Below are 112091 nucleotides of genomic sequence, written 5' to 3' on the forward strand. Positions count from 1 at the left end.
GCGGCACCCCGGTCACGCACCCTGACGTGTTGTTATCTAAGACCCCCCGGTATTATTTCTAATTACCGGCCGCTAACCGCCATTGGGGCCGCGCCCGGCCGTGGCCCCGCCCCCCCACTCAAACGGCGGCGCACGGCCAGGGCGTGACGGGACCCGCGCCGGGCCGGTGTCAGATGTCGGTGACGCGGAGGCCGGCGTGGGCCTTGTAGCGCTGGTTGACGGAGATCAGGTTGGCGACGAGGGACTCGACCTGGTGAGCGTTGCGCAGCCGTCCGGCGTGGACGCCCCGTATGCCCGGGATCCGCCCGGCCAGGGCCCGTACGGTCTCGACGTCGGCGCGTTCCTCGCCCAGGACCATGACGTCGGTGTCGATCCGGTCGATGGCGGGGTCCTGGAGCAGTACGGCGGAGAGGTGGTGGAAGGCGGCGGTGACGCGGGAGCCGGGGAGCAGGGCGGCGGCCTGTTCGGCGGCGCTGCCCTCCTCCGGCTTCAGCGCGTAGGCGCCCTTCTTGTCGAAGCCGAGGGGATTGACGCAGTCGACGACGAGCTTGCCGGCCAACTCCTCGCGCAGCGCTTCCAGGGTGGCGCGGTGGCCGTCCCAGGGCACGGCGACGATCACGACATCACTCCGTCGGGCGGTCCCGGAGTTGTCCGCGCCCTCGATGCCGAGGCCCAGCGCCCCGGCGACGGCCTCGGCGCGATCGGCCGCGCGTGAACCGATGATCACCTTCTGGCCGGCCTTCGCCAGGCGGTAGGCCAGGCCCTTGCCCTGCGGGCCGGTGCCGCCGAGCACGCCCACGACCAGTCCGGAGACGTTGGGCAGCTCCCACGGATCCTTCGCGGCGGCCTTGGAAGGGGTGTTGTGAGCGGGGTGGTGCGTGGTGGACATGGACAACCTTGCGGTGAGGGGGGCGCGGGTCCGCCCCGAGGGGGGAGGCGACGGGAGGAGGTGGTGAGGAGGCGAGGGGGCTTACTCGGCGAGTGCGTCGGCCGGACGCTCCACACGGGGCATGAGCGCGGAGACGAGGACGCCGAGGGCCGCCATGGCGGTGAGGAGGTAGTAGCCGTTGGTGAACGCCGCGTCCTGGTAGAAGGCGATCCCGTTCACGACGCTGGACTGGTTCGACATCACGACGAACACCAACTGGAGCCCCAGGATGGCGATGACGGCGCCGAGCATGCCGCTCAGTCCGTTGGCGGGGGCCTGGTCGTCGGGCCCGACCACCGACACGATCATGGCGTTCGAGGTGCCCTGGATGACACCGGTGCCGATGGCGAGCACGATGCCGGTGAGGATGATCTCGGTGGCGGTGCGGTGGTACAGCGCGCACAGGAGGAGCCCGGCGGTCATCGTCAGACTGCCCGCGAGCCACACCGCGCGCGGCGGTACCGTGCGCAGTACGTACCCGGTCAGCAGACCCGCCACGACCCACGCCAGCGCGGCCGGTATGCCGATCAGGGCCAGATGGGTGAGGCTCCAGCCGAGGCTGGCGGACACGTGCGGGATCGCGGGGAACAGCGCCAGGAACGTCAGGACCGTGGGCGCGATGTTGGAGGTGCCGACGATGAGCGCCGGCCCGGTCAGCACGGTGGACACCGACCGGCGGCCCAGGATCCGGACATCGAAGATGGGCCGCGGTGCGCGCAGTTCGACCACCACGAAGAGGGCGAACAGCGCGCAGCCCCCGATCAGGCAGCCCAGGATGCCCGCGCTGGTCCAGCCCCAGTTTCCGCCCATGCCGACGCCGATGGCCACGACGGAGGTACCTGTGCCCAGGAGGATTCCGCCCGGCCAGTCCAGGCCCGCCAGAGTGCCGCGGACCGGTGTCTCCGGGATCAGGGCGATGCACACGACGGAGAGCACGGTCACTCCGGCCATCGTCCACAGCACGCTGCGCCAGCCGTGGTGCTCCATCAGCAGGCCCGCCACAAGCGGGGACGCCAGGGAGGCGCCGCCCATGACGGCACCGATGACGGTGTAGACGTTCGCCACGCGCTCACGCGGGAAGAGGTCGCGCACGGAGGCGAAGACCAGCGCGGCGACCGGCCCGTAGAAACCCGCCAGGGCGCGGCCGACGAGCATGACCGCGTAGTTCGGTGACAGCGCGACGACCACGTCACCGGCCAGGCCGACGCCGATCAGCACGAGCATGACCTTGCGCTTGCCGTAGATCTGGCCGAACCGCATGGCGAACGGTGTGATCGCCAGGGTCACGATGAACAGCGTCACGCTGAACCAGGCGATGTGCGTCGTACGGAAGTGCTGGGCCACGGCCGCCTGCGCGTTGCCGCTCATGGTGCCCACGATCGCGATGACCTGGGCGGGCCAGGTCACGGCGGCGAGAAGGTACAGATAGCGCCCGCGGGACATCGGCAGCGGTTTCCCGGCGGCGGCTTCGGGCGAGGTGACTGCGGTCATGGTGCGGCTCCTGTTGTCTGGGGGAGGTCTCCACCTGGGAGGCATCCCGGAGTGCCCGTACGGGTGCCTGTACGGCCGCGCGCGGTGCGCCGAGCGGGTCGGAGGAGCGGGCCCGTGTCGGCGGAACGATCCTTCGGAACGAGGCTGTTTATTCATCATGATGATTACAGTGAGATTGCCCGCTGTCCTCGCAACAGGTCAAGAGGCATGCAGCCAATCAATATGATGTTTGCCTGACGGCGACCTCGAACGCCGGACTCTCGAACGCCGGGCTCCCCAGCCGCGGGTGGGTCCGCGGCGGCGGCACGCGCGCTCGGCCCAGCACCCACCCATCGCGGAACACCGCATCGCCAGAAGTCTCCGGAGCGCCCGCACGGATAACGGCCCCCACCCGGCTTGCTCGGGGTGGGGGCCGTTGTTGTGTCCGGTGTCAGGGTGTGGGGTTGCGGACGTCGCGGCCTCGGCGCGCCCACGCGTCCGGCGCCGCCATGACCGGTGCACACTGCTGACCGGCGCACACTGCCGCAGGATAGACGCGTCCGTCGGAAGGACAAGTGCCGTTCGAGGTGGCGGGGCCGCTGGTCCAACGGTTCGGACCGGTCGGGAAGCGATGTCGGACCCGGCTGGTAGAAGTTCTCCGCAATGGAGTTCCGCAATGGAGTTCCCCAGCCGAGGAGTTGCCGTATGAGCGAGCTATTCGTCAGCAGGACGCACATCGACGCGCTGCTGACAGCGGCTCTCAGGTGGAGCGAATCGTATGAGTCCTGGCAGCGGCTGACCGTCTCCGGGGAGACGTCCGCGCTCGGTGCTCCTGACAGCCGGGCCAGGGTCGTGGTGAACGCGGAGAGCGCCGATGAACTGGGGCGGATCATCTGGGTGTATCACATCGAGTACTGCGAATGGGATGAGGACATCCTCGCCGAGGCCCGTGCCTACGTTTTCGACGCACTGCCCGGGGAGCCCGACCCGGTGGTGATCCTGCACGCCATCGCCTTCTACATGTACCAGACCCAGGCCGAGACACTCGAAGACTGGTCGGACACCCTTCCCTGCCAGTTCATGTTGGGGCTGAAGGACATGGCCATTTCCCGGCTTCCTGACATCAACAGGGTGCCCTGGGGGCTGGACGACCGTGACATCTTCCTGAAGTGGGCGGCCCGCACACCTCGCTGACATACGCGGCGAGGTGTGCGGTCACACTCCGTGGCGACGGAGCCAGCCGAACGCCCGCTGCCACCCGTCGGGCGCGGCGACGGGGCTGTAGTCGTCGCGGTAGTCGGCGTGGAAGCCATGGACGGCTCCGGGGTACACGGTGAACTCCACCTCGGGAGCGTCTGCCGGACGGGGCTCCAGCGTGTCGGCGACAGCGTCCAGGCGATCAAGAATACGCGGCCACGGGCAAAGTCGCAGGTTCGCCGGCTCTGATGCGATCCGCGTAGCGCCTGGTTCTACCGCTGTGGCCCTGTCGCACGTCCATCCCTCGGATCCCGGTCCTTCGGCGCGCGTCCGCGTGGCCGGGGCTCGGCTGACAGCCCCGTCGTGATCAGGCCCACCGTGCGGCGGGTCGCCGCGACCACATGGTCCGAGACGCCGTCGCCACCCGGCACCATCACAGACACCGCGCCGGTGTCGCGCGGCGAAATCCGCAGGGGGGCGGCGACACAACTGACATACGGGTCCGCCTCACCCGCGTCCAGCACGGGGCGCATGTCCCCCGAGCGGGCCGCGTCCTGGGCACGGATAAGCGCCAGCCGTTCAGCCCTGAGCCCGGTAGCGGCCGGGAGGTCGTCGCGCACCGCCATCCCGGGGGCCGGCTCGACGGCCAGTGGCCGTACGCCCGGCAGGACCTCGACGATCAGACTGGCCGGCCTGGTCACCGAGCGTGGTGGCAGCATCCGCGTCGGGGTGGACGTCGACGAGATCCTTGTACGGGACGGCCGTGCCGTCGGCGTGCGGACCTCCGACGGGGCGACGGTCAGGGCGAGTGAGGCGGTCGTCGTTTCGACACCCCCGGACCTCCTCTACGGCCAGCTGCTGCGGAACGTACCGGGCATCCCCCAGGAATACGCAGCCAGGCCGGGGCCTATCGATACCTGCGCGGCTGCTTTCAGATCAATCTCGCCCTGTCCGCCCGGCCTCGGTTCACCGACAGCCGGCTCGACCAGGGCGGTGCCATCAATCTCGGACGCGGTGTGAACACGCTTGTGACGTCCGTCCGGCAGGCCGAGGCCGGTGTGCTGCCGGAGCATCCGTCCGTCTCCTGGCACGAACCGACCGCCGTCGATCCTTCTCGCGCTCCCGCGGGACACGCCGTGGTACGGCTCCAGGCGCTCGACGTACCGCACAGCCCGTCCGGGGACGCCGCGGGAACTTCCTACGGGTCCGACGGATGGGACCTGGCGACGGCGGAGGCTTTCGCGGACCGGGTCGTCGCCGAGGCCGAGTTGCACGCGCCGGGCTTCGCCGACCTCGTCGTGGAACGTCACATCACGACGCCCGCCGGCCTCGCACTGCACAACCCCAACGCCGGGCCCGGTGATCACGCCCAGGGAGACAACTCGCTGGTCCAGGCATTCACGGGGCGCCCCATGGCGGCTCACCGCGGGGGGTATCGCACCGCTGTCCCCGGCCTGTGGCAGATCGGCGCCGCGACCTGGCCGGGCCCCGGTGTCAGCGGCGCCTCCGGCCGGAACATCGCCCGCCTCCTCACCCGTGCCCAGGCACCGGCTGACGCGCCTGCCGATCTGCCTCGCACTTCTCTTTCGCTGTCCCCTGTTCGGAAGGCGTCCCCTGTTCGGAAGGCGCGTCAGGCGGGCTGAGGCCCGGCACCGACGGCAACGTGTACGTCACGGAATGCCGACCGGGCAGCCGCGAAAGCGTGCACGAAAGCGTACAAAGGAGCACACCATGACGACGACCACGATGCGGGCGATCGCCTCCTACAGGGGACTGCCGGTCGACGACCCCGAGAGCCTCCAGGACGTCAAGGTTCCCAGGCCGGAGCCACGGCCCCGCGACATCCTGGTCCGGGTCCAGGCGGTGTCGGTGAACCCGGCGGACGTCAAGAGCCGTATCGCCCTCGAACCGACCGCCGACCCGCGGATTCTGGGGTTCGACGCGGCAGGCGTGGTGGAGGCGGTCGGCCCGGAGGTGGGCACACTGTCGGTCGGCGACGAGGTCTGGTACGCGGGTGATGTCACCCGCGCGGGGGCCAACGCGGACCTGCACGCCGTGGACGAGCGGATCGCCGCCCGTAAGCCCGCTTCTCTGGGCTTCGCCGAGGCGGCCGCCATGCCGCTGACCACGATCACCGCGTGGGAGACACTCTTCGAGCGTTTCGGGCTGACCGCCGGCTCCACCGGGACGCTGCTGGCGCTGGGCGGGGCCGGCGGCGTCGGGTCGATCATGATCCAGCTCGCCAAGGAACTCACCGCGCTCCGTGTGCTGGCCTCCGCCACCCGGCCGGAGTCGCAGAAGTGGGTGAGGCAGCTCGGCGCCGACGGGATCGTCGACCACCACCGTCTCGTGGAGTCCGCCGGCGAGATGGCCCCCGAAGGGCTCGACTATCTGTTCAGCCCCCACTCACACGGCAACATCGAGGCATTCGCGCGGATCGTACGGCCCTTCGGCCACATCACCGCCATCGACGAGCCCGCGGGGCTCGACCTGCTCCCGCTCAAGCCCAAGAGCATCGCCTGGCACTGGGAGCTGATGTTCACCCGGTCCATGTACCGGACCGACGACATGGGCGAGCAGGGAAAGCTCCTGGAGACCGTCGCCGGACTGGTCGACGCCAAGCGGATCCGTACGACCCTCACCACGACCGTCGACGACTTCTCGGCCACCGGCATGCGCGAGGCTCACCGGCTGGTCGAGTCCGGCCGCACCACCGGCAAGGTCGTCGTCGCCCGCTGAACCGGCTCGGACCGGTCCGAGCCCCGCGCCACACAGGTGGGCGGCCCCGTCCACTTGGCCGGCGGTCACCCTGGGCCGCTGACCGGTGGCTGAGCGTTTGCCGTCGACGAGTCGGTGTCTTAACGTCGGAGCCAGGCTCGGCGGCGTTCACACGAGAACGGCTCGGCCGAAGCGTTTCTGGTGGACGAGCAAGCATCCTGATCGCCTTCCCACCGAAGGGCGGAGACATGCTTCTACGTCGTCGCACCCTTGTCGCACGCCGTGCCCTCGTCTCGGCGGCGGCCCCCGTGGCTCTGACACTGCTGCTGTCCGGCTGCACCCTCGATGCGGCCGTCGCGCCCCGGGCCGTCCCCGAGGCGTTCGGTGGCGGCGCGGCCGGTGAGCGGCTGGAGCCCGTCGCCTCGTTCTACGGTGCCATGCCGACCGGGGTGACCGTCTCCCGTACCGGCAGGATCTTCGTGAACTTTCCGCACTGGGGGGACAAGGTCCCCTACTCGGTCGCCGAGATCCGCGACGGGAAGCCTGTCGCCTACCCGGACCAGGCGGTCAACGTCGCCGACACCGGCGACCCCGTCCGGCATTTCCTCGGCGTCCAGAGTGTCGTGGTCGACGCCTCCGACCGGCTGTGGGTCGTGGACACGGGACGTATCGAATGGGCGGACGCCCCCGTCGGGGGCCCGAAGCTGGTCGCGGTGGATCTGCGGACGAACAAGGTGGTCCGCACCATCGTCTTCCCCGCCGCGGTGGCGGGGCCCCGCAGCTTCATCAACGACGTCCGCTTCGACCTCACCCGGGGGAAGGCCGGCACCGCGTACCTCACGGACGCGTCCACGGACGGTCCGAACGCTCTCATCGTCGTGGACCTCGCCACCGGTGAGTCCCGGCGCCGGCTGAACAACGACCCCTCCACCCGCCCCGTTCCCGACTTCGTGCCCACGGTCGAGGGACAACCCCTGCTCAACCGGCCGGCGAACGGGCCCACCAGTCCCATCAACGTCGGGGCCGACGGCATCGCGCTGAGCCCCGACGGAAAGTGGCTGTACTACTGCCCGCTCTCCAGCCGCACCCTGTATGCCGTGAGCACGGAGGCGCTGACCGACTTCCGCCGGACCGACGCGCAGGTCGCGTCGACCATCCGTAATCTCGGCAGGAAGGGCATGTCCGACGGGCTGGAGACGGACAGCGCGGGACGTGTCTACGGGGGTGACATCGAGCGGAACGCGCTCGTCCGCCGCGAAACCGACGGGCAGTACCGCGTCCTCGTCCGCGACGACCGGCTGATCTGGCCGGACACCCTGTCGGTCGCCTACGACCACTACCTCTACGTCATGGCCAACCAGCTCAACCGCCAGGCGGTCTACCACGAAGGCGTCGATCTCCGGCGCAAGCCGTACACACTCTTCCGCCTTCCGATCGACAGCGGTCCCGCCCGACGCTGAACCGGTCCCGCCCGACGCTGAACCGGGCGCGACCGGTCGCGCCCCTTCGATGCCAGGTGCTGCCGCCGTACCAACGCGGCTGTCGCGGCCGGCTTCCTGTGACGCCCACCGTAGGGCTCACCCTTGGACGGTGGGGCGGACGACGAGTTCGTTCACATCGACGTCGGAGGGCTGGGTGATGGCGTAGTGGACCGCCTCGCCGATCGCGGCGGCGGGGATCGCGATGCTCATCTGGCCGGTGACCGCGTCCTTGACGTCCTGGTCGCCGATGGTGTCGATCAGCTCGCTCCGGGTCAGGCCGGGACTGATCACGGTGACCCGCAGCTCCCGGCTCTCCTGGCGCAGGCCCTCCGACAGTGCGCGGACCGCGTGCTTGGTGGCGCTGTAGACGGCGGCGGTCGGGTCGACCCGCAGTCCTGACACGGAGGCGATGTTCACGATGTGTCCGGCGCCCTGGGCACTCATGATCGGCAGGACGGCGGCGATGCCGTGCAGGACTCCGCGCAGATTGACGTCGATCATGAGGTCCCACTCGTCCGTGCGCAGCGCGTCCAGCCGTGACAGGGGCATCACTCCGGCGTTGTTGACCAGGACGTCGACGCGGCCGTAGCACTCGTGGGCGGCCGCGACGAAGGAGCGCACACTGAGCGGATCGGTCACATCCAGGGTGTGCGGCAGAGCGCTGCCGCCATCGGCTTCGATCTCCTTGGCGAGGGCGGCCAGGCGCTCGGTGCGGCGGGCGCCGAGAACGACACGGTGCCCGGCGGCGGCCAGCCGTCTGGCGGTGGCTTCGCCGATGCCGCTGCCGGCCCCGGTGATCAGCACCACTTTGGACGCGGCGGTGGTGGGGAGGGCGGTGGTGGGGAGGGTCATGCGCGGTCCTTCGGGATACGGGTCGGCCGCGTGCCGTGCCGACCTGGGCTTTCAGGGTGCTCCCGCTCCGGCCGCGGCGGCAGGACGGGCCTTCCTGGGTGCGGCACTCCCTGGAAGCGGCGGCGTACGATTCCGGACATGACCGGCAATGAACTGGGTGATTTCCTACAGGTGCGTCGCTCGCGTGTCAGCCCGGCGGACGTGGGGTTTCCCGCTTCCACGGGACGCCGTGTCAGCGGACTGCGGCGCGAGGAGGTCGCCGTCCTGGCCGGGGTCAGCGCCGACTACTACGCCCGCCTGGAACAGGGCCGCGAACGCCACCCCTCCGGCCAGGTCGTCGACGCCCTCGCGCGGGCGCTGCGCCTGGACTCCGATGCCTGCTGGCACGCCTACCGCCTGGCCGGGCTCGTGCCGAAGCCCGATCACCCTTCCCCGGACGAGGAGAAGGTCGCCGGGGGTCTGCTCCAGCTGATGGACGCCTTTCCCGCCGCGGTCGCCTATGTTCTCAACCGACGCATGGACGTCCTGGCCTCGAACGTCCTTGCCGACGCGCTGCTCTCGCCCTTGACGGATCCGCGTGCGATGGTGCGTTCGCTGTTCCGCGACCCCGCGGCCCGGGAACTGTTCGCCGACTGGCCCGCCGTGGCCCGCGACGCCGTCTCCGCCCTGCGGCTGGCATCAGGACACGAGCGACACGAACGACACGAGCGGAACGAGCGGAACGAGCGACACGACGCCGGAACGACCGCCCTCATCGCCGAACTCCTGCGGGACAGCGAGGAGTTCGCGGCACTGTGGGGATCTCACGACGTGGGGCGCCTCGGCAGCAAGACCAAGACGTTCCACCACCCGGTGGCCGGCCGCCTCACCCTCACCTACCAGGCCTTCGAGGTGCAGGACGCCCCCACCCAGTCCCTCTTCGTCGGTACGGCCGAGCCCGGCAGCCGTGACGCCGAGGCCCTGGCGAGCCTGCGCCCGATCGCCCGACATGGGTCGTGAGGCCCCCCGAGGGTAATCATCCCGGCTGTTGAATTCCAGACAGTGAACCTCTTGACTTCATGGCTTGATTTGGCTGACTGTTGCTCTCGAACGCAAACCGGTTTGTAAGCGAGGAGCGCAGATGGAGGAGATGGGTGATGCGCCTACGGCGTCGTCCAGGCAAACCGGTTTGGATGTTGCCGGAGCGACTGGACCGAAAGGGCCCGCGACCATTTCGGATGTCGCCGCGCGGGCGGGAGTGAGCAAGACGACCGTCTCGCATGTGCTGTCAGGACGGCGGCCCGTTTCCGAGGCCACCCGCCGCAAGGTGATGCGTGTGGTCGAGGAGATGGGGTTCCAGCAGAACTTCTTCGCACTCGGTCTGTCCGGCCGCCGCAGCCAGACCGTCGCACTGGTCGTCCAGGACCTGACCAACCCGTTCTATCCCGCCCTCGCGCGTGGTCTTCAGCAAGCGGTCGGCAAGCGCGAGTACGTCGTCCTGCTGGCGGACGTCGGAGCCGGCACACCACCGATCGAGGCTTTCCTCAACGAGGCCGTCCAGCGCCGGGTGGACGGGGTGGTCGTGGCCGCCGTCGACGTACCGGACCGCATGCTGGAGCCTCTGCTCGCCTCGGGGGCCCGTGTGGTGACCGTCGGCTCACCCCGCCACGGGACATCGACCGATGTGGTGTCCTCCGACGACGAGAGGATCGCCGCCGACGCGGTCGCCCATCTGTACGGTCACGGCCATCGGACGATGGGCATCATCTCCGGACCCATCCGCGTCGCTCCCGGTTCGGCACGCCTCGACGGCTACCGGCAGGCTCTGCGCGATCACGGCCTGCGGCCCCTGCGGGCGGCCGAGGCGGTGGGGGACTGGACGAGGGAGTCCGGGGCCAAGGCGATGAACCTGCTGATGGACCTGGAGCGGCGGCCCACGGCGGTGTTCTGCGCCAACGACCTGATGGCGATCGGAGCCCTCGATTCGGCCCGTTCGCTCGGTCTGTCCGTTCCCTCGGATGTCGCCGTCCTGGGTGTGGACGACATCGACGCGGCCAGCCTTGTCAGTCCTTCCCTGACCACGGTGCGGGTCCCGGCCCAGGAGATCGGGCGGGTGGCGGGAGAACTGCTGCTCGCCCGGATAGACGATCCCTCCGGAACGCCGCGCCGCGTCCTGGTCCAGCACCATCTCGTTCACCGTGAATCTGCCTGAGGAGCTCACAGCTCGTGCACGACGTACTTGACCCACGTGATCTCGTCCCCGACGAGGCCGAACAGCTTCTGTCATCGGGCTACGCCGCCGGAGAACTGCTGGACGCGGCCCGTCGGGCCGCCGCGGTCGACGACCTCGCGGAACTGGCCTCCATCGCGGAGGCACTGGCCGCTCTGCGGCGCTCCACCGGCTGGGACCACGACGAACCGTCCGACGCGGAGGAGATATGGGCGGCCCTCGCCCCGCCGTCACCGCCCCGGCCCGTCCTCGCGGACCAGCTTCCCCGCCGTCTCGCGGGTGCCTGGCTGGGACGGTGTGTGGCCAACACGATGGGCAAGCCCGTCGAGGGACTGACGCGGGACGAGGTCGCCGTCTACCTCCGGGCCGTCGGCCAATGGCCGCAGACCGGGTTCATCCCTCTGCTGGACGAACTGCCCGCCGGGGTCAGCCACCTGCATGAATCCGCCCCGTACGCGGCGGCCGGGCGCTTCGACGCCATCCCGCGGGACGACGACCTGGACTGGACGATCCTCGGCCTGCACCTGCTGGAGACATACGGGCGCGGCCTGACGACAGAGGACATAGCCCACGAGTGGCTCGACCGCATACCCTTCACCCAGACGTTCACGGCGGAGCGGGCCGCGTACCGCAATCTCGTCCGGGGCCTGCGGCCGCCGCACACGGCCACCCATGACAACCCGTACCGCGAGTGGATCGGCGCGCTGATCCGGACCGACGTCTACGGCTACGTCCAGCCCGGCAAGCCACGTGCCGCGGCAAGGATGGCGCTGACCGACGCGGTTCTGTCACACACCGCCAACGGGATCTACGGCGCGATGTGGTCGGCCGCACTGGTCGCCGAGGCACTCGTGTCCACCGAGCCGATCGATGCCCTGAGGGGCGCGCTCTCCGTCGTCCCACCGCGCTCGCGGCTCCACAGAAGCCAGGCCGAACTGCTGCGCCTGGCCGAGCGGGGGGCCGACGGAGAAACGGCGCAGCACTGGATCGACAGCGAACTGGGCGGCTACAACTGGGTACACACCGTCAACAACGCCGCCATCATCGCCGCCGCCCTCCTCTGGGGTGAGGGGGACTTCGTCCGCAGTGTCGGCCTCGCCGTCGGCGCCGGCCGTGACACCGACTCGACGGCGGCCACGGTCGGCAGTGTCTTCGGCGCCCTGCACGGTCCGGACGCCATACCCGGCCGACTGGTGGAACCGACCGGGGGAGTGGTCCGCAGCGCCGTACGCGGCTTCGACCGGATCACCGTCACCGAACTCGCCGCACGGACGGAAGCCGTTCGTATCGCCCTCGAACAGGATGTGCCCGCATGACCGCCACACGCAGAATCGTGATCGACACCGACCCCGGTCTGGGTGAACCCGGATCCGACATCGACGACGGCCTGGCCATCGCGCTGGCCCTGCGCTCGCCCGAACTGACCGTCGAGGCACTGACCGTCGTCAACGGCAACGTCGACGTCGACACGGGAGTCGACGTCGCCAGACGTCTCACCCGGCGACTGGGGCACCCGGACCTCCCCGTCCTGCGCGGCGCCGACCGGCCACTGCTGCGCGACATGGCTCCCCTGCGCGCGCTCTTCGACGACGTCGTCGGTGACCGTCCCGCCGTCCCCACGGCGGCGGACGACCGGCTCGGACCGACCAGCGACCTCACGGCCGCCGCGTATCTCGTGGAACTGGCTGCCGCGTATCCGGGCGAGATCTCGGTGGTCGCCATCGGCCCCATGACCAACCTCGCGCTGGCGCTGCGCCTCGACCCGGGATTCGCGCGGAACGTGGCGGAAATCGTCATGATGGCGGGATCCGCCACCGGGTACGCCCAGAACATCACCGTCGTCGGCGACTTCAACGCCTATGTCGATCCCGAAGCGCTCGCGATGGTCCTCGCCAGCGGCGCGCGGCTGCGGATGGTGGGCATCGACCAGACCTCCCGGGTGCGGCTCACCCGCGACGACGCCGCCACTCTGTCCCGCGGTGACTCCTTCGGCCGCTGGGCCGGAGAGTGCGCACTGGCCTGGATCGACTTCCTGGCCAGGGCCTTCCCGCTGCGCGAGGAACACCGGGACGCGTGCTTCCTGCACGACCCCCTCGTGGTGGCGGCCGTCCTCGATCCGTCCCTGTGTACGTGGGCCGACGCCCATGTCGCCACCGACACCACCAGCGAACTGGCCCGGGGCCTGGTCGTGGCCGACCGCGGACTCGCCCTCGCCCCACCACCCGGTCCCCCCAACGCCTCGGTCGCCGTCGACACCGACGTGCCTGGCTTCGGCCATCTCTTCCTCGATCGCCTGACCGGTACTCCCGCCGGCGATTGACCGCAATCCCCATGACCGTCAGAGAGGACCGTCATGAAGCTTCCCACCCTTCCCCACCCCGCGCGGACCGGAACACGACTCGTCGTCGGCGCGATCGCCGCGGCCCTGCTGGTCACCGGCTGCGGATCCGGTTCCGACACATCCGGCGGCGCACAGCAGCCCGAGGGGCTCACCACCGCCGACGGCCTCAAGGACCCGGACACACCGGTCACCATCACCTACGCCGGTGCCGCGTATTCGGCCGATGACATCAAGCCCGTACTCGCGGCCTTCCACAAGGAACACCCGAACATCACCGTCGACTACCAGGCGGTTCCGTTCGACCAGTTCAACAGTGTGCTCAGCACACGCCTGAGCCGCCGGGACTCGACCCTCGACCTCTTCGACGTCGACATGCCCCGTACCGACGCCTACCAGGCACGGGGCTGGCTCACCGATCTGTCCAAGGCGTTCCCGGACATGGCGGGCAAGGTCGACAAGACGTCACTGGACGCCGCGACCAGCGACGGAAAGCTTGTCGCGATGCCCTTCCAGACGTCGAGCCAGCTTCTCTACTACAACAAGGCGCTGCTCAAGAAGGCCGGTGTGCCCTTCCCCTCCGCGAAGCCCGCCGACCGGCTGACCTGGGAAACGGTCACCGCCGACGCCAAGAAGACCCAGCAAGCGGGTGCCAAGTGGGGCCTGCTGTTCGACCAGGTCAACCGTTACTACCAGTTGCAGCCCCTCGCCGAGAGCCTCGGCGGCGGCTCGGGCGCCGGTGGTACCGGAAACCTCACGCCCGCACTGGAGAACGCGGGCTGGGAAAAGGCGATGACCTGGTACGGCTCCCTGTACAAGGACAAGATCTCCCCTCGCGGGGTACCGGTGGCACAGACTCCCGACCTCTTCGCCTCCGGCCAGGTGGCGTTCTTCCCGGGCGGTCCGTGGTGGGCTACCCAGTTCACCGCCGACGCCAAGCTGGACTTCGGCGTCACCGCCTACCCCTCCTTCGAGGGCGGCAAGGCCGTCACCCCCACCGGCGGGTGGTCCCTCGGACTGAATCCCGCGGGCAAGCACGCGGTCGCCTCCGAGATCTTCATGAAGTACATGGCGCTCGACAACGGTGGATTCGCCCAGCACATGTCCAGCCTCGCCGTGCCGCCCTCCAGCACAGCCGGCACGGCGGCCTTCTACGACCAGAAGGTCTTCAAGGACCCCCGCATGGAGGGCGCCGTCGAACTGACCAAGTACGAACTGGCGAACACAGCCACACTGCGGGCCAGGACCGCCGGCTACGTCGAGTTCGAGGACACACTGTCCAAGACCTTCGACGACATCAGCAACGGCGCCTCCCCGGCCAGTGCGCTCTCCTCCGCCACCAGCACGATCAACGAGGCGTGGGCCAAGTACCGCTGAGCCTCTCGTCCGGATCCCGCCGGGCTCGCGTGCCTTGGTGCCGCGTCTCATCCAGCCTGATCCAGACGGAAGACTCCCACCCATGCGAACCGGCCGGCCGGGGTGAGCCGACAGACCCCGGCCGGCGGGAGGGACACCCGCAATGACACTCACAACGCACCCTCCGGAAGCCGGAGAGACAGCTCCGCCGCCACAGCGCGAGGGCAGCCTTCACCGGCGCAGGCTCGTGGGCAACCTCAGCGCGGCGGCCATCTTCCTGACGCCCGCTCTCGCGCTCATCATCGTGCTGCGGCTCGTCCCGGTCATCCAGGCCGTCAACGACGCCACCCACACAAGCCTCCCCGGCAGCACGCTGCCGCCACGCTTCGTGGGCCTCGACACCTTCACGGCGCTCTTCTCCTCCCACGCCTTCTGGTCCTCCGTCCAGCAGACCCTGATCTTCAACGTCATCGTCAACCCACTGCAGATCGCGCTGGCACTCGCCCTCGCGGTGCTCCTCACCCAGAACCTGCCGGCCACCGGCATCTGGCGCACACTGATCTTTCTGCCCGCCGCGGTCCCGATGACCGGTTCCGCGGTGGTATGGGGGATCGCGCTGCGCCCGGACGGCCCCGTCAACGCGGCGCTCGCCGGGGTCGGCATCCACCAGCAGCCCTTCCTCACCGGACAGGGACAGGTCGTCGCGAGCCTCATCCTCATCGCCAGCTGGATCGGCGTCGGCTACTGGATGATCTTCCTCATCGCAGGTCTCAACGACATCCCGACCGTGTATTACGAAGCCGCCGCGATCGACGGAGCGGGGCCGCTGCGCCGCTTCTGGTCGGTGACGCTTCCCCTGCTCCGCCGGCCGCTGCTGTTCGTCCTGGTCGCCGACACCGTCTCGAACTTCGTCCTGTTCGCGCCCATGCAGATCCTCACCGACGGGGGGCCGCAGGGAAAGTCCAACTTCCTCATGTACGACATCTTCCACAACAGCTTCGAGCTCGCCGATCCGCACACCGCCGCGGCGGAACTCCTTGTGCTGCTCGCCCTGATGATCGTCATCGTCGCGGTCCAGTTCCGGCTGCTGCGCAGCGCCGAGGAGAGCTGATCATGAACCGCACCCCACTCCAGGACCCCGGCCCGTCCGCGGCCCCGGCACCCAGCCGCACCGGCCGTGTCGTGCTGGCCGTCATCGCCGTCGTCGTAGGCATCGCCTTCCTCCTGCCGGTCCTCTGGCTCATCGCCAGTACGTTCCGCAGCGCCACCGAAACCTTCGCCAGCAGTTCCTCCTTGAACTGGCACATGCTGTGGCCCGAGCACTGGACCCTCGAGAACATCCAGTCAGCGATCGACAACGGCTTCCTGCGCAATCTCTCCAACAGTGTGATCGTGGCCGCCCTGACCGTCGTCCTCGGCATCGTGATTTCCGCGATGGCGGCCTTCGCACTGGCGGTGGTCGACTTCCCCGGCCGTAAATTCGTCTTCGGTATGGTCGTGCTGAGCTTCCTCGTGCCCTTCGAGGCCATCGCCATCCCCTTGGCACACACGTTCAGCGACTGGGACCTCACCAACAGCCTTCCCGCCCTTGTGCTGCCCGGACTCGGGAACGGACTGGCGATCTTCACACTCCGTCAGTTCTTCCTGGGAATCCCGCCGGAACTGGCCGAAGCGGCACGTGTGGACGGTGCCGGATGGCCCCGTATCTTCCTCAGGATCTACCTTCCGCTGACCCGCCCGGCGCTCATCGGTACCGGTCTGATCCTCTTCCTCTTTCAGTGGCAGGCCTATCTGTGGCCCATCCTTGTCACCACCACTGACGGCAAGGACCTCGCTCCCGTCGCCATCGCCAAGACCTTCAACGCGTTCAGCAGCGACTACGGCCGCGTCTTCGCCGAGACAGCCGTGCTGGCAGTCATTCCCGCCGTGATCCTGCTCGCTCTGCAGCGCTACTTCGTCGCATCAGTCGCCACCACTGGGAGCAAGAATTGACCCGCGTAGCCGTGGTCGGATCCGCGAACCTCGACCTCGTCGCCCATACCCCTCGTCGCCCTGCCCCGGGCGAGACCGTCCTCGGCACCGCCTATCTCCAGCACCCGGGCGGAAAGGGCCTCAACCAGGCGGCCGCGGCGGCGACCGTCACCACGACGGCGTTCGTCGGCCGCCGCGGATCCGACGACGCCGGCCGGGCGCTGGAGGCCGAGCTGATACGGCGAGGGGTCGACGTCTCCCAGTTCCTTGCCCTCGAAGGACCCAGCGGTCACGCCCTCATCACGGTGACGCCCGACGGTGAGAACAGCATCACCGTGCTCCCCGAGGCGAACCGCCTGTTGCTGCCCGCCGACGTCACGCGCGCACTCGACATCCTCGCCCCCCAACTCGTCCTCAGCCAGCTGGAGATCCCGCAGGCGACCACCGAGGCCGCGGCACGGTGGTCGGTGACTCATGGCGCACGGCTGATGCTCAACGCCAGCCCCAGCGCCACCCTGCCCGAACACGTCCTCGCCGCCGCGGATCCCCTCATCGTCAACCTCACCGAAGCACACCACCTGACCTTCGCCGAAACACCGGAGGAATCCGCGAACCTCCTTGCGGAACGGTGTGTTTCCGTCATCATCACACTCGGTTCCGACGGCTCTCTCGTCGTGGAGAAAGGGCGGACCACACACCTTCCCGCGTCAAGGCTGACACCGGTCGACACCACAGGAGCCGGTGATGTGTTCGCCGGTGTCACAGCGGCTCACCTCGCCCACGGGACCAGCCTCGTCGAAGCGGCACAACACGCGACCCTCGCGGCGGCCCAGGCCATCCGGACACCGAGGTCCAGCCGATAGGGGCACCCCCGGCGTCCGCGCCCTGCTCCACACCGGAAGACTTGGACATGTCTTTCACGGTCTGTGACAGTGAAGAGAGAAGCCGGATCGAGCCCGGAGCGCCGAGAAGGAGGGAACGGTGACGAGAACCTTGGTGGACACCCACCCTCAAGCCCGGAAAAGGCGGCCCCATCATGCGTGCCTTGCGATTCGACCACTTCGGCGATCCCCATGTCCTGCACCTGGACGACCTGCCCGACCCCGTGGCGCGGCACGGTAACGCTGTCATAGCCGTCAAGGCTGCCTCGGTGAATCCCTCGGATCTGAAGAACGTCGCAGGCCACATGGAGGAAACGACCCTTCCCCGTATCCCCGGCCGCGACTTCTCCGGGGTCGTCGTGGACGGACCGCATGACTGGATCGGCGCGGAGGTCTGGGGCACCGGCGGGGACATCGGCCTCTCACGCGACGGTTCGCACGCGGAGCTGCTCGCCGCTCCCGCGGCGGCGCTGGCGCGCAAGCCGGAGCGGCTGAGCTTCGAGGAGGCCTCGACCGTAGGAGTGAACTTCGTCGTCGGCTGGCTCGGCGCGGTCGAAGTCGCACAGCTGACCACGGGCGAGAACATCGCCGTGTTCGGTGTTTCGGGCGGTGTAGGCGGCGCCGTCGCCCAGATCGCGCGGGCCCGTGGCGCGCACGTGATCGGCGTGGACCGGACACGGCCTGCCGACGGCACCCCGGCCGCTTCGATCATCGAGGAGTTCATCGCGTTCGACGGCAGCCCGCAGGACATCGGGTCCCACGTCAAGCGGCTCACCGCCGGCAAGGGGGCGGACGTGGTCTACGACGCGGTCGGTGGTGTCACGACCCAGGCAGCGCTGGCCTCGCTCACTCACGGCGGCCGGCTCGTGGTGATAAGCGCGGTCGGCACTCGGACAGTGGAGATCGACCTCGTCGACCTCTACCACAACGACACCCGGATTCTGGGCTGCAACAGCCTCAGCCTTGATGTCACCGAATCCGGCGCGCGACTCGATTCGCTCACGCCGTACTTCGAGTCCGGACAATTCCGTCCCCTCCCCATCAAGGACCGGTACAGCCTGGACAACGGCATGGCCGCCTATTTCGCGGTCGAGAAGGGGATTCGAGGCCGAGTGGTGATCTGTCCCTGAATCACCGCGGGAGGCTCTCCGTGACGACACCCTCACCGAACACCCTCACCGAATCAACCCAGATCGCGATTGCCGTCCGCCGTTGATTCGCACGGTTTGACAAAGGATCGTGGCGGTCCAGACTTGAGTTTGTGGGGAATGGCCCGAGGCCCGGTCTGTCGATCACACCGATTTCGCGGCGATGACATGGCGCCGCGCCACCGTGACGGGTCGGAGGGAGTACGAGCACACCTCGGACGGAAGGCTGAGCAATGGCCATTGCCAGAACACCTCAGAATCCGAAGAGCGGCATCCAGCAAGATGAGCCACTGCTCCGGCGCGGCAAGCTGGTGAGACCGGGCGAGGGCATCTCGATCTGGTGGATGGGTGACGACCGGATCACCTTCGGCGCCGTCAGCGAGGACACCGGGGGCGAATACGCGTTCTGGGTCGACTATCCACCGGCCGGCACCGGTCCGCCCAGACACGTCCACTCACGTGAGGAGGAGGGCTTCTTCCTGCTCCGCGGGAAACTCGAGTTGAAGGCGGGGGGACTGCACACCACGGTTGGCGACGGCGCGTTCTTCGCGGCGCCGCGCGGTGTCCCTCATGAGTGGCGCAATGTCGGGGACGACCGTGCGGAGCTCCTCACCTTCACCACGCCGGGCGGTAACGAGGGCTTCTTCCTGGAGATGGGTGCGCCGGGCGGCGAGCCTCCAAGCGCACATGGCACGCTGCCGATCCAGGAGATCAACGCACGGAGCCCGCGCTACGGCGTCACCTACCTGGAAAGCGGCTCCGATCCGTCCAAGGGACTTCTTCAGAGCGGTGCGGGACGAGGTCCTACCCTGCAACTCGCGGATGAAGGCGAGCGCTGGTACGCCGCCGGAGCGACATACACCATCAAGGCGGCGGGTCTCGCGACCGCGGCCGGCTACACAGCCGTCGAGATCACGCTCGAACCGGGCGGCGGCATGCCGGCCCACCGTCATGCCCGCTATGAGGAAGCCTTCTACGTCATGGAAGGAACCGCCACCGCACTGGTCGACGGAGACGCGTACGAGGCCTCTGCCGGAACGCTGTTGCTCGTGCCCTGGGGGATACACCACCAGGTGCGGAACCACACCGATCACATCGTCAGGCTGTTCAATCTGACGGTGCCCGGCGGGATCGAGGAGTACTACCGCTGCGCGTGCCGTCCGCTCCCCGGTCCGGGCGGCGACCCGGACGGAGACCTGAAGCGGCTGAGGGTGGTCGGGAGGAAGTTCGGCATCGACGTCGACACCGACGAGGGTCCGTTCGCCTAGGGAATTCGGGTTCTGCGCTCTTCTTCGCGGAATGCGTGCCGATCCGAGTTCTCCGCAAGGAAACCAAATGTACCCGCGCGGTCACGCTGTCGACTGAGAGACAGGTACCGGCACCGGCAGTACCCTTGAAATGAAGTCCAGGCGCACATCGTTCGAGTGCCGGGTCATGGCTTGGCCGTAGTTTCCCAGCCGATGTGTCCATGCGATCGGAAGGATGAAGTGATGGCGACGGACGCAAATTTTGTGACAGGCAGCAGCGGCCTTATCGCGGTCGACAAGGTTGGGAATCGTGTCCTGTTCCTGGACCCGGTGACGTACGAAACGGAGTTGACGCTCGAAGGCTTCGCGCCGAGGGTGCACGAGCTTCTCATCTCGCCCGATCACCGCTTCGCGTATGTCCCCATCTACGGTGACGGTATACACGGGGGCAATGCCCATCCGGGCCATCTGATCGCACGGTTCGACCTGGAGGAACGGCGGCATGCCGGCGACTTCAGCATAGACCCGTATCTGGCCCCGCACGGCCTGCGCTGGGGAGCGGACGGCAAGCTGTACTGCGTGTGCGAGAACAGCGGCGTGATGCTTGAGCTGGACCCCGAGAACGGCTCGATCGAGAATGTGACCGAAGTGGGCTCCAACAAGGCACACCGTATCGAGGTGCTGCCGGACGACAGCAAGCTCTACACCGAGAACGAGGAGGACACGTTCGCCTCGGTCGTCGATCTGGCCAAGAGGCGTGTGGTCAAGAAGATTCCCACGCCGAACGGCCTTACGGGAATCGGTATGTCACCTGACGGGGAGACGGTTGTCCTCGTCGACGCGCAGCAGCCCCAGATCTTCGTCGTCGACACGGCCTCGGACGAGATCCGTTCGACGATCGGACTCGACGGGCACGAGAAGGCAGCCCAGATCGCGTGCTACAGCCCCGACGGCAAGTACCTCGTGGTCACGAACTTCGAGACGCCGGTGGCCACGGTCTTCTCCGAAGGCCTCAAGTCACAGTCTCTTCTGCACCTCGGTCAGGGCCCCATGGACATGGCCTTCCACGAGGACGGGGAAACGGTGCTCATCGCGAATCACAACGAGGGCTCACTGGCCGTGTGCAATCTCGAACGCGGTGAGGTCCTGCGTACCGTGCAAGCAGGTGTCGGCGTCGAGACCCTCTCGTTCTTCTAGAGGTCCTGCCATGACTGACTGGAAAAGAGAAGCCGAGTCGGGCTCGCACACGATCAGCGACTTTCGATTCGATGACGGACATCGGCTCGATGTGACCATGGCGTATCACACACTCGGGTCCTTGAGCGCGGACGCCGACAACGCTGTGATGCTTCTGCACGGCACGACCGGCTCCGGGCAGCAGTTCCTGCAACCGTCGATCGGCGACTTCCTGTTCCGGAGCCACCAGCCCCTCGAACTGGACAGATTCTTCGTGATAATGCCGGACGCCATCGGTCACGGGCGATCAAGTCGGCCCAGCGGCGGACTCGGACCGGACTTCCCGCGCTACGGCTATGGCGACATCGTCGAGGGGCAATACCGTTTGCTGGTGGAGGGGTTGGGCATCCCGCGACTGCGGCTGCTGCTCGGCACCTCGATGGGTGGGATGCAGACCTGGATGTGGGGTGAGCGGTATCCCGCCATGGCGCAGGCGCTGATGACGGTCGCCAGCCTTCCCGAGCGCATCACCGGACGGAACCTGCTGTGGCGAAGGATGCTCATCCATCTGATCGAGTCCGATCCCGGATACAGCGATGGCCGTTACGACGAACAGCCGGCCGGCCTCGGCCACGCGATGGCCCTGTTCCAGCTCATGACCGGGAGTTCGCGACAGATGGCGTCGGATCTGCACTCCATCGATGCCGCCGACGCACAGGTCGGCCGAGCCGAGGCGCAGGCGTTGGACGGCGAAGACGCCAACGACGTCATCTGGGAGTTCGACGCGTCCCGTGACTACGACCCGGCGCCCGGACTTCATGCCATACAAGCACCGCTCCTGGCAGTCAACTTCGAGGACGACGAGCTCAATCCCGTAGAACTCGGAGGTCTCGAACAGGCCATGACCAGCGTCGGTCATGGACAGGGCGTGACGCTTCCGGCCGGCCCGAAGTCGCGAGGGCACCAGACGCTCCACGTCGCCGAGGTCTGGTGCGACTATCTCGCCGAACTGCTCGCGAAGACGGGCTGATACCGAAGACGGACTGATACCGGGGGGCGCGTACGGATGCCTCCGGCCTACTCGACGCCGAGCTGGCGCAGGTTGGTCTTGGCGAGTTCGAGGATCTCGTCTCCTCGGCCGGAGAGAACGGTCCGGGTGGCGAACAGGGTGAAGCCCTTGAGCTGTTCGAGGGTGATTTTCGGGGGCAGCGACAGCTCGTGCTGTTCGGTGCGTGCGTCGATCAGCGCTGGTCCGTCGTGGGTGAAGGCCGCGCGCAGGGCCTCCTCCAGTTCGTCGGCGCGTTCGACGCGCGCTCCGAACAGGCCGGCGGCACGGGCCTGGGCGCTGAAGTCAGGGTTCTGCAGATCTGTGCCGTAGGTGGTGATGCCCGCGGCTGTCATCTCCAGCTCGACGAAGGACAGCGCCGAGTTGTCGAAGACGACGATCTTCACCGGGAGATTCAGCTGGCGCAGTGTGATCAGCTCGCCGAGCAGCATGGCCAGGCCGCCGTCACCGGACAGGGCTACCACCTGGCGGCCGGGATGACTGGCCTGGACGCCGATCGCGTGCGGCAACGCGTTGGCCATCGAGCCGTGGTTGAAGGAGCCGATGAGCCGCCGCTCGCCGTTCATGCGCAGGTAGCGGGCCGCCCACACCGTCGGAGTCCCCACGTCGGCGGTGAAGACCGCGTCCCGCGCCGCCAGCCGGTTGATCGCGGCGGCGACATACTGCGGATGCATGGGGGAGTCGGTCGGCCTGGCCTCGGCCAGCTGGTCAAGGTGGGCCCGCACCCGCCGGTAGTGACCGGTCACCTTCTCTACGAAGCCGTCGTCCGTCCGACGCTCCAGCAGAGGCAGCAGTGCATGTGCGGTGTCCTTGACGGTCCCCACCAAGGGGACGTCCACCGGTGTGCGGCGGCCGATCTGCTCACCGCGTACGTCGACCTGCACGACGGGGACGTTCTCCGGGTAGAACGACCGATAGGGGAAGTCGGTGCCGAGCATCAGCAGCGCGTCGCAGTGCTCCATCGCCCGGTAGCCGGAGCTGTGGCCGATCAACCCGGTCAGGCCGACGTCGTAGGGGTTGTCGTACTCCAGGAAGTCCTTGCCGCGCAGTGAATGGACCATCGGTGCCTTCAGCGCCGCGGCCAGGGCGACCGCCTCGTCATGGGCGCCCGCGCAACCCGCCCCGCCCAGAATGGTGACTCGTTCGGCGGTGTTGAGGACGCGAGCCGCCTGCGCGAGCGAACGGTCGTCCGGGCGGATGAGCGAGGCCGACCTGAACACCGGGCGCGGTCTCGGCGAGGAGGCGGCACGGTCGAGGAACAGCTCGCCGGGAATGACCACCACCCCGACGCCATCGCGCTCCAAGGCGGTGCGCATGGCGATTTCCATCAGCCTCGGCACTTGCTCGGGGACGCTCGCCATCTCGCAGTACACACTGCACTCGCGGAACAGCTCCTGCGGGTGTGTCTCCTGGAAGTAGCCCCCACCGATCTCCACGCGCGGGATATGCGCGGCGATGACGAGCACCGGAACCCGGCTGCGCTGTGCGTCGAACATGCCGTTGATGAGGTGCAGGTTGCCAGGGCCGCAGCTGCTGGCCGCGACGGCGAGCTCGCCGGTGACGCCTGCCTCGGCGGCGGCAGCGAACGCGGCGGCCTCCTCGTGCCTCACATGCTCCCAGGCGATACCGCCGTCGCGGCGCAGGGCGTCGGTGAACCCGTTGAGGGAGTCTCCCGGCAAGCCGTAGATCCGCCGCACACCAGAGGCCTTGAGCGTAGCGACCATGGCATCCGCGACTGTAAAGGCCATCAGTTCCCCTTGGACTGGAGGTTCCCGGGTGAGGAGAGTGTGAACGCCGCTGCCCGGCTCTGCCCGAACACGGTTGCCGACTTTGCCCGTTACGCGACAGTGAAAAGCCTACGAAGGTCCCTCTCCGCCGCCACTCGGCGTATGTCGTCTGCCGAGCCGCCCGTTGTGGCGACGTTGCCCCCTGCCTCTCCCCAGCGACGGCTGCCGTCATCGGGAGCCGCCCGCGAGCCGCAGCTCCTGAGCAGTCGGCGCGCACCCGCCCGAGCTCTGGCGACCGCGGCACAGTCGCCCGATCGGACGCGCCCTTCCGGATCGCCTCGTGCGTCCGAGGCCGGGTGCGTAACGGCGAGGTGGCGCGGACCAAGTGGAGGATGCACAGCTTGCGGACCGGACCGGAGGGAGTTGTACTGAACACACGGATCCGGTTGGCATCGGCATGGGCAGCGGGACACATCGAGGTGCCGGTCATGCTGCGGCGCGAGAGAAGAAGTGACCATGCGGTATCGGTATCCACGTCTCATCAGCAGAGAACGTTCCCCGCGCGCGGCAGGTGACGCTGTCGGCCGGGGCGCCGGCGGTACCAGCGCCGGCCTGTTCGCTCTCCGTGTTGTCATCGGAGGTCTGGTCGCCGCCCACGGTGTGCAGAAGACGACACACTGGCTGGGCGGAGAGGGCCTGGCAGCCGGTGCTGAGGAGTTCCGGCGCGACGGGTTCCGCGGCGGCCGGCTCACCGCGGTGGCGGCCGGTGGCAGTCAGGCGGGCGGGGGCCTGCTGCTCGCGGCCGGCCTTTTGACACCGCTCGCGGTGGCGGCCGTGGCCGGCGTCATGACCGTCGCGGTCACGGTGAAGATCCCGCACGGGCTGTGGGTACAGAATGACGGATACGAGTATCCGCTGGTCCTGGTCCTGTCCATGGCCGCCATCGGGCTCACCGGGCCGGGCGCCTGGTCACTCGACGAATTGGCCGGCATCAACTGGCCCGCGTCCGCGGGCATCGTCGGCTGTGCGGCCGGCGTACTCGGGGGCCTGGCCACGCGACGTGTGCTGTGGCGGGCGAGCCCACCGCCCACCGCATGAGATGCCATAGGTGATCCACAGCTCTCGGCCAGGACATGATAATCAATCAATGCAAGCGGAAAGAGGAGCTGGAGGCGTCGAGCGCGATCGGGATGTGTCCCTCGCGCAGCTCCCAGGGAAACGGGCCGTCGAAGGAGCGCAGTCCTCGATGACACAGCGGTTCATCTGTGAGCAGTTCGCGGGCCTCGTCGAGGCTATCGGTGTTGAGGATGGTGAGTCCGTCACCGACCTGCACACCTGGTTCGATGAACGGACCTGACGCCCAGAGGAGCCCGCGCCTTTCCAGTTCGACCATATACCGGAGGTGTTCCGCGACGTAGGGCGTGATGTCGGCGTCTTCGGCGGTCTTGCGGTTGATCGCCACGAACAGCCGCTTCCTGGTCATGGGAGCGAGGAGTTGCTCTACGGTCTCGTCCGTCGTGGACATGTGGATGCTCCTACTGGTCAGCGGCTTATGGTCACTTCAAGTCGAAGTTCGGGGCGCGGGGCGGGGTGAAGGGCAGCGTGTCGGAGCGACAGGGCTCCGGTAGGACAAGGGCTCTCATCACACCAACTCACCTTTACCGGAGCGCCTTTACCGGAGCACCGTTGCCGGTCGAGTCTGCCATGCCCGATTCCTTTCTATCCGATTTCGGGGGATTGGTGTCGGTGTTGTACCGCCGAGTGGTACCGCATCACTCATCCGCTTTCGGCAGAAGGACTCCCCATGCACAAGCTGCTGACTGACGCGGTCCGCACGCTCGTCCCGCCCAGGGGAGACCGGCACGGCCCGCTGCCGCCCCTCATGCTGACGCTGACCGTGGTGACCGGTCTCGTCGACGCGGTGAGCTACCTGGCGCTCGGGCACGTCTTCGTCGCGAATATGACCGGCAACGTGGTCTTCCTCGCGTTCGCCCTGGCGGGAGCCAAGGGCCACTCCGTGGTCGCCTCCGTCGTCTCGATGGCCGCGTTCCTCGTGGGCGCGCTGGCGGGAGGACGGGTCGTCACCCGGTTCGCCGCACACCGCGGGCGGCTGCTGACCATGGCCACGGCACTGCAGGCGGTGCTCTTCGCCGTGGCTGTCGTCATCACCGCGATGACTCACGGCGGAGTGACCACCGCGGTTCAATACACCACGATCGTGCTCCTCGCCCTCGCCATGGGACTCCAGAACGCGGTCACCCGGCGCCTCGGCGTCCCCGACCTGACCACGACCGTCCTCACCTTCACCTTGACGGGACTGGCCGCGGACTCCACCCCTGCCGGCGGGTCAGCACCCCGGCCCGGCCGACGGATCCTGTCCGTGCTGGCCATGTTCCTCGGAGCCCTCGCCAGTGCCGAACTCGTGCTCCACGCCGAACTCACCCTCACCCTCGCCCTGGTCCTCGGGCTGGTGCTGCTCGTGGTGACCTCTGTGACCACCCATCGTCTCTCGGCCTCCGACGCCGCCTGGACCAGGCCGTAGTCGTGAACGCGGCGTCGGCCTCTCATCCGAATCGCGGATGAGAGGCCGACGCCCGGCCTTTCGTGCGGCCGCCCCCCGACCAGGACTTGACCGGTTGTTCATCGGGACGGTCGGACGGGTGCGATCACGCGCCGAAGCCGTCGTCCGGGGCGTCGGCTTCCGGCGGTGTGCAGTCGTGCGTGCTGATCCAGTGGCCGGCGCTGTCCAGGAGGGGCTCGGAGCCGGCCTCGGCCCGGAAGACGAAGGTGACGCCCGTCGAATCGACCTGTACGGCCAGCTGTCCGGGAGGTTGGGGGAGCGTCAAGGAAGTGAAGGGGCAGTCGATCGCGCTGAGTTCGGCCATGACCCGCGTGTGAGTGAGGGGTCCCGCGAACGTGGCGAGTGTCCCTGTCCCCGGGACGGAGCCGAACTCGGCCAGGGTCCGAATCGCGGTCACGCAGTGGAGCGTGGTGGCACCTGACCCGCCTGGACGTCCACCGAGTTGATCCGTCTCCCTCCACCTTCCAACGCCACGAGACGACGCCGCGAGCGAGGGCGAGGGCAAGGGACACCCAGGGCAGATGACGACCCGGAGACCATGCCGGCGGGCGCGGGGAGCGGGTCTGCCCTATGGCGTACGGCAGTTCGTTCCGCCCAGCCGTACCTGGACGCATGAGGATCGGGGCCCCCGCAGGAGAGATCGATCTTATTCAGGAGCGGTTCACCGGAGTGGTCTTCAGAAGAACCTGTCATGGACACTCCCGTAGGGGAAGCTCTCGGTAGCCATCACTCGGCCGCGTCGGCACTGCGTCGGCTGCTCGCTGAGTCATCCGAGAGGACGGACATGGATAAAATGTCATCGCCCGCAGCAGGTAAGGCGACTCCGGCGTATTTCAAGCGGAAGCGGTCCTGGCTGGGGGCGCTGGTCGGCGCCACGGTCCTGAGTGTGGTGTTGCCGACGTCAGTGGCTCACGCCGATAATCTGCCGAACCTGCCCCAGAACGCCGGGGGTTACGAGGCGTCGTTCTCGCCCGCGTACGACTACGACGGCGACGGCTGCTACCCCGTTGCCGCCATCGCACCCGACGGAACGCTCAATCCCGGTCTGAACACCTCGGGCGCGGTCAACGGCAGCTGCCGTGACCAGTCCGACCTGGACCGGACCCAGACGTACGCCCGCTCGAAGTGCAACAACGGATGGTGCGCGGTCGTATACGCCAGCTACTTCGAGAAGGACCAGGCCCTCCCCGGCAGCGGACTCGGTGGTCACCGCCACGACTTCGAGCACGTGATCTCATGGATCAACCAGGCGTCCAACCAGGTGGAGTTCGTCACGACCACCCAGCATTCCAGCCAGGTGACCTATCCGCGTTCGCAGGTGCGCTTCGACGGTTCCCACCCCAAGGTGGTCTACCACAAGGAGGGCCTGGGCACCCACTTCTTCCGGCTCGCCAACAGTAACGACGAGCCGCCGGAGAACCACTACCACAACTGGCGCCAGCCCTCCATCGTGGACTGGAACGGGTGGCCCAGCACCGCTCTGCGGGACCGTCTGATGAACGCGGACTTCGGGTCGGCCACCATCAAGACCACGGACAAGGACGACCGCTTCCGGAACCTCCTGAACGCCTCCAAGCCGTCCGGCATCCCCTTCGACCCCTGGGCCTGACAGCGGGACCGTGGAACCGCGGCGGCCGCCGAAACGGTGCGGCCCGGTGACCGTTCTCCGTGATTGCCCGGGACAGCAAGGCCGACCTTCTGTCCGGGCAGGCGCGATGCCGCCGCGGTCCTGACCACCGCCAGCTTGATTCAGTACCCCTGTCGGACCTGCGACGCCCCGGATGCTGGGGAGCGGGCGGTGGTCGGGGGCGCCCGGGAGCACCTTCACCGGAACGTCCGTTCGCGGCGAGCCCTCCCGTATCACCGCATTGTCGCCCGGATCACCGTGCCCTCGGACCCTCAGGGCCGGTTCTCGCGTTCCGCCTCGCGACCTCAGGCGCCGGTTTCGGAGTTCAGTTGCTGGAGGACGCCGTAGTAGTCCTCCAGGTGCCAGCTTCGGACGATGCGGCCGTCCTCGACCTGGTGGTAGTCGGACGCCCGGATCTCGACCTGGCGCCCGGTGGCCGGAACGCCCAGGAACTCACCCTTGTGGGTGCCGCGCGTGACGGATCGCACCGCGACCCGGTCACCGGCGGCGACGACGTCCTCGATGGTGAAGGTCCGGTTCCCGAGGGGAAGTGGTGAGGGCTCGCACACGACGTCGTCTGCGCGACGTAGGTACGAGAATCAAACCCAGTGGCCTGTTAACATAGGAGAGGTGAGTCTGAAAAGCAAATCCATCGAGATCGGCGGGGGGCGGGGCTGCCCGATCGCCGCCGCGCTCGACGTTGTTGGTGACCGGTGGTCCCTGCTCGTGCTCCGCGATCTGTCTCGCGGTGTCCATCGCTTCAACGACATCCGGGCCAACACCGGTGCGCCCCGGGACAGGCTCGCGATCCGGCTGCGCGAGCTGGAGGAGGCGGGGGTCATCACCCGTCGCCGCTACTGCGAACGCCCGCCGCGCGACGAGTACGTCCTCACCGACGCCGGAAGGGCCCTCGCGCCGGTGCTTCGCGAGCTGGAGACCTGGGGCGAGAGTTACGCCCTTTGAGGCCGAGGCGACGCCGGCCGGCGCCTGGTGATGCCTGACGTTGCCCGCGCCGCGTCCGCCGGTTGCGGCTCGCCCATGGCCTCGGGCCTACCGGTGACGCAACCGTATCGGTGACACAACCGCGCCCGGCCCTGCTCCGGCACCAGTAGGTTTGATTTCCGATCCCACATCAAGCCCACGTGTTACTGTGCCTCGGGTAGTGAGTTCGGAAGTCAAACCTGACTGTGAGAACGGCACCGCGCGCCGGCAGCCGCATCCCGCCGTACTCCTCGGTGTCCTGTGCGCGGCGGCCTTCACGAGCGGTCCGGCGGCGCGGTCGCCCGCACCGGGCTCGCCTCGACGGGCCGTCCGGACGGGTCCGCCCGAGACACCCGGGACACATGAACCGAAACGACAGGAGAAGTCATGGCATCAGTACTGATCACCGGCGCGTCGAAGGGCATCGGCCGCGCGACGGCGGCGGAGTTCGCGCGCCGTGGCCACCGGGTGGTGGCCACGGCACGCGATCCCCGGTCACTCGCCGGCCTCGACGTCGACCAGCGGCTGCCCCTCGATGTCACCGACGCCGAGAGCATCGCCGCGGCGGTCCGGAACGCAGGTGAGATCGACATCCTGGTCTCGAACGCGGGAGTGATCTTCTTCGCCGCGTTCGAGGCCACGCCTCCGGACAAGTTCGCGGAGTTGTTCGACCTGAACACGCTGGGCTCGCTCCGGGCGGCCCAGGCCGTCCTCCCCGGTATGCGGGCGCGCGGGCACGGCCGTCTGCTGTTCATGTCCAGCGTCGTCGGGCGCATCGTTCTGCCCCCGGGTGCCGCCTACCAGGCGACCAAGTGGGCGCTTGAGGCGCTGGTCGAGGCACTCGCCATCGAGGTCGCCCCGTTCGGGCTCGAAGCCGCCCTGCTGGAGCCGGGAACGGTCAGTTCGGGAGCACTGAACGACGTGACCACCTACGCGCTTCCGGACAACCCGTACCAGGCGATCGCCCGGCCGGACACCAGCAGTTCTGCTGCCATGGCGGGGATGATCACACCGGAGGAGGCCGCCGCCGAGGTCGCGGATGCCGCCGAGTCGTCGCGGCTCCCCCTGCGCGTACCCATCGGAGACGCCGCTCGCGCGGTTCTCGCGGCGCGACGCGAGGCGCCCGACACCGTTCCCTTCGTGCCGGGCCGGCCGGCCGAGACCGCGGGAGCGGACGCGTGAACGGGCTCATCATGGTCACCGGCGCCAGTGGCGCGCTCGGACGCCAGGTCGTCGAGTTCCTGCTGAAGCGGGCTCCCGCCGCCCGCGTCGCGGCTCTGGCCCGCCGGCCCGGGGAACTCGCCGATCTCACCGAGCGCGGGGTCTCCGTGCGGCGCGGCGACTACGAGGACCCGCACAGCCTCGAACCGGCCTTGGACGGCGTGGAGAAGCTTCTTCTGATCTCTGCGAGGTCGTTCACCGACGCCAGGACGGCACACCGGAACGTGATCCACGCGGCAAAGGCGGCAGGGGTGCGCCACGTCCACTACACAGCCATCCAGCGCCGCGCCGGGTCGACCTTTGTGATCCCCCAGGCCACCGAGTGGGACGCGTACACCGAGAACGAGCTGGCGGCCTCCGGGCTCGACATCACCGTGCTGCGCGACTCGCAGTACCTGGAGTCGTTCGACACGCTGGTCGGTGAACTCGCTCCGGACCGCGTCATCCGGGTACCCGCCGGCCACACCCCGGCCGCCCTGGCGACACGGAGCGACATGGCCGAAGCGATCGCTGCCGTCCTCGCCACCGACGGCCACGCGGAACGCGACTACACGCTCGCGGGCTCCCATGCTTTCACCCTCGACGATGTCGCCGCGGTGCTCGGCGAGATCACCGGTGTGCCGGTGACCTACCAGGACACTCCGGTCGAGGAATACATCGCGGCGCGCGTGCGAGCGGGGATGCCGGAACCCTGGGCGCGGTTCACCGGAGCGTGGTTCCAGGCCATCGCCGCCGGCGAGTTCACTCCCACCGACGACATCGAGCGCCTGATCGGCCGGCCCACGACATCACTCCGAGCGTTCCTCGCCCGACAGCGGTCCGGGGAGGCGAACGCGGCGAGGTGACAGCGGCGGAAGCCGGCAGCCGTGAGGCGGGGTCCGTGCCGAGAGCCTGCCGTCAGCACAAGGCGCTGGCCGCCCGCACTTCGGTGAGTGTCCGCCGCGCGAGTTCGGCGAAGTCGTCGCGGTTGGCCGTGTCCCTCCAGCGCTCGTAGGCGATCTTCCAGGCGAGAGCGCCCAGTTCGGCGGTTACGCGTGAGGTCAGATCGGGAACGCCGCGGCGCTTGAGCGCGTCGATCATCGATGCGATGAGGCCGAGTTCCTTCAGTGCCTCGCGTTCACGCAGTTCCGGGTTGGCGGCGATCACCGCCGACCTCCGGGCGCTGAATTCGCGACGATCGGAGGTGAAGGCCTCCCTGCCGATCGCGTCCAGAGCATGCGCGACCGCTTCGAGGGGGCCGGCCCCGGCTGGCGCCGTGTCGATCCCGTCGACGAGCAGTCCGGTCATCGTGCCCCCGCCGAAGAGCACCTCCCGCTTGTCCGGGAAGTGCCGGAAGAAGGTGCTCTTCGTCAGTCCGGCGCGCTCCGTGATCTCGATGACCGTCGTGTTCTCGTAGCCCCGTTCCTCGAACAGTTCAAGGGCGGCGACGAGCAGTCGCTCGGGTGCGTGGGGTTGCCAGCGGGCCATGGAGGACATCTTACGGGACTTGGTGCCGTCATCCATGTATGGTGATGGGACCAAGTCCCGTCACTCTGCCTGCTGGAGGTACTCATGAGCCGGGCTGTCGTCTACGAGACGTTCGGTGGTCCCGAAGTGCTGGAGCTGCGGGAGGTTCCGGAACCCCATGCCGGGCCGGGCGAGGTCCGCGTCCATGTCACGGCCGCCGGTCTGAATCCCATGGACTGGGGCATCGCCTCGCGGCCCGAGGCCGCGGCCCGGTTCGGCATCAGCGTGCCGTCCGGCTTCGGGTACGACTTTGCCGGGGTCGTCGACGAGGTCGGCGCCGGTGCCACGGGGGTCGCTGCCGGCGACCGTGTCCACGGCGGCGCGCAGGGCAGGGCCGCTGCCGATTTCGTGCTGGTCAAGACGCCCGCCGAGACGCACGAGCCGCTCTGGCGCACGCCGGAGGGCATCAGCGACGAGGTGGCGGCCACGCTTCCGGTGGCCGGTATGACCGCCGCCGCCGCGTTGGCCGCGATCGACCTGCGGTCCGGCGACACCGTCCTGGTGGGCGGCGCCGCGGGCGGCGTGGGCGTGTTCGCCATACAGCTCGCGAAGCTGGCCGGCGCCAGAGTGATCGGGACCGCCGCGCAGGGCACGTTCGAGTTCCTGCGCCGGTTCGGTGCCGAGCCCGTGGCCTACGGCCCCGGACTGGCGGACCGGGTACGGGCCCTGGCGCCGGAGGGCGTGACCGCGGCGACCGACCTGTTCGGCATCGAGACGGCCGAGACCGCGCTCGCGCTCGGCGTGCCGCCCGAGCGGATCTCCACGATCGCCGCGGGGCCCAATCCTCCCGGCGGCGTTCGCGCGACCGGTGGTTTCGACGCGAGCCCGGACGCCATGGAGCGGATCACCGGCGCGATCCTCGCCGGCGCGATCACCGTACCGATCGCCGCGACCTTCCCGATCGGGCAGATCCACGATGCCGTGACACTGCAAGCCGGACGGCACGTCCACGGCAAGGTCGTGATCAGGCTGCGGCCAGGTCTTCACTGAACACCGCGCCACGCTCCACCCGCCGGGAGCGGGCGCCCGCGACACGTTCCGGACCATCACACCTATTCCACAGACAGGAGATGTTCGACATGGGCAGATACGAGGGCAAGAAGGTCGTCGTCACGGGAGGCAGCAGTGGCTTGGGCCTGGCCACCGCCCGGTCACTCGTGGACGAAGGCGCGCGCGTGCTGATCACCGGGCGCGACCAGGACAAGCTGCGTGCCGCCCGTGACCAACTCGGCGAGAACGCGATCGCGGTCCGCAGCGACGCGGCGTCGCTGCCTCAGATCGACGCGCTGGCCGACCGGGTGAAGGCCGAGTTCGGCACGTTCGACGCCCTGTTCGGCAATGCCGGTGTCACCGGCTCCGCACCGTTCGAGGCGACGAGTGAGGAGTTGTACGACCGACTGCTGACCACTAACGCCAAGGGACCGTACTTCACCGTGCAGAAGCTCGCTCCGCTGCTGGCGGAGGGCAGCGGGGTGGTGCTCACGACCTCGGCCGTCAACGTGCTGGGTCTGCCGATGCTCAGCGCGTACGCGGCCAGCAAGGCGGCACTGCGCTCGATGACCCGCGGCCTGGCTCGTGAACTTCTCCCGCGAAGGATTCGGGTCAACGCGGTCAGCCCCGGCCCGATCGACACCACGGTCATGGACAAGTCAATGCCCCGGCTGTCGGCGGAGGAGACGGAGGCGCTTGCCGCGCAGATCCCCATGCTGCGACTGGGGACCCCGTCCGAAGTGGCCAAGGCCGCGCTCTTTCTCGCGTTCGACGCCACCTACACCACCGGCACCGAACTCGCCGTGGATGGCGGTGGCACTCAGCTCTGACCGCCGGCACCGACGAAGACCCTGGTCGCGGCCCCGGCACGGCACCCCGATCCGCCGGCCTGCGCGAGGTCCGGTACAAACCCCGCGAACTTGTGCGGGCAGGACCTGAATGTCCGGGATGTCCGGCGGTGGGGAAGGGGGGGGCGTCACCGACGTCGATGTGGATGCGGGCCGCGGTCCTGACCCCGATGCCGGGGATGAGGGTGGGCCACGCGCGTCGGATCGCCTACATGCCGATCGTCTTGCGGTAGGCCGAGGGCCGGACACCGACATCGCGCAGGAACGCCGACGACAAGGCGCCGGCTCCGGCGAAGCCGCACCGCTGGGCGATCTGCTCGATGGTGAGGCCGGTCTCCGACAGCAGTTGTTGTGCCGATTCGATGCGCAACCGGGTGAGGAACCGATGCGGCGTCTCGCCGGTGGCGTTCCGGAAGACGCGTACGAAGTGGTAGACGCTCAGGTGCACTTCAGCCGCGATGTCGGCGAGGGTGAGCGGCTCGGCCAGGCGGTCCCGCATGATGGCGATGCCCTTGCGGACAGCGGCGTGCTCATTCCCCGGCACGCGTGGCACGCCGCCCCGGGACAACAGGTGCACCGCGAGGAACGCCGCGGCCGACTCGGCGTACAAATCATCCGTCTCCCGACTGGCGGGGAGTGACCGGACGAGGTGTTCGACAACCGGGTCGCCCGCACCCAGTCCGGCGGACAGCGCCTCGAAGTCCGGTTCGTGTCGGCCCAGTTGATCGGCGGTCCGCTTGACGACGGCCTGCGGGACATGCACCTGGATGGTGGACAGGGCCGATGTCGCCGCGTAGCTGCGTACGGTTGGCCGGCCCGGCACCATGAGCTCCAGCCGTCCGGCCCTCCAGCGGCGCTTGGCCGATGACCCTCCAGAGGCGACCCGCATCACGGTCTCTCCGGCGGTGCACAGCACGAGATGCAGATCGGAAGTGCCGGGTAGCACCAGGTGTTCGACCTGGCGTGCGTGCGCGAAACACTGCACGAGCAGCGATCGCCATGTGGCGTCGTGCCAACTGCAGTAGCTGCGACGCACGTACTTCGTCATGTCGATATCGCCGTACGGCGCCAAGTCGAAGTCGGGCGAATCGAACATCGTGCGATTTTATCGCATCTGCGCCGCCGACGGCCGGTTGGGTCAACCCGGCCCCGTCGCCGGGGACGCCATGCTCCCCGCCGCCCCTGCCGGGCATGGCCGTGCCGCGTTCGCGGTCATTCGGCACTGGACAGACTTGACGACATGTGTAAAGTTTGTCGCGATCATGAGTAGTGCGAAAGGAGTGTCGTCAGGGTGTCGAGATGGAACTTGAGCAGCGTTCCCGATCAGACGGGACGGACCGTTGTGATCACGGGCGCCAACGCGGGAATCGGCTTCACCGCGGCGGCGATGTTCGCGTGCAAGGGGGCACACGTCGTGCTCGCCTGCCGGGATCCGCGCAAGGCCGCCGACGCCGTCGGCAGGATCCGCGCCATGCGGCCGTCGGGCTCGGTGGAGCCCGGTCCGCTCGATCTCGCGGATCTCGATTCGGTGGCGGCGTTCGCCGGCCACTTCCGGGAGAGCCATGACCGTCTCGACGTGCTGGTCAACAACGCCGGAGTCATGTGGTCTCCGCCGTCGCGCACCGTGCAGGGCTTCGACCTGCAATTCGGTACCAACCACCTCGGGCACTTCGCCCTCACCGGTCATCTGCTGCCCCTGCTGCTGCGCACGCCGGGGGCACGTGTGACGACCATGACCAGCCTGGCGCAGAACTTCGGCCGTATCGACTTCGACGATTTGAACTGGCGGCGGCGCCCGTACTCCCGCGGTGCGGCCTACAACCAGAGCAAGCTGGCCAACATGATGTTCGTGCTGGAACTCCAGCGTCGGCTCACAGCGTCCGGCAGCGCCCTGACCGTGACCGCGGCCCATCCGGGCTGGACCTCCTCGGAACTCACACGTCACTCACATCCCGCGATCAGACGGATCAGCCCCCTGGCCGGCATGAAACCGGAAGTCGGGGCACTCGGACTGATGCGCGCCGCCACTGATCCGACCGCCCCGGGCGGCGGTTACTGGGGGCCACGCTTCTTCTTCGAGACCAAAGGGCACCCGTCCGCGGCCAGGATCAGCCGCCGCGCCGAGGATACGGCGGTCGCCGCCCGGCTCTGGGAGGAGAGCGCGGAACTCACCGGTGTCACCTACCCGATTCCCGGGCGTACGGAGCGTGCGGCCGATGCCTGATGCCGGCGAACCGGCCGAGGTGTCGGCGCGGCAGGAGAGCATCGTCACCGCGGCAACCGGGGTCTTCCTGCGTTTCGGTCTGCGCAAGACAACGATGGACGACATCGCCAGGGAGGCGGGTATCTCCCGGCAGGGGCTCTACCTGCACTTCAGGTCCAAGGACGCAGTGTTCCGGCGCGTGGTGGAACAGATGCTGTCCGGCATGCGGAGCTCGGTCGAGCACGCGCTGGAGCGGGAGGACCTCCCTGTCGCGGGCCGCTTGGTGGAGGCCTGCGAGGCGTTCCACGGCCTGACGGTCGGCAAAGTCGAGCTCAGCCGCTTCGGCGAACTCCTGGAGGCGGCGACCTCGTTCGCCGGGCCACGCATGCGAGAGATGGAGAAGGACTTCGTCGCGGACATCGCCCGGCTGCTGGTCCGGACCGGACACGCCGCTCCCTGGGAAGAAGCGGGCATCTCCGCAACAGACCTCGCCGAACACCTCTTCGCCGCTTCGGCCGGGGCGAAGTACGAAGCAGCCACACTGGAGACGTATCGGACACGAGTGCATGTCGCCGCACGCATCATCATGAGAGGAACCGACTGACGCGTGCCCGACGCCCTCGCCGCGGACCACGCCGGCGCCGCGACGACAGACCGCAATCTCGCGCATGTCTTCTGCCAATCTCGCGCATTCCTGTCCGCATGGCCTGCGGCTAGCGTCAGACGCGATCGTGCGGAAAACGGATCGGCAGATCATCCATATGTGAGCGGTCAGGCTTTACGGAGTGATGTCAATGAAGGGTGCTTACGACGTGACGGCCATCTCGAAGGTGCCGTCGTCGAAGGTGTGGGAGCTGTTGCTGGACGCTCATAGCTGGCCCCGGTGGGGGACCGTCGACGAGCTCGTCCTGGAGAGGTCGGAAAACATCTCGCCGGATCGGCGCGACGCGGTCGGTGCGGTAAGGGCGTTCCGTACAGGACGTGTCGTGACCAGCGAGCGAATCACCGAACTGCGTCCCCAGCAGCTGTTCGCCTACGAGGACGCCGACAATCCGTTCATGAGGAACTACTCCGCGCGCGTACTGCTCGACGACAGGAGCGGAGGCGGCACCGGAATCCGCTGGTGCGGAGAGTACGAGGTGGCGTTCGGTACGCATTTCATTCTTCGCCCCCAACTGACGCGGACCATGCGGCGCATGGTCACGGGCCTGGCCGAGGCCGCGGAACGTTCGCGGTGACCCAGATGTGATCATCCGGTACGGGGCCCGGCACCAGCCGCACACTACGACGGCTTCGGCGGCGATCTTCCTCGCTGCCCTGCCCACGCTTCTGAGCTGGGCAGGGCAGGGCAGGCAAGGCAAGGCAAGGCAAGGGCCGGGAAGGGCGCGGGAGGAAGGGGTCAGGTGCCGGACGAAGGGCTGTAGAACTGCGCGGGGTCGCCCGAGAGAGCGGCCTTGACGAAGCGACTCGGGTCGTCGACCAGCACCTCGATGACCCCGGCCTGCACGCCGTCGAGGCTGGCTCGTGCGACATCGGCCGGGTCGATCTTGGGAGCGTCGCGTCCCGCCATCATGTCGGTGTCCGCGGCGGCCAGGTGCACACCCTGGACAAGGGTCCGCTGACCGGAGAGCTCAAGGCGCACGCCGTTGGTCATGTTCCACTCCGCGGCCTTGGCCACGGAGTAGGAACCCGTCCCTTCGGTGGCGACCCACGACAGCACGGAGAGGATGTTCACCACCGCTCCTCCGCCGTTGGCGGCGAGGACTGGAGCGAAGGCGCGGATGACCCGGAGTGTGCCGAAGAGGTGGGTTTCCAGGTCCTGCCGGATCGTGTCCAGATCGTCGGTCACGAGGTTGGCCCCCGTCGCGATGCCGGCGTTGTTGATCAGCAACGTGACGTCCCGCGCCGCCGCGGCGGCGTTCACGATCGATTTCTCGTCCAGCAGGTCCAGATACAGCGGCGTGACCCGCGAGTCGGACGTGTCGAGCAGCTCGGGGTGTCGGGCCGTGGCGTAGACCTTCGTGGCTCCCCGGGCCAGCAGCTGATCGACGAAGCGCCGACCGATCCCGCGATTGGCTCCTGTCACGAGCGCGGTGGAACCGGCAATGTCCATGTTCTTTCCTTTCGCCAGGCGGTGGGAGATTCGCGTCCGCCCGGTGCCGCCTACGCTAAAACCTGACGTCGACGTGAAGGGCAAGTCGTGACAGGCGAGAACACGAGCGGAAGGAGCCGGATGCGTATCGGCGAACTGGCCGAAAGGGCCGGAGTCAGCACGCGTGCCCTGCGCTACTACGAGGAGCAGGGCCTTCTCCGTCCGCAGCGCACGACCAGCGGTCAGCGCGTCTACCCGGAGTCGGCCGTGGACCGCGTGGCGCTCATCCAGCAGCTCTACACGGCCGGACTCGGCAGCCGTCTGATGGCAACCCTTCTGCCGGCCATCGACGCCCGCCACGTCGGTCCCCAGCTGCTCGACCGCGTGCTCGGCGAGCGCGTCCGTATCAGAGCGAAGGTCGCTGAGCTGGAGGAAGCCGGCCGCCGACTCGACGTCCTGATCGATCTCGCCACGCACCCGGACACGGCGCCGTGCCCGTCCTCGCTCGATCAGGCGCTCACCGGAGATTCCGCCTCAGCCTGAAGCGGACCTCACCTGTGGACGCTGTCGAGTACGTCCTGGTACGCGGCACCGAAACAGTCGAGCATTGTTTTGATCTCGGCGTCGGAACTGATCAGGGGAGGCGCGAAGGCGATGGTGTCGCCTATCGCCCGTATGAGCAGACCGTGTTCGGCGGACCTGGCCATCAGGGCCGCGCCCAGTTGGCCTCCCGCCAGACCGCCGGAGGACCCGTCGAACGTGATGGCGGCGAGGAACCCGTGTCCGCGGACGTCACGAACCAACTCCGCCCCGCGGAAGGCGTCAAGACCATCCGCGAGCATCGGTGCCATGGTCCGCACATAGCCGGGGACATCCCGCTCCGTGAGAATGGCGATGCTCTCGCGGGCGACGGCCGCGGCCACGGGGTGTCCCGAGTAAGTGAAGCCATGGCCGAATCCGCCGACGCCGCCGGAGCCGTTGACGATTACGTCGATCACCCGCTCTCCCAGCATGACCGCGGAGATCGGTATATAGGCGGAGGACAGTCCCTTGGCGAGAGTGACCATATCGGGACTGAGGTCGAATTCCGTCGTCGCGAACATGGAACCGGTACGGCCGAATCCGGTGATGACCTCATCGGCGATGAAGAGGATGTCGTGACGGGCCAGGACTTCTTGTATCCGCTGATAGTAGCCGTGCGGCGGGAAGATGACTCCGCCGGCGCCGAGTACGGGCTCCCCGATGAACGCGGCGATGGTGTCGGCGCCCTCGTCGCTGATGAGATCCTCAAGTTGTGCGACAAGCCAGTCGACGAACTGATCGGACGTCAGACCTCGCGCGTGCGGCGAATAGGGGTCAGGGCAGGGGACCTTCAGGAAATTCGGCAGTGGCATGCCGAATCCCTCGTGTATGTGGCTTATACCGGTGGCTGATCCTGCCGCGACGGTGGTGCCGTGATAGCCGTTCTCATGAGAGATGATCTTCGCCCGCTCGGAGCGGCCCAGACTCCGGTGGTAGTACCAGGCGATTTTGAACGCGCTGTCGTTCGCTTCAGCCCCCGAGTTGGCGAAGAACGTACGCCCCATCGGTATCGGCGAAATCCGGGCGAGGTCATCGGCGAGTGCCAGTGAGACATCGTTGGTGCGGTGGTCGTAGGACGCGTAGAACGGCAGCCTGGCCAACTGGTCGGTGGCGGCCTGGATGAGCCGGGGCTCGCTGTAGCCGAGATTCGCGCACAGCATGCTGGACATGCCGTCGAGATAGGAACGCCCTTGGCTGTCCCAGACCTTCACACCTTCGCCGCGCACGATCACATGCGGTTCTGATTCCAGGTCGGGGGGTGTATGGGGTTCGAGCATCGTTGCCGCGCGTGGAGGCATGAGAACTCCTTGGGACAGGACTGGTACTTCCGTGATGTGTTCCGCTTCCGCGGTGCGTTCGGCTAACGGCGAGCGCGGTGCGGTGAGGCGTATGAGCGCCGCCCGCGCGGTCGCACGCTGGGCGACCGGGCCGTTATTCTCTGTCGATTCCCGGAGATTTACCTTTGGGTCATTTGTCCGTTTAGTGTACTCGGTTGAATGGCGTTGCATGGTGCGCGGTGGGCGGGTCGTCGGATCACCTGAGCCCGAGCCTGAGCCCGAGCCCGGAGCTGGAGCCCCGACCTGCTCGCGCGGGGTTGCGTTATCTTGATGCATATACAACAATGCGAGGGTGAGTACTTCCTCCATAGACGAGATCGTCGGCGACTGTCTGGCGGTGCGCGTCCGGCTGATCGGCCGGGCTGTCACGAGCCTCTACGACGGCGCCCTCGGCGGTCATGGTGTGACCATCGCCCAGGTCAACCTGCTGGCCGCGCTGGGCAAGGTCGGCGTGTGTACGCCGTCGAAGCTCGGTGACGTGCTGCAACTGGAGAGATCCACGGTCAGCCGGAATCTCAATCTGCTGGTGAATCGCGGCTGGATAGAGGTCTTGTCGTCCGACGCGAAAGGGATACGGGAGGTCGCGCTCACCCGCGCCGGCCAGGCCAAGATCGAGTCCGTGATGCCCGAGTGGCGGGAGGCTCAGCGGCAGGCCGCGCGGCTTCTCGGGGTGACGGGCGTGAACGCGGTCCAGGGCATCGCGAGCGGTATGGGCTATGCGCCAGGCACCTAGGCCCTGTCCGGCCGATCTTCGCGGGCCCGGAACGCCTGGCACGGCACCTCGCCGCGTTGTCGGAGTCGCCCGAGTACGTCCAGTACACGGGCGATCCTCCGCCTTGCGATGTACCGCACCAGCCGCCCCGAGCTGATCCACGAAGATCGACCGGACAGGGCCTAGAAGGACAGGGTTGACTCGAACGTATTTCAACGGGTGCATGTTGCATATACATCAAGAAAGGAAGGCTATGAAAGCGCTCTTCGCGAACAAAGTGGTACTGGTCACGGGTGCTTCGCGAGGGATCGGCAGAGCCGTCGCGCTCAGATTCGCTCAAGAAGGGGCACGGTTGGTGCTGGCGGCCCGTTCGGCCGACCGGCTTGCCCAGGTGGAGAAAGAAGTCCGTGATCTGGGTGCGGAAGTGCTGTCGGTGCCCACCGATGTGACCTCCCGCGATGATGTGGCGGCCCTGGTGGACGCCGCGATGAACCGATTCGGAAGAATCGATGTGCTGGTGAACAACGCCGGGATCGGAAAGGTGGGCGGTATCGAATCGACTGCGTTCGAGGACGATGTCCATCAAACGCTACAAGCGAGTCTTTTCGGGATGATCAATGTGACGCAACGCGTTCTCCCGATACTTCGGCAACAGAAGTCGGGCACGATCGTCAACATGTCGTCCGTCATGGGACGCAAAGCGTTTGCCCGATTCGGCTCATACGCGATCGTGATGCATGCGGTCTCCGCGTTCTCGGACAGTCTTCGCCAGGAGCTGGCCGGGAGCGGTGTCCGGGTCTCGGTGATCCACCCGGCGCTCACCGCCACCGATCTGCTGAGGGAGGCGGAGGAAGCCGAGATGCCTCCCCCGTTCCGGCATATGACTCCGCTGTCATCAGAAGATGTCGCGCGCGCCGTGACGGAAGCGGTCCGGAGAGGGAAGCGACGTGTCGTGCTGCCGCGAACGGCGAATATGCTGCTGCTCGGCGAGGCTTTGTCGCCTGGCGTCGGCGACTTGATCGCCGCCGCTCTGACACGGCGGCCCGTCGCCAGATTGCTCGGGATGAGCCGCGGGAAGACTTATCACGAAACGATCTTGACCAACCCGAGCCGGTAAAGCGGCCTTGGTGAAATCCATGGAGGGGTCGAGACTCGGCTGAGCCCGGAGTGTCCGCCCCGGTCAGAAGCGGCCGAAAGGCGCCTCACACGTTGGCATACAGTCCCGAATCGGAACGTGGAGAGGCATCTGCGTCGCTTGACTCGGTCGCTTGACGCGCCGTGAAATTCGGGCCTTCGGCATCGCCGCCCCGCTGAACGCCGAGGAACTCGGTACCACCAGCGACCGAAAGGCCGCAGCCCGATGACCTACGGAGAAACTGAGAGGTGTGGAGATGGTCCACGATGACAGGCTGTTCCTGATCACGGGCGCGACCGGCAGGACCGGGAGCGGCACGCTCGAACTGCTGCTGGAGCGCGGTCACCGCGTCCGGGCGATGGTCCACCGGGAGGACGAACGTTCCCGCGCGCTGGCCGAGGCCGGCGCCGAGGTCGTCGTGGCCGACTTCCTCGACCTGGATGCCGTGACCGCAGCCGTGCGGGGCGTCTCCGGTGCCTATTTCTGCTACCCGATCCTGCCGGGCCTGGTGGAGTCGACCGTCATCTTCGCCCAGGCGGCGACCGAGGCGGGTGTCCGGTCCGTCGTGAACATGTCGCAGATCTCCGCCCGCCGCGAGGCCCGCAGCAATGCCGCCCGGCAGCACTGGCTGAGCGAGCGACTGCTGGACCGGACGAGCCTGGTGACCACTCACCTGCGGCCGACGTTCTTCGCCGAGTGGCTGAAGGTGTGGTGGGAGATGCGGGACGGCGAAGGGTTCCTGCGGCTCCCGTTCGGCGAAGGCCGGCATGCGCCGATCGCGTCGGCCGACCAGTCGCGCGTGATCGCCGCGGTGCTGGCCGACCCCGAACCGCACGACCACGCGGTCCACACCCTGCACGGCCCGGTCGAGCAGAACCACTACGGCATCGCCAATGCCATGGCCGGCGCGCTCGGCCACCCGGTGCACTACGAGCCGATCACCGTCGAGGAGTTCGCCTCGGCCATGCTCAAGCGCGGGCTGCCCGAACACCTCGTCCAGCACCTCGGCAACGTCGCCGTCGACTACCAGAACGGCGTCTTCGCCGGCACCAACGACACCGTCAAGAAGATCGGCGGGCGCGCCCCGCTCTCGGTCGAGCAGTTCGTTGCCCAGGACCGGTCGTACTTCGACACCAGCGGCCCCTACTTCGTCCCCGCCCCCTGACGCGGCCGTTGTGTTCGCAGGTCCGAAGTTCTTCAGCGGCCCGTGTGGTTCCCCGCCCACACCGCGGGGGTCCGGCCCGCCCACGGGCTTGCCCGTTCGAGTTGTCCCGCGAGGCGGAAGAGGCGGCCTTCGAGCCCGTATCCGGCGGCGAACTGCATTCCGATCGGAAGCCCCGTCTCCACGTCGGCCGTCACGGGTACGGACATGGCGGGCGTGCCCGCCACATTGAACGCCGCGGTGAACGGCGAGAGGTCGAAGAGGCGGCGAAGCCAGCCAAGGCCGTCCAGTGCCTCCGCACCCTTCGCATGGGTGCCCAAGGGCAGGGGAAGCTCCGGCAAGGTCGGGGTGAGCAGCATGTCGTGGGTGTCGAAGTAGCGTGCCAGGCTCCGGGCGACCCGGTTGCGCATCGCGAGAGCGGTGACGAACTGGGCGCCACTGACACGCTGTCCGTAGTGGTAGCCGGCAAGGGTGGGCGGTTCGAGGGTCGAGGAGTCGACGGGCCGGCCGAAGGCGGCGGCCAGTTCGTCGACCGAGGCCGTGAGATTCGCCGTCCACTGGCGGGCGCAGGCCAGGACGAACTCCTCCCAGTCGGCCCCGAGGCCGACCGTCACCTCCTCCACCTGGTGGCCGAGGGATTCGAGCAGCCGCACGGTACGGGAGAGGGCGTCGGCCACCGGCGCGGTGGTACGGCGTCCGCCCCACGCCTGGGTGAGGACACCGATCCGCAGCGAGCCCGGGTGGCGGGTGACCTCCTCCGTGTACGGCCGGGACGGCTCCTGGGCGAAGTAGGGGTCACCCGGTTCCGGGCCTCGCATCTGGTCGAGCAGTACCGCGCTGTCGCGCACGGAGCGGCTGACGCTGCCCTGTACGGCCAGGCCGTTGAAGACCTCGTCGAAGTCGGGGCCCACGGAGACCCGGCCACGGGTGGGCTTCAACCCGAAGAGGCCGTTGCAGGCGGCGGGGACGCGGATCGACCCGGCGGCGTCGGTGGCGTGCGCGATCGGGACCACGCCGGCGGCGACGGCCGCCCCCGCGCCCCCGCTGGATCCGCCCGCGCCGCGCGCCAGGTCCCACGGGTTGCGGGTCGCGCCGTACAGCACCGGTTCCGTCGTGTTGCTGTAGGCCATCTCCGGTGTCGCGGTACGTCCGAATGTCACCAGACCGGCGCGACGGAAGCGCAGCATCAGGGAGGAGTCGGCGCCGGCGACATGGCCGGCCGTGAGACGGCTGCCCAGCTCCATTCGCCGCCCGGCCATGGCGACTCCGATGTCCTTGATCAGGAACGGGACGCCGGCCAGCGGTGTGCTGCCGGGGACGGGCGTGTCGTCGGTCGGCCATGTCTCCACGATGGCGTTGACGCGCGGATTGACCGCCCGCGCGGCCTCGCGTGCGGCTGCTTCCAGTTCGGCGGGGGTCACCTCGCCCTTGGCCACCAGCTCCGCGAGCCCGACCGCGTCGAAGCTCCCGTACTCGGCGATCCTCACTGTCACTCCCAGCGGAAAGAGCGATACCGAAGCGGTACCGAAGAGTACCGTATGATACCCATCGGTATCGCGTGGAACGGACTGGTACCGTAACAGGGGGTTGAGTGGCCCCACAACAGACCGGACGTCACGGAGCGGTTATGGCAGCGAGCGCCGGCAGGCCGAGCAGGGTGGCGAAACTGCCGCCTCGTGAGCGCATCCTCGACGCTGCGGAAGAGCTCTTCCAGAGCGAGGGGATCCGGCGGGTGGGCGTCCAGACGATCGCCGAGCGGGCCGAGACCACCAAAATGGCGATCTACCGGCACTTCGAAACCAAGGACGCGCTGGTCGCGGAGTGGCTGCGGATCGTCGCCGCCGACTACCGGGCGGCCTTCGACCGGGTCGAGGCCGAACACCCCGGCCGGCCCATGGACCAGATCCTTGGCCTCGCCCGCTTCATCGCCGAGGGACTGCCGGCGATCTCGCACCGGGGCTGCCCGTTCATCAACTCCATCGCCGAGCTGCCCGACCGTTCCCATCCCGCACGGCAGGTGATCGAGAAGCACAAGGCCCACCAGACCCGCAGACTGGTCGGCATGTGTACCGAGGCCGGGCTGTCCGACCCTGAGCAGGCCGCGGCGGCGATCACCTTCGTACTGGAAGGCGCGCAGGTCAGCACACACAACGGAAGCATCGATCAAGCGGGGGACCGCCTGATGAGAACCATCGAGGGGATCCTGGCTCAGCACCGCTCCCCCCTCGACCCCTCCCGGGCAGCCACCGGCTGACCGCCCCGCACATGGGCCGCCGCCATGGCTCGGTCTTCTTTCGGAGGCCTTCCGTCAGAGGCGGATCCAGGGGCTGCACGCGGTGTCCGCGCCGGCCCGTCCCGTGCAGACCTGGTAGCTGAGGGCGGGTGCGCTGCGGGCCATGTTCTGTTCGCCGCAGCCGGTTGTGACGCCGTTGGCGTCGCTGACGGTACGTGTGGAAGTGCCGCCCGTGGAGTTGCGGTACCTGTAGTGGGTGCGCACGCCCCAGTTGTCGGCGTTCGTGTCGCAGGCGTAGACGCGCAGGCCGTCGCTGTCGGCTCCGCCGTAGCCACGGGCCTGGCCCTCGGCCTGAATGGTGTACTCGCTCGCCGAGGCGGTGGTGGTGGTGAGCAGGAGCGTGCCGGCCACCGTGGCGGCGGTCAGCAGGGCCCGGGTCGTGTGTCGCATACTCATCTCCCCTGTGAGTGCGGATATCCCCTGTGGGCGGGTCTGCCGGGGCGGCCTGACATGGACGCCGGGGTACGAGTGAGCGAAGGGATCCCGGAGGTGTGTCCGCTCGATCGCGCCCCTGGGCCGGCAGGCCCATCCGGGACATGGCCCTGGCGGAGCCCCAATTAAGCCTGTATGGAGGATTTATCACCCCGGAGAGTGACCTATGGGATATGAGTCCCATGCCGGGTTGGAACCGTGCCCCCACCACCATCGAGCCCTACCTGAACGGCGACTTCACGGGGTTCATGGGCGGCGTACCGGGCCACTGGCAGAGCAACTACGCGCCCCCGCCGCCACTTCCGTCCCAGCTCTGGCCTGAGACCACTTCTGCCAGGCGGTTCAAGGTCTTCTCAAGGATCGTCCAATGCCCGCCGATCACACTCGCCCCAGCTTTCAACCATCTCCCGTTTCAAGCATCTCCCGGCATCTCCAGGGCTGAGGAGCGAACGATGCCGCACCGGCGAACGGATCGCTCGGGCCTCTGCCGCGTCATGCCATCGTCCAGGCGCTTACGGCTTTCCTCGAAGACTCCGCACGGGCCTGCCTGGCCGTCCACGCGGGATCTCGGGGCGCAACGAAAGGTGACTATGAGTTCAACAGGCCCGGCGACTCTTCACAGCTTTCAAATCTTGGGGCCCATACGGGTCCGTCTCCATGACGAGGCCGTCTCCATCGGAAGCCCCAAGCAGCGGACGCTGCTCCTGGCACTGCTTCTCAACCTCAACCGTCCGGTGTCTCTGGACTGGCTCACCGGCGCGTTGTGGGAAAGCGAGGCGCCCATCTCGGCGGTGGCGAATCTACGCAGCTACGCGAATACCCTTCGGCGCGTTCTGTCCGTTCTGGACGATGTCGAGATCGTCGGCAAGGGCCGCTCCTACCAGCTTCTGGCCGCCCCGCAGCGGCTCGACCTCACAAGCTTCGAGCAAACGGCACAGAGCGGGCGGGCCGCACTGGCCCGCGGGGACTTCACAGCGGCCATGGCACAACTGCGGGAGGCGATCGACCTCTGGCGGGGCCCCGTCGGGCAGGGCATCGACTGCGAAAAGCCGATGGCCGCCCGGCTGGCCGCCCTGCGTGAGCAATACATGACCGTACTGGAAGACCACGCCGAGGCCGGTATCGCTCTCGGCGCCTGCGCCGAAGCGGCTTTCGGGCTGCGGGTCCTGCTCGGGGACGAGCCCCTGCGGGAGCGCTCCTGGGGCCTGCTCCTGCGGGCGGTGTACGGCTCCGGAGACACAGCCGGCGCACTCTCGGTCTACGCCCAGGCACGCACCCAACTGGTGCGGGATCTGGGTATCGAGCCCAGCGAGGAACTACGGCACATACACCAGGCCATATTGAATCGCGCCCCGCTCCCGTTACCCCGGCACAGGGAGTTCCTGTTACCCCGGCACAGGGAGCTCTCGATACCCCGGTACAAGGAAGGGGACACTCCCAGCCCGACAGCCCCGGCCGGCTCTTCCCGTTCGCCCGTCGTATCGCGGCGCGGCCACACGGTGCCACGGCAACTGCCCCGCCCCATGTTCTTCGCCGGACGGGAGCGGGAGGCAGCGAATGTGGTGACGGCCCTGAACCGTGACGAGGGCTTCGCGCGGGTGACGGCGATCAGCGGCCCGCCCGGAGTCGGCAAGTCGGCACTGGCACTCCAGGCCGCCTACGCGGTCGCCGATCGCTTCCCCGACGGGCAGCTCTACACGGACCTCGGAGACGTGGAATCGTCGGAGACCCCGAGGGGAACGAGGCGCCTGCTCATCGGTTTTCTCACGGCGCTCGGGGAACCGGCCCCCGCACCGACCGTGAGTACGGGCGAGACCGCGGCGCATTTCCGTTCCGTCACGGCCGGCCTCTGCCTTCTGATGGTGCTGGACAACGCCCTCGACGCCGCGCAGGTGCGTCCTCTGCTTCCCACCGGCCGGCACTGCGCGGTGCTGGTCACCGGCCGGCGCGGTCTCGCCCTCGACCACGCACAGCACCTGACGCTGGATCCTCTCACCACGCAGGAGGCGCTGGCGCTGCTCGCCGAACTCATCGGTGCGCGTGTGGCCGCCTCGCCCGAGGCGGCCGAGGAGATCGTCGAGCACTGCGCCCGTCTGCCCGGCGCCATACGAGGCGTTGGTGAACTCCTGTCAGGCCGGCCGCAGTGGGGGTTGGACCACCTCGCGGAGCAGCTGCGCGGCGGGACAGGCCGTGTCGACGATCACCCCTCCGCCGGGCAGGGGCCGAGCAGTTGGCTGCGCGCGATGTACGAGTCGATCGATCGCACCGACCCGCGGGCCGCACAGCTCATGCGGGCCCTGGCCCGTCGCCGTGATCCCGAGATCACCCCGGCGATCGCCGCCGAGTTGGTGGAGACGTCCCCGGCGGCGGCGGAGCTGCTGCTCGACCGGCTGAGCGACCACCGCTTCCTCAACAGCCTGGGACCCGGCCGCTATCGCCTGCCCCATGTCTTCCACACACTGTCCGCCACCCTCGGCTGAAAGGGAGGCCGAGATGCCGAGCCTCATCGTCGTCGCCGCTGCTGTCGCCTGCGCCATCCTGCTCACCATCGGCGGCCTCTGGTGGCTGCGCCGTCAGTACGCGGTGGTCACCGTCGCGGGGACGAGCATGGAACCGACGTTCCGCTCCGGCGAACGCGTCGTCGTACGCCGTGTCGCCACGCACCGCCTCACGCGAATGTCCGTAGTCGTCGTACGTGACTCGGTGCACCTTCAGGGGCGGATACCGGAGGACGTGCGCCCGAGGAAGGACCGCGCGCCGGTCACCGCGGGGTGGGCGGGCCCCTGCCTCATCAAACGGGTGGCCGCCGTCCCCGGCGACCCGGTGCCCCGGGACACCGTGCCCGCCCTGCGTGACGCGCCCGAATCAGCTGTGCCCCCGGGCCGGGTGGTTCTGCTGGGTGACAACCCGGACCAGAGCTACGACTCGCGCGTCCACGGTTACTTCTCGACAACGGAATTGCTTGGACGCGTCGTCAAACGACTCGATGGCTGACAGGCAGTCTGTATGTGGCCTGTATCAAGTTTATACAGGACACGTCTAGCATATAGGGCAGGCTATTGTTGCGGCGACGGGGAGATTCAATCATGCGGAATCTTGCGACCGGATGTGAGTTTCTGCTGGGGGTGGTCTTTCTGGCTGCCGCACTCAGCAAGTCACGAAATCGGTACTCGTTTCTTGAATTCGTGGGATCGATAAAAGACCTGAATATCCTTCCCCGGTCCCGTGCCCGCGCCATGGCGATGACGGCACTCGGCGTCGAATTCACGGTCCCCGTACTGCTCGCCTTCTCGTTGCTCCCGGTGGGACCGCTCCGGGAGGAAGCGCCGGTACTTCGGACCGGCGCACTGGCGCTGAGTCTCGGTCTGCTGCTCGTCTTCAGCTCCGTCGTCGCACATGCTCTCAGAAGCGGTACCCAGACGCCCTGCAAGTGCTTCGGAGGCCGCGGCGCGGTGCTGGGCGTGCGTCATATCGTCCGCAATCTGCTGCTCTCCACGATCGCCATCGTCGGAATGCTCGGCAACCTGCTGGCCGGGGAGAGCGCCGAGGCCGTTTTCGGAAAACTGCTGGCGGCCGCCACCGGAATCGTCCTCGCAAGCTTCTTCGTGCTCTTCGACGACATCGTGGAACTCTTCATTCCCACTCGATCAACTGGCTCGCCCAAGGGCCCGCGCCTGCCCGTATCGCAGATCCGGGACCCACGAGGCTGACATAGTTGGGAAAAGGATCAACCATGCCGTATCTCATCGTTCTGGCTGCCCTGCTGGGACTGCTGTGCATTCTCAATCTGGTCTTCACCTACGGCGTCATCATCAGACTGCGCGAGCATTCCCAGTTGCTGGCGGAGGGCCATGGGCAAGACGTATCGGATCCGACCGGAAATCGCCCACACCCCATGGGAGACGCGCCGTCGGAATTCAGCGCCATGACGCTCGACGGGGAAGCGATCTCACGCGACTCCCTCACCGGCCCGGCCGTCATAGCCTTTCTGTCGCCGGGATGTGTTCCCTGTGAGAAGGCGACCCCGGAGTTCCTCGGCTACGCCACCACAGTGCCCGAGGGCCGGGACCGCGTCACCGTGGTCATCTCGGGTTCCCCGTCCGAAGCCGCCGCATACGCAGCGCAGTTCACCGGCGTCGGGCGGGTCATCGTGGAGGAACCCGACGGGCCGGTGCAGTCCGCTTTCGCCGTCAATGGATTCCCGGCCTTCGCCGGGCTCGACGTCGACGGTGCCATTACCGTGGCTTCCCGCAGGGTCGCTGATCTTCCCACGGCGGTATCGAGGTGAGACGGCTCTCCCGGCGGCCCGAACACGACACGGGCAGCCGAGTCCGGCTGAGGGACGCGCTGGCCGCGCTTGTCTTCGCCTGCCGTGCCGCTCCCTTCGCCGTCGCCTTCCTTTTTCTGGCAGGCATGTTCCTCGGTACTCTGCCGGTGCTGTCCGCCTGGTTGACCAAACTTCTTCTCGACGGCATCACGGCGCGGCCCGCCGGTGAGCTGAACCACTTCCTCGCGCTGGCCGCCGCGCTGGCGGCCGGCGGAGTGGCCACCGTGCTTCTTCCCCATGGCACCGTGTTCGCCGGCAACCTGCTGACACGCCGTGTGCAAATCGCCATCAGGGAGCGTCTGTTCACCAAACTGGGCACCATGCACGGGCTGGCGCAACTGGAGGATCCGCCCTTCTACGACCGGCTCATGCTCGCTCAGCAGTCCGGGAGCGAGAGTCCGGGCCGGTTCCTCACCGGTCTGCTCGGCATTGTGCAGGCAGGTATCACCCTGGGCGGGTTTCTGATCACGCTCAGCCTGCTCAGCCCGGTGATGGCGGGTGTGGTGATCGCGGCGGTGATCCCCGCGCTTCTCGCCGAGAGGGCTCTCAACAAGCGCCGGGCCCGGCTACGGCGGCGGCTGGGGCCCGCCGAGCGCAGAGAGATGTTCTACACGGATCTCCTCCGAGATCTGAAAACCGCGATGGAAGTCCGCCTGTTCGGCATCTCGGATTTCCTCCGCGACAGAATGCTGGGCGAACTGCGCACCATCAACTCCGCCCGGGACCGGCTGGATCGGCGTGTGCTGCGCACACAGGGCGGACTGTCCCTGCTGTCCGCGGCCGTGGCCGGCGGCGGGCTGGTCTGGGCGGCCCACGCGGCGCTGTCCGGACAATTCTCCGTCGGCGATGTCGCGATGTTCATCGCCGCGGTGGCCGGTACGCAGGGATCCCTCGCCAATCTCGTCAGAAGCCTGTCCACGATCCACGACTCGTTGCTGATGTTCCACCATTACCAGGAAGTGATGCGTACCCCGTCCGCCCTTCCCGTGCCGGAAGAACCGCGTACCGTGCCACCGCTGGGACACGGTATCGAGTTCCAGGACGTATGGTTCCGCTACTCCGACGACCAGCCATGGATTCTTCGCGGCGTCGACCTGTTCCTCCCGAACGGACAGGTCACAGCCCTGGTCGGCCACAACGGCGCGGGAAAGTCCACGCTCATCAAACTGCTCTGCCGACTCTACGATCCCACGCGCGGGGCCATTCTCTGGGACGGCATCGACCTGCGCGCATTCGATCCGGCGGAGCTACGGGAACGGATGAGCGCGGTATTCCAGGACTACACCCGTTACGACCTCACCGTGAAGGAGAACATCGGGCTCGGTGACCTCTCCGCCCTTGAGGACGAACCACGCCTCACGGCAGCCGCCCGGCGCGGAGGAGTCCACGAGGTCGTCACCCGGCTCCCGCACGCCTACGACACCCTTCTCAGCAGGATGTTCCAGGACCCCAACAGCGACGACCCGTCCTCGGGAGTGCTGCTGTCCGGAGGACAGTGGCAGCGTCTGGCCCTGGCCCGCGCCCTGCTGCGCGGCGAACGGGATCTGCTCATACTCGACGAACCGAGCTCGGGACTCGACGCCGAAGCCGAATACGAGATCCACCAGCATCTGAGGGATTACCGCGCCGGGCGTACCAGCCTCCTCATATCCCATCGCATGGGATCCGTACGGGACGCCGTCCGGATCGCCGTACTCAGTGAGGGCAGGATCGTGGAGCAGGGAAACCACACGGAACTCATCACCCTCGGCGGAATATACGCCCGGCTCTTCCGTATCCAATCGCACGGGTACCGTGAGAAGCAATCCGCGGAGCCAGAGCTGACCAATTGAAAACCGCGCAAAGACAGCGGAGGGGCAGCGCAAAGACAGCGGAGAGGCGGCGGAGAGGAAAAAGGACGGGGTCAGCCCCGGCTTCCTGGTCGGAAGCCGGGGCTGACCTGTCACTCGTCGCTCTCGGATCAGTCGGCGCAGGTTCCGCAACCGGCGTACCAGGTGTACTGGTACACGCCGTTGCAGATCCGGTCGTACGCCAGACGGTCCTGCCAGAACGAGCAGCTGGAATCACAGTGAGAGTACTGGTCGTAACACGCGGCCGGAGCGGCGGCCGCCGTGACCGAGGGGGCCACCATACCCACCATCCGTGTACCCATCGTCTCAATGATCTTGAGCATGAGAATTCCTCCCGTCATCGCTTCTGCAAGCGAAGGAAATTGACATTGATAAAGCTAGCCGCAGAGGAGACGAGAAAAATACAATCTAAATACAGCGGCTCCGGCCAACGATGCGCGATGCGGTGCTTGGAGACGCCGTGCTCGGAGATGCCGTGTTTGGAGAAGAGGAACGCGGGGGCTCCGACCTCACGGCCGCGCCTGCTCCGGCAGGGTGAGGATTTCGGCTCCGTCGTCGGTGATGGCGATCGTGTGCTCGGTGTGTGCCGTCCGGCAGCCTGTCGCACTTCGGAGCGTCCACCCGTCGGCATCGGTGACGAGTTGAGCGGTGTCCGCCATGACCCATGGCTCCAGTGCCAGCAGCAGCCCAGGGCGCAGTTTGTATCCACGGCCGGGCCGTCCGGTGTTCGCGACGTGCGGGTCCTGGTGCATCGTCGATCCGATGCCATGGCCTCCGAACTCGGTGTTGATCGGGTACCCCGCCTCGCTGAGGACCGTGCCGATGGCATGGGAGATGTCACCGATGCGAGCCCCGGGCCGGGCGGCGGCGATCCCCGCGGCCAGCGCGCGTTCGGTCGCACTGATCATCGCGACACTCTCCGGGTGCTTCGTGTCTCCCACGATGAAGCTGATGGCGGCGTCCGCGGCGACTCCGCCTCTGGAGACGGCGAGGTCGAGTGTCAGCAGATCGCCGTCGGCAAGCTTGTAGTCGTACGGCCGTCCGTGGAGCACGGCGTCGTTGACGGCCGTGCAGATGTAGTGGCCGAACGGGCCGCGTCCGAAGGATGGCTCGTAGTCGACATAGCAGGACAGCGCTCCCGCCTCGACGATCATGGCCTTGGTCCACCGGTCGATGTCCAGCAGGTTCGTGCCGATCGTGCTGCGGCTCTTCAGCGTCTGCAGGATGTCGGCGACCAGGGCGCCAGTGTCCTTCGCACGGGCCAGTAGGGTGGGATTCAGGATCTCGATCATGTGGCGCCCTTCTTATGCAACCAATAACTATACCGGTCGAACTATACCGGTATAAGAATCGGCGCCATGGTCGAGACCAGTCGGCCGGAGCGTGGCCTAGAGCCGGGCTGTCAGGACTCGCTCGCGGGTGTGGTGAGGGCGGTGGTGGCGAACTTCTCGCGCCAGGCCAGCGATACGTAGACGAGCGCGATCAGGACCGGGACCTCGATGAGCGGGCCGACCACGCCGGAGAGGGCCTGCCCGCTGGTGACGCCGAAGGTGGCGATGGCGACCGCGATCGCGAGCTCGAAGTTGTTGCCCGCCGCGGTGAACGCCAGGGTGGCGGTCCGGTCGTAGGCCAGTCCGAGGGCCTTGCCGAGGAGGAAGGTGCCGAAGAACATCACCGCGAAGTACACCAGCAGTGGCAGGGCGATTCGGGCGACGTCCAGCGGCCGCGAGGTGATCGTCTTCCCTTGCAGAGCGAAGAGGATGACGATGGTGAAGAGCAGTCCGTACAGCGCCCAGGGGTCGATCTTCGGCAGGAACGCCGTCTCGTAGCGCTCCCGGCCCATGGACTTCTCGCCGAAGCGGCGCGTGAGGAAGCCGGCCAGCAGGGGAACGCCGAGGAAGATGAGCACGTTCAGGGCGATCTTCCCCATGGAGATGTCGAGGCTCTCACCGTCACCGAGGCCGAGCCAGTCCGGCAGCAGGTCGAGGTAGAGCCAGCCGAGCAGGCCGAACGCGGCAACCTGGAATACGGAGTTGAGGGCGACGAGGACGGCGGCGGCCTCGCGGTCGCCGCGGGCGAGGTCGTTCCAGATGATGACCATCGCGATGCAGCGGGCGAGACCGACGATGATCAGGCCGGTGCGGTACTCGGGCAGGTCCGGCAGGAAGATCCACGCCAGCGCGAACATCACAGCCGGGCCGACAACCCAGTTGATGACCAGCGAGGACGCCATCAGCTTCCGGTCGCCGGTGACGGCGTCGAGCTTGTCGTAGCGGACCTTGGCCAGGACCGGATACATCATGATGAGCAGGCCGACGGCGATGGGCAGCGAGATGCCGCCGATCTCGACTTTCGCCAGAGCGTCGTCGAGCCCGGGGATCAGTCGGCCGAGGCCCAGTCCAAGCCCCATGGCGATCAGGATCCAGACGGCCAGGAAGCGGTCGAGGGTCGAGAGTTTCGCGACGACCGGGTCCGCGCCCGGCGGGGCGGGTGTGCTGGTGGTCGCCGGTCCGCCGCTGGTCACGGGCAGGCTCTCTTCGTGTCGGCCGCTCGGGTGGCACGGGCGGCCGTGGCCAGAGCGGTGAAGGAACCCGCCACGGATTCGATGACGTCCGGGCGCAGCTTGTAGTAGGTGAAACGGCCGCACGGTTCCGTCTCGACCACCCCCGCTTCGCGCAGTACGCGCAGGTGGTTGGAGAGGTTGGTCTGCTTGGCGCCGGTCTCCTCGACCAGGTGCGTGGTGCAGAGGGTCTCGTGGGCGAGCAGGGTCACGATCTGGAGCCTGAGCGGGTCCGAGAGCACGCGGATCAGCTCAGTATCGACTGACGTCATCATGGGCTGATACTGTCACATCAGTGGCGGGTGACGCCATCGGGTGCTGATGTCATACCTCCCTGACCTTCGTCACGAGACGCGCGAGACAAGCTCGCGAGACACGTGAGACGCGTGAGACACGCGAGAACAAGAGAGACCCGTCTGATGTCCGACAAGCCTTCTGTGCTGTTCGTCTGTGTCCACAACGCCGGCCGCTCCCAGATGGCCGCCGCCTGGCTGACCCATCTGGCCGGAGACCGGGTCGAGGTCCGCTCGGCGGGATCCGACCCGGGCGACGCCGTGAACCCGGCCGCGGTCGAGGCCATGGCGGAAGTCGGCATCGACATCTCCGCCGAGACCCCGAAGATCCTCACCGTGGACGCGGTCAAGGAGTCCGACGTCTGCGTCACCATGGGCTGCGGGGACACTTGCCCCGTCTTCCCGGGCAAGCGCTACCTCGACTGGACCCTGGACGACCCGGCCGGACAGGGCGTCGAGGCCGTACGCCCGATCCGGGACGAGATCAGGAAGCGCGTCGAGGGGCTGATCGCCGAGATCGCGCCGGAGCCGGAGCCGGAGACCGCGGCGTGAGCGGGATCCGGAACGTCGTCGCCATCGCCCGGACAGGACCTGGGGTCCTGTCGGCCGCACCGCCGCCTTTTCACCGCCCGCGCCACCCTTTTCACCGCCCTTTTCAGCGCCCGCGCCGCCCTCCAGCGACTGTCAGTGCGGGTGTGGTTCGTCGCGGTGGACCGGACCGTGCGGATCCTCGCAGTGTGCGTCGGACGCCGCGTTGGCGTGGGCGAGAGGACGGATCTCCTCAGGTGCGTGGTCGACCTGGAGGGTGGTGTGACTGATCTTGTGCTCTTGGCTCACGAGCTGCTCCAAGTCGCGGCGCACCGCGTGGCAGTCGCTGTCGGGGGACACCAGGACGTGGGCGGACAGGGCCGGTTGTCCGGAGGTGATGGTCCATACATGGAGGTCGTGGACCTCGACGACGGACGGACGCGCGACGAGCTGGTCGCCTATGGCGTCGGGGTCGAGATCGACCGGGGCGGCTTCGAGGAAGATCCGTCCGGATTCGTGGACCAGTCCGTACCCCGCCTTGATCATCAGTGCGACGACGACGAGGGTGGCGATGGCGTCCGCGCGGGCGAAGCCCGTGGTCACCACGATCAGACCGGCGATCGCGGTGCCGATGAAGGCGAACAGGTCGTTGAGGATGTGCTGGTAGGCGCCTTCGACGTTCAGTGAGGTGCGGTTCGCCTTGGATATGCACCACGCCGCGAGGATGTTCACCACGATGCCGACCAGGGCCGTCACCAGCACCAGACCTCCCTCGACCCGGGGCGGATCGATCAAGCGGTGCACGGCTTCGTAGGCGAGCCAGGCGGCGAGCAGCAGCAGGGTGAGCCCGTTGGCCTGGGCGGAGAGGATCTCGGCGCGCTTGAGACCGTACGTGAATCCGCCGCGCGCGGGACGGCCCGAGAGCCGCATCGCGATGAGCGCCAGCACGATCGAGACGGCGTCGGTGAGCATGTGCGCGGCGTCCGAGATCAACGCGAGGGATCCCGCGATGACCCCGATGACGACCTCGATCGCCATGAACGACGTGATGAGGACGAGCGCGATCGACAGCCACCGGCCGTCGGCGTCGGCGGCGACGCCGTGGGAGTGGCCGCCCGGTCCATGGTCGTGCTCCTGATGTCCGCTCATGTTCGTGAGCCTCCCCGTTTTGGTATACGACCCGGGCAGTGAAGCGCACTCGGAGAGAATCGGCAAAGGCTGCACCGGTGACCGTTGTCAACACCAATAACACCGCTTTGACCTGCGGTTATTGAATCGCGGGCCACCGTCGGACCGAGCCCTCCCCCCCACTCATGGCTCGGTGCGGGAGAGCGGCCGAGCGACCTCGGCGGGTGCGTCGCGCAGGCCGAGTCGCAGGTGCTCGACATGGAAGAGGGCCTGTTCCAGGAGTTCGGCGACATGGTGGTCGTAGAGGGTGTAGACGATGGAGCGGCCCCGGCGTTCTCCGGTGACGAGTCCGAGGTTGCGCAGCAGGCGCAGCTGGTGGGAGCAGGCGGAGGCCTCCATGCCGACGGCCTCGGCGAGGTCGCCGACCGAGCAGGGGCCTTCCTGGAGGCGGGCGAGGATGTACAGCCGCGAGGGGGTGGCCAGCGCCTGGAGGGTGGCGGCGACATCGGTGGCCCCCGCCGAGTCCAGGCGTTCGCGTGGGGTGGCGTGATTCTTGTCGTCGGCTCCGTGACCCATGGGGTCCATCCTATCGGCAACACTTGAATATCTGTTCAGATGATCCTGTACGGTGGATGTGTTCCCGTCCTCCGCCGCGAAGGGTTGCTCTGTCATGCCTTCTGTCCTGCTCCCGCGCCCTGAACGGGCGGCTCCGGCCGCCCCGCGTACGGCGCCCAAGCGGCGTACCCGGGTGTTCGCCCTGGCCGAGGCGCGCTGGGCCGCCACGGCGCTGGCGCTGTTCCTGATCGCGCTGCCGCTCCAGCTGACGGGCGCCCCCGCCTGGGCCTGGGGCCCGCTGTACGCGGCGGCCTATGTCACCGGCGGCTGGGAGCCGGCTCGGGCGGGGCTGACGGCGCTGCGGGAGAAGACCCTGGATGTGGACCTGCTGATGATCGTGGCCGCGATCGGCGCGGCCGCGATCGGGCAGGTGATGGACGGCGCGCTGCTGATCGTCATCTTCGCCACCTCCGGCGCCCTGGAAGCTTTGGCCACCGCCCGCACCCAGGACGCGGTGCGCGGTCTGCTCGACCTCGCCCCGGCCACGGCCACCCGGCTGGGTGATGACGGGAGCGAGCGGACGGTCGCCACCGAGGACCTGGTGGTGGGGGACACCATCCTGGTCCGCCCCGGCGAGCGGGTCGGCGCGGACGGCCGGGTGCTGGACGGGATCAGCGAGGTCGACCAGGCCACCATCACCGGCGAGCCCCTGCCGGTCGCGAAGGAGACCGGGGACGAGGTCTTCGCCGGAACTCTCAACGGCATCGGCGCCCTGCGGGTCAAGGTCGAGCGGGACGCCTCGGACTCGGTGATCGCCCGGATCGTCGCCATGGTCGAGGAAGCGTCCGGGACCAAGGCGCCCACCCAGTTGTTCATCGAGAAGGTCGAACAGCGGTACAGCCTGGGCATGGTCTTCACGACCCTGGCCGTCTTCCTGATCCCCCTCGCGTTCGGCGCGGACCTCACCGGCTCGCTGCTGCGGGCGATGACGTTCATGATCGTGGCCTCGCCGTGTGCCGTGGTGCTGGCCACCATGCCGCCGCTGCTGTCGGCGATCGCCAACGCCGGACGCCACGGCGTCCTGGTGAAGTCCGCCGTCGTCATGGAGCGTCTCGGGCAGGTCGACGCGGTCGCACTCGACAAGACCGGCACCCTGACCGAGGGCACCCCTCGTGTCACCGACGTCCGTCTCCTGGACGGTTCCGGCCCGGACGGCCCCGGCCCGCACGGCTTCGGCCCGCACGGCTCCCGCCCGGCCGAGAACGCCCTGCTGGCGCTGGCGGCCGCCGTCGAGCACCCCAGTGAACACCCACTGGCCCGCGCGGTTGTCGACGCCGCCCGCACCCGCGGCCTGGCCATCGCCGACGTACGGGACTTCACCTCCACCCCCGGTGTCGGTGTCACCGCCACCGTCGACGGGCACACGGTCGCGGTCGGGGCCCCCGCCCGCCTCCTCGACGACAACGACGACACCCTCTCGGCCCGCGCCGCCGAGGTCGCGGCGGACCTGGAGGACGGAGGCCGCACCGCCGTCGTGGTCCTGCGCGACGGCGTCCCGGTCGGGGTGCTGGGCATCGCCGACCGTCTGCGCCCCGACGCCGCCACCACGGTCGCTTTCCTGGCCGAGCTGACCAGCTGCACGCCGATGCTGATCACGGGCGACAACCCGCGCGCCGCCGCCCGTCTGGCCGCCGAGGCCGGCATCACCGGAGACGACGTCCACGCCGGCCTCCTGCCGGGGGACAAGGTCGAGGCGGTACGCCGACTGGAGGCCCGCGGGCGCAAGGTGCTGGTCATCGGTGACGGTGTCAACGACGCCCCCGCGCTGGCCGCCGCCCATACCGGCATCGCCATGGGCCGTGCCGGCTCCGACCTCGCCCTGGAAACCGCCGACGCCGTCGTCGTCCGCGACGAACTCGCCACCGTCCCCAAGGTCATCGCTCTCTCGCGAGCGGCCCGCCGCCTGGTGGTGCAGAACCTGGTGATCGCCGGTGTGTTCATCTCCGGCCTGGTCATCTGGGACCTGGTGGGCCATCTGCCGCTGCCCCTCGGCGTGCTGGGTCACGAGGGATCGACCGTCATCGTCGGCCTCAACGGCCTCCGTCTGCTGCGCGACGCCGCCTGGAACCGCGCCGCGCAGGACACGCGAACAGCCTCGTGAGCAGGCAGCCTCGTTGAGCAGGCGGAACGTACGGAGGAGGCGTAGGCGCCCGAGGCCCGAGGTGCTGGTGCGCGACCGGATGTCGCGCACCGGCACCTTTACGCCGGGTCCGTACCCACTGCGTCACGCCCGTACCGCGGCGGGAGTTGCCACGCCGAGGTGTCCGCCGCGGGCCAGGGCGGCGACCGCGGTCGCGCACCCCGCCCCGACCAGGGCGAGGACCACCCACGGCAGCGCGGCGAAACCGGTGTGGCGGCCGATGTCGAGGACCGCGCCGGTGGACAGATTCCCCACGGTGATCCCGATGCCGCAGACGGTGTTGTAGAGGCCGTAGTGGGTGGCGACCCACCGCCCGCCGGACAGGGCGACGATCGTGTCCATCTCGAACGGATACAGCACCGCGGTCGCCGCCGCGAGCAGACCGGCACATGCCACCAGCGGCACCATGACCAGCACGGCTCCCCAACCACCCGGTGCCGGAACGGCACTTGCGGTGAAGGCAGGGGGCAGGAAGGCCACCGCCATGAGTGTGAGCCCGGCGACCAGACAGCGATGAGGTGTCCACGTACGCCGGCACCAGGCGGTGATACGCATCTGTCCGGCGAGTGCGACCAGTCCGGAGACGACGAACAGCACGCTGGTCGCGGCGGTGCCGTACGCACCGTCACCCACCAGGCGTGTCGCCTCCAGCGGTAGCGCGAGGTACACCTGGAACGACAGGACGTACGAGCCGGTCATGGCGGCGGCGAACAGCCGGAAGGACCGGTTGCGCAGCACCGTGCCCGCCTGCTGCCGCCATGTCGCCTCTTCCCTGGCCGTGGTCCTCTCGCGCGCGGGCAGCCGTCGCGCCTGCACCAGGGTCAACACCGCGAAGAGCGCCGATGCCACCGCGCAGGTCACCGGGAACGACACGGCGGTCAGCGCCAGTCCGATCAGCGGACCGAGCAGGACTCCGGCCTGGTAGAAGACATTGAAGAGGGCGAACGCCTCGACCCGGCGCTCACCCGCCTCGGCGGCCAGATAGGCGCGGACGGCGGGGTTGAACAGGGCGCCCGCCAGACCGGTGGCCGCAGAAGCGGCCAGCAGACCTGGCAGGGCGTCCGCGACGGCGAGCACGCCGAAACCGACCGTACGCAGCGCACACCCCGCGATGATCAGCCGTCGGCACCCGAACCGGTCGGCGAGCATTCCACCGATGAGGAACATGCCCTGCTGGGAGAGATTCCGCATCCCCAGGACGAGCCCGACCGCCCAGGCGCCCAAGGCCAGCGAGCCCGACAGATGGGCGGCCAGATAGGGCATCAGCATGTAGAAGCCGAGGTTGATGGTGAGCTGATTCACCATCAGCAGCCGCACTGTGGTGTCGAACGAACGAGCCTTCCTCCAGGTCGAGTTCACCGCTGAACCGCTTCCACGGCTGTGCGGGCGGACAGCGGATCGGTGACCGTGGTGCAGCGTGTCCACCGGAACACCTCCGCCTCGTCGGGCCGGGAGATGAGTCGTGGGCCGGCGGGTTCCTCCGCGAGGAGGAGACCGTGGGCCCGGCAGTAGTCGTCGTTGAAGACGGTGTCGAAGTAGCGGTGCGGTCCGTCGGGGAAGACAGCGGCGATACGGGTCCCTTCCGGCTGGGTACGGGCCAGCCACCCGGCGACCAGGGCGACCGCGCCCACGCTCCAGCCACCGGTGGCGAACTGCCGCGCGGCCAGGCGCCGCGCCGACCAGACGGCCTCGGCGGGTGCGACCCAGTGGACCTCGCCGAAGGCGTCGTAGTCGACGTTGCGCGGATGGATGGACGAGCCCAGCCCGCGCATCAGCCGGGTCCGGGCGGGCTGGCCGAAGATCGTCGATCCGACCGTGTCGACTCCGACCAGCCGCGGAGCGGGCATCCGTGTGCGCAGGCCGCGGGCGATGCCGGCGGAGTGGCCGCCGGTGCCGACCGCGCACACCAGTACGTCGACGCGCTGCAACTGGTCGGCGAGTTCACCGGCGAGTCCGGCGTACGCGGCCACGTTGTCGGGATTGTGGTACTGATCCGGGCACCACGCGCCGGGGTGCGCGGCCAGGAGTTCGGCGACCCTTTGACGGCGTGCTTCCTGCCAGCCGCCCTCGGGATGAGGCCGGTCGACGACGTACAAGGTGGCTCCGTGGGCGGTGAGCATCCGCTCCACGATCGGTTCCATGCCCGGGTCGGTGACCAGATGCACCGGATGCCCGTACAGGACTCCGGCCAGGGCGAGGCCGAGGCCGAGAGTGCCGGAGGTCGATTCCACGATCGGTGCACCGGAGCGCAGATCTCCGCGCTCGCGGGCCCGAGCGACCATGTACAGGGCGGCGCGGTCCTTGATACCGCCGGGGTTGAAGCCTTCGAGTTTCGCCCAGAACCCGCTGGGCGCGGTGGCGAACGGTTCGTCCACCCACAGCACGGGCGTGTTGCCGACAGCGCCCAGGACGCTGCGGGGTGAGGCGAACGGCCTTACGGGCAGGGGGAGTTCAGTCATCGTGCGGTCGGTGTCCTTCGTACGACCCGGGGCACACCGCGGTGACGCACCTGTCGGCGACACACCGCGTCACCCCAGGAGAGGAGCGATCGGGGCCGTCAGGCCGCTCGCCGGCCGGCGGTACACCGCCGTACACCGGAGCGGCCGGGCCCGATCACGTCCTGGACACACATCCCCGGCCGAGCACCTCACGCCCTCCCGCCGCGGGAGGACCGCGCCTCGGCGTGCCGATGTGCGGGGACGGTCCGGTCTCCGCCGGGCGGTCGCCCACCGCCGCGGGAGGTCCCTGAAGCGGCTGGCGTTGATCCACCTGGGCGGCAAGGTGGTGCTCCACTCCCGGCGCGCAGGAAGGATCCGGGTCGGCATACCCCGACGAGAGTTCCGAGGCCGGGACAGCCGAGCGGTCGGGGCGGGAGTCGAGCAGCCGATGATGCCCACCGCTGTCGCAGACACTGATCAGCAAGGCAGCCAGAGCCGCCAGCAGCAGGGCGACCACCCAGCGGCCGTGCTCACGGAAACACCCCGTATGGATTCGCACAGTGACAGAGAAACTACCGTGCGTTGAAGGTGATGCGGGCAGTGGAGGACGCCGAACGGGTGAGGGGGGCCGCTCGGCCCCGCCTTCCGCTGATCGCACGCCTTGGTACTAAACAACTAAGCGCTGTAGTATTCGCGGCGAACCTTCGCGCGATCAATCACTCTTCCGGGGTGGCGGCCGGCGGAGGCGACGCCGTATCCGTACCGTCCGAACGGGGCCGAAGCAGCGGGAGCGCTGTCCCGGCAGGCGGCCGAGGAAAGAAGGAGACCGCCTCAGTGGCGTCCCACCGTCGTCCCAAGCAGTCCAGTCAGGCGTATACGGCCATGGTCACGGCGACGGCCGCGGCGGCCGTCGCCGTGTCGGCGCAGTCGGCTTCGGCCGACCCGCTGCCGGACCCGAACAAGAAGGGTGTCCAGGCTCAGGTCGACCGCCTGTACGAGCAGGCCACCCAGGCCGTGGAGAAGTACAACGGGGCGAAGGAGAAGGCCGGCGTCCTCCAGAAGGAGGTGGACGCTCTCCAGGACGCCGCGGCCCGTAAGCGGAGTGGCCTCAACGACCTGCGGACCCGGCTCGGCTCGATAGCCGCCGCCCAGTACCGCAGTGGCGGACTCGACGCGTCGGTCCAGTTGCTGCTCACCTCGGATCCGGACGGCTACCTCGACAAGGCGTCATTCCTCGATCAGCTGAGCGCCCAGCAGGTCGACGCGCTTGAGCAGTACCAGTCGCAGCAGCGTGACCTTCAGCAGCAGCGCGGCCAGGCCTTGGAGAAGCTCAAGGATCTCCGGGACACCCGCGAGGAACTCGGGGACAAGAAGAAGGAGATCCAGGGCAAGCTCGCGGAGGCGCAGCGGCTTCTCAACACCATGACGGTGGAGGAACGGGCCGCACGGTCCGCCGAGGACGAGCGCGCGAACCGGTCCAGCGAGCGGGTCGAGCTGGGAAACGAGGGCAGCGCCTCCCAGCGGGCCGCCGCGGCTTTCGAGGCGGCCAAGAGCCGGGTCGGCATGCCTTACGTGTGGGGCGCGTCGGGCCCGAACTCCTTCGACTGCAGCGGGCTCACCTCCTGGGCGTTCAATCAGGCGGGGGTGTCCATCCCGCGTACCTCGCAGGACCAGGCCAACGCCGGTACGCGGATCAATTCGCTGAGCGCGCTCAAGCCCGGTGACCTGATCATCATGCGCACCGACTTGAGCCACGTGGGTTTCTACGCGGGGAACGGACAGATCCTCCACTCCCCGAAGCCCGGTGCCCAGGTGCGTTACGAGTCGATCGAGCGGAGCGGCATGCCGTTCATGTGGGGCGTACGAATCGGCTGACCGCCGGGCTCCTGTCCCCGAGGTCAGCCGAGGACGGGCGGGCAGGCCAGCAGCAGCGGCAGGACGGGGACCACTGCCGCGACGGTGGCAACGGTTCCTGAGACGACGGGGTGGGGTCCCCCGCGACGGGCGAGGATCCGCCTGAGCCGGATCACGACGGTCTCGCCGCCCACCGCGAGTGCTCCCTTCGGCGCGCGTGCGGCCGCCATCTCGTACATCGCGGTGGCGAGCACCTCGTGCGAATGGCTGCGCAACGCTCGGTCGTCCGCGGCCATCTCCATCAGAAGCGCGGTCTGTTCCTTGGCCAGTCGAGCGAGTGGCAGCCACGGGAAGAGCGAATGGAACGCCTCCACGGCCGCCAGCGCCAGATGATGACGGCCCGTGATGTGAGCGCGCTCGTGCTCCAGCACCGCGTCGAGCTGTTCGGGCGAGAGGTCACGCACGGCCGCTTCGCTGACCACGACGCGGGGGCGACGCCCCGGCAGACAGTAGGCGGCCGGCAGGTCGTACGGCAGTACCGTGGCACGCAACCGGGCCGAGTGACGGCCCACCAGGTCCAGGGTGTCCCTGTGCCGTTCGCGCAGTCGCCGGGCGCGCACCAGGTGGAACACGAAGCTCGCGGCCAATGCCAGGGCCATGGCGCTCGGCAGGGCGATCGCGAGCCGGTCCGCCGTACCGGGATCGGGCCGGCCCGGACCCAGGTGCAGTCCGCAGGAGTGCAGGATGCCCACGAGTCCCGCGTGAAGATGCTCGGTCGGCACGGCGAGGCTGGAGGCGGTGAGCGTCGCCGCGACCGAGAACGAGAGCGACAGCGCCTGCCACACCGCCGCGCCCAGCGCGGGGGCCCGGTAGATCCAGGTACCGCGCAGCAACAACCGCGGCACGACCAGGCCGACAACCACCGAGTACCCGATCAGGGCGGAGGCCGCGTTCACGGCTTGGCCTCCCGTCCCACGCTCCGCAGCGCCTCACGGAGGGCGCCGATCTCCTCCTCGCTCAACTTCCCGACGAAATGGACCAGCGCGGCCGGGCGGTCCTGACTGGCTTCCAGACCGTCCTCCATCAGCGCGGCGGCGTACGCCTCCCGGCTGCGTACCGGCGCGTACAGCCAGGCCCGGCCCCGCATGCTGCGCACCAGCCAGCCCTTGGTGAACAGGACGTTGGTGACGGTCATCACCGTGGTGTACGCCACGGGCCGGCTCTTGTTGATGTCGTCGACGACCTCGCGCACCGTGGCCGGCCGGTTCCATGTCCACAGCCGGTCCATGATCTCCGCTTCGAGGTGCCCCAGCCGCCGCATGGCCCGTCTTCCTTCCGCCATCAAGTACGCAAAGCCATAGTAGAGGTGGGTGATCGTTCACGGTTCCCCGAGGGACACCGGACCGGTCGGGCGACATTGCCGCCTCACGTCGGGTGTGAGAGGTTGAACCGGAGCCCGGTCACGTGGCTTCCGGACGAGGGGTGCCGTACCCGGTGTGCGACAAGACGGCCCGTCGGAGGCTGTCATGTCGTGGTTGATTCTTGCCGTTTCGGGTGTTCTGGAAGCTGTGTGGGCCACCGCCCTGGGCAAATCCGAAGGCTTCAGTCGCGTTGTCCCGTCCCTGCTCTTCGTCACGGCCCTGGCCGCGAGCATGGCCGGACTGGCCTATGCGATGCGTGAGCTGCCGGTCGGTACCGCGTACGCGGTATGGGTGGGCATCGGCGCGGTGCTCACCATCCTGTACGCGGCCTTCACCGGACAGGAATCGCTGACCGCGCTCAAGGCCTTGTTCCTGACGCTGATCGTCGCAAGCGTGATCGGGCTCAAGCTCGCCCGCTGAGGCGCTTACTCCCGGTACCGGTCTCAGGTGTGCTCGTTCCCCCGCAATTCGTCCAGCTCGTAGCGGAGTTCATCCTGTGTCAGCATGAGGGGAACGAGCGACGCCCCGGCCGCGAGTGTCCGCGCGCTGTGGGAGCAGTCGGGCCCGCCCTCGCTCGCGCCCTCGCACTTGGCGTCGCCGTACACGTCCGACACGCGCTCCATCTCCCTGACCTGCTTCAAGGTCTCCGGGTACCGCCGCTCCAGACGCTGGTCCTCGATCGCCTTCTCCAGGTCGCGGGTCAGCGTCCGCACATCGGCCAGCCACTCGGGACATTCCTCACGGCTCACACCGACGCAGTTGTAGGGGCTCTCCCGAGCCGACACCTCGAACTTCTCGGTCCAGGTCTCCGACAGCTTCGCGCGAGCGGCCGTGGCCGACGGCTCAGGCCTCGGCTCGGGTTCGCCCCCGCAGCCCGTCAGCACGAGCAGAACCACGGCGACCGCCCCTGGTACACGCTTCATCGCCTATCCCCCCTTGGATGAGGGCTCCACGCTACCGGCGCACGGATGATCGCCACGGCGAGACACCGAGCCCGCAGCGGACCGGACGTCCGCGGGTGTCGGCGGCGGGTGTCGGCGGCGGGTGCGGTGCTGTCGGTGAGGGGCCTTCCGGTCAGGGCCTTCGCTCGGGGGCCTTCGTTCAGGGGCCTTCGTTCAGGTGGGTGAGTGCGGTGATGAGGCGGTCGGCGATGTCTTCCGGCCAGGGGAAGGCGCGGGTGACGGCGCGCTGGTGAGCGAGTCCGTGCAGGCCCAGCCACAGCGCGACCGCGTCGCCGTACAGATCGGTGCTGGTGGCCAGACCCGCGGTGACGCAGTCGCCCAGCACATCAATGATGACCTGCATGGTTTCCGCGCCCAGCGTGGTCAGATCCGCCTCGGTCACGGAACTCTCGCCCAGGACCGGCATCCAGAGGCCGCCGAACATCGTGCGGTAGCGCTCGGGATGGCTCCGGGCGAAGTCGAGATAGGCGTGGCAGGCGGCGTACAGCCGCTGCCGAGGGTCGTCGCCGGCCTTTTCCACGGACGCGCGCAGGCTGGTCTCCAGCTCGGCGAACTCCAGCCGTACGACGGCCAGCATGATGGCCGGCTGGTCGGGGAAGTGCGGGTAGATCGAGGGGGCGGCGATCCCGACCCGGCGGGCGACCGATCGCAGTGTGATGGCGCGTTCGTCGCCGGCCTCGTCGAGCAGTTCCACCGCGGCGGCGATGATGTCCTCGCGCAGGCGGCCGCCCTCGCCGCGGCGGTTGCGCGCGCGGGCCTGTTTCGGTGCGGCGGAATCCGCCGGTCTGGTGTCTTCCACCCTGTGACCTTACACCGTGAAGTTTATGGTCGTAGCCGCTTGCCGGTCTTGGGTTACGCATGTAGCTTTACGGCTGTAAGCAAACAGTCGAAGCCTTGAGGAGTCCGTCATGACCAGCGCCGTTACCACCCGCGCCACCGAGATAGTTCTGCCCGGTGCGGTCGAGCCGGGCGGTCTGGAGGTCCGGACCCGCGATCTTCCGGCTCCGGCCGCGGGCCAGGTCGTCCTGCGGATGGACGCGACCGGAGTCTCGTTCGCCGAGCAGCAGATGCGCCGCGGCAAGTACTACGACCAGCCGCCGTTCCCCTTCGTGCCCGGTTATGACGTGGTGGGCACTGTCGGCGCCACCGGGCCCGGCGTGGACGCCTCGCTGACCGGACGCCGGTTCGCCGCGGTCACCAAGACCGGCGGGTGGGCCAGCCATCTGCTGATCGACGCCGCGGACCTGGTGCCCGTACCGGACGGCGTGGACGCGTCCGCCGCGGAGACCGTCGTCGTCAACGGGATCACCGCCTGGCAGATGCTGCACCGGATCGCCGAGGTCCGCTCCGGCGGGACCATCGTGGTACTGGGCGCCAACGGCGGTGTCGGCTCCACGCTCGTACAACTGGCCCGGCACGCCGGGATCACGGTGATCGGCACGGCGTCGCCGCGCCACCACGCGTATGTGCGTGAGCTGGGCGCCATCCCGGTCGACTACCGCGACCCCGGTATGTACGACCGGATCCGGGAGGCCGCGCCGGACGGCGTGGACGCGGTGTTCGACCATGTCGGCGGCGCCGGACTGGTGCGGTCGTGGGAGCTGCTGCGCCGGGGCGGAACACTGGTCTCGTACGGATCCGCGGCGACGAAGGACGAAGAGGGCAACTCGCGACTGCCGGTGCTGAAACTGCTCGCGCGGATCCTGGCGTGGAACTCCCTGCCCAACGGCAAGAGTGCGCACTTCTACAACTTCTGGGCAGGCCTGCGCCGCCGGGACGCCTTCCGGCGGCGGCTGAGCGAGGACCTCACCCAGGTGCTGCGGCTGCTGGCCGACGGCGTCCTCACCCCGCAGATCGCCGCGGAGATCCCGCTGGCCGACGCCGCCTCGGCGCTGGCGCTCGCCGAGTCCCGCACGGTCGCCGGCAAGGTCATCCTCGTACCCGGAGTGTGACGCCATGGGCATCACCGCCGGTTCGTCGCCGACCGGCCGTGCCGTCCGCCCGCGGAACCGCAGAGGGGAGGGCGCCCGCCTGCGTGCCGACATCCTGGCCGCCGCGACCGACCTGCTCGACCGTGGCGACGAACGGGCCGTGACCCTGCGTGCCGTGGCCCGGAAGGCCGGGATCGCCGCCCCCTCGATCTACCCGCACTTCCCCGACCGGCCGGCCATCATGCTCGCCGTCGTCCGTGAGGCCTTCGGCGAGTTGTCCGGCCGGCTCAGGGCCGCGGCGGATGCGGCCGGCGGCGACTCTGGACAAGCTCTGGACGCCACCGGCGACGACCCCCGGCAACGGCTGGACGCCGGCGCCCACGACCACCGGCAACGGTTGTACGCCGCCTGCCACGCCTATCTCGACTTCGCCGCCCTCCACCCCGAGCGCTACCGCGTCATGTTCGGTGGAGTGTGGAATCCCGTCCACACCAACGGTGGCGCCATGGCCATGGCCATCGCCATCGCAGACACCCCGGCCTTCCCCGGCGCAGGGGTCCCGCGGATCCTCGCGGACATCCTCGCCGACTGCGTTGCCGCCGGCTGCTCGACCAGCACCGACCCCTTCGCCGACGCGGTCGCGCTCTGGCTCGGTCTGCACGGATTCGCGCACCAGCGCGCCGTCACCCACACCTTTCCCTGGCCCGCCGACCTCGTGCGGCGCTTCGTGTCCCCGCTGTCGCGTATGGCCCCGATCCGGCCCAGGACCTGCCCGAACTCCACGGTCACGCAGGTCGGTCAACGTTCGTAAGTTCATCAGCGTGATCCACGTACATGCCCAGAACCCGGAGGTTCCACCATGTCCACAGCCACCCCCCTCGCGCCGGTCACCACCAGCGGCGCGGCTACGACACGTCTCCCCGGCGAAGTCGACAGCTTCGCGACCTACATCAGCTTCGGACTCGCCTACGTGCTCGGACACGGCGCCGCCGCGGTCTCCCAGGGCGACGCCCCCTTGCTCGACCTGCCCGGCTGGCTGCCCACGACGCTTCTCGGAATCGGGCTCGTGGCCGGCACCGTCCAGGCCACCCTCGCCGCCATACGGGCCCAGCGCGGTGCCACCAAGCCCGACGTCCTCTCCGGCCAACTGCTCGGCGTCTCCTGGATCACCGCCTTCGCCGCGCTGTTCATCACTGTCACCGGCCTGGTGTCCACCCTCGACATGCCCGACCTCCAGTCCATGCTCCTGCCCACCGGCTCCGGCCTCGTCGTCGGCCTGCTCTATCTCGCCGAGGGCGCCGTACGCCGCAATCTGCTGCACTACAGCCTCGGCACCTGGCCCGCCCTGACCTCCACCGCGGCGCTCTTCCTCGGCACCCCCGGCCTCTACTGGGTCCTCACCGTCGCCGGCGGCGGCGCCTACGCCCTCGCCGCGATCCTCGAACGCCGCCGCCTCACCCGTACGGGCCATGTCCGGACCTGAGAGCGCGGCGGCGCGGACAGGTCTACGCGACCTCGGACACGTCTACGCGGCAACAAAGCCCTGGGCCACTGGCCCAGGGCTTTCGCGGGCGCCGCGCGTGTCCCCGGCACCCCTACGGCGAACGGACCGGCCTGGCAGGGGCGTTGGGCCCCCGCCAGGCCGCGGATACCGTGGCGGTGCCGGGTTCCGGAGCCGCGATCCGGTGCCGGGTTCCGGTGTCAGGATCCGGTGCTGTCAGGGTTCCAGCCACCAGGGGCTGGAGTAGGCGACGCCCAAGTCGTTGCAGGGGTGGCCCGCCGGACCCGGCTGTCCGTTCGGCTGTGAGGGGTCGGAGATCCGCAGCACGACCCACGGACCGTTCTCGACGTCGAGCGGGACGGTGAACTCGACCAGGCTGCCTGACGTGGTCTCGATGACGTCCGCGACGTTCGGCGCGCTCGCCCCGGGGCGCAGCACCTGGACGTGGAGGGGCTTGCCGGCCCACTCGGCGCCGCGGTCGAGGTCCACGGCGAAGCGGACGTCGCCGGAGGCGAGCGGCAGGACGCCGCCCATCCGGACCCCGTTCGCGGTGGCGTCGAGACGCAGGCCCGAGTACCGGGTGGCGAAGAAGCGGCGGGCGCGCAGGGCTTCGAGCACACCGGCGCGGGTGTTCTCGGTGACCCAGAGCCCGGCGCGGCCCACGCCCTCGACCTGGCCCCACTCGGTGCCGTGGTGGTCGCTCACGCCGGTGACACCGGTGCGCCAGCCGGCGTTGAGGCAGGCGTTGAGGTGCGAGGACTGGCGGTCCGACCAGCCGTCGAAGAGATAGTCGTCGCCGCGGTTGAACATCTCGACGCTGACCATCTTGTCGCGCGCGGCGGCCACGTACGCGAAGTTGTTGAAGCGTCCGAGCTCACGGCCCGGGTGGTTGAAGCCCGCGACGCCGTCCCGGCTGCCGAGCCAGTCGTAGAGCGAGCTCATCGAACTTGCCCCGCCCAGGTCGACGAACTGGTCCGTGAACCACACGTTGGCGTGGCCCATGAGCGGGTTGGACCACTCGAAACCGCGGATCGCGGTGTACGCGCCCGGGTCGTCCGCGGCGTCCGCGAGCTGGCGGGTACAGTCCCACTCGCTCTGGGTCAGGCCGTTGATGGCGAAGAGGGTCGTGTGGTCGGTGAGCGCCGCCACGTCGAGCCCGGCGTCGCGCATGGAGGCGAACGCGAGCGCGGGGTCGCCGTCCCCGTCCGACATCAGCGTGTGGTTGTGCAGATCGGCGTGGACGAGTTGGGTGCCCTGGGTGACCAGGGACTCGCGGGAGGCTCCGGCCCGGGGCGTTGGCGCGGTGCCCGACGCGGTGCGGGTGGCCGCCCCGTACGCGGTGCCGGGTACGGCGGCCGCGATCAGCAGACCGCCTGCACCGGCGAGGAGGGAGCGACGGCTCGGTCCGTGTCCGTGTCCGTGTCCGTCTCTGTGGGAGTGCGCGTGGGAGTGCGGGTGGGGGTGTGTGTGGGAGTGCGCGTGCGCTGTGTCAGCGTGGTGTCCACTCATGGTGACCAGTGCAGCGAATTGTCAGGAGCATGACTGGAATGCCGGGTGCCCGAGGGGTGAACGTTACGCGCCCGCGGGGGTCCGGTGAGTCCGGCTGTCGCGCACGGAACCGGTGGGATCGGTGGATCAGCCGGCGGTGAGGACGTGCGCCCACGGTTCGTCGATCTCGTCCAGACCCAGCACGGCGACCACGTTGTCGAGCATTCCGGCGCCGAACCAGCGCCGTACGGCGTCGTCATCGCCCAGCAACTGCCGTACGGTGTCGACCTGCTTGGCGTAGCACCGACGCACGGCCTGCCCTACCAGCGGCTCGCCGGCGGCACAGTTCGCGTGCATGAGGAAACGCAGGATGTTCCGGTCCGCGATGAGCGCGGCGTAGGCGCCGCGCGCCGCATCCAGCGCGGGCCCGGTCCCATCCGACGCCGGCGCGTGCGCGACCAGGGTTTCGGTCATCACGACGGACACGTGGTCGACCGTCGCCGCGAACAGCGCTTGCTTGTTCGGGTACAGGCGGTAGAGGTACGGCTGTGAGATACCGACCCAATCGGCGATCTCGTGTGTCGTCGTACCGTAGAAACCTTTTTGCGCGAAGCAGTCGATCGCGGCGGCCACGATGGCCCGACGTCGTTCGTCGCTCTTCGTGCTGGTGCCGGCGGCGGGCATGGGCGTCAGTTAAACACGGCTCCCCTCAGCCTCCAAAAGTCACGCTGCTGGCAGGGCCGGACGGCACCTCGTGGGGCGTGAGCGCCTCGATCGCCACCAGCGGATTCCAGTAGTCCAGGTAGTGGGTGATGAGCGCGTCGTCATCGGTCCGGACGACGGAAACGCACGTCTGCTCGTACGGCTTGCCGGTCGGCCGTGCGGTGCCCGTCGACCGGAATTCGGCGATCACGAGACTCGGATCGACCGTCTCGTGGAACACCAGGTCGACGAATTCCACGTCAAAGGTCTCGGGAAAGTTGCTCATATGCGCGAACAGTGCGTCTCGTCCCGTTACCCGACGGGGCACGCCGGCCGGCGCGAACGGGAACTCGAGCACCGCGTCCGGGGCGAACAGTGTCACCCACTCGTCGGTGCGTCCCGCGGCGGTGAGGCGCAGGTGCTCGGTCACGGCGTGCTGGGCAGCGGCGCGTCGGTCGGCGTCGTCCTCGGCTGTCATCTCTACTCCTACGTTAGTGGTCGCTCGATAACGTACCACGCGACAGCGGACCGCCCGCGTCGTAGCCGCGTCGCTGGACGAAGTCGGGCTCAGGACGCGTTCGCGATGCGGTCACTCGGGGACCGGAAAGGACTTGCACGCGAAGACCGAGCCGGAACAGGTCTGCCGTCTTGACACCGGGGCACACGCATACCAACTGCCGGACGGGCCGGTCATGCTACGGCCCTCTCCGGTGCGGCAAGGACGCAAAGGACGCAAAAAACACACGCGCCGACCGCGGTTCCGTCTCGGGCGACCGCGCCGAAGGAGACATCATGATGACCTCGCTCACCACGACCACGACCGTGGCCGCCGACGCCACCGCCGCACCCGCATGGTTACACGTGCTGGTCATGACGGCGGCAGTGCTGATCCTCGTCTACAGCCTCACCCGACACAGCAATTGACCCGCACCCGGAACCGCGCGAAGTCCACGCCGTGCCCCACCTCGGAACGCGCGAGCGAGTCCTGCCGGTCCCTCAGTCCTCCACCCACATCGAACGTGTGAAGCCGTCCCTGTCCTCCAGGAGGCTCGTCTCGCGTTCCGGAGTGCGGATGATCGTGCCGTCGCCGTTCTCCAGCATCGCGATCGAGGAGACCAGGAGACCGGGAGACCAGGAGACCTCGTACCTCCTGAGAGGTGCCTACGGGGAGGACCCCCGCTCATGGCCGGCGGTTATCCCGAGGCCGTCGCGGCTTCGCGGGCGGCACCGGAGCGAGGTGTGAGGTGTGCGGTGGCGGCTCAGCTGAAGTCGCCGGGGCCCACCGCGTCAGGGTCGGGTCCGCCGCGCGCCCCGGTGTCGATCGCGTCGATCGCCGCGACCTCGTCGGCCGTGAGGGCGAAGTCGAAGACGTCGAAGTTCTCCGCGATGCGGTGCGGGCGGACGGACTTCGGGATCGCGGACAGGCCGTGCTCCAGATGCCAGCGCAGGACGACCTGGGCCGCCGTCCTGCCGTACCGGGCGGCGATCTCGGTGACGGTGGGGTGATCGAGCGGGTTCCTGGCCGCGTTGCGCCCGTCCTCCCAGTACATGTTCACCCCGCCCAGCGGGGACCACGCCTGGGTGACGACGCCGAGTTCGGCATGGGCCTCGCGCAGCGCGCGCTGCGCGAAGTACGGGTGTAGTTCGACCTGGTTGACCGCCGGGACCACACCGGTGCGGTCGATGAGACGGTGCAGATGCTCGGGCTTGTGGTTGCTTACGCCGATGGCGCGCACACGGCCGTCGGCGAGCAGCTTCCCGGCTGCCCGGTACGAGGCCACCGTCTCGTCGAACGAGGCGGGAACCGGCCAGTGGAGCAGGTAGAGGTCCAGGTGGTCCAGGCCGAGGTTGGCGAGACTGGTGTCGAAGGCGCGCAGGGTCGTGTCGTAGCCGTAGTCGGTCAGCCACAGCTTGGTGGTGACGAAGACCTCGTCGCGGTCGACGCCGGAGCGGGTGATGCCCTCGCCGACCTCCTTCTCGTTGAAGTACGCGGCGGCGGTGTCGATCAGCCGGTAGCCCCCGCGCAGCGCGGTCGCGACCGCGCTCGCGGTCTCCTGGGGGGTGCTCTGGTAGACACCGAGGCCCAGGGCGGGCATCCGGACGCCGTTGTTCAGTGTGATCGTCGGGCTCTTGCCGGTCATGGCGGTCCTCGCTCGGGAGACGGTCGGCCGACCGGGGCGCGTACGTCCTCGCACCGGCCGGGCCCCGGGAGAACCGGGGCACGCACCATGCAACGGGAGACGGCCGGGTCGGGGGAGTCTCCGCTGTGAGGGGTACTGACAGGGACCCCGACCCGCCGCGCGCCCTGTCTACCCTGTCCTCATGGACAACCGGGACGCAGTCAGCGCATTCCTCCGCTCCCGACGCGACAAGATCAGCCCCGGGCAGGCGGGTCTGCCGACGTACGGTCAGCGGCGCGTGCCCGGACTGCGCAGGGGCGAGGTCGCGGCGCTCGCCGGGGTGAGCGTCGAGTACTACACGCGTCTGGAGCGCGGCAACCTCAGAGGTGTCTCCGACAGTGTGCTGGACGCCCTCGCCCAGGCCCTGCGGCTCGACGACACCGAGCGCATGTACCTGTACGACCTCGCCCGCGCCGCGGGACCCGCGCCCGAGACGCGGGCACGGCGGCGGGAGGTCCGGCCGACGGCGCGGTCGACGGTGCGGCCGAGCGTGGCGCGGATCGTCGAGGGGATGCCGGAGCTGCCGGCGTACGTGATGAACAACCGTCTCGACACACTGGCCGCCAACCCGCTGGGCCGGGCCCTGTACTCGGAGATGTACGCCGACCCGGCCTGCGGGGGGAACGTCGCCCGGTTCGCGTTCCTCAACGCCGCGGCCAGGCGGTTCTACACCGACTGGGAGCGCATGGCCCGCTTCGCCGTGGGCGCGCTGCGCGTCGAGGCGGGGAAGAACCCGTACGACCGGGAGCTGTCGAACCTGATCGGTGAACTGTCCACCCGCAGCGACGCCTTCCGCGTGATGTGGGGGTCCCACGACGTGCATGTCTTCCGTGACAGCACGAAGCGCCTCCGCCATCCGCTCGTCGGCGACCTGGAACTCGATCAGGAGACCATGAGCCTGCCGGACGAAAGCGGCCTGAGCGTGGTCGTCTACAGCGCGCCACCAGGAACCGCCGCCGAGGACGGTCTGAAGCTGCTCTCCAGCTGGTCCGCCCCGACCGGACCGGAGCGGGACGCGGAATCCACGGGCGAACCGTCGGCCCGTCGGCCCTGACGGGCGGCACCGCCCCGGAGAGCCGAGAACCACTGCACCCCGCCCGCACGCGTCACTCCGGCGTTTTGGCAGCCGGTGGGTTTTTGCGGCGGGTGAGCGGCTTCTCGATGAGGTAGTGGGAAGCCGTCGCCGCCGCGAACGTGGCGGCGAGGGCCGCCGGTACATGCCAGGTATCCAGTCCCAGGTCGGCCATCAGCCGGCCGAGAGGGTAGTGCCACAGGTAGAGGCCGTAGCTGAGGTTGCGCCCGGTCCAGGCGAGCGGGGCCACGGACAGGGCACGGGAGAGCAGGCTGAACGGCTGGAGTTCCAGCGCCGCGACCACCGTGGCGGAGAGGACGGCCGCCAGCAGGAAACCCACGGTGTACCACGGCACTGTCCAGGGGCCGGTGCCGGTCATCGGTACCTGCCAGACGATCAGGGCCAGCATCCCCATCGCCGGCCAGGCCAGCCGGCCCGCCCACCGGCACAGCGCGGCCAGCCGGGGGTCCTCCATGTCGAGCCGGGCCACCACCAGCGCGAGCAGCGCGCCGACCAGCAATTGGTCGGCACGGGCGTCGGTACCGTTGTAGATGCGGTGCGCCGCGGTCGGACTCCACAGGACACAGCGCCAGAGCACCGGCAGCAGACAGAGCACCACGGCACACAGCAGTACGGTGCGGGGCCTGAAGCGGCGCAGGAGGAGCAGCAGCAACGGCGGCCAGAGCAGATAGAACTGTTCTTCCACGCCCAGCGACCAGGTGTGTCCGAGGAGAGCGGTCTCGTCCGTGTAGAGGCCGGGCTGGGCGGCCCGGACAATATTGACCAGGAACGTGGCGGACAGCGCTATGGACGCCCAGGCGTCGTCGAAGCCCCGGAGCCGGGTGGTGGCCGCGAGGACGGCGCACACCGCGCAGACCACCAGAAGGGCGGGGACGAGCCGCTTCCAGCGCCGCCAGTAGAACGAACGCATACCGACGGCGCCGGTGCGGGCGAACTCGGCGAGCAGCAGCCGGGTGATGACGAATCCGCTGATGGTGAAGAAGATGTCCACGCCCAGGGCGCCGCCCGGCAGCGGGCCCAGTTCGAAGTGGTAGGCCAGGACCAGTACGACGGCGAGGGTCCGCAGTCCGTCGACGCCCCGCACCCGGCCGCCCCTCGACAGCGCGGAGGGGAATCCGTGCCCGCCCCGGACGCGCCGTTCGTCCGTTCGTGGTGGAGCGAGAGTCAGGGTGCCGCCCGGCCGGGCACCGGAACCGGGGTGGGCGGGTGGCTCGGCGGCGTGTCCGTCCGATCTGTCCGAGCCGGGGTCTGAGGTTGTCGGAGTACTGTCCACCTCGAACGCGTGCCCAGGAAGCACCCGGGGATGCGATCGTTCATTCAATTCTCAGGATTAATAAACCATTTGGTGGCATTTCGGGTAAATGCACGGCGGGTGGAGCGATCCCGGCGCACGAGTAAATGGCGGGCCGGCTGTGCGATGCTGGCTGTGCGATGCCGACTGCGTGATGTCGGCTGTGTGCTGCGTGATGCCGGATGCGTTGTCGAGGCTCCATCGCTGCTGGATCCGAGGCGCCCCCGTCCGCTTCAACGCTGCGGGCTCAGCCCCGCCACAATCAGCCCGAGCAGCCGGTCCGCCGCGGCGGCCGGGTTCGGGTGGTGCTCCGTCGCGAGGACGATCCCCACGGCCAGCGTGATCAGGTCGGCGACGGTGACACCTTCCGCCACCGCGCCGTCCCGCGCGGCGCCGCGCACCAGAGGGTCCCCCGCCTCTTCCATCATCGCCGAGCAGCTGTTCGCGTGCACCGAGTCGGGCTCGGTCCCCTCGTAGACCAGCGCGGCTGCCAGCCCCCGGGCGGCGACGCAGTAGGTCACGACGTCACTCAGCCATTCCAGCAACGCACTTCGGCTGTCGCCCTTGCCGGACAGATCGCGGGCGCGGACGCACAGGGCCTCGATCCGTTTGTGGGAGACCGCCTCCAGCAGTGCGCGGCGGGTGGGGAAGTGCCGGCGCACGGTCGCCGAGCCGACCCCCGCGACGCGGGCGATCTGTTCCAGGGAGGCGCCGGCGCCGTGCGCGGCGACCTCCTCCTCGGCCACGGCGAGGATCCGCGCGTAGTTCCGCCGGGCGTCGGCGCGCAGGCGGTCGGGCATGGCTTCATCTCCAGGTTGCTAAGTGGCGGGCCCCGCCGTATCTTACCGCAGTGTAAGTGGCGGACCCCGCCGTTTAGTGTCGAGCATGAGTGTCAAGTACCCGAGGAGAACCATGTCCACCGACTCCGCTCCCGTCCTGGTCACCGGCGCCACCGGCAAGCAGGGCGGAGCCACCGCCCGCTCCCTGCTCCTGGCGGGCGTTCCCGTCCGCGCCCTGGTGCGCGACCCGGCCACCGACCGGGCCAAGGCCGTCGAGGCGCTCGGCGCCGAACTGGTCACCGGCGATCTCCATGACCGCGACTCCGTGATCAGGGCCGCCGAGGGCGCCCGCGCGGTGTTCTCCGTACAGATGCCCGCCATGACCGGGGACGGCTTCGACTTCGAAGGGGAGGTGGCCCAGGGCGTCAACCTCATCGAGGGCGCGAGGGCCGCCGGGGTGCCGCAGTTCGTGCACACCTCCGTTTCCGGCGCCGGCCAGCACACCGAGGCGCCCGGCTGGGCCGAAGGCCGCTGGGCTTCGATGGAGCCCACCCTGGGCGCCAAGAGCGCGATCCAGGACCGGGTCCGGGCGGCCGGCTTCCCGCACTGGACGCTCATCAAGCCGGGCTTCTTCATGGAGAACTTCTTCCCGTCCATGGCGTTCCTTTTCCCGCGCGGCATCGAGGGCGGCCTGGTGAGCGTCCTGAACCCCGAGACCCGGCTGTCCCTGGTCACGGTGGACGACATCGGCACGGCCGCGGCCGCGGCCATCACCGCGCCGGAGCGGTTCGACGGGGTCGAGCTGGAGCTGGCGGGCGACTACCTGTCGATGACGGAGATCGCCGAGGTCCTCTCCCAGGCTCTGGGCACACGGCTGTCCGCGCCGGACATGACCGTGGACGAGGCCACCGCCGCCGGAATGCCGGGAATGGGCGCCTCGCACGAGTGGATGAACGTGGCCGGCCAGCCGGCCCGCCCGGAGTACGCGCGAGACCTCGGCATCCCGCTCACCAGCTTCCAGGCATGGGCGCGGAAGCACATGCGGGCCTCGGCCTGACACGGCTCCCGGCGAGCTACCGTCCTCCGGTCGGACGGCGCCATGGGGCAAGGAAGCGGCCGTGATCACCGACGCTTCGGTGCCGGGACTCGGTGCCGGGTCGCCCGGTGCTCCCGCCCCGGCCCCATGGGCTGTGGACGGACGTCAGGGCGTGTTCGTGTTCGCCGTCGGTACGAGGCTGTTCTCCTCCGTGACGGCGGCGGTCTTGCTGCGGTCGGGTGTGTGGTTGAACAGGAGGTTCAGCAGGAACGCGGCGACGGTGGCGCTGGTTATGGCGCTGCCGCCGATGATCTGCACCCAGGCCGGAAAGGCGTGATAGATCGTCGGGGCCACGACGGGCAGCATGCCGACGCCGATGGAGACGGCCACGATCAGCAGATTGCCGGTGCCCTCGAACTCCACCTTGCGCAGGGTATTGATGCCGACGGCGGTGACGGTGGCGAACATGACCAGGCCGGCCGCGCCGATGACCGGGCCGGGCAGCGAGGCGACGATCTCGCCGAGTTTGGGCACGAGCCCGAGCAGGACGAGGAAGCCTCCCGCGACGGCGGCGACGTACCGGCTTCGGACCTTGGTCATACCGACGAGGCCGACGTTCTGTGCGAAGACGGTGTCCAGGAAGCCGTTCATGATCCCGCCGAAGATCCCGGACACACCGTCGGCGGCGAGGCCACGGGCCAGGTCCCGGCGGGAGAGCGGGCGGCCGGTCATCTCGCCGACGGCGAGCATGTCGGCCGTCGACTCGGTGAAGGTCACCAGCATGACCACACACATGGAGATGACGGCGGCGACGGGGAACTGCGGGGCGCCGAAGTGGAACGGCGGGGCGACGCCGAGCCAGTCGGTGTGACCGACCGAGGAGAAGTCCGTCAGGCCCATGGGGACAGCGACCAGTGTGCCGCCGACCAGGCCCAGGAGCACGCCGAGTTGGGACAGGAATCCGCTGGTGAAGCGGGTGACGAGGACGATGAGCAGCACGATGCCGCCGGCCAGGGCGAGATGGGAGGGTGTCGCGTAGTCCTTGGCGGTGGGGTCGAGCCCGACGATGAGCCCGGCGGCCACACCGATCAGTGAGAGCCCGATGACGGTGATGACCGTGCCGCTGACCAGCGGCGGGAAGAACCGCACCGCGCGGGCGAAGGGCACGGCCACCAGCAGTCCGAAGACACCGGCGGCGAGCATGGATCCGTAGACCGCCTGCATGCCGTACTCGCCCGCGATGAGGATCATCGGGGTCACGGCCGTGAAGGTGGCGCCCGCGACGACCGGCAGTCGTACGCCGAGCAGCCTGCCGATGCCGAGCGCCTGAAGCAGCGTCACCAGACCGGCCACCAGCAGGTCGGCGTTGACCAACAGGCCGATGGTGGACGTGTCCAGCTCGGCGGCGGATCCGAAGACCAGGGGAACGGTGACACAGCCTGTGTACATGACCAGCACATGCTGGAGGCCGAGCAGTCCCAGCCGCGCGGGCGGCAGGACCTGATCGACCGGGTGCGGGGCGGGTATGGCGGATTCGGACGCGGGCGGAGCAGGGGCCTGGGACACGGGGCCTCCGGAACGGAGCGGGAAATGGGAAAAAGGGAGGAACGGCGGTCGGGCGCGGGGGAAGTGCGGGGACGGCCGGGCATGGTGCTCCGGGAGCCGTCCTACGGCCCCGTTCGACCCGACAGTGATACGGCTCCTCGCGGAGTGCGTACGAGGAACACACGGCCCCGGTAGCCCCGGTAGCCCCGGCGGCGTTGGCAGGGCACGGAAGCGGTCAGGAAGCCGAACGAGGGCGCGAAGGCGAAGAAAACTACGTCGCGCGCTCAGGCGCGGAGCCCCCACGGACACGTAGGACACCGTGCGCGACACGACCACGTGTCCACGCCGACCGATGAGCACGGGACCGGAGATCGGCGAGACGCCCCTGTACGAGACTCATCGCGCACCTCTCAAGGGTCCTGATTCCTACGTTCATGGCAGTGACAGTGACAGTGACGGACCGTCATAACGCCGCCGTTCCACGGCCGTTAACAGCGCATTTCCCGCTGCCGCGACGTGGACGCCGATGGAGCCCGGACTGATCCGCGGCGACGGCGGCACCGGCAGTACGAGCAGCACCGGCAGTACGAGCGGCACCGGCAGCACGTACGAGCACCGGCGGTTCTGTGCTCCTACCCTTTCCCGCACTGTGGGTAGAACGTTTTCAGACCCTGTCACCGGCGTAGGTGAACGCCGCGAGGTTCCCGCGTACACCGTGACATCCTCCCGCGTACACCGTGGCGTCCCGGAACGCCACGGTGTGCCACGGTGTGCTCCAGCGTTCGGTGTCCAGCGGTCAGGAGGCGGTCAGGAGGCGGACGGGACGTACGGGAAGGTCCTGGACGGTTTGGCCGTCACCGATTCCTTGGTGATTCCGAGGGTGATCGGGGTGTTGGCGGCGAAGGAGAACATCACGTCCGGGGCATTGTCGGTCAGGGTGCGGCCGTTCCAGCCGGCGAAGCCGAAGCAGGCCGAGGTGCCGACGGTGTAGGGCAGGATGTTCGGCAGGATCGCCTCGACGACTGTCTGCCCGTATGCGTGAGGGTCCTCGGAGGTGCCGTACGCGCGCACCACGGACGCCACCGACTCGATGAGCGACTTGCTGTAGATCTGCAGGTCCTCGGAGGGCGGGTTGCCGTTCAGGTGGTTGCCGAGGTCTTCGTTGAACTGGGTGAACAGCGGGTGGATCATCGGCAGGCCGGCGCGGTTGACCGGCCGCCAGCCACCCCGGTCGGTGGCCAGGGAGTCCAGTGCCCACACACCGATCCGGTGGTCCGGTCCGGCCACGGGCACCAGTTCCTCGTCGGCGACCTCCAGGACCACCGAGTAGACGGTGTGCCCGGCGAAGAGGTTCTGCGCCTGTGCGGGGTTCCAGCCGGACAGGTCGACCGTGGTCCCGTCCTGGAAGGCGTGGCCGACGGCGCCCAGTACGTCGGGTTCGATCCAGAAGGGGTCACCGGCCTTGCCCGCCCAGACACGCCCGCCGCGCGGCAGCTCGACGGTCTCGCCGGTGCGGCCACGGGCGATCACGGTCCCCTCGGCCGCCGGGTCACGGGCCTCGGGACCGGTCAGCCGGCGCAGTTCGTAGTTCTGTTCGCCGGCCTGGTCCCGCTCGGTGAAGGTGAAACGGTAGGTGAGGTCCTCGATCGCGTCGCCGTTGGCGTCGATCTTGATCTCGTACCGGCCCTCGGGGTGGAATCCACGCGGGATGTCCTCACCGCCGAGCGAGTGGCTGTGGTCGGTGACGAAGACAGTGCCCTGCTCTCCCCGGAACACGAAGAGGTCGGTGATGTCCAGGCGGGGGTCTTGGCGGGCGATGGGGGAATCGAGATGGTGGGACATGGTCGGGCCCTCTTCCTTCGACTGCGGCGAGGATCGAAGGAGCCGACGTCCCGGACGGGCCGGACCGAAGGTCGCGGCGGTCGCCGGACACGAGACGTCGGCTACGGACCCCAGCCATGGAGTGAACGCCTTTTGCGCCACTAGATATATTTTCACCCATTTTCGCCGATTGTTCGTTCTCGATGCGCGGCCTGGGGCGGGTATGTCGTCGTCCTGGGGTCCGGTACACCCGGGATGACCTGCGAAGACGGGCAGGGACAGGTCCGTCCGGGGCACCAAGGCCGTGGCGGCGGCACTATGGGCGTGGCACGGTGCCGCGGGCATGGGCGGCGGCGGGCGTGTGCGTGGGTGTGGGTGTGGGTGTGGGTGTGGGTGTGGTGTGGCGGCGGTGCTGTGGGCGTGGGTTTTACGTCCTGGTGTCCGTCCGTTCCGGTCGGTGTTCTTCCGCGTCCTGACCGGCGGCGTCGGCCGGGCCGATCGGCTCGGTCGCCAGGACGACCACCTGGTCCTCGGCGCTCCATTCGCGTCGCTCGCCTTTGTGGGGGTTGAGCCGGACCCCGTGGTCCGGGGACAGTGTCCGCCGGTCGTGACGGCGGTAGCCGATGGCGCATTCGCCGCGGTCACGCGCGGCGGCCACGACGGTGGCGAAGGTGGCCTCGCTGCCTGGGCGGACGTAAGTACCGGCCTGGCGAAGGCAGATCGTGCTGCCGTCGGCGGAGAACAACTCGTCGAACACGGCCGCCAGATGCCGGTTCTGTGCGATCTGCGCCATGAGCAATCCGGTCAGCTTTCCGCTGACGATGACATCGGAGCCGGGGTTGACGGGTGCCAGGGGCCGGTTGTGGTCGTCGGTGAGCTCGGTGACCACGCGTACCTCCCGTCCGGTACGCTCCTCCAGCAGCCGCAGGGCCAGCAGGGTGACCAGCGTCCAGTCGTCGGGACGGTCCGGCCCGGCGCCCGGATCAGGGCCGAGGACGACCAGCCCGTCGTACGGGGCGAGGTCGAGCCCGAGCAGGGTCTCGGGCCGTGACAGGGCGGCGGCCCGGAAGCGCACGGCCAGCCGCGCGGCCGACTCCGTCCCCACCTCCGACGCCGCCCCCACCTCGGTCCGCGTCCCCGTCTCCGGTTCCCGTGGTCCGGGGACGGCTCTGTCCGTGAGCACGTCCAGAACGGAACCCGGCCGAGCCGTGCGCCGTAACTGGTTGACGACGAGAGGTGCCCGCCGGTTCCAGCCGAGCAGCAGCAGACGCGCGGCGGCCTCCGGCGGTGGCTGGGCCGTGGCGATCACCGACGGGTCGACGAGGTGACGGCAGTCCTCCAGCTGTGCGGTGTCGTCGTCGCGGGTGAGGACGATCAGACGGCTCCCTGGTACGACGACGGTGTCGGTCGGCGGATTCAGCAGCGTATTTCCCTCGGGGGTGAGCAGTCCGACCACACAGGAGCCGGGATGGCCCAGCAGCGTCGCGCCGAAGGGACCACCGTGGAACGCGGTCGCCTCGGCGAAGTGGAACTCGTCGCCGGCGAAATCGAGCAGATCGCGCAGGACGAGGGAGAGACCGGGGCGGCCGACACACTGCGCGATCAGCCGGGCCGTGACCGTGTCGCTCTCCAGAACCGTGCCGTGCGGCCCGGCGGCCAGCCGGGCCGGCGCGCGATAACGGTCGTCCCGCACCGCGGCCAGTACGGGCGGCCCGCCCGTCCCCTCGCCGAGAACCGCTCGCAGCGCCAGCAGGATCCGCAGTACCTCCGCGTCGGCCGTCGGTTCCCCGGACGGCAGCACCAGCACGGTGCTCGCCGTCCGCGGGCTGACCAGCGCGAGCACGCCGGGGTCGCTCGCGGGACCGCTGCGGCAGATCACCCGGGTGCGGCCGACCGGACCGACCCGGGCGGTCAGCGCCTGCTCCATCTCGGTCTTGTCGCGGTCGGCGAGCAGGACGACGGCCCTCGGCCGGTTCGGGGCCTGGGCGGCGACCAGCTCACTCACCACCGTGGTCACCTGGTCCGACCAGCCGAGCACGACGACATGGCCCTGCTCCAGGACGGTCGACCGCCCCCGGCTCAATTCCGCCATGCGCTCGGCCAGACCTGTGGTGATCACCCCGACAAGGGTCGAGACGCACAGCAGGGCGACCAGTCCGAGCAGGGCCGACAGCACCATGCGCAGCGGTGTGCCGGTCAGCGCGCCCAGTCGCAGCGTCTCCGCGCTGACCCGCCACGCCGCCGTCAGCCGACCCGACAGCGACCGCGGCGAGCCGGGGTCCGTCCACACCAGCAGCGCGCTCACCGGTACGACGACGGCCAGACAGGTGATCACCAGCCAGCCCATCAGGGTGCCGGTACTACGGGCCAGCGTACGGTCGAACCGGTAACGCGCCCGGTCCCGCAACGAGACCGGCCGCCGCCCCTTCGGTCGTCCCACTTCCGGTCGTCCCACTCCCACGCCACCCCGCCCTACTCCCACCCCGCCCCTTGCCCTGTGACACGCACCCTGCGATGAGGCGGGTACGACACCGGGCGGCCAGCCACCGCACCATGCTGCTTCCGACGCCGGGACACGCCGTATTCGAGAGCCGATTCACCCTTTCGGGCAGACGCCGTGACCGGCCACCTGACATGGGTGTGCCGTATTTCGTCGTGGATCATCCGTGCCCAGCGCGGCCCGCACATGAAGTCCGCCTCCCCGGCTTCGACGATATGGCGCCGCGCGGAACCGTTCCGTGTCGGCCACGGCCTGGGGCGTGTTGGCCAGGCGTCGCGGGCCAGGTGGGACTTTCGAAACACGGCCCAGGAGGGAGGTCTACGAACGCTTGGCGCAGTAGAGGCCTCGGCCGATTCGCCGGATACGGGACGCGCCGACAAGACGGTCGAGTGTGCTGCGGACCCCGTTGATGCTTCCGCTGTCGGAGTCACGGCCGAGAGCCGCCGCGACATCGCGGGCCCGCACGTCGGCATCGCCGACTTCGGCGAAGTACTCCATGATCTGCTCGGTGAGCTTGCCGTACTTCTTCTCCCCGTCCGAGCCGGTTGCGGCGGCGGCGGGACGTTCGGTGTCCTTGCCGATCTCCGGCTTCTGAGCCCGTGGCGCGGACTTCGCTGTGACGTCCGCGGGCTCGGAGGAGCCACTGTCCGTACGCGGTTCGACGGGCGTCGCGGCCCGGTCCCGGTCCTGTTTCCGGGCCGCGGCACCGGCCGCGCCCATCGAGGCCGCTGCGGCCGGGTTGAGCATCAGGGTCTCAAGGGCGCCGAGGGCCCGCTGCACAGAGCTGAGATGCGCCACGACCGCGGCCAGTTCCCTTTCCAGTGCCTGCTTCTGGACCTGGAGGCGAGCGAGGTCTTCCTGAAGGCTCTCAGCGGTGATCTCGATGTTATGTGCCGCTCGGGTTACAGAGACCATGTGTTCCTCTCATCCTCAACCCTTCGTGCCGCGCTTCGGCTCACCTGCGGTGCCGCTCGGCCCGGACGCGGGAACGGGTACCCCTTCGCCATCATATGCAGCGGGCCATCCAGGACGTGGACGCATCGGACGGGTCCCATGGGTTCGGCACGATGATGAAAACACTTGCTGTCACTGTCAGCGATCCGATGGCCTTCCGCCCGCTGCCCGTCTTTTCGGAGAGGGCCGGCGGACATTCATCTGAGGGGGCGTCGGCCGGAAGTCCGAGCGTCTTCCGAACACGACGGCGCCGCAATTCGCTCGCTATGACACAACATGGTTTCCATGTGAATGTTGTGTGTGTAAGGAAGGCCCCGCAGGGCCTCTTCACGCAGCCCAGCGACGCGAGTTGAGCCGCACGGCCGACCGGGACAGTGTGATGTGTGGCCCTTGGCAGGCGACGCTTCACATCATGTACAGTCCAAAACTGGCATCCAACGGAAGGGCCCTGGCGCCTTATCTGTCCCGTCGATGCCATCGCGCGTTTCATAACTGCTCAGAGCTCATCACCATTATGTGAAAGCAAGGTATCGCAGTGCACAAGCGCAAGCCGCGACGGCGGCTGCCACTCATGATCACGGCAGGTGTGCTGGCGGCAGCGAGCATCACGGCCGTTCCGCCGCTCGCCCAGGCGTCCGCACCGGATGGGCGAACCGCCGTCCGCCAGCAGGCGTTCGAGCGGGCCGCGGCCGAGTACGGCGTTCCCCTGCCGGTCCTTCTCGGTGTGGCCTACCACGAGTCGGCCTGGGAAGCACATCCCGGCGAACACAGCACCAGCGGCGGCTACGGTCCGATGCATCTGACGGACGTGACGCCCGAGATGATGGCCGGTGGCGACGCGGGAGCGGCCGGCCGTGGAGATCTGAGGGAGATGGCCGCCGATCCCTCCCTGCACACCCTGCGGACGGCGGCGAAGCTGACCGGACTGCCTGCCGAAGAGCTGCGCGACAACGATGTCACCAACATCCGCGGCGGCGCTGCCCTGCTGGCCTCCTACGCGAAGGCGACCACCGGACATACGCCCGCGGATCCGGGCCAGTGGTATGCCGCGGTGGCCCGTTACAGCGGTTCCACGCAGGAGCGCGGGGCGAAGGCGTTCGCCGACCGTGTCTTCGCGACCGTCAAGGAGGGCGCCGGCGGGATAACCGAGGACGGGCAGCGGGTCCGGCTGAACGCCGTCGCGGATGTCCGCCCGGCTGCGGGCCAGTTGGCCGGGCTTCGTCTGAGCACGACGGCCGCCGCCGCGGAGACCGAGTGCCCGCCGACACTCGACTGCACCTTCATTCCCGCTGCCTCCGCCAACGGCCAGGTGGCCAACCGGCCCGCCGACGGCATCCGGATCGATTCCATCGTCATCCATGACACGGAGTCGTCCTACGAGTCGGCCATCAGCACCTTCCAGACACCCGGCGGCGGTTCGGCGCACTATGTGATCCGCTCGTCCGACGGCGCCGTGACCCAGATGGTGCCCACCAAGGACCTGTCCTTCCAGGCGGGCAACTACTCGACCAACATGCACTCGATCGGTATCGAGCACGAGGGCTACGCCGCTTCCGGGGGCACCTGGTACACCCAGATCCAGTACGAGACCAGTGCGGAACTCGTCGCGTACCTGGCCGACCGCTTCGACATCCCGCTGGACCGGCAGCACATCGTCGGGCACGACAACGTCCCTGGACCGAATTCGTCCCTTGTCTCCGGCATGCACTGGGACCCGGGCCCGTCCTGGGACTGGGAGCGTTACATGCGTCTCCTCCGTGCTCCCGGCGCTTCCGGCGCTTCCGGCAGCGGCGCTCACGGCGTCGCCCGGATCGGGTCGGCGGTCACCATCACCCCCGGGTTCGCCGGGAACCAGCAGACGGTGCGGATCTGCCCGTCCGACGACCCGACAGGTGCCACCCCCGAATGCACCGAACGGCGCCAGGCCTCGAACTTCGTCCATCTGCGCACGGCACCCGACAGCACCGCCCCGCTCTTCGGTGACCAGGCCATTCACACGGACGGTATCGGCACCAACCGGGTCAACGACTGGGGCAGCACCGCGCAGGCGGGGCAGCAGTTCGTCGTCGCGGACCGCCAGGGCGACTGGACGGCCATCTGGTACAGCGGCGCCAAGGTGTGGTTCCACAACCCGTACGGATGCAACACGACGCCCGCCCACGGCGTGACCGTGGTCAGGACCGCCGGAGCCTCGCCCGCGGCGGTGTACGGCAGCAGCTACCCGGACAGCGGCGAATACCCCGCGGGGCTCTCGCCCTCCACCCAGGCTCCGCTGAGCTTCTACACCGTCCCCGCCGGCCAGGCGTACGTCGCGACCGGCGAGCCCGCCGTCACCGACGACTACTTCCCCTCCAGCGGTAGGGTCGTGACCGGCGGCAAGAAGATGTACACCATTCAGTACAACCACCGCCTCGGACTGGTCTACGAGTCCGACGTCGTGACGGCTCACTGACCGCCCGCCCGTCCGACCGCCCGACCGCTGGATCCGCGGGGCGTGGTCCGGGTCGGTCGTTGACGGGCAGGAACGCGGCCCCGGTGTCACATCATGTGACACCGGGGTCAGTGTGGTGCGCGGGCGGCGGACCAGGAGTGCCGGCAGGCTGTGCGCGACCTGTCGACCGCCGTGGACACGCCGGGTCGGCGCGTTCGGCGCCCCCCGGCCCCCGCTCCCGCCCCCGTACTCAGCTCGTCCGCAGTCCGGGCGGGCGGGGTGAGCCGGCCCAGCGGGATACCACCGGCGGCCCCTACCGCAGGACCGGGCCGTTGGCGGAGGTGTATTCGTCCGCGACGCTGAAGACGCAGGCACAGCTCGGGCACTCCGCCTCGCCGAAGAGATGGGCGATTCCGTCGGCGAGCCCGTCCTCCCCGTCGCGGACAGCCGTTTCGTGCATCCACCGGCCGACGCCCGAGTACCCTCCGGCGGGGGCCGGCCGCAGGTCGCGTCGGTCCACGTCCCCCAGGTTCCAGTCCCGGATCGCGGAGTAGCGCCCGTAACCACCGATGGCGATCGTGACCTCCACGGCACAATGCGGACAGGCCAGATGGTAGAAGTCGTCCGTGAAGTCGCCCAGGACGGCGGCCCAGTGGTACTGCTCCTCCACCGCGAGCAGCGCGCGGAAGGTGACGAGGTAGTCGGCCGGGCGTGACCGCAGGTGCCCGTCCAGCAGTTCACGGAACTCCGCGATCGCGTCGGCACAGTCCGCCAGCAGATCGTCGCAGCCGTGGTGACCTGCCGCGCGCTCCAGGATCTGGCCGGTCAGACGACGTGCCCCGGCGCTGCCGGAGGCCAGGCGCACCAGACGGGGCAGGGCGGCGAAGCCGGCGGGCGACACCAGGTCGTGTTCGAGGACCAGCCGGTATCCCAGCTCCTTCCACGCTTCGGTGTCGTCCCCACGCTCCACCCGTTCCAGGAGCAGGGGTACGCGATCAGTCTCGAAACAACAGTCGTGCATCTCGGTCCAGTTCACCACTCAGACATTGAACCGCCTCGGAGGCGGCAAGGATGGGCGGGGTGGTTCAACTTTCCGCGTACTGACCCCTGCGCTGCTTACGGCCGCTGAACGGGGGGAAGCCGGTGCAGCGCGTTGGAGACGGCTCTCATCCGCTCGTCGACGTCGACGAGTCGCCGGCGGAGTTCGTCGGCACGGGCCTCCAGATCGGTGGCTTCAGCGGCCAGCGACACGGCCGCGGCCACGATGTCGATTCGGTTCTCGGTGGTTCGGGTCATCGTGTGTCCTTACGGCCGCGGCGCGGGTTGGCCCCTGCCCGCGGGCAGGGGCCAACCCGGCAGGACCTACCGCCGCTGTGCGAGCCAGTCGACGAACCGGGTCTCGGCGATGTGCGCGTCCGGGCCCGGCAGGAGCGTGGTCTCCTTCAACTCGGTACCGAAGTACGGGGCGTGTACATCGGTGACCACCGTGCGGGGGTCGTTCTCGGCGGCGAGTCCCTCGCGGATGAGCTGGTCGAGCTGGAACTCGTCGGGGCCCGCGACCTCCACCACGCCGTTGACCGGGGCACCGACGGCCGTGCGGCCGACGGTCGCGGCCACGTCGTCGGAGCCGATGGGCCGGATCCTCACGGGGGCCAGACGCACGGTGTCGCCCTCGGTGGCCGCGGCGGCGATCGCCTTCACGAACTCGAAGAACTGGGTGGCGTGGACGATGGAGCAGGGGATGCCGGACGCCTTGATCAACTCTTCCTGGGCCTGCTTGGCGCGGAAGTACCCGCTCCCCTGGAGGCGCTCGGTGCCGACCACGGACAGCGCCACATGATGCGTCACCCCGGCCTTGTCCTCCGCCTTCAGGAGGTTGGCCGTCGAGGTGCGGAAGAACTCCATGACGGCCTCGTCCTCGAACGAGGGGGAGTTGGAAACGTCGATCACGACCGACGCGCCCTTCAGGACCTCGGCCAGACCCTCGCCCGTCAGAGTGTTGACGCCGGTGTTGGGCGCGGCCGCGACCGCCTCGTGCCCGTGCTCACCGAGCTTGCCGACCAACTTCGAGCCGATGAGCCCGGTTCCACCGATCACTACGACCTTCATCATGGATTCCTCTCGGAGTTTTCATGGTGCGGCGCACGTCCCGCGACGTCCGCTCACCGGCACCGGACGCGTTCTGTCCGTACTGGAAGGGACCAGCCGGCGGCTCTGGTTGTGACAGGGGATTCGCGGGAAGGTACGCCTCGCGGAGTTGTACGAGGTCCTTCGTCGATGCCTCGGGCGGCGCCCTGGGTGACGATCCGAGCGGTGCGGGGGTCGGCGAGCGGACAGGCCCTCCTTGAGCGTGTCGGCCGCGTGCTGCGGCCAGCTGTCCTGGGGATCCATGGTGGCCAGGGCCGCGTCGATTCCGCCGGCGGCGAGTGCCGTATGGGCGTCCTCCTCGGGACGTCTGCCGGTGGAGAGACCGCCTCAGTTGTCCAACGAAGCCACGTAGGGGGCCAGTTTCGCCGGATTCATTACCCACATGACGCGTTCGATGCCGCGTGCCGACACATCGACGGACAGCAGAGCCACCGCGTTCCCCTCGGCCGAGACAAGGACGGCCGGTCTGCCGTTGGCCTCGACCCAGCGCACGTCTGTCCGAGGCCAGAAACGCGGGGCGAAGGCGGCAAGGTACTTGGAGACATGCGGACGTCCGACGACCGGGATCTTGGATGCCCCGCGCACCCCTCCACCGTCGGAGTAGCTGACCACGTCCGCGGTGAGAACATCCTCGAGCTCCGCCAGACTGCCGGTCTGGGCAGCGGCGACGAACACCTCCATCAGCCGCCGGTGAGCGGTGGAGCTGACGGGCTCCCTGCGTTCCGCCGACAGGTGCTTCCGGGCGCGGCTCACCAACTGGCGCGTATTGGCTTCGCTCGTCTCCAGGATGTCCGCGATCTGCTTGTACGGGTAGTCGAAGGCCTCTCTCAGCACGTAAGCGGCCCGTTCCACCGGGTTCAGCTTCTCCAGGAGGAAGAGAACCGCCAGGTCGAGTGCCTCTGCCCGTTCCGCACCCAGCTGCGGGTCCACGCTCGTGTCGACCGGCTCCGGAAGCCAGGGCCCGATGTACGACTCACGCCGCATCCTGGCGGACTGGGCGAGGTTGATCGCCAGACGGGCGGTGACGGTGGCCAGGAACGCCGCCGGCTCGTGGATCTCGGCGCGATCGGTGTTCTGCCACCGCAGCCACGCCTCCTGGACGATGTCCTCGGCTTCCACAGCACTGCCGAGTACGCGGTACGCGATGCCGAACAGCCGGGGACGCGCCGCGATGAACTCCCTCGTCGCCCGGTCAAGGGAGTTTTTGCCATCCCCGGCGTCCATAGATGTCCTCCTGGTCCGGATGACCATGCTACAAGCCGTCACAACGGGACGCGCGCCGCCATGGGAACGCCGGCACGGATCCATTCGTGTCACAGATCCAGTGCCTCTTCTGTCTGTTGTTACGAACCGGAGGTGGAATAGATGAATTGACGGTGGGGTACCGCGCCAAGCCCGGCATCCGGGGGCGGGGGTCCAGGACCATATGGACCCGAAGAGTGTCGACGCGTTCGGATTCACCCCTGGATTCCGGCTGGCCGCCCAGTGGAATTACTGGGAGTCGACCATAGCCGCGACAGAGGCCAACGCGCTGATCGCGCGGGAGAAGGCGTCTCTGGGGCGCGGTCTCCTCCCCGCGCCGTACTCCCAGCACGGTCGGTATCCGGCGACACCTGTCAGTGACCGGGCACCGCCGGGCACCGCGGCCTGACCTGCCGAAGCTCTCTTGGCTCCCTTGGCTCCCTTGGTCCCGTTGAGCCGAGCCCTCGATCTTGCTCCGAAGATCGTTCTGTTGGAGGCTGAGGCATGCAGAATCTGCCGACATTCATCTTTGTCCATGGGGCCTTCGCGAATTCGTTCTCCTTCGCGCCACTGCAGGCCGAGCTGGCCCTGCTCGGGCACCGCTCGGCCGCGGTCGACCTTCCTGGGCACGGGTTCGAGGCGACCTTCCCGGCGGCCTACCAGGCTCCCCAGGATCTGAACGCGCTCGCCGCGGAACCGGGGAGCATCAAGGGAGTCACACTCGCCGACAACGTCGCCCGCGTGATCGATGTCCTCGAACGGGCCAAGCGGAACGGGCCCACCATCCTCGTCGCCCACAGCAGGGGCGGCATCACGATCACCGCCGTCGCCAACGCCCGGCCCGAGCTGATCGACCGGATCGCCTACGTCTCCGCCTGGTGCCCCGTCGATCTGGACGTGAGCGACTACTACACCCAGCCGGAGATGGCGGACGTCGACGCGGGAGCCTTCGCCGCCACGCTCGTCGGGAACCCGGCCGAACTCGGTCTGCTCCGGACCAATTTCCGTATCGCCGACCCGGCGGCGCTTGCCGTGCTCAAGCGAGCGTTCGCCGCCGACCTCACCGACGACGAGTTCCGGACCTTCCTGAACACCTTCCAGCCCGATGAGAACCTCGACGCCGGTACGTCCGCCGACCGGGCACAGGCCACGACCTGGGGCCGGATTCCCAAGACCTATGTGCGCTTGGCCGACGATGCCAGCATCCCGCTCGCCGCGCAGGACCGCATGATCCGCGAAGCCGACGCGCTCACCCCCGACAACCCCTTCGACGTCGGGACACTTGAGGGCAGTCACCTGGGCTGGCTCGTCCACCCGAAGCCCGCCGCCGAGCTGCTCGCGAACCTCGCGGCGCGCTGACACTCCGCCAGGCGGTTGTGCGGGACGGGAGGTGCCCGTTCCGCACAACCGCGAGCACCGCGAGCACCGCGCGCCCCGCTCGTAACCCCCGAAGGATCCGCCGGTTACTCCACGAAGTACGAGTCGTGCTTGTCGAGGAACGCGGCACGCTCGTCGTCCGTGGCGTGAGCCAGCTGCGAAAGCCCCTCGAAATACTCTTCACGCGGTGCGCCGGGAGTGAAGAGCAGAAGCATCTCGGCCGGCGCGTCGGAGTCGTTGCGGAAGGCGTGGAGTCCGCCCTGCGGCACATGCAGGAAGTCACCCTGCTGTGCGTCTATCCACTGAGCACCGTTGAAAAGACGAACGGTGCCCTTGAGGATGAAGAAGGACTCCGAGATGGTTTTGTGGAAATGGGTCTTGGGGCCGCCCGCCTTTGCGCTCATCTCGACCCGGTAGAGTCCGAATTCGCCTCGCGTGGTGGTTGTTGTCGCCAGGTAGTGAATGGCGTCCCCGCCTGCTGTGCCGACATCCGGCGGAGTGTCCGCCGGCCTGAACTTCGCGTTGATCTCGCCGTCATCACCCGTGTACACCTGCTTGGGGTACGACATGCGAACCATCCCTTCCGTACGCTGAATCGGTTGACGCCGCTGGTCCGTCCCCCCGCCGTAGCCTGGGGCGGCGTGGAGACGGACTGTACGTGTTCCGGCCGGGACAGGCGCAGATCAGCTGAACTGGCCGGGCTGGTAGTCCCCGGCGGGCTGCTGGTTGATGACGTTGATCCGGTTGTAGGCGTTGATGACGGCGATGAGGGAGATCAGGGCGACCAGCTGCTCCTCGTCGAAGTGCTTGGCGGCGTTCGCCCAGGCCTCATCGGTGACACCGCCGGCCGCGTCGGCGATGCGGGTGCCCTGCTCCGCCAGCTCCAGGGCGGCGCGCTCGGCGTCGGTGAACACCTTGGCCTCCCGCCAGACCGCGACCAGGTGGAGGCGCTGCGGGGTCTCTCCCGCCAGGGCGGCGTCCTTCGTGTGCATGTCGGTGCAGAAGCCGCAGCCGTTGATCTGGCTCGCGCGGATCTTCACCAGTTCCTGTGTCGCGGCCGGCAGTGTGGAGTCCGAAACCACTTTGCCGGCCGAGTTGATGTGCTTCAGCACCTTCGCGGCGAGAGGGTTGCCGAAGTAGTTGAGACGCGAATCCATGGTGATCTCCTAGCCATGTTGCGGATACGTACTACTGACCGGAACAGCCCGGCGAAGTGTGACAAGAACCCGGGTGTGACGTGCGTCCCATCTGTTGTGTCATCGGCGGCCCGCCGATGGTGGCCCGGCTCCGCCGGCCGTTGCCAGGGATCACCGGCCGAGACCGGCTTCCACGAACGCGGAGGCCGGACAGGGCCTGGGTCTTTCGAGGCCCTAACCGCCGAGGACGGACAGGAGCTGGAGGCTCGCATGGCTCTCGGTGCCCGGTACCGCGGTGAACACCAGAAGCCGCTGCGACTGGTCGGGGTCGACGAGCGTCTGGCAGTGCAGCTCCAAGGTCCCCAACTCCGGGTGCTCGAAGCGTTTGGGCGCGCAGTACGCTCCGAGGACCGGGTGTTCACGCCAGAGCGCGGCGAATTCAGGGCTGGCCGTCCGCAGTGCGCCGACGAGGTCGGCGGTGCGTGAGTCGCCGCCGTCCCGCGCGTACGCGCCGTAGAGATCCGCCACCAGCAGCCGGCTCCGTACGGCGTGGTCGCTCTCGGGATGGAGCAGCCGGGAGGCGGGATCGGTGAACCACCGGTAGTGCAGACTGCGGGCCCGTCCGGTGAACGCGGTCTCGTCACCCAGCAGCGCGACCGCCATGCGCGTCTGCTTCAGTGTCTCGCCCAGGTGGTTGACCACCTGCGCGGGAGTGTCCCCGAGCCGGTCGAGAACGCGCATCATCCCCGGGTTGATGTGATCGCCGCGCCGCACCCGTTGGGGAACGGCGTGACCGGCGAGCTGAAACAGATGGTCCCGTTCCTCCAGGGACAGATGCAGACCGCGGGCGATCGCGGCGAGCATCTGTTCCGAGGGATGCGGCCCCCGCGGCTGTTCGATCCTGCTGTAGTAGTCGACCGACATGTCGCACAGTGCGGCGACTTCCTCGCGACGCAGTCCGCCGGTGCGGCGGCGCCGCCCGCGTGGCAGTCCGACATCCTCCGGCTGAAGGGCCTCACGCCGTGCTCTGAGGAAGGCCGCCAACTCCGCTCTGTCCACTGTTCCTTGTCCTGTTCGCTCAAAGAGGATCTTCCTGACGGCACCGCACCAGCACCGGCACCGCAGCAGCAGCACCAGCACCGGCCACCGGTTGCCTCAGGCGGCTGTGAACGCGACCCCCGTCAGACGCTCGGAGATCTGCCAGAGCCGGGCCGCGTCCGTCTCGCTCCGGGCCGACTTGTAGATCGCCAGCTCGGTGGGGCCGCCGGTGAACTGCCCGAGACCGTCAGGGCCGTAGAGGAGCCCGCCCTTCGCCTGCGGGCTCGTGGCCGCGTACAGGGGTGGCAGCAGCCCCGCGTCGACCGCATGCACGAAGACGCCCCAGCCGGCCAGTCGCTTCATGATCGCTTCATGGGGAGCGGGACGGGTGCGGCCGAGGTTGGGTCCGGACGCGTAGAGGTTGGTCAGTGTCGTGCCGGGATGGGCGGCGTTGCTGACGATGCCCCAACCGCTCGCCGTGCCGAGGCGCTCCAGCTCAAGGGCGAACAACAGATTGGCCAGCTTGGAAAGGTTGTAGGCGCGCACCGGTGAGTAGCGCTTCTCGCTCTGCAGGTCGTCCCAGTCGATCCGGCCGCCGCGTGCGGCGCTGCTGGTCATGGTGGTCACCCGGGCCCGGCCGGCCCGCAGCAACGGCATCAGACGCCCGGTGAGTGCCACATGGCCGAGATGGTTGGTTCCGAACTGCAGCTCGTACCCGTCCGCCGTCGTGTGCCGGGTGGCCGGTGCCATCACTCCCGCGTTGTTGATCAGAAGGTGGATCGGTCTCCCTTCTGCCAGCAGCGTGTCAGCGAGGTGTTCGACCGATGCCAGTGAGGCCAGGTCGAGGACGCGGGTGGAGACCTTCGCCCCGGGACCGGCGGCCCGGATCCGCTCAAGAGCGGCGGCACCTTTCGCCGCGTTGCGCACCGGCAGCACCAGTTCGGCGCCCGCGCGGGCGAGCCGTGCGGCCAGCCCGAGGCCGACGCCGTCGCTCGCCCCGGTCACCACGGCGAGCTTTCCGTGCAGATCGGGCACGGTCACTTCTTTCATCGCATGCTCCCTGCGTGTGGGTTTGTCATTGCCGGATCACAAGCGTCCGCGCAGGGGACGCTCCGATCCATGCGGTGCTCATCCATGGATGGACAGGGCATGGCAACATCCGCATCCGCATGGGGTCATTCCGCCGGCAGCGGCTCCGGCGCCGGCACGGCCATGACCCGGTGTGACAAGGTGTTGCTTCACACGGTATGTTCGCTGTGCGCGCCTCGATACATCGTTGCACACAGGCCGCGCCCCGGAGATCCCAGTCCGCCGCGCACCACCGTTATGACGGAGATGGCGGACGGGACCCGTCCTCGGGCCCCAGGCGCGGGACGGTAGTCGTGCCGAACTCCCGGCGCAGGGCGGCACTGGCGGCGAAACAGGGACCGGGTCAGTGTGACGGCTCCCACACCGATGTCGCCGCCGGGATGGTTCGGGTCGTACGTCTCGTACGTCTCGTACGCCGCCGCCGGGCGGTAGCGCGGCGGCAGCCGGTCGCCGGCCAGCTCGAGCAGCCCGCGCGGTGTGGTGTCCAGCGTGATCACCCGGGCGTCGAGCTCCGCGAGACGGGTGACCCGGTGGCCGGTGTGCAACACACCGCCGTGCGCCCGCAGATCGTCGGCCAGGGCCTCGGCGATACGCACACTGCCGCCCTGGGGCAGTGGCCCGCCCGGCCGATCGCGTAGGCGTGTCCGGTGCTCAGCGCCGCGTCCGCGAGGAACAACACCGCGATGAACGTGATCGGCCGGACAGGGCCTGGACGATCGGCCTGTCCAGGGCCACGGCTTCGATCAGCCGGGCCAGCATCCACGGCCGGGCGAGCTTGGCCGCGGCGCCGGCCATGCCCATGGTCATGCCGGAGATCAGCAGGACCCGGTGGCGGCGGACCGTCTCCCGGAGGTTCATGCCGGCTTGACGTAGGACGCGACGAACAGACCGGTCGCGGGAACATAGTCGGTCCGCTGCCAGTCGCTGTAGTGACCCTCGGGCCGCAGTCCGGAGTCCCGGGCGTAGACATCGACCTCGTCGGGCGTGAGCAGACGCGCGGTCTCGGTGCCGATGCGGTGTGTGCCGTCCGCCTCGAACAGGATGGTCGACACCTGCCAGATCCGGTTGTCCCCTAGGAGCGTGGCGTGCATTTGGATACCGGTGTCCGGCTCCGGGTAGGGCACGAACATCGTGGTACGCGCCAGACCTTGGTGCAGGGCCACGATGCCGGGACGGTTGTGGGTCTCGATCAGCAGTCTGCCGCCGGGCCGCAGATGTTCGGCCGCGCGGGCGATGGTCTCCCGCTGGCCCTCGGGGTCGAGGATCAGCGAGAGCGTGGAGCAGACGCAGTAGACGAGACCGTACCGCCGGTCGCCGCGGTAGGTCCGGATGTCGCCGAGTTCGGCGGTCACCTCGCCCTCGTCGGCCTTCGTCTCCAGAACGGCCAGCATCTCCCGCGAGGAGTCCACACCGGTGACCGCGCCGACGCGGTGCGACAGGGGCAGCGCGATCCGGCCGGTTCCGACGCCGAACTCCAGCGTGCCCCAGGCCGGGTCAGGGTGGAACCCGGCCATGGCGTCGACGGTGGCCCGTGTGACGGCGCCGCTCTGGAAGATACGGTCGTACCAGCCGCCGAACTGCCTGCCGTAGCCGATATCCGCGATCGACATGGGTTCTCCGTTTCTGTGGAAGGGACACTCCCGCGGCGGGAGGCTGGGGCAGCCGCCCGCGGTCCCGCCCACGGGGGTCCGGCGTCACTCGGCTCGGCCGCCGGAGCCGGACGTCAGTAGTTGTCGCGGTCCACGTAGTCGGCGATGATCGCCGCCGGCATCCCCGTCGCGAGAGCGGCGAGCTCGGCTGGGGGTTCCGCTCGTGATCGTGGCTGCGGCCGCGGCCGCTGTCGCTGCCGGGGACGAGGCCGTCGGCAGCGGGGAGCGCGGCGGGATGTGCTCGGAGGCGAACAGGGGCTCCACCGCGTGCTGTCGCCCGCGCTCGGGGTGCGCCCGCAACAGCATGAACTGGGTGTGGTCGGCGCCCGGCTCGTGCGGGATCCTGCTGGTCAGATGGTGCTGAAGGATTCAGTAGCCGGGGCCGGCGACGATACGGCCCATGTCCGCGGACGACTCGTTGGCCGCCTTGACGATGACCTGGAGCGCGTCGAAGAGGACCTTGGGGGCGGAAGGCCGAGGCCGTTGAAGAAGATCACGCCGAATTCGGCGCCCGGCGGACGCCGGTGGTCGACCTCGACCACACGGCCGTCGGCGCGGGGCATCGTGGAGAACGCCGCCATCCGCCGGCGCGTACCGAGATACCGCGTCTGCGCACCGGCCGCCCAGCTGCCGACGCACAGCGCCGCCACACCGATGGCGAACTTCCGTTCGATCGGCATCGTTCCCACTGTCGGCACGCCCATCTTCTCTCCTCGTGCGAGCTGCGTACGGTGCCTGGGTTGACCACGATGGGCGGCTCACCTTCGGTGATCCTTGGACGGACCTTGAACTGCCTGGTCAGGGCGGACCGGACAGGGCCTAGACGAGTTCGCGTTCCTTCGTCTCCGGGAGCGCCCGCACGCACAGCAGCGAGACCACGGCCATCGTGCAGACGTACCAGCCCACCGACGCCGAGCCGAAGCCGGACTGGAGGCGCGGCACGACCAGGGGGGAGACCGCGCCGCCCAGGACGCCGCCCAGGTTGTACGCGAGTGACGCGCCCGAGTAGCGGACGCGGGCGGGGAACAGCTCCGGCAGATACGCGCCCATCGGGCCGGAGATCACGCCCACACAGAACAGCGCGCCGCCCATGGCCACCGCCATCACCACCGGGCGCCCGGTGGTGAGCAGCGGGAACAGCAGCAGGGCCCAGACCGCGGCCAGTCCGCAGCCCGTCAGCACCAGTTTCCGCCGGCCGTCCGTGTCGGAGCGGGTGGCGGAGAGCCAGATGGCGGTCGCGAGGAAGAGGCAGGCGACCAGGGACAGCGCCAGCATCGTATTGCGCGGCACGCCCAGGGATGCCGTGGTGTACGACAGGCCGTAGGTCATCGACGCGTAGAAGAGCGTGTAGACGACGGCCATGGCGCCCGCGCCGAGCAGCAGTTCGCGCGGATGGCACCGGACGAGTTCCGTCAAGGGCGCCCTGCTCGCCGTCCGTTCGGCCACGGACCGCGCGAAGACCGGGGTCTCGCTGATCTTCAGCCGTACGACCAGTCCGACGGCGACCAGCAGGAAGGACAGCAGGAACGGGACGCGCCATCCCCAGCTCGCGAAGGCCGCCTCGTCGAGCGACGCGGACATCAGCCAGAAGACGCCGGTGGCGGCGGAGAAGCCGACGGGCGGGCCGAGTTGGGGGAACGCCGCGTACAGCCCGCGCCGCCCGCGGGGCGCGTGTTCCACGGCGAGGAGCACCGCGCCGCCCCACTCGCCGCCGATCCCGATTCCCTGGAGGAAGCGGAGCAGGACGAGCAGCACAGGTGCCCAGGACCCCAGGGTGGCGTAGCCGGGGAGCAGTCCCACCAGCGCCGTGGACAGACCCATGAGCAGCAGCGAGGCGACCAGGACGGATTTACGGCCGACGCGGTCGCCGAAATGGCCGAAGACGATTGAGCCGATCGGGCGAGCCAGAAAGGCGACCGCGTACGTGGAGAACGACGCGAGCGTGGCGTTGAGGGGGGAGAGGTTGGGGAAGAAGACGTCGTCCAGGACCAGCGCCGCCGCCATGCCGTAGATGAAGAAGTCGTAGAGCTCGATGGTGTTGCCGATGAAGCTCGCCACGGCCACCCGGAGCGGACTCTCCTGGGTTTGCGGACCGGCGGCGGCGGGCCCTGTAGGTGTGGGGGAAGGTGCGGGGGACAGAGTGTCGTCGATCACACAGGCACTGTCACGGTCGGTGACCGGGGTGGTCAACGGCGCACATCGAGCACTCTACGAAATCATCGCGCTACCGGCTGTTATCGGCCGTGTGGTCGCCGGTAAGCAGGTACTACCGACGGACAAGAGGGCCGGGCGATCACGCATACGTCTTCGGCGACCGGACCGCGTGCGGGTCCGGGCCGTCGGGGAAGCGTATGGGCGGCGTGGACGTCGTGCCCGGCGCCGTCTCCGCGCTCCCCGCGAGCGCGGCCCCCCCCAGCAGCGGGAGGGCCGGATCCAGTGCGCCGGCAACGACGGCCTGAACGCCTCCAGTTACTCGCCTACGTCGATGGCGACCCCGCATGTGGCGGGCGCCGCGGCGCTGTACCTGGCTGCCAACCCGACGGCCACACCGGCCCAGGTCTCCTCGGGCCTGGTCTCCCTGGCCGGCAGCGGTGTTGTCTCCAACCCCGGCAGCGGTTCGCCGAACCGTCTGCTCAATGTGCCCGGCGGCACGGTCACCCCGCCCGGTCCGAAGTTCGAGAACGGGCGCTCCAGTTCTAGACGTGCTGTTCTGAACGGCCCCTGCGCCTACGAAGTGCCGGCCGGGGCGTCCCCGTCTGTCGCGTGGCCGGGAGTGCGGCCGGGAGCGTGGTCGGGAGTGCGGCCGAGAGCGCGGTCGAAGACGGTCAGCAGAAGGTAGAGCACACCGGCGCCGAGCATGATCCAGGCGAGGTGGTGCAGGCCGCCGGTGTCCGCGCGCTGTCCGAAGGAGGCGGCCGTCGCGGAGGAGGCGACCATCGAGCCGACGTAGGCGAAGGTGCGCAGCAGACCGGCCGAGGAGGCGGTGCGCTCGGGATCGGCCTGGAAGTAGACGGAGTTCTGCAGGGCCAGGTTGTTCAGCCCCTGCGGGACGCCGAAGATCAGGGCGACGAGAACCAGCGTCCACACGGGACTGCCCCCGGTGAGCCTCAGCATCACCGCACAGGCGACGATCTGCCCGAGAGCGCCGACGAGCAGCTTGCCGCGTACGCCCTCGCGCCGCCCGGAGACGACCGAGACCCCGATGGCCACCAGGAACATGGGGATCTGCACCAGCCCGGCGTGGAAGGGCGAGAGCCCGAAGCCCTCCTCCGTCCACTGGGTGAACCCGTAGAGGAAGGAGTAGGCGACGACGTAGGCGACCAGCGCGCGCCCGTAGGTGACCAGCAGCGGGGTGTTGCCGCCCAGCACCCGCAGGTCGATGAACGGGGTGGGGGCCCGTAGCTCCCGCGCCGCGAACGCGGCGCTCGCTGCGGCGGCGGTCACCAGCAGGTACCAGTCCCGCGGATGCGGGTTCATCAGGAACAGCAGGAGCGAGACGAGCATCGCGGCGAACAGCGCCATGCCGGGCAGGTCGAGCCGGGCGGCGAGACGCCCACGCCGCGGGGACACCTCCGCACCGGCCTCCTTGGGCAGCCGGAGCAGCCCCAGCAGCACGGCCACGACGGCCAGCGGCACATTCAGCGCGAAGGTGGCGCGCCAGCCGCCCAGCCCGATAAGCAGACCGCCCAGCAGAGGGCCGATCACGGCGATGGTCTGATTGGCGACGGCCAGAGCGGTCAGCACCCCGCCGGGACTGTTCTGCCCGGTGCGCCTGGCCTCGCCGCGCAGCAGTGCCATCGCGGCGGGATACCCGGCGCAGGTGCCGAACCCGAGCAGCACCCGCGAGGCGATCAGCACCCCCAGATCCGGCGCCAGGGTGCCGACGACACCGGCGACCCCGACCAGGCTCGTGCTGACGAGGAACAGCCTGCGCGGCCCGAAGATGTCGATGAGCCGGCCCATGACGGGCTGCCCGAGAGCAGTGGCCAGATAGAGGGCCGAGACCAGCCACGCGGTCTGCGAGGGCGGCGCACCCAGCGCGTCGCCGATGGGTACGAGCGTGACGGCGATGATCGTCGAGTTGATCGGGTTCAGGACCGAGCCCAGCATCATCGGCGGCAGCAGCCGCCGGTCGAAGCCCGCCGTCGCCGTCCCGCCTCGCGCCTCTGTGCTCCGATCAGTCACGGGTGAGGCGCTCCAGTACCGCCATGGCGGCGATCACGGCCCGCCGTTCCTCTTCCGTGCACTTCTCCTGCAACTCACCGGCAAGCCATTCCTGCCTGGCCTGCCGCCCCTCCTCCACCCGCCGGTGCCCCTCGGCGGTCAGCGCGATCAGCAGACGGCGCCCGTCATCGGGGTCGGGCCGCCGTTCCACCAGCCCCAAGGCGGTCAGCGACGCGACCGTCGCCGTCATCGACTGGTGGCGCACTCCCTCGGCAGAAGCGAGTTCACTGGCCGTGACGCCCTGCTCGCCGGACAGACGGGCCAGAACGGACTCCTGCCCAAGGGTGATGTCCTCGGCTTCGGCGGCGTTCAGGATGCGGCGCCGCAGACGGCTGATGACCGTACGGACCTCTCGCGAAGCCTGAACCGCCGAGGGCGACAGGCGCGGGCTCTCATTCACGCGGGCTCTCATTCACACGTTCCAGACTAGAACCCGCAGCTTGAGTTGTACAGTTTTATCTGTACAACTGATATCTGTGCGACTGGGACTGCTCGTCGCGCCGGCCGCGGCGGCGTTCCCGACGGCCCGTCACGGCGTCGACGGCCCGTATCGGCGTGAAGGGCCCGTCACGGCGTGGAGGGCCTGGTCTCGGTCCAGTCGACCATCAGCTTCCGTTCGGCGAAGAGCCACTGGCCGTCGGCCTTGACGAAGGTGTCGAGGTAGCGGATGGAGGCGGTCATCAGGGTGCGCCGCCCCTCCACTTCCCAGATGTGATGCGCCAGGCAGTAGGTCTCGCCGGTGGCGCTGTCGCCGTCGACGGTCACTGTGGACTGCCCGTTGAAGTGAGTCGTGGTCTCGTAGGTGTTCAGATTCTCGAAGACCGGCGCGAGCGCGTCGCGGCCGTGCAGTTCCTGCGTCGGTTCGGGGGAGCGGCTGTCCATGTGGACGGCAAAGCGCGTGTCCTTCGTGAAAAGCGCCATCTGGCCCTCGGCGTCCCGGCTGTCCGCGCGGTGCGCGTACGCGTCCACGAGCTCGCGCAGGGCGAGGCGGTCCGCGGCTTCTTGCTCGGATATGGCGGTGTGGATGCCCATGGCGTCTCCTCGGGGAGCGAAAGGCGGCGGCCCGTGGCCGAGCGGTCCGCCGGCAACTATTTGACAGGTGTCCAATACTGTACGCGTACCGCCCCGTCCGCGGCGCCCGACATGGCACGATGACCCCCGCTGACCGCAGGAGGAGAGACGCGCGCATGGTGGACCCACGGATTACCCGGACAGAGCGCGCCACGGAGGAAGCCGTGATCACACTCGCGTCCACCCGGCCCATTTCCCGGATCAGCGTCTCGGAGCTGGCCGAGGCGGCGGGTGTCAGCCGCGCCACGTTCTACAACCGCTACGCGACGCCGCTGGATGTCCTCACCCGGGTGCTCCGCGCGGACCTGCGGGCCAGACGCGCCGAGGACGAGGAACGACGGTCGGCGGGCACGGTGCCCCCCGATGTCAATCTGCGTCTGGCCACCGGGGACATCGTCGACCACGTCGAGCGCTATCGCGAGATCTACCGCCACGCGCGGCACGATTCCGCGGACCACGGTGTCTACGACGCGTTGACCGAGCACTTCACCGACTACGGCCTCGCCTTCATGCGCACCTCGGGCCACGCTCCGCCCGAGGGGGTCAGCCACCGGATCGTGGCGCAGTTCCTCGCGCACGGCTTCGCCGGTGCGCTCAGGGCCTGGCTGTCGGACGACGGCGTCAGCCGCGACGAACTGGTCGAAGCCGTGAGCGCCGCCGCTCCGGCCTGGTGGACATAGGCCCTGTCCGCGGCCCTCTTCGCGGCCCTGTCCGCCCGTGTGTTCCGGGCACCCCGGGACTCACGCCGGTGAGCCGGCCGCCGCCTCCTTGTGCCAGGTAATCCTTGTGCCGGGTGATCCTGTCGCTCGGTGTCAGGGCGTCCGTCCGCACATCGGCGCGCGGGAAATGGGTCAGGCGTGCGTCCGGTGCACGGACCCGTCCGGTGTACGGACGTTCATGATCGGGAACGCCGGAGGCAGGGCGGAGGACTACCCTCGAATTCCAGGTGGACCGCTCCGGGCACGATGAGCGGCTGGTTTCCGGCCCCCGTCCACTCAGGAGACGCGCGATGGCGACGCTACTTTCGGTGAATGTCGGTATGCCAAGGGACGTTTCCTGGCAGGGCAGGACCGTCCACACGGGTGCATGGAAGGAGCCCGTCCAAGGCCCCCGGATGGTGCGGCGGCTGAACATCGACGGCGACGGACAGGGTGATCTGGCAGGACACGGCGGAGAGAACCGGGCCGTGCTCGTGTACCAACTGGAGTCCTACCGGTACTGGCGTGAGCACCTCGAACGTGACGACTTGCGGTTCGGCCACTTCGGCGAGAATTTCACCGTCGACGGGCTCCCCGACGACGAGGTGTGCATCGGTGACCGCTACCGGATGGGCGAGGCCGAGTTCGAAGTGACCCAGCCGCGTGTCACCTGCTACCGGGTCGGGATGCGCCTGGGCCTGCCTGCCATGGCCTCCCTGCTCGTCGCCCACCACCGCCCCGGCTTCTATCTCCGTGTCATCACCGAAGGCCGGGTGCGGGCCGGTGACGAGATTATCCGTACCCGGACCGGTCCTGGGGCGCTCAGCGTCGCCGACACCGACGCCCTGCTCTACCTGCCCGGCCGCGACCCGGCGAAGCTGCGCACCGCACTGTCCATCCCGGCCCTGAGCCCCGGCTGGCGGCAGTCCTTCCACGAGCTGGTGGAAGCCGGCGACCACCCAGCGGCCCCGGCGCGGCCCGACAAGGAGACCGCCGGATGGCCCGGGTTCAAACCGATGAGCGTCGCCCGTATCGTCCCCGAGACCCCCGCCGTTTCCTCGTTCCATCTCGAACCCACCGACGGGCGGCCACTGCCCGCGGCCCAACCGGGCCAGTATCTGGCGATCCGTGTCACCGACGGCCCTTCGCCCGCTCCGGTGCGCAGCTACTCACTGTCCTCCGCGCCAGGAACGGACAGCTACCGCATCAGCGTCAAGCGTGAGGCCCACGGCCTGGTGAGCACCTACCTCCACACCGAGGTGCGCCCGGGGACGCTGCTGGATGTCGCGAGCCCCCGAGGGGACTTCGTGCTCGTGGAGGGGAAGAACCCCGTCGTGCTGCTCTCCGCCGGCATCGGTGTCACCCCTGTGCTCGCCATGCTCCACCGACTGGCCTCTCACCGTGACCCGCAGCCGGTGTGGTGGATCCACACCGCGCGCGACCGCGAACAGCACGCCTTCGCCGTCGAAGCCCGCGGTCTCCTGGCCCAACTGCCCGACGCCCACCAGCACATCTTCTACACCGCGCCGCCCGACCGGGCCGGGGCCGAGCCGCAAACACGTGTCACATACGGGCACTTGGTCCCCGAGTCCCTGGCCGCCCTGGGGATTCCGGCCGACGCCGACGTCTATCTGTGCGGGCCGGAATCCTTTATGACCGACCTCGGCAAGGCCCTGCGGGAGCTCGGTCTCCCTCCCGACGGCATCCACACCGAACTGTTCGGAGCGAGGTCCCCCGTCACCCCCGGCATCGCGGCCGCGACGGCCACACGTCCGCACCAGCCCCCTGGTCCGCCCGGCTCCGGGCCTCTCGTCACCTTCACCCGCAGCGGCATCTCCGTGCCCTGGTCACCGGCCTGCAACTCCCTGCTCGAACTCGCCGAGGCATGCGACATCCCCACCCGGTGGTCCTGCCGCACCGGCGTCTGCCACACCTGCGTCACCCCTCTCGTCTCCGGTGACATCGACTACACCGCCCCGCCGCTCGAACCGCCCGAGCCCGGCAGCGTCCTGATCTGCTGTGCCACGCCCGCCACCGAGGTCCTCGTCGACCTCTGAGCGGATGGATCGGGGGGCCGGCGCGTGAGGTCGGTGCGTGCGGCCGGTGTGTGCGGGCGAGCGGGTCAGGCCGGTGCCGGGCTCAGGGGCGTCTCGGGGGGCAGGGCGGGCGTCGGGTCCTTCGGGCCGGTGGATGGTCCTCCCGTGTCGTCGTGGGTACTGGTGCGGGCGGCCGGCCCGCCGGCCTCGGGCTTGCCGTTCGGCCGCCGCCCGAGGGCGATCAGCTCTCCCCGGTGCTCGGCGTCCCTCAGCGCGGCCAGCACCGGTTCGAGCGGCCCGGCCCGGAACGTGTCCAGGGCCGTCCGGGCGTGGCATGCCACCGGAGGGAGGAAGACGGCGGCCACCGTGCCCGCCGTCGCGGCGCCGAGCGCGATCGTCCAGCCGACCGGACCGAGCGGGGTGCTGCCGAAGAAGTGGCTGACCCCGGGGGTCTGGATGACCGCGGCCAGCCCCGCCATGGAGCCGGCGACGGCGGCCAGGACGGCGGGGCTGCGCCAGCCGATCAGAAGGGTCTGGCCGAGCTGGGTCGCGACAAGAGCGGCCAGCGCGACCGTCCGGGCGCGGGCGGGACGCCCCGTGGCACGGGCCGCGATCCACGCGGCCGTGGCTCCGAGCGCGGTGGCCATCGCCCGTACGGTGATCTCGTCGGTCAGGGCGGTGCCGAGCGACGATTCCGGACCCTCGCGGAGGAGACGCTCCTTGGTGTCCTCCCCGGGCGGACGCAGAGCGACGGCGATGGCGGGCGCGAGGTCCGTGAAGAGGTTGACCAACAGGAGTTGACGGGCTGTCAGGGGCGAGGCCCCGCCGACGGTGGCGCCGAGGACCGTGAAGCCGATCTCGCCGAGATTGCCGCCCAGGAGGATGGCCAGCGCCTGCCGTACGGACGCCCACATCGCGCGGCCCTCGACCAGCGCGGCCAGGATGGTCTCCAGCCGGTCGTCCGTGACGACCAGGTCCGCCGCGGCTCGGGCGGCCGGGGTGGCACGGGCGCCGAGGGCGATACCGACATCGGCGAGCCGGATGGCGGGCGCGTCGTTGGCGCCGTCGCCGGTCATCGCGACCGTACGGCCGAGCCGCTGGAACGCCTTGACGACCCGCACCTTGTGGGTGGGGGTGCCCCGGGCGACGACGCCCACCTGCGGCAGCAGCGCGTCCAGCGCCTCGTCGTCCAGGGCGTCCAGGTCCGCCCCGGTGACGACCCTCCGGCCGTCGACGACATCGAGTTCACGGGCGATCGACTCGGCGGTCTGCGGATGGTCCCCGGTGATCATCACGATGTGCACGCCCGCTTCGGCGAGCTGCCGCACCGAACGCGCCGCACCGCCGCGGACCTTGTCGCTGAGGAGGAGGAAACCGAGGAAGCCGAGGCCGTTCACGGAGGCGTCGGTGAGCGGGTCACCGCCTTCGTCGGACGACTCCGCGACCGCCAGTACCCGGTGGCCCTCGGCGGCCAGCTTCTCGCTGCGGATGAGGAGCGCGTCCTTCGCCTCGCGGTCCATGGCGCAGAGCTCGATCACCCGCTCCGGGGCGCCCTTGACCGACAGCAGCCGGCGCCCGCCGCTCTGGGCCTGCGTGGCGTGGAAGCCACGGCTGGGCTCGAACGGCAGGCCCGCGGTGCGTTGCCAGCCGGGTGCCCCGTCGGTACGGGTGAGACCGGCCAGTTCGGCACCGGACATCACGGCGCGATCGGTGAAGTGCTCCAGCTTGCGGTTGTCGCGCGGGCGCGGGGTGGCTCGTAACGCGGCTGCCAGTACGGCCTGTTGACGGGTGTCGAGACGGTCCGGCGGCCGGCCCACGTCCTCGCCGTCCGCGCCTCCCTCGCCGCCGTCACCCCGCGCGACCACCAGGGCGAGTTCGATCCGTCCGTGGGTGAGGGTGCCGGTCTTGTCGAAGCACAGCACGTCGGCGCGGCCCGCGGCCTCGATGGTGCGCGGATCACGCACCAGCACGCCCAGCGTGGAGAGCCGCCGGGCGGCGGCGAGTTGAGCGGCGGAGACCAGGAACGGCAGCCCTTCGGGCACACTCGCCACGGCGAGGCCGACACCCGCGCCCACGGTCTCGCGGGCGGGCCGGCCGCGCAGCAGCCCCGCGGCCATCACCGCGCCCGCCGAGCCGAGCGCCAGGGGCAGGGTGGTCCTGGTGATCCGCGCGAGCCGGTGTTCGACACCCACCGCGGGCCGGGCGCCCCGGCCCGCGGTGGCGCCGCGCCCGGCCTCGGTGGCCCCGCCGGTCGCCACGACGACGGCACGGGCGCGTCCGGCCGCCACGGTGGTGCCCTCGTACAGCATGGACGTACGGTCCGCCACATCGGCGGCGAGCACCGGATCGACCGCCTTGCCGACCGGCAGCGACTCGCCGGTCAGCGCCGACTCGTCGGCCTCCAGCCCATGACTGTCCAGCAGCCGGCAGTCGGCGGGCACGACATCACCGGAGCCGAGGACGACGATGTCTCCCACGACCAGTTCCTCGGCGGCCACCTCGTGCTCCTCGCCGTCCCGTACCGCACGGGCCCGTACCGCGGACCGCTGGTGCAGCCGGCGCACCGCCCTGTCGGTGATATGGCGCTGGGTGCCGCCGATGAGACCGGACAGTCCGGTGACGGCGAGGACGATGACCGCGTCGAGAACACCGCCGACCGCCGCGGAGAGGGCGGCGCCGCCCACCAGAACGGGGGTGAGCGGGTTGGCCAGTTCGGTGATGACGGCACGGGGGAGCGAGGTGGTCCTCGGCACGTGCTCGCCGGACCGTTCGGCACGGTCGAGCGCCTGACGCTCGGTCAGACCGTTCTCGTGGCTCGTCGTTCTGGCCAGTACGGTCTCCGGCGGCATCGAGTGCCAGGGCTGCCGGGACGCCCCGTGGTCCGGTGGGCGGCGCAGGAGTTCGACCGCGGACCACGTGCCGTAGGCCATGCCGAGCGCCGCGGACCAGTTGACGGCCGCCAGACTGAGCGTCCCGGGCTGTCCGGCCTGCCCGGCCAGTGTCATCGTGCTGCCGAGTCCCGAGGCGCCCTTGGCCAGCCACACCCCACGGCGGGCGACCCGGCGGGCGACACCGCACGCCTCGACCACGACCACGGCTTCGCCGGGGTCCGCGGCGTAGAGATGGGCGCCCCAGGCCGGCCGTCCCTCGGCCCCGGCGATCCCGATGCCGACGTCCGCGGCGTCCAGGGTCTCGCGGTCCCGGGACACCACGAGGACTCCGGTGCCGTCGGCCTGCTGTTCGCGCACGGACGCGGCCAGTCTCTCGCCGCCGGGTACGGTGCCGTCGGCCCCCGGAACGACGGTCGGCGTGCCACCGGTCGTCGCCAGCACCCGCAGTCCGGCCCGCCGCGCGGCGCCCACCAGTCTCTCGGCGGCTTCATGGACCTCCGGGACGACACTGACCACCGCCATCAGCCGGTCGCCCCGCGCCAGACCCAGTACATACGCGGCGCCCTCACGCTCCAGACGCTCCCGTGCCCGGACTCCGGTCCGGCCGCGCAGGGCGAGCCGGTCCAGCGGGCCGAGGGACCACTCCGTGTCCTTCGCCCGTGCGGGAGACGCGGGAGACGCGGGAGACCCCGTGGGGCGTCCGCCGCCGTTCCGCTCCTGATCCGTGCCGGACTCCCGGCCGCTCCGTTCCTGGTTCGCGCCCGCGCCCTGAGTCCCGCCCTGGGTCCCGCCCTCGCCGTCACTCTCGCTCTCGCAGTCTCCGTCACTTTCGCCTCCGCTCCGGCTGAGGCGTTCGGGGTGGCGCGGCTGGAAGAGCCGGTGGGCCGTGGCGGCGAGATCCCCGGCGGACGCCCCGTCGAGCGGGATGAGATCGGCGAGTACATGGGCGCCGGTGGTCAGGGCGGCGGTGTCGAGGACGACGGTGCGGACACGGTCGAGCCGGCGCAGGGCCTCCGGGTCATGGACCACGGTGCCCCTGTGGGCGAGGGCGCGGCCGAGAGCGCAGGCGAAGCCCTCCCGGGCCAGCCCGGGAGCCTTGGGGATGGCCGCGAGCGAGGCACCCGCCGCGCTGCTCGTACGCCTGGTCACCGCCAGCGCCCCGGCGAAGGTCAGGCCCGCGATGACGGCGGCGGTGTCGGCGTACCGTTCGACGGGGCCCGGCCGCAGCGGAACGGGACGCGGCGCGGGGCAGCGGAGCTCCGCCCGCGCCAGCTGGGGCGTACCGGTGAGGTCCGGCTCCGCGCCGGTCCAGGCGGCGCGTTGGGCTTTGAGTTCCGCCGTACTCAGGGCATGCCGTACGCCGTCGACCGCGAGACCGAGGAATCCGCCCGCGCTCCCCTGGGCGGCCGCGTTCAACGTGGCGAGTACCACCGCGGTGTTCCGGTCTCCCACCACCTGCGCGACCACACGGCGCAGACGCGGCTGCGTCTCGACGATGGTGACCAGCGAGGCCAGCTCCAGCGGCAGGGGAGAGCTTTGCGTCAGGCGGCCGACGACCGCCAGCGGCAGCGCCGCGGCCTGGGTCGCCATGGCCCAGACGGCGCGGCCGGCCGGTTCGGCGGAGGCCGGGTGGAGCGGCATCGGTCCATGGGCCGTGTCGTATGCCTCTTCGACGCCTTCGACGATTTCGAGCAGCCCGCGTACGGTCGCCTCGTCGTCCGTAGGACCCTCCAGGGCGACGACCACACTCTGCAGGACGGCGTTCACCGCGGCCCATCGCACACCGGGCATCTCGGTCAGGAGTCGCTCCAGGTCCTCGGCGACCTTGGGGCCCTTCGAGCCCCGCAGTCCGCGCACCGCCAGATGAGCGCGCCCACCGTCGAACATCCGTACGCGTGCGTGTGCGCAGGAGGTCACACGGGACACCAGGGGTTCGACCAGTGAGTCCAGCAGTCCCATGGCGGGTCGCGCGACCGCTCCGAGTTTGCCGAGTCCGGGGATTCCCACAGCTCACCGTCCATCTTCAGCTGATCGGCCCGGACGCCCGAGGCGGGGCGGTCGGCACAGAAAAACGCCGTGCCGCCGACCGTCGGCAGACGGCCCGCACGGCAGGCAGGAGGGTCAAAAAGTAGTATAAAAGGGACAAAAAATCAAGGAGGCGATCCACATGGCAGACGCCACCAGGACACGGCACACAGACGGACACGGGAGCGACGGAGCGGAGCGGACGTCCGAGAACGGGCATGACGGCGGCCTTCGGATGCACACCCTCCACGCGGATCTGCCCATCCCGTACCTCACGGCGGGTGACATCACCGCCAACGCCCGCGCCGCGGGCGCGAAGCTGTCGCCGCCGATGCCTCCGCCCAAGCGGCTCGTCTTCTACGGCGGCCTGGGGGCGCTCGCGATTCTCGGGGCGGTCGACTGGCCGGTCGCGGTGGCCATAGGGGCCGCGGCCGTGGTCGCCCGCGGCGGCCGTCGCGGCGAGGGCGACGGCAAGGGGCACACCGGGAACGGCGCCGAGGAGCCCCGGAAGGGCGCCGCGACGTCGACGGCGGCCCGGCGGAGCGGAGGCGGCGCGAGGGGAGCGGCCAAGAAGGGGACCGCGAAGGCGTGACGGCGTGGCGCGTATGCCTCCGCGTACGCCTCAGCGGCGTGTATGCCCCGGCGGCGCGCTTGCCCGAGCGCGCTGAGGCACCCGCGCGGTCGGACCGGCGCGGCTGACCCGCGCGTCGGACCGGCACGGCTGACCCGCGCGGCTGACCCGCGCGTCGGGCCGGCACGGCTGACCCGCGCGTCGCGGAGCCGCCCGTCCGCACTGCCAGGCCGTAGCGGTGGGCCGTAGCGTTCGCGGTACGGGTACGAGTGCGGTACGGGTACAGGGCCCGCGGTCCGGTGATGTCGGGCCCGCGGACCGGCCCCGGGCGTCCGAATGACCGGCCCCGGGCGCCCGTCGTCACGACCGGCCGCAGGCGTCCGATCAGTTGACCAGCACGATCTTTCCGCGGGCGTGGCGGCTTTCGCTCAGTTCGTGCGCCGCCACGGCCTCGGTGAGCGGGAACGCGGCCGCGACCGGCACCCGCAGCCGGCCCTCGCCGGCGAGCGTGACCGCGATCGCGAGGCCGTGCAACGCCAGCGGGTCGGCGGAGGCTCCCACGGTCGTGCCGGTGTCGTCGGACGGCACTCCGTGCGACATGTGTACGCCGTGGGCCGCAGCGGTGACATCGGCGATCGTCACCACGCGCGCGGTGTCACCGGCGATGGCGACGAGGTCCGGCAGCGCACCTCCTGCGCAGTCGAACACCGCGTCCACTCCGTCCGGTGCCAGCGCGCGGATCCGTTCGGCGAGCCCCGTTCCGTACGTCGTCGGCACCGCGCCGAGGGAACGCAGGAAGTCGTGGTTGCGCTCGCTCGCCGTACCGATGACGGTGGCACCGCGGGCGACCGCGAGCTGGACGGCGACCGTGCCCACCCCACCGGCCGCGCCTTGTACGAGCACGGTGTGTCCGGCGCCGACCGCGAGCCGGTCGAGGACCCGGGTGGCCGTCTCGGCGCTGCCCGCGGCGCCGCCCGCCTCCTCCCAGCTCCACGCGGCCGGTCTGGGCGCCCAGGCGGCCAGCACCGCGAAGTCGGCGTTGGCACCGCGCGCGGCCGAGTCGGTCATGCCGAACACCTCGTCGCCGACGCTCACGCCCGTGACGCCGTCGCCGACCTCGTCCACCACGCCCGCGGCGTCGAATCCGGTCCGGTACGGGAACGTCAGGGGCACCACCTCACGCATTTCCCCGGAGCGGATGCGTATCTCCCCGGGGGAGATCCCGGAGGCCCGTACGGCGACGCGGATCTCGCCCGGTCCCGCGTGCGGCGCCGCCACCTCGGCGACATGCACAACGCTGGGCGGGCCGTACTCACTGAACTGAATCGCTCTCATGCCCGGACCGTAACGGAGCACCCCGTCCGTTTGGCTAAAGTGAGAGAGGTGACGGCCCAAGTGATAACGAAGCTCCGCTCGGACGCCCGCGACAATCGCGAGCGCATCCTCGTGGTCGCTCGCGCGGCCTTCGCCGCCGAGGGTCTCGATGTGCCGATCCGGGAGATCGCCCGGCGCGCCGAGGTCGGTGTCGCGACCGTCTACCGGCACTTCCAGACCAAGGAAGCGCTGCTGACCGAGGCCTTTGCCGAGCAGATGGCCTCGTGCTCGGCGATCGTGGAGGAGGGCCTGGCGGCGGACGACCCGTGGAGCGGGTTCCGCCTGGTGATCGAGCGGCTCATGGAGGTGCACGCCCTCGACCGGGGCTTCGCCCGTGCCTTCACCTCGCAGCTCCCCCAGGCGGTCGACTTCGCCGCGGACCGCGATCGCACCCTGCGTCTGCTGCTCGAACTGGTACGGCGCGCGAAGGAGGCGGGTCCCTTGCGGGGGGATTTCGTACTGGAGGACATCAGCCTGGCGCTGATGGCGAACGAAGGCATCCGCGCCGAGTCACCCGAGATGCGGGTGGCGGCGTCGCGCCGCTTCGCGGCCCTGATGATCCAGTCGTTCCAGGCGCACCCCGTCCCGGCGCCGCTTCCTCCGGCCGTCCGGCTGCCTCTCTCCAGACGGTAGGGGTACACCCGGACGGTAGGGGTACGGCGCGAGGCGTCGTCAACCTCCGCAGTC

109 protein-coding genes, 2 pseudogenes and 1 riboswitch are annotated in these 112091 nt (G+C 69.2%); of the genes and pseudogenes, 56 read left to right on the plus strand and 55 right to left on the minus strand.

The features are described from left to right. Positions 1 to 169: 169 nt before the first annotated feature. A complete protein-coding gene (npdG, locus tag ACWGDX_RS04850) occupies positions 170 to 889 on the minus strand; it encodes an NADPH-dependent F420 reductase (RefSeq protein WP_453622296.1) in 720 nt (239 codons plus the stop codon). Between the two features lie 81 nt (positions 890 to 970). Then, complete coding sequence (locus ACWGDX_RS04855) at positions 971 to 2419, minus strand: MFS transporter (protein WP_453622297.1); 1449 nt, start codon at positions 2417 to 2419, stop codon at positions 971 to 973. A gap of 684 nt (positions 2420 to 3103) precedes the next feature. On the opposite strand from ACWGDX_RS04855, the gene ACWGDX_RS04860 reads away from it, so the two are divergent. Further along, positions 3104 to 3592 (plus strand): hypothetical protein, encoded by a 489-nt coding sequence (locus tag ACWGDX_RS04860; protein ID WP_453622299.1) that lies wholly within the window; start codon positions 3104 to 3106, stop codon positions 3590 to 3592. A 21-nt stretch (positions 3593 to 3613) separates the two neighbouring features. On the opposite strand, the gene ACWGDX_RS04865 is transcribed toward ACWGDX_RS04860, so the two are convergent. Both ACWGDX_RS04865 and ACWGDX_RS04870 read right to left on the minus strand, forming a co-directional pair. Further along, a complete protein-coding gene (locus tag ACWGDX_RS04865; protein WP_453622301.1) occupies positions 3614 to 3742 on the minus strand; it encodes a dienelactone hydrolase family protein in 129 nt (42 codons plus the stop codon). Between the two features lie 125 nt (positions 3743 to 3867). Next, positions 3868 to 4314 carry a hypothetical protein gene (locus ACWGDX_RS04870; RefSeq protein ID WP_453622303.1) on the minus strand — a complete coding sequence of 149 codons (447 nt, stop codon included), beginning with the start codon at positions 4312 to 4314 and terminating at the stop codon, positions 3868 to 3870. A gap of 297 nt (positions 4315 to 4611) precedes the next feature. Between ACWGDX_RS04870 and ACWGDX_RS04875 the strand changes: the two genes are divergently transcribed. The 3 genes from ACWGDX_RS04875 to ACWGDX_RS04885 all read left to right on the plus strand — a co-directional run bounded on the left by ACWGDX_RS04875 (position 4612) and on the right by ACWGDX_RS04885 (position 7773). Then, positions 4612 to 5238, plus strand: coding sequence for a phytoene desaturase family protein (locus tag ACWGDX_RS04875; RefSeq protein ID WP_453622305.1), 627 nt, complete (start codon positions 4612 to 4614; stop codon positions 5236 to 5238). A gap of 88 nt (positions 5239 to 5326) precedes the next feature. Continuing rightward, entirely contained in the window at positions 5327 to 6334 is a 1008-nt protein-coding gene (locus ACWGDX_RS04880; RefSeq protein ID WP_453622307.1) for a zinc-binding alcohol dehydrogenase family protein, read from the plus strand. A gap of 227 nt (positions 6335 to 6561) precedes the next feature. After that, positions 6562 to 7773 carry an L-dopachrome tautomerase-related protein gene (locus tag ACWGDX_RS04885; RefSeq protein WP_453622309.1) on the plus strand — a complete coding sequence of 404 codons (1212 nt, stop codon included), beginning with the start codon at positions 6562 to 6564 and terminating at the stop codon, positions 7771 to 7773. A 117-nt stretch (positions 7774 to 7890) separates the two neighbouring features. Here ACWGDX_RS04885 and ACWGDX_RS04890 read toward each other — a convergent pair whose 3' ends face one another. Beyond that, on the minus strand, positions 7891 to 8646 hold the full coding sequence (locus ACWGDX_RS04890; protein ID WP_453622311.1) for an SDR family oxidoreductase: 756 nt from the start codon (positions 8644 to 8646) through the stop codon (positions 7891 to 7893). Between the two features lie 138 nt (positions 8647 to 8784). On the opposite strand from ACWGDX_RS04890, the gene ACWGDX_RS04895 reads away from it, so the two are divergent. From ACWGDX_RS04895 to ACWGDX_RS04950, 12 genes are all read left to right on the plus strand, one after another. Further along, positions 8785 to 9645, plus strand: coding sequence for a helix-turn-helix domain-containing protein (locus tag ACWGDX_RS04895; protein ID WP_453622313.1), 861 nt, complete (start codon positions 8785 to 8787; stop codon positions 9643 to 9645). Positions 9646 to 9775: 130 nt separating this feature from the next. After that, a complete protein-coding gene (locus tag ACWGDX_RS04900) occupies positions 9776 to 10837 on the plus strand; it encodes a LacI family DNA-binding transcriptional regulator (protein ID WP_453622314.1) in 1062 nt (353 codons plus the stop codon). 14 nt (positions 10838 to 10851) lie between these two features. Continuing rightward, complete coding sequence (locus ACWGDX_RS04905; RefSeq protein ID WP_453622316.1) at positions 10852 to 12171, plus strand: ADP-ribosylglycohydrolase family protein; 1320 nt, start codon at positions 10852 to 10854, stop codon at positions 12169 to 12171. Continuing rightward, complete coding sequence (locus ACWGDX_RS04910) at positions 12168 to 13175, plus strand: nucleoside hydrolase (protein WP_453622318.1); 1008 nt, start codon at positions 12168 to 12170, stop codon at positions 13173 to 13175. Before ACWGDX_RS04905 ends, ACWGDX_RS04910 begins: the two co-directional genes overlap by 4 nt. A gap of 33 nt (positions 13176 to 13208) precedes the next feature. Then, positions 13209 to 14570, plus strand: a complete 1362-nt coding sequence (locus ACWGDX_RS04915) for an ABC transporter substrate-binding protein (protein ID WP_453622320.1) — start codon at positions 13209 to 13211, stop codon at positions 14568 to 14570. 142 nt (positions 14571 to 14712) lie between these two features. Continuing rightward, on the plus strand, positions 14713 to 15660 hold the full coding sequence (locus tag ACWGDX_RS04920) for a carbohydrate ABC transporter permease (RefSeq protein ID WP_453622322.1): 948 nt from the start codon (positions 14713 to 14715) through the stop codon (positions 15658 to 15660). Positions 15661 to 15662: 2 nt separating this feature from the next. Beyond that, positions 15663 to 16541 carry a carbohydrate ABC transporter permease gene (locus ACWGDX_RS04925; protein ID WP_453622324.1) on the plus strand — a complete coding sequence of 293 codons (879 nt, stop codon included), beginning with the start codon at positions 15663 to 15665 and terminating at the stop codon, positions 16539 to 16541. Then, positions 16538 to 17383 (plus strand): ribokinase, encoded by an 846-nt coding sequence (locus ACWGDX_RS04930; protein WP_453622326.1) that lies wholly within the window; start codon positions 16538 to 16540, stop codon positions 17381 to 17383. Before ACWGDX_RS04925 ends, ACWGDX_RS04930 begins: the two co-directional genes overlap by 4 nt. Before the next feature lie 173 nt (positions 17384 to 17556). After that, positions 17557 to 18531, plus strand: a complete 975-nt coding sequence (locus ACWGDX_RS04935) for a quinone oxidoreductase family protein (protein WP_453622328.1) — start codon at positions 17557 to 17559, stop codon at positions 18529 to 18531. 251 nt (positions 18532 to 18782) lie between these two features. After that, on the plus strand, positions 18783 to 19817 hold the full coding sequence (locus ACWGDX_RS04940; protein WP_453622330.1) for a cupin domain-containing protein: 1035 nt from the start codon (positions 18783 to 18785) through the stop codon (positions 19815 to 19817). A gap of 222 nt (positions 19818 to 20039) precedes the next feature. Further along, on the plus strand, positions 20040 to 20993 hold the full coding sequence (locus ACWGDX_RS04945; protein WP_365902996.1) for a hypothetical protein: 954 nt from the start codon (positions 20040 to 20042) through the stop codon (positions 20991 to 20993). 10 nt (positions 20994 to 21003) lie between these two features. Next, the gene (locus tag ACWGDX_RS04950; protein WP_453622333.1) at positions 21004 to 22002 is read left to right on the plus strand and encodes an alpha/beta fold hydrolase; all 999 of its coding nucleotides are present in this window, start codon (positions 21004 to 21006) and stop codon (positions 22000 to 22002) included. Between the two features lie 47 nt (positions 22003 to 22049). Here ACWGDX_RS04950 and poxB read toward each other — a convergent pair whose 3' ends face one another. Continuing rightward, complete coding sequence (gene poxB / locus ACWGDX_RS04955) at positions 22050 to 23786, minus strand: ubiquinone-dependent pyruvate dehydrogenase (protein WP_453622335.1); 1737 nt, start codon at positions 23784 to 23786, stop codon at positions 22050 to 22052. Between the two features lie 495 nt (positions 23787 to 24281). On the opposite strand from poxB, the gene ACWGDX_RS04960 reads away from it, so the two are divergent. After that, entirely contained in the window at positions 24282 to 24863 is a 582-nt protein-coding gene (locus tag ACWGDX_RS04960; protein ID WP_453622337.1) for a DoxX family protein, read from the plus strand. Between the two features lie 46 nt (positions 24864 to 24909). Here ACWGDX_RS04960 and ACWGDX_RS04965 read toward each other — a convergent pair whose 3' ends face one another. Continuing rightward, positions 24910 to 25290 (minus strand): YciI family protein, encoded by a 381-nt coding sequence (locus tag ACWGDX_RS04965; protein WP_453622339.1) that lies wholly within the window; start codon positions 25288 to 25290, stop codon positions 24910 to 24912. A 279-nt stretch (positions 25291 to 25569) separates the two neighbouring features. Between ACWGDX_RS04965 and ACWGDX_RS04970 the strand changes: the two genes are divergently transcribed. Beyond that, positions 25570 to 26307 carry a YoaK family protein gene (locus ACWGDX_RS04970; protein WP_453622341.1) on the plus strand — a complete coding sequence of 246 codons (738 nt, stop codon included), beginning with the start codon at positions 25570 to 25572 and terminating at the stop codon, positions 26305 to 26307. A gap of 124 nt (positions 26308 to 26431) precedes the next feature. On the opposite strand, the gene ACWGDX_RS04975 is transcribed toward ACWGDX_RS04970, so the two are convergent. Continuing rightward, positions 26432 to 26743, minus strand: a complete 312-nt coding sequence (locus ACWGDX_RS04975) for a hypothetical protein (RefSeq protein WP_453622343.1) — start codon at positions 26741 to 26743, stop codon at positions 26432 to 26434. A gap of 387 nt (positions 26744 to 27130) precedes the next feature. Here ACWGDX_RS04975 and ACWGDX_RS04980 point away from each other — a divergent pair, with 387 nt between their 5' ends. Continuing rightward, positions 27131 to 27955 carry an NPP1 family protein gene (locus tag ACWGDX_RS04980; RefSeq protein ID WP_453622345.1) on the plus strand — a complete coding sequence of 275 codons (825 nt, stop codon included), beginning with the start codon at positions 27131 to 27133 and terminating at the stop codon, positions 27953 to 27955. Between the two features lie 323 nt (positions 27956 to 28278). Here ACWGDX_RS04980 and ACWGDX_RS04985 read toward each other — a convergent pair whose 3' ends face one another. Beyond that, positions 28279 to 28542, minus strand: coding sequence for an ester cyclase (locus tag ACWGDX_RS04985; protein ID WP_453622347.1), 264 nt, complete (start codon positions 28540 to 28542; stop codon positions 28279 to 28281). Between the two features lie 61 nt (positions 28543 to 28603). On the opposite strand from ACWGDX_RS04985, the gene ACWGDX_RS04990 reads away from it, so the two are divergent. The 3 genes from ACWGDX_RS04990 (at position 28604) to ACWGDX_RS05000 (ending at position 31020) form a co-directional block, all read left to right on the plus strand. Continuing rightward, positions 28604 to 28936, plus strand: a complete 333-nt coding sequence (locus ACWGDX_RS04990) for a winged helix-turn-helix transcriptional regulator (protein ID WP_453622349.1) — start codon at positions 28604 to 28606, stop codon at positions 28934 to 28936. 405 nt (positions 28937 to 29341) lie between these two features. Then, positions 29342 to 30136: an SDR family NAD(P)-dependent oxidoreductase gene (locus ACWGDX_RS04995; protein ID WP_453622351.1), complete on the plus strand. Its 795-nt coding sequence runs from the start codon at positions 29342 to 29344 to the stop codon at positions 30134 to 30136. Further along, on the plus strand, positions 30133 to 31020 hold the full coding sequence (locus ACWGDX_RS05000; protein ID WP_453622353.1) for an NmrA family NAD(P)-binding protein: 888 nt from the start codon (positions 30133 to 30135) through the stop codon (positions 31018 to 31020). The genes ACWGDX_RS04995 and ACWGDX_RS05000 overlap by 4 nt, the downstream gene beginning before the upstream one ends. Before the next feature lie 52 nt (positions 31021 to 31072). On the opposite strand, the gene ACWGDX_RS05005 is transcribed toward ACWGDX_RS05000, so the two are convergent. After that, positions 31073 to 31642: a TetR/AcrR family transcriptional regulator gene (locus tag ACWGDX_RS05005; protein WP_405986591.1), complete on the minus strand. Its 570-nt coding sequence runs from the start codon at positions 31640 to 31642 to the stop codon at positions 31073 to 31075. A gap of 84 nt (positions 31643 to 31726) precedes the next feature. Here ACWGDX_RS05005 and ACWGDX_RS05010 point away from each other — a divergent pair, with 84 nt between their 5' ends. Then, positions 31727 to 32671, plus strand: coding sequence for an NADP-dependent oxidoreductase (locus tag ACWGDX_RS05010; RefSeq protein WP_453622355.1), 945 nt, complete (start codon positions 31727 to 31729; stop codon positions 32669 to 32671). Between the two features lie 89 nt (positions 32672 to 32760). Further along, the gene (locus ACWGDX_RS05015) at positions 32761 to 33501 is read left to right on the plus strand and encodes an SDR family oxidoreductase (RefSeq protein WP_453622357.1); all 741 of its coding nucleotides are present in this window, start codon (positions 32761 to 32763) and stop codon (positions 33499 to 33501) included. 226 nt (positions 33502 to 33727) lie between these two features. On the opposite strand, the gene ACWGDX_RS05020 is transcribed toward ACWGDX_RS05015, so the two are convergent. Beyond that, positions 33728 to 34615 (minus strand): helix-turn-helix domain-containing protein, encoded by an 888-nt coding sequence (locus ACWGDX_RS05020; RefSeq protein WP_453622359.1) that lies wholly within the window; start codon positions 34613 to 34615, stop codon positions 33728 to 33730. 195 nt (positions 34616 to 34810) lie between these two features. Here ACWGDX_RS05020 and ACWGDX_RS05025 point away from each other — a divergent pair, with 195 nt between their 5' ends. The 3 genes from ACWGDX_RS05025 (at position 34811) to ACWGDX_RS05035 (ending at position 36960) form a co-directional block, all read left to right on the plus strand. Next, positions 34811 to 35743 carry an oxidoreductase gene (locus tag ACWGDX_RS05025; RefSeq protein WP_453622361.1) on the plus strand — a complete coding sequence of 311 codons (933 nt, stop codon included), beginning with the start codon at positions 34811 to 34813 and terminating at the stop codon, positions 35741 to 35743. Continuing rightward, positions 35736 to 36326 carry a TetR/AcrR family transcriptional regulator gene (locus ACWGDX_RS05030; protein WP_453622363.1) on the plus strand — a complete coding sequence of 197 codons (591 nt, stop codon included), beginning with the start codon at positions 35736 to 35738 and terminating at the stop codon, positions 36324 to 36326. The genes ACWGDX_RS05025 and ACWGDX_RS05030 overlap by 8 nt, the downstream gene beginning before the upstream one ends. Positions 36327 to 36516: 190 nt before the next feature. Further along, the gene (locus tag ACWGDX_RS05035) at positions 36517 to 36960 is read left to right on the plus strand and encodes an SRPBCC family protein (protein WP_453622365.1); all 444 of its coding nucleotides are present in this window, start codon (positions 36517 to 36519) and stop codon (positions 36958 to 36960) included. 161 nt (positions 36961 to 37121) lie between these two features. Here ACWGDX_RS05035 and ACWGDX_RS05040 read toward each other — a convergent pair whose 3' ends face one another. After that, positions 37122 to 37835, minus strand: coding sequence for an SDR family oxidoreductase (locus tag ACWGDX_RS05040; protein WP_453622366.1), 714 nt, complete (start codon positions 37833 to 37835; stop codon positions 37122 to 37124). Positions 37836 to 37955: 120 nt separating this feature from the next. Between ACWGDX_RS05040 and ACWGDX_RS05045 the strand changes: the two genes are divergently transcribed. Then, positions 37956 to 38357, plus strand: coding sequence for a MerR family transcriptional regulator (locus tag ACWGDX_RS05045; protein WP_453622368.1), 402 nt, complete (start codon positions 37956 to 37958; stop codon positions 38355 to 38357). Positions 38358 to 38365: 8 nt separating this feature from the next. Here the strand turns inward: ACWGDX_RS05045 and ACWGDX_RS05050 are convergent, their stop codons facing one another. Continuing rightward, positions 38366 to 39694 carry an aminotransferase gene (locus ACWGDX_RS05050; RefSeq protein ID WP_453622370.1) on the minus strand — a complete coding sequence of 443 codons (1329 nt, stop codon included), beginning with the start codon at positions 39692 to 39694 and terminating at the stop codon, positions 38366 to 38368. Positions 39695 to 40025: 331 nt separating this feature from the next. Here ACWGDX_RS05050 and ACWGDX_RS05055 point away from each other — a divergent pair, with 331 nt between their 5' ends. The 3 genes from ACWGDX_RS05055 (at position 40026) to ACWGDX_RS05065 (ending at position 42745) form a co-directional block, all read left to right on the plus strand. Continuing rightward, positions 40026 to 40466 (plus strand): MarR family winged helix-turn-helix transcriptional regulator, encoded by a 441-nt coding sequence (locus ACWGDX_RS05055; protein ID WP_453622372.1) that lies wholly within the window; start codon positions 40026 to 40028, stop codon positions 40464 to 40466. 232 nt (positions 40467 to 40698) lie between these two features. After that, on the plus strand, positions 40699 to 41562 hold the full coding sequence (locus ACWGDX_RS05060; protein ID WP_453622374.1) for an SDR family NAD(P)-dependent oxidoreductase: 864 nt from the start codon (positions 40699 to 40701) through the stop codon (positions 41560 to 41562). A gap of 274 nt (positions 41563 to 41836) precedes the next feature. Next, complete coding sequence (locus ACWGDX_RS05065) at positions 41837 to 42745, plus strand: NmrA family NAD(P)-binding protein (protein WP_453622376.1); 909 nt, start codon at positions 41837 to 41839, stop codon at positions 42743 to 42745. Positions 42746 to 42777: 32 nt separating this feature from the next. Here ACWGDX_RS05065 and ACWGDX_RS05070 read toward each other — a convergent pair whose 3' ends face one another. Then, positions 42778 to 44229 (minus strand): amidase, encoded by a 1452-nt coding sequence (locus tag ACWGDX_RS05070; protein ID WP_453622378.1) that lies wholly within the window; start codon positions 44227 to 44229, stop codon positions 42778 to 42780. A 140-nt stretch (positions 44230 to 44369) separates the two neighbouring features. Between ACWGDX_RS05070 and ACWGDX_RS05075 the strand changes: the two genes are divergently transcribed. After that, positions 44370 to 44996, plus strand: a complete 627-nt coding sequence (locus tag ACWGDX_RS05075; protein ID WP_453622380.1) for a TetR/AcrR family transcriptional regulator — start codon at positions 44370 to 44372, stop codon at positions 44994 to 44996. A 54-nt stretch (positions 44997 to 45050) separates the two neighbouring features. Here the strand turns inward: ACWGDX_RS05075 and ACWGDX_RS05080 are convergent, their stop codons facing one another. Beyond that, positions 45051 to 45425: a hypothetical protein gene (locus ACWGDX_RS05080; RefSeq protein WP_453622381.1), complete on the minus strand. Its 375-nt coding sequence runs from the start codon at positions 45423 to 45425 to the stop codon at positions 45051 to 45053. Positions 45426 to 46099: 674 nt separating this feature from the next. Between ACWGDX_RS05080 and ACWGDX_RS05085 the strand changes: the two genes are divergently transcribed. The 5 genes from ACWGDX_RS05085 (at position 46100) to ACWGDX_RS05105 (ending at position 51626) form a co-directional block, all read left to right on the plus strand. Beyond that, the gene (locus ACWGDX_RS05085) at positions 46100 to 47947 is read left to right on the plus strand and encodes a BTAD domain-containing putative transcriptional regulator (protein WP_453622382.1); all 1848 of its coding nucleotides are present in this window, start codon (positions 46100 to 46102) and stop codon (positions 47945 to 47947) included. A gap of 13 nt (positions 47948 to 47960) precedes the next feature. After that, positions 47961 to 48461, plus strand: a complete 501-nt coding sequence (locus ACWGDX_RS05090) for a S26 family signal peptidase (RefSeq protein WP_453622384.1) — start codon at positions 47961 to 47963, stop codon at positions 48459 to 48461. A gap of 92 nt (positions 48462 to 48553) precedes the next feature. Beyond that, positions 48554 to 49177 (plus strand): MauE/DoxX family redox-associated membrane protein, encoded by a 624-nt coding sequence (locus ACWGDX_RS05095; RefSeq protein ID WP_453622386.1) that lies wholly within the window; start codon positions 48554 to 48556, stop codon positions 49175 to 49177. A 23-nt stretch (positions 49178 to 49200) separates the two neighbouring features. Further along, positions 49201 to 49755, plus strand: a complete 555-nt coding sequence (locus ACWGDX_RS05100; protein ID WP_453622388.1) for a TlpA family protein disulfide reductase — start codon at positions 49201 to 49203, stop codon at positions 49753 to 49755. Further along, the gene (locus ACWGDX_RS05105) at positions 49752 to 51626 is read left to right on the plus strand and encodes an ABC transporter ATP-binding protein (protein WP_453622390.1); all 1875 of its coding nucleotides are present in this window, start codon (positions 49752 to 49754) and stop codon (positions 51624 to 51626) included. The genes ACWGDX_RS05100 and ACWGDX_RS05105 overlap by 4 nt, the downstream gene beginning before the upstream one ends. A gap of 128 nt (positions 51627 to 51754) precedes the next feature. On the opposite strand, the gene ACWGDX_RS05110 is transcribed toward ACWGDX_RS05105, so the two are convergent. From ACWGDX_RS05110 to ACWGDX_RS05125, 4 genes are all read right to left on the minus strand, one after another. Next, positions 51755 to 51967, minus strand: coding sequence for a hypothetical protein (locus ACWGDX_RS05110; RefSeq protein ID WP_453622392.1), 213 nt, complete (start codon positions 51965 to 51967; stop codon positions 51755 to 51757). 186 nt (positions 51968 to 52153) lie between these two features. Beyond that, complete coding sequence (map, locus tag ACWGDX_RS05115; RefSeq protein WP_453622394.1) at positions 52154 to 52936, minus strand: type I methionyl aminopeptidase; 783 nt, start codon at positions 52934 to 52936, stop codon at positions 52154 to 52156. A gap of 110 nt (positions 52937 to 53046) precedes the next feature. Continuing rightward, a complete protein-coding gene (arsB, locus tag ACWGDX_RS05120) occupies positions 53047 to 54168 on the minus strand; it encodes an ACR3 family arsenite efflux transporter (protein ID WP_453622396.1) in 1122 nt (373 codons plus the stop codon). Then, positions 54165 to 54479 (minus strand): ArsR/SmtB family transcription factor, encoded by a 315-nt coding sequence (locus ACWGDX_RS05125; RefSeq protein ID WP_382857051.1) that lies wholly within the window; start codon positions 54477 to 54479, stop codon positions 54165 to 54167. Before ACWGDX_RS05125 ends, arsB begins: the two co-directional genes overlap by 4 nt. 144 nt (positions 54480 to 54623) lie before the next feature. Between ACWGDX_RS05125 and ACWGDX_RS05130 the strand changes: the two genes are divergently transcribed. After that, positions 54624 to 55049 carry an arsenate reductase ArsC gene (locus ACWGDX_RS05130; protein WP_453622398.1) on the plus strand — a complete coding sequence of 142 codons (426 nt, stop codon included), beginning with the start codon at positions 54624 to 54626 and terminating at the stop codon, positions 55047 to 55049. 132 nt (positions 55050 to 55181) lie between these two features. Here the strand turns inward: ACWGDX_RS05130 and ACWGDX_RS05135 are convergent, their stop codons facing one another. After that, positions 55182 to 56174: a cation diffusion facilitator family transporter gene (locus ACWGDX_RS05135; RefSeq protein ID WP_453622400.1), complete on the minus strand. Its 993-nt coding sequence runs from the start codon at positions 56172 to 56174 to the stop codon at positions 55182 to 55184. A 162-nt stretch (positions 56175 to 56336) separates the two neighbouring features. Beyond that, a complete protein-coding gene (locus ACWGDX_RS05140) occupies positions 56337 to 56729 on the minus strand; it encodes an ArsR/SmtB family transcription factor (protein ID WP_453622402.1) in 393 nt (130 codons plus the stop codon). Between the two features lie 94 nt (positions 56730 to 56823). Here ACWGDX_RS05140 and ACWGDX_RS05145 point away from each other — a divergent pair, with 94 nt between their 5' ends. Beyond that, positions 56824 to 58869, plus strand: a complete 2046-nt coding sequence (locus ACWGDX_RS05145; protein ID WP_453622404.1) for a heavy metal translocating P-type ATPase — start codon at positions 56824 to 56826, stop codon at positions 58867 to 58869. A gap of 123 nt (positions 58870 to 58992) precedes the next feature. Here the strand turns inward: ACWGDX_RS05145 and ACWGDX_RS05150 are convergent, their stop codons facing one another. After that, positions 58993 to 60267 (minus strand): MFS transporter, encoded by a 1275-nt coding sequence (locus ACWGDX_RS05150; RefSeq protein WP_453622406.1) that lies wholly within the window; start codon positions 60265 to 60267, stop codon positions 58993 to 58995. Next, positions 60264 to 61367 carry a PLP-dependent cysteine synthase family protein gene (locus ACWGDX_RS05155; protein ID WP_453622408.1) on the minus strand — a complete coding sequence of 368 codons (1104 nt, stop codon included), beginning with the start codon at positions 61365 to 61367 and terminating at the stop codon, positions 60264 to 60266. Before ACWGDX_RS05155 ends, ACWGDX_RS05150 begins: the two co-directional genes overlap by 4 nt. 813 nt (positions 61368 to 62180) lie before the next feature. Between ACWGDX_RS05155 and ACWGDX_RS05160 the strand changes: the two genes are divergently transcribed. Then, positions 62181 to 63221: an NlpC/P60 family protein gene (locus ACWGDX_RS05160; RefSeq protein WP_453622410.1), complete on the plus strand. Its 1041-nt coding sequence runs from the start codon at positions 62181 to 62183 to the stop codon at positions 63219 to 63221. 23 nt (positions 63222 to 63244) lie between these two features. Here the strand turns inward: ACWGDX_RS05160 and ACWGDX_RS05165 are convergent, their stop codons facing one another. Both ACWGDX_RS05165 and ACWGDX_RS05170 read right to left on the minus strand, forming a co-directional pair. Beyond that, positions 63245 to 64156 carry a M56 family metallopeptidase gene (locus ACWGDX_RS05165; protein WP_453622412.1) on the minus strand — a complete coding sequence of 304 codons (912 nt, stop codon included), beginning with the start codon at positions 64154 to 64156 and terminating at the stop codon, positions 63245 to 63247. Then, a complete protein-coding gene (locus tag ACWGDX_RS05170; RefSeq protein WP_453622414.1) occupies positions 64153 to 64521 on the minus strand; it encodes a BlaI/MecI/CopY family transcriptional regulator in 369 nt (122 codons plus the stop codon). Before ACWGDX_RS05170 ends, ACWGDX_RS05165 begins: the two co-directional genes overlap by 4 nt. Positions 64522 to 64649: 128 nt before the next feature. Then, positions 64650 to 64716: riboswitch (guanidine-III (ykkC-III) riboswitch) on the plus strand. Positions 64717 to 64726: 10 nt separating this feature from the next. Between ACWGDX_RS05170 and ACWGDX_RS05175 the strand changes: the two genes are divergently transcribed. Then, a complete protein-coding gene (locus ACWGDX_RS05175) occupies positions 64727 to 65041 on the plus strand; it encodes a DMT family transporter (protein WP_453622416.1) in 315 nt (104 codons plus the stop codon). 23 nt (positions 65042 to 65064) lie between these two features. Here ACWGDX_RS05175 and ACWGDX_RS05180 read toward each other — a convergent pair whose 3' ends face one another. Together ACWGDX_RS05180 and ACWGDX_RS05185 are read right to left on the minus strand one after the other, a co-directional pair. Then, positions 65065 to 65544 carry a hypothetical protein gene (locus tag ACWGDX_RS05180; RefSeq protein WP_453622418.1) on the minus strand — a complete coding sequence of 160 codons (480 nt, stop codon included), beginning with the start codon at positions 65542 to 65544 and terminating at the stop codon, positions 65065 to 65067. Between the two features lie 178 nt (positions 65545 to 65722). Next, positions 65723 to 66382, minus strand: coding sequence for a TetR/AcrR family transcriptional regulator (locus tag ACWGDX_RS05185; protein WP_453622420.1), 660 nt, complete (start codon positions 66380 to 66382; stop codon positions 65723 to 65725). A 109-nt stretch (positions 66383 to 66491) separates the two neighbouring features. Between ACWGDX_RS05185 and ACWGDX_RS05190 the strand changes: the two genes are divergently transcribed. The 3 genes from ACWGDX_RS05190 to ACWGDX_RS05200 are packed head-to-tail and all read left to right on the plus strand — an operon-like array spanning position 66492 to position 68997. After that, entirely contained in the window at positions 66492 to 67535 is a 1044-nt protein-coding gene (locus tag ACWGDX_RS05190) for a medium chain dehydrogenase/reductase family protein (RefSeq protein WP_453622422.1), read from the plus strand. A gap of 4 nt (positions 67536 to 67539) precedes the next feature. Then, positions 67540 to 68325, plus strand: coding sequence for a TetR/AcrR family transcriptional regulator (locus ACWGDX_RS05195; RefSeq protein WP_453622424.1), 786 nt, complete (start codon positions 67540 to 67542; stop codon positions 68323 to 68325). A gap of 48 nt (positions 68326 to 68373) precedes the next feature. Further along, entirely contained in the window at positions 68374 to 68997 is a 624-nt protein-coding gene (locus ACWGDX_RS05200; protein ID WP_453622426.1) for an ABC transporter permease, read from the plus strand. Between the two features lie 234 nt (positions 68998 to 69231). On the opposite strand, the gene ACWGDX_RS05205 is transcribed toward ACWGDX_RS05200, so the two are convergent. The 3 genes from ACWGDX_RS05205 to ACWGDX_RS05215 form a co-directional block, all read right to left on the minus strand. Further along, a complete protein-coding gene (locus ACWGDX_RS05205; protein WP_453622428.1) occupies positions 69232 to 70524 on the minus strand; it encodes a CehA/McbA family metallohydrolase in 1293 nt (430 codons plus the stop codon). A gap of 126 nt (positions 70525 to 70650) precedes the next feature. Continuing rightward, positions 70651 to 71187, minus strand: a complete 537-nt coding sequence (locus ACWGDX_RS05210; RefSeq protein WP_453622430.1) for a TetR/AcrR family transcriptional regulator — start codon at positions 71185 to 71187, stop codon at positions 70651 to 70653. 25 nt (positions 71188 to 71212) lie between these two features. Then, positions 71213 to 71683, minus strand: coding sequence for a nuclear transport factor 2 family protein (locus tag ACWGDX_RS05215; RefSeq protein WP_453622431.1), 471 nt, complete (start codon positions 71681 to 71683; stop codon positions 71213 to 71215). Positions 71684 to 71997: 314 nt separating this feature from the next. Between ACWGDX_RS05215 and ACWGDX_RS05220 the strand changes: the two genes are divergently transcribed. Next, complete coding sequence (locus ACWGDX_RS05220; protein WP_453622433.1) at positions 71998 to 72129, plus strand: hypothetical protein; 132 nt, start codon at positions 71998 to 72000, stop codon at positions 72127 to 72129. A 335-nt stretch (positions 72130 to 72464) separates the two neighbouring features. Here ACWGDX_RS05220 and ACWGDX_RS05225 read toward each other — a convergent pair whose 3' ends face one another. After that, positions 72465 to 73346, minus strand: a complete 882-nt coding sequence (locus ACWGDX_RS05225; protein WP_453622435.1) for an aldo/keto reductase — start codon at positions 73344 to 73346, stop codon at positions 72465 to 72467. Between the two features lie 181 nt (positions 73347 to 73527). Here ACWGDX_RS05225 and ACWGDX_RS05230 point away from each other — a divergent pair, with 181 nt between their 5' ends. Further along, the gene (locus ACWGDX_RS05230) at positions 73528 to 74439 is read left to right on the plus strand and encodes a helix-turn-helix domain-containing protein (RefSeq protein WP_453622437.1); all 912 of its coding nucleotides are present in this window, start codon (positions 73528 to 73530) and stop codon (positions 74437 to 74439) included. Between the two features lie 52 nt (positions 74440 to 74491). On the opposite strand, the gene ACWGDX_RS05235 is transcribed toward ACWGDX_RS05230, so the two are convergent. Continuing rightward, positions 74492 to 75562 carry an acyltransferase family protein gene (locus tag ACWGDX_RS05235; RefSeq protein WP_453622439.1) on the minus strand — a complete coding sequence of 357 codons (1071 nt, stop codon included), beginning with the start codon at positions 75560 to 75562 and terminating at the stop codon, positions 74492 to 74494. A 440-nt stretch (positions 75563 to 76002) separates the two neighbouring features. Beyond that, the gene (locus tag ACWGDX_RS05240) at positions 76003 to 76569 is read right to left on the minus strand and encodes a TetR/AcrR family transcriptional regulator (protein ID WP_453622441.1); all 567 of its coding nucleotides are present in this window, start codon (positions 76567 to 76569) and stop codon (positions 76003 to 76005) included. A 112-nt stretch (positions 76570 to 76681) separates the two neighbouring features. Between ACWGDX_RS05240 and ACWGDX_RS05245 the strand changes: the two genes are divergently transcribed. Then, a complete protein-coding gene (locus ACWGDX_RS05245; protein WP_453622443.1) occupies positions 76682 to 77605 on the plus strand; it encodes an NmrA family NAD(P)-binding protein in 924 nt (307 codons plus the stop codon). Between the two features lie 144 nt (positions 77606 to 77749). Here the strand turns inward: ACWGDX_RS05245 and ACWGDX_RS05250 are convergent, their stop codons facing one another. The 4 genes from ACWGDX_RS05250 to ACWGDX_RS05265 all read right to left on the minus strand — a co-directional run bounded on the left by ACWGDX_RS05250 (position 77750) and on the right by ACWGDX_RS05265 (position 84365). After that, positions 77750 to 79150 carry a nucleobase:cation symporter-2 family protein gene (locus tag ACWGDX_RS05250; protein WP_453622445.1) on the minus strand — a complete coding sequence of 467 codons (1401 nt, stop codon included), beginning with the start codon at positions 79148 to 79150 and terminating at the stop codon, positions 77750 to 77752. Between the two features lie 786 nt (positions 79151 to 79936). Beyond that, a complete protein-coding gene (locus ACWGDX_RS05255) occupies positions 79937 to 80971 on the minus strand; it encodes a DUF4331 family protein (RefSeq protein ID WP_453622447.1) in 1035 nt (344 codons plus the stop codon). A gap of 406 nt (positions 80972 to 81377) precedes the next feature. Beyond that, the gene (locus tag ACWGDX_RS05260; RefSeq protein ID WP_453622449.1) at positions 81378 to 83390 is read right to left on the minus strand and encodes a CASTOR/POLLUX-related putative ion channel; all 2013 of its coding nucleotides are present in this window, start codon (positions 83388 to 83390) and stop codon (positions 81378 to 81380) included. 378 nt (positions 83391 to 83768) lie between these two features. Continuing rightward, positions 83769 to 84365, minus strand: coding sequence for a hypothetical protein (locus ACWGDX_RS05265; protein WP_453622451.1), 597 nt, complete (start codon positions 84363 to 84365; stop codon positions 83769 to 83771). Positions 84366 to 84939: 574 nt separating this feature from the next. On the opposite strand from ACWGDX_RS05265, the gene ACWGDX_RS05270 reads away from it, so the two are divergent. Further along, on the plus strand, positions 84940 to 86856 hold the full coding sequence (locus ACWGDX_RS05270; protein ID WP_453622453.1) for an N-acetylmuramoyl-L-alanine amidase: 1917 nt from the start codon (positions 84940 to 84942) through the stop codon (positions 86854 to 86856). A 292-nt stretch (positions 86857 to 87148) separates the two neighbouring features. On the opposite strand, the gene ACWGDX_RS05275 is transcribed toward ACWGDX_RS05270, so the two are convergent. The 5 genes and pseudogenes from ACWGDX_RS05275 to ACWGDX_RS05295 all read right to left on the minus strand — a co-directional run bounded on the left by ACWGDX_RS05275 (position 87149) and on the right by ACWGDX_RS05295 (position 90207). Then, positions 87149 to 87871, minus strand: a complete 723-nt coding sequence (locus ACWGDX_RS05275) for a hypothetical protein (protein WP_453622455.1) — start codon at positions 87869 to 87871, stop codon at positions 87149 to 87151. A gap of 80 nt (positions 87872 to 87951) precedes the next feature. Then, entirely contained in the window at positions 87952 to 88131 is a 180-nt protein-coding gene (locus ACWGDX_RS05280; RefSeq protein ID WP_453622457.1) for a hypothetical protein, read from the minus strand. Between the two features lie 66 nt (positions 88132 to 88197). After that, positions 88198 to 88944, minus strand: coding sequence for an SDR family oxidoreductase (locus ACWGDX_RS05285; RefSeq protein WP_453622551.1), 747 nt, complete (start codon positions 88942 to 88944; stop codon positions 88198 to 88200). 161 nt (positions 88945 to 89105) lie between these two features. Continuing rightward, positions 89106 to 89304, minus strand: a pseudogene (locus ACWGDX_RS05290) (FAD-binding protein); the annotation flags it as partial. Between the two features lie 6 nt (positions 89305 to 89310). After that, complete coding sequence (locus ACWGDX_RS05295; protein ID WP_453622459.1) at positions 89311 to 90207, minus strand: RNA polymerase sigma-70 factor; 897 nt, start codon at positions 90205 to 90207, stop codon at positions 89311 to 89313. A gap of 202 nt (positions 90208 to 90409) precedes the next feature. Here ACWGDX_RS05295 and ACWGDX_RS05300 point away from each other — a divergent pair, with 202 nt between their 5' ends. Beyond that, positions 90410 to 90634 (plus strand): hypothetical protein, encoded by a 225-nt coding sequence (locus ACWGDX_RS05300; protein ID WP_453622461.1) that lies wholly within the window; start codon positions 90410 to 90412, stop codon positions 90632 to 90634. 95 nt (positions 90635 to 90729) lie between these two features. Next, entirely contained in the window at positions 90730 to 91584 is an 855-nt protein-coding gene (locus ACWGDX_RS05305; protein ID WP_453622463.1) for an alpha/beta fold hydrolase, read from the plus strand. A 104-nt stretch (positions 91585 to 91688) separates the two neighbouring features. On the opposite strand, the gene ACWGDX_RS05310 is transcribed toward ACWGDX_RS05305, so the two are convergent. The 7 genes from ACWGDX_RS05310 to ACWGDX_RS05340 form a co-directional block, all read right to left on the minus strand. Next, positions 91689 to 92171, minus strand: a complete 483-nt coding sequence (locus tag ACWGDX_RS05310) for a cupin domain-containing protein (RefSeq protein WP_453622465.1) — start codon at positions 92169 to 92171, stop codon at positions 91689 to 91691. A 114-nt stretch (positions 92172 to 92285) separates the two neighbouring features. Next, positions 92286 to 92759, minus strand: coding sequence for a carboxymuconolactone decarboxylase family protein (locus ACWGDX_RS05315; protein ID WP_453622467.1), 474 nt, complete (start codon positions 92757 to 92759; stop codon positions 92286 to 92288). A gap of 213 nt (positions 92760 to 92972) precedes the next feature. Further along, positions 92973 to 93797 (minus strand): helix-turn-helix transcriptional regulator, encoded by an 825-nt coding sequence (locus ACWGDX_RS05320; protein ID WP_453622469.1) that lies wholly within the window; start codon positions 93795 to 93797, stop codon positions 92973 to 92975. A 96-nt stretch (positions 93798 to 93893) separates the two neighbouring features. After that, positions 93894 to 94826 carry an SDR family oxidoreductase gene (locus tag ACWGDX_RS05325; RefSeq protein ID WP_453622471.1) on the minus strand — a complete coding sequence of 311 codons (933 nt, stop codon included), beginning with the start codon at positions 94824 to 94826 and terminating at the stop codon, positions 93894 to 93896. Positions 94827 to 95014: 188 nt separating this feature from the next. Then, entirely contained in the window at positions 95015 to 95461 is a 447-nt protein-coding gene (locus ACWGDX_RS05330) for a hypothetical protein (protein ID WP_453622473.1), read from the minus strand. 55 nt (positions 95462 to 95516) lie between these two features. Further along, positions 95517 to 95723: a hypothetical protein gene (locus ACWGDX_RS05335; protein ID WP_453622475.1), complete on the minus strand. Its 207-nt coding sequence runs from the start codon at positions 95721 to 95723 to the stop codon at positions 95517 to 95519. Further along, positions 95720 to 96475: a class I SAM-dependent methyltransferase gene (locus tag ACWGDX_RS05340; RefSeq protein WP_453622477.1), complete on the minus strand. Its 756-nt coding sequence runs from the start codon at positions 96473 to 96475 to the stop codon at positions 95720 to 95722. The genes ACWGDX_RS05335 and ACWGDX_RS05340 overlap by 4 nt, the downstream gene beginning before the upstream one ends. Positions 96476 to 96751: 276 nt before the next feature. Here ACWGDX_RS05340 and ACWGDX_RS05345 point away from each other — a divergent pair, with 276 nt between their 5' ends. Next, positions 96752 to 97258, plus strand: a complete 507-nt coding sequence (locus ACWGDX_RS05345) for a hypothetical protein (protein ID WP_453622479.1) — start codon at positions 96752 to 96754, stop codon at positions 97256 to 97258. A 75-nt stretch (positions 97259 to 97333) separates the two neighbouring features. On the opposite strand, the gene ACWGDX_RS05350 is transcribed toward ACWGDX_RS05345, so the two are convergent. Further along, positions 97334 to 98668 carry an MFS transporter gene (locus tag ACWGDX_RS05350; protein WP_453622481.1) on the minus strand — a complete coding sequence of 445 codons (1335 nt, stop codon included), beginning with the start codon at positions 98666 to 98668 and terminating at the stop codon, positions 97334 to 97336. A 310-nt stretch (positions 98669 to 98978) separates the two neighbouring features. Between ACWGDX_RS05350 and ACWGDX_RS05355 the strand changes: the two are divergent. After that, a pseudogene (locus ACWGDX_RS05355) lies at positions 98979 to 99353 on the plus strand (S8 family serine peptidase); the annotation flags it as partial. Here the strand turns inward: ACWGDX_RS05355 and ACWGDX_RS05360 are convergent. From ACWGDX_RS05360 to ACWGDX_RS05370, 3 genes are all read right to left on the minus strand, one after another. After that, on the minus strand, positions 99242 to 100627 hold the full coding sequence (locus tag ACWGDX_RS05360) for an MFS transporter (protein ID WP_453622553.1): 1386 nt from the start codon (positions 100625 to 100627) through the stop codon (positions 99242 to 99244). The pseudogene ACWGDX_RS05355 and the gene ACWGDX_RS05360 overlap by 112 nt on opposite strands. 64 nt (positions 100628 to 100691) lie before the next feature. Continuing rightward, positions 100692 to 101150, minus strand: a complete 459-nt coding sequence (locus ACWGDX_RS05365) for a MarR family winged helix-turn-helix transcriptional regulator (protein WP_453622483.1) — start codon at positions 101148 to 101150, stop codon at positions 100692 to 100694. 155 nt (positions 101151 to 101305) lie between these two features. Next, positions 101306 to 101770 (minus strand): nuclear transport factor 2 family protein, encoded by a 465-nt coding sequence (locus ACWGDX_RS05370; RefSeq protein WP_453622485.1) that lies wholly within the window; start codon positions 101768 to 101770, stop codon positions 101306 to 101308. A gap of 203 nt (positions 101771 to 101973) precedes the next feature. Between ACWGDX_RS05370 and ACWGDX_RS05375 the strand changes: the two genes are divergently transcribed. Together ACWGDX_RS05375 and ACWGDX_RS05380 are read left to right on the plus strand one after the other, a co-directional pair. Then, on the plus strand, positions 101974 to 102489 hold the full coding sequence (locus ACWGDX_RS05375) for a TetR/AcrR family transcriptional regulator (RefSeq protein WP_453622487.1): 516 nt from the start codon (positions 101974 to 101976) through the stop codon (positions 102487 to 102489). 329 nt (positions 102490 to 102818) lie between these two features. Beyond that, the gene (locus tag ACWGDX_RS05380) at positions 102819 to 104564 is read left to right on the plus strand and encodes an MOSC domain-containing protein (RefSeq protein ID WP_453622489.1); all 1746 of its coding nucleotides are present in this window, start codon (positions 102819 to 102821) and stop codon (positions 104562 to 104564) included. Between the two features lie 65 nt (positions 104565 to 104629). Here the strand turns inward: ACWGDX_RS05380 and ACWGDX_RS05385 are convergent, their stop codons facing one another. Continuing rightward, positions 104630 to 109441 (minus strand): HAD-IC family P-type ATPase, encoded by a 4812-nt coding sequence (locus ACWGDX_RS05385; RefSeq protein WP_453622491.1) that lies wholly within the window; start codon positions 109439 to 109441, stop codon positions 104630 to 104632. 160 nt (positions 109442 to 109601) lie between these two features. Between ACWGDX_RS05385 and ACWGDX_RS05390 the strand changes: the two genes are divergently transcribed. Next, positions 109602 to 110051 carry a hypothetical protein gene (locus ACWGDX_RS05390; protein WP_453622492.1) on the plus strand — a complete coding sequence of 150 codons (450 nt, stop codon included), beginning with the start codon at positions 109602 to 109604 and terminating at the stop codon, positions 110049 to 110051. 363 nt (positions 110052 to 110414) lie between these two features. On the opposite strand, the gene ACWGDX_RS05395 is transcribed toward ACWGDX_RS05390, so the two are convergent. Next, positions 110415 to 111365, minus strand: a complete 951-nt coding sequence (locus tag ACWGDX_RS05395) for an NADP-dependent oxidoreductase (RefSeq protein ID WP_453622494.1) — start codon at positions 111363 to 111365, stop codon at positions 110415 to 110417. A gap of 60 nt (positions 111366 to 111425) precedes the next feature. Between ACWGDX_RS05395 and ACWGDX_RS05400 the strand changes: the two genes are divergently transcribed. After that, the gene (locus tag ACWGDX_RS05400) at positions 111426 to 112037 is read left to right on the plus strand and encodes a TetR/AcrR family transcriptional regulator (protein WP_453622496.1); all 612 of its coding nucleotides are present in this window, start codon (positions 111426 to 111428) and stop codon (positions 112035 to 112037) included. Positions 112038 to 112091 lie beyond the last annotated feature (54 nt).

Source organism: Streptomyces sp. NPDC055025, assembly GCF_053608565.1.

Excerpts from the sequence above, each read along its gene's own strand:
- npdG (WP_453622296.1), bottom strand. The coding sequence starts at position 889 with ATGTCCACCACGCACCACCCCGCTCACAACACCCCTTCCAAGGCCGCC.
- ACWGDX_RS04855 (WP_453622297.1), bottom strand. The coding sequence starts at position 2,419 with ATGACCGCAGTCACCTCGCCCGAAGCCGCCGCCGGGAAACCGCTGCCG.
- ACWGDX_RS04860 (WP_453622299.1), top strand. The coding sequence starts at position 3,104 with ATGAGCGAGCTATTCGTCAGCAGGACGCACATCGACGCGCTGCTGACA.
- ACWGDX_RS04870 (WP_453622303.1), bottom strand. The coding sequence starts at position 4,314 with ATGCTGCCACCACGCTCGGTGACCAGGCCGGCCAGTCTGATCGTCGAG.
- ACWGDX_RS04880 (WP_453622307.1), top strand. The coding sequence starts at position 5,327 with ATGACGACGACCACGATGCGGGCGATCGCCTCCTACAGGGGACTGCCG.
- ACWGDX_RS04885 (WP_453622309.1), top strand. The coding sequence starts at position 6,562 with ATGCTTCTACGTCGTCGCACCCTTGTCGCACGCCGTGCCCTCGTCTCG.
- ACWGDX_RS04890 (WP_453622311.1), bottom strand. The coding sequence starts at position 8,646 with ATGACCCTCCCCACCACCGCCCTCCCCACCACCGCCGCGTCCAAAGTG.
- ACWGDX_RS04895 (WP_453622313.1), top strand. The coding sequence starts at position 8,785 with ATGACCGGCAATGAACTGGGTGATTTCCTACAGGTGCGTCGCTCGCGT.
- ACWGDX_RS04900 (WP_453622314.1), top strand. The coding sequence starts at position 9,776 with ATGGGTGATGCGCCTACGGCGTCGTCCAGGCAAACCGGTTTGGATGTT.
- ACWGDX_RS04910 (WP_453622318.1), top strand. The coding sequence starts at position 12,168 with ATGACCGCCACACGCAGAATCGTGATCGACACCGACCCCGGTCTGGGT.
- ACWGDX_RS04915 (WP_453622320.1), top strand. The coding sequence starts at position 13,209 with ATGAAGCTTCCCACCCTTCCCCACCCCGCGCGGACCGGAACACGACTC.
- ACWGDX_RS04920 (WP_453622322.1), top strand. The coding sequence starts at position 14,713 with ATGACACTCACAACGCACCCTCCGGAAGCCGGAGAGACAGCTCCGCCG.
- ACWGDX_RS04925 (WP_453622324.1), top strand. The coding sequence starts at position 15,663 with ATGAACCGCACCCCACTCCAGGACCCCGGCCCGTCCGCGGCCCCGGCA.
- ACWGDX_RS04935 (WP_453622328.1), top strand. The coding sequence starts at position 17,557 with ATGCGTGCCTTGCGATTCGACCACTTCGGCGATCCCCATGTCCTGCAC.
- ACWGDX_RS04940 (WP_453622330.1), top strand. The coding sequence starts at position 18,783 with ATGGCCATTGCCAGAACACCTCAGAATCCGAAGAGCGGCATCCAGCAA.
- ACWGDX_RS04945 (WP_365902996.1), top strand. The coding sequence starts at position 20,040 with ATGGCGACGGACGCAAATTTTGTGACAGGCAGCAGCGGCCTTATCGCG.
- ACWGDX_RS04950 (WP_453622333.1), top strand. The coding sequence starts at position 21,004 with ATGACTGACTGGAAAAGAGAAGCCGAGTCGGGCTCGCACACGATCAGC.
- poxB (WP_453622335.1), bottom strand. The coding sequence starts at position 23,786 with ATGGCCTTTACAGTCGCGGATGCCATGGTCGCTACGCTCAAGGCCTCT.
- ACWGDX_RS04960 (WP_453622337.1), top strand. The coding sequence starts at position 24,282 with ATGCGGTATCGGTATCCACGTCTCATCAGCAGAGAACGTTCCCCGCGC.
- ACWGDX_RS04965 (WP_453622339.1), bottom strand. The coding sequence starts at position 25,290 with ATGTCCACGACGGACGAGACCGTAGAGCAACTCCTCGCTCCCATGACC.
- ACWGDX_RS04970 (WP_453622341.1), top strand. The coding sequence starts at position 25,570 with ATGCACAAGCTGCTGACTGACGCGGTCCGCACGCTCGTCCCGCCCAGG.
- ACWGDX_RS04980 (WP_453622345.1), top strand. The coding sequence starts at position 27,131 with ATGGATAAAATGTCATCGCCCGCAGCAGGTAAGGCGACTCCGGCGTAT.
- ACWGDX_RS04995 (WP_453622351.1), top strand. The coding sequence starts at position 29,342 with ATGGCATCAGTACTGATCACCGGCGCGTCGAAGGGCATCGGCCGCGCG.
- ACWGDX_RS05005 (WP_405986591.1), bottom strand. The coding sequence starts at position 31,642 with ATGGCCCGCTGGCAACCCCACGCACCCGAGCGACTGCTCGTCGCCGCC.
- ACWGDX_RS05010 (WP_453622355.1), top strand. The coding sequence starts at position 31,727 with ATGAGCCGGGCTGTCGTCTACGAGACGTTCGGTGGTCCCGAAGTGCTG.
- ACWGDX_RS05015 (WP_453622357.1), top strand. The coding sequence starts at position 32,761 with ATGGGCAGATACGAGGGCAAGAAGGTCGTCGTCACGGGAGGCAGCAGT.
- ACWGDX_RS05020 (WP_453622359.1), bottom strand. The coding sequence starts at position 34,615 with ATGTTCGATTCGCCCGACTTCGACTTGGCGCCGTACGGCGATATCGAC.
- ACWGDX_RS05030 (WP_453622363.1), top strand. The coding sequence starts at position 35,736 with ATGCCTGATGCCGGCGAACCGGCCGAGGTGTCGGCGCGGCAGGAGAGC.
- ACWGDX_RS05035 (WP_453622365.1), top strand. The coding sequence starts at position 36,517 with ATGAAGGGTGCTTACGACGTGACGGCCATCTCGAAGGTGCCGTCGTCG.
- ACWGDX_RS05040 (WP_453622366.1), bottom strand. The coding sequence starts at position 37,835 with ATGGACATTGCCGGTTCCACCGCGCTCGTGACAGGAGCCAATCGCGGG.
- ACWGDX_RS05045 (WP_453622368.1), top strand. The coding sequence starts at position 37,956 with ATGCGTATCGGCGAACTGGCCGAAAGGGCCGGAGTCAGCACGCGTGCC.
- ACWGDX_RS05050 (WP_453622370.1), bottom strand. The coding sequence starts at position 39,694 with ATGCCTCCACGCGCGGCAACGATGCTCGAACCCCATACACCCCCCGAC.
- ACWGDX_RS05060 (WP_453622374.1), top strand. The coding sequence starts at position 40,699 with ATGAAAGCGCTCTTCGCGAACAAAGTGGTACTGGTCACGGGTGCTTCG.
- ACWGDX_RS05065 (WP_453622376.1), top strand. The coding sequence starts at position 41,837 with ATGGTCCACGATGACAGGCTGTTCCTGATCACGGGCGCGACCGGCAGG.
- ACWGDX_RS05075 (WP_453622380.1), top strand. The coding sequence starts at position 44,370 with ATGGCAGCGAGCGCCGGCAGGCCGAGCAGGGTGGCGAAACTGCCGCCT.
- ACWGDX_RS05080 (WP_453622381.1), bottom strand. The coding sequence starts at position 45,425 with ATGCGACACACGACCCGGGCCCTGCTGACCGCCGCCACGGTGGCCGGC.
- ACWGDX_RS05090 (WP_453622384.1), top strand. The coding sequence starts at position 47,961 with ATGCCGAGCCTCATCGTCGTCGCCGCTGCTGTCGCCTGCGCCATCCTG.
- ACWGDX_RS05095 (WP_453622386.1), top strand. The coding sequence starts at position 48,554 with ATGCGGAATCTTGCGACCGGATGTGAGTTTCTGCTGGGGGTGGTCTTT.
- ACWGDX_RS05100 (WP_453622388.1), top strand. The coding sequence starts at position 49,201 with ATGCCGTATCTCATCGTTCTGGCTGCCCTGCTGGGACTGCTGTGCATT.
- ACWGDX_RS05110 (WP_453622392.1), bottom strand. The coding sequence starts at position 51,967 with ATGCTCAAGATCATTGAGACGATGGGTACACGGATGGTGGGTATGGTG.
- map (WP_453622394.1), bottom strand. The coding sequence starts at position 52,936 with ATGATCGAGATCCTGAATCCCACCCTACTGGCCCGTGCGAAGGACACT.
- ACWGDX_RS05125 (WP_382857051.1), bottom strand. The coding sequence starts at position 54,479 with ATGATGACGTCAGTCGATACTGAGCTGATCCGCGTGCTCTCGGACCCG.
- ACWGDX_RS05130 (WP_453622398.1), top strand. The coding sequence starts at position 54,624 with ATGTCCGACAAGCCTTCTGTGCTGTTCGTCTGTGTCCACAACGCCGGC.
- ACWGDX_RS05135 (WP_453622400.1), bottom strand. The coding sequence starts at position 56,174 with ATGAGCGGACATCAGGAGCACGACCATGGACCGGGCGGCCACTCCCAC.
- ACWGDX_RS05140 (WP_453622402.1), bottom strand. The coding sequence starts at position 56,729 with ATGGGTCACGGAGCCGACGACAAGAATCACGCCACCCCACGCGAACGC.
- ACWGDX_RS05145 (WP_453622404.1), top strand. The coding sequence starts at position 56,824 with ATGCCTTCTGTCCTGCTCCCGCGCCCTGAACGGGCGGCTCCGGCCGCC.
- ACWGDX_RS05155 (WP_453622408.1), bottom strand. The coding sequence starts at position 61,367 with ATGACTGAACTCCCCCTGCCCGTAAGGCCGTTCGCCTCACCCCGCAGC.
- ACWGDX_RS05170 (WP_453622414.1), bottom strand. The coding sequence starts at position 64,521 with ATGCGGCGGCTGGGGCACCTCGAAGCGGAGATCATGGACCGGCTGTGG.
- ACWGDX_RS05175 (WP_453622416.1), top strand. The coding sequence starts at position 64,727 with ATGTCGTGGTTGATTCTTGCCGTTTCGGGTGTTCTGGAAGCTGTGTGG.
- ACWGDX_RS05180 (WP_453622418.1), bottom strand. The coding sequence starts at position 65,544 with ATGAAGCGTGTACCAGGGGCGGTCGCCGTGGTTCTGCTCGTGCTGACG.
- ACWGDX_RS05190 (WP_453622422.1), top strand. The coding sequence starts at position 66,492 with ATGACCAGCGCCGTTACCACCCGCGCCACCGAGATAGTTCTGCCCGGT.
- ACWGDX_RS05195 (WP_453622424.1), top strand. The coding sequence starts at position 67,540 with ATGGGCATCACCGCCGGTTCGTCGCCGACCGGCCGTGCCGTCCGCCCG.
- ACWGDX_RS05200 (WP_453622426.1), top strand. The coding sequence starts at position 68,374 with ATGTCCACAGCCACCCCCCTCGCGCCGGTCACCACCAGCGGCGCGGCT.
- ACWGDX_RS05205 (WP_453622428.1), bottom strand. The coding sequence starts at position 70,524 with ATGAGTGGACACCACGCTGACACAGCGCACGCGCACTCCCACACACAC.
- ACWGDX_RS05210 (WP_453622430.1), bottom strand. The coding sequence starts at position 71,187 with ATGCCCGCCGCCGGCACCAGCACGAAGAGCGACGAACGACGTCGGGCC.
- ACWGDX_RS05215 (WP_453622431.1), bottom strand. The coding sequence starts at position 71,683 with ATGACAGCCGAGGACGACGCCGACCGACGCGCCGCTGCCCAGCACGCC.
- ACWGDX_RS05220 (WP_453622433.1), top strand. The coding sequence starts at position 71,998 with ATGATGACCTCGCTCACCACGACCACGACCGTGGCCGCCGACGCCACC.
- ACWGDX_RS05225 (WP_453622435.1), bottom strand. The coding sequence starts at position 73,346 with ATGACCGGCAAGAGCCCGACGATCACACTGAACAACGGCGTCCGGATG.
- ACWGDX_RS05230 (WP_453622437.1), top strand. The coding sequence starts at position 73,528 with ATGGACAACCGGGACGCAGTCAGCGCATTCCTCCGCTCCCGACGCGAC.
- ACWGDX_RS05240 (WP_453622441.1), bottom strand. The coding sequence starts at position 76,569 with ATGCCCGACCGCCTGCGCGCCGACGCCCGGCGGAACTACGCGCGGATC.
- ACWGDX_RS05245 (WP_453622443.1), top strand. The coding sequence starts at position 76,682 with ATGTCCACCGACTCCGCTCCCGTCCTGGTCACCGGCGCCACCGGCAAG.
- ACWGDX_RS05255 (WP_453622447.1), bottom strand. The coding sequence starts at position 80,971 with ATGTCCCACCATCTCGATTCCCCCATCGCCCGCCAAGACCCCCGCCTG.
- ACWGDX_RS05265 (WP_453622451.1), bottom strand. The coding sequence starts at position 84,365 with ATGGTCTCTGTAACCCGAGCGGCACATAACATCGAGATCACCGCTGAG.
- ACWGDX_RS05280 (WP_453622457.1), bottom strand. The coding sequence starts at position 88,131 with ATGACCCGAACCACCGAGAACCGAATCGACATCGTGGCCGCGGCCGTG.
- ACWGDX_RS05285 (WP_453622551.1), bottom strand. The coding sequence starts at position 88,944 with ATGAAGGTCGTAGTGATCGGTGGAACCGGGCTCATCGGCTCGAAGTTG.
- ACWGDX_RS05295 (WP_453622459.1), bottom strand. The coding sequence starts at position 90,207 with ATGGACGCCGGGGATGGCAAAAACTCCCTTGACCGGGCGACGAGGGAG.
- ACWGDX_RS05300 (WP_453622461.1), top strand. The coding sequence starts at position 90,410 with ATGGACCCGAAGAGTGTCGACGCGTTCGGATTCACCCCTGGATTCCGG.
- ACWGDX_RS05305 (WP_453622463.1), top strand. The coding sequence starts at position 90,730 with ATGCAGAATCTGCCGACATTCATCTTTGTCCATGGGGCCTTCGCGAAT.
- ACWGDX_RS05310 (WP_453622465.1), bottom strand. The coding sequence starts at position 92,171 with ATGTCGTACCCCAAGCAGGTGTACACGGGTGATGACGGCGAGATCAAC.
- ACWGDX_RS05315 (WP_453622467.1), bottom strand. The coding sequence starts at position 92,759 with ATGGATTCGCGTCTCAACTACTTCGGCAACCCTCTCGCCGCGAAGGTG.
- ACWGDX_RS05325 (WP_453622471.1), bottom strand. The coding sequence starts at position 94,826 with ATGAAAGAAGTGACCGTGCCCGATCTGCACGGAAAGCTCGCCGTGGTG.
- ACWGDX_RS05335 (WP_453622475.1), bottom strand. The coding sequence starts at position 95,723 with ATGAACCTCCGGGAGACGGTCCGCCGCCACCGGGTCCTGCTGATCTCC.
- ACWGDX_RS05340 (WP_453622477.1), bottom strand. The coding sequence starts at position 96,475 with ATGTCGATCGCGGATATCGGCTACGGCAGGCAGTTCGGCGGCTGGTAC.
- ACWGDX_RS05360 (WP_453622553.1), bottom strand. The coding sequence starts at position 100,627 with ATGATGCTGGGCTCGGTCCTGAACCCGATCAACTCGACGATCATCGCC.
- ACWGDX_RS05365 (WP_453622483.1), bottom strand. The coding sequence starts at position 101,150 with ATGAGAGCCCGCGTGAATGAGAGCCCGCGCCTGTCGCCCTCGGCGGTT.
- ACWGDX_RS05370 (WP_453622485.1), bottom strand. The coding sequence starts at position 101,770 with ATGGGCATCCACACCGCCATATCCGAGCAAGAAGCCGCGGACCGCCTC.
- ACWGDX_RS05380 (WP_453622489.1), top strand. The coding sequence starts at position 102,819 with ATGGCGACGCTACTTTCGGTGAATGTCGGTATGCCAAGGGACGTTTCC.
- ACWGDX_RS05390 (WP_453622492.1), top strand. The coding sequence starts at position 109,602 with ATGGCAGACGCCACCAGGACACGGCACACAGACGGACACGGGAGCGAC.
- ACWGDX_RS05395 (WP_453622494.1), bottom strand. The coding sequence starts at position 111,365 with ATGAGAGCGATTCAGTTCAGTGAGTACGGCCCGCCCAGCGTTGTGCAT.